Raw genomic sequence first — 115,343 nt, forward strand, 5'->3', positions numbered from 1 at the left:
TATATGAAATTAGGAGAGAATTTATGTTGAGAAGGATGTCTTTGATATTGCTGGTTTGTACATTCGGTGCCCATTCAGGTGAGGAGGTACTTTCCATTGATAGAGTTGTACCTAATAGTTTTAATTTAGCCTTTCCAAATGAATCAAACATTCAGCCAGAGCAGAGTGATTTTAGTGTAAATAATTTTGTATTAATGAGTAATGATTCTGGTGAGCGTTGGGCGGTAGTAACTTTGACTAATATGGCATCAGGTCGAAGAAGTCTAACTAATAAACACCTAATGGCTATCGTTGCAGACGGGCAACGAATTGCACCATTGGAGTTTTTACAATCATTCAAAGCAGATGAGACACTATCGTTAACCATCAACTTTGGTGAAAGTAAGTTTCCTTTGCTATCAATCTATTCAAGGTCTGGCAAATAACAAACACATCAAAATGCTCGCAATCTCGCTAGGATATCAAAACTACACGGGGATTGAGTTTGGGCTTGGCCAAGTTTAACTAAATCGCCGTTACGTTTTAGCCCTTTATACGGGCTTATTTGCACAAGGAGGCAAAGTGAATATCAGACATATTTTATTACTCGTTATCATCTTATTTATATCTGGTTGCACCACGTCAGGTCAGCTTTATTATATTGATACTAAAGGTAATGAGAAACTTGGTTGTGATGTAGAATTTGTAGGTATGCCAAGAGTTGATAAATTTGCTGTTGAATATGCTTTAAGCCTTTGCGCTAAAAGCATTGTCAAAAAAGGGGGCGTGATTCAGGAAGAACACCTTTTAATGGTTGATACAACCATTCCATTAGCCCCATGTGAAAAGGCTTGGACTCACGAATTAGCTAAGCAACAATATCAGGCTAAAAAGTTAACTAAGAAAGAGTATGGCTATATTGTTGCAAATATAGATTTAGGTTTAGCAACGGTCAACAAGTGCACATAACAGGCGCTTTGAGCGCGGAACTGCTAACAGTTGACTTAGTTTCGCTTCGTTACACATTTTAGCCAACAATTATCAGCCCATTATCCGGGCTTTAGGTTTTCATCAAAATATGGAGTTTTATTTTAATTATGGAAGAATCAGTTCAAGTCAAAAATAATGAAGATAGTATAGAGAAATCTCGAAGTGTAGAAAAAAATAAAATCCAAAATGAAACTATTACAACAGAGTTACATTTTGAGTTGTTAAAACAGTATGCATGGCTATCCTCAGCAATAATAGGTGCTGTTGTTATACTTATTCAATTAAAAGTACTTACCTTTGGCTCAAAGGTTTATATTCCTTTAGGTTGTTTTTGTTTTTCAATTCTTAACTCTTTAATTGCTCAAGACTATATAGTTGAGTCATTAACAAAAGGTAAAACTATTTATGATATCTCAAAAAAAGTATATATATTACGCAACTTCTCTATATTTGGTTTAGGGCTTGGCGTAGGATTACTTGCTAATAGCTTTATTTAGTCAACAAACACATTAAGCAGAATAAAACAGTTGGCTTTTGTTCCTGCGTCTCTAATTTTGCCAACAATTTTATTGCCTCTTTTGGGGCGTTAAATACCTAAATGGAGTTTAGATGAATATTCAAGTTTTTAGACCAAAACAATTTGTGGATATGGCGAGAGACTATAAGTTGTTTGCGGATGACGTAGAAGTTGCCACTATAAAAAGAGGGGTTACGCAAACAGTAAACATCCCTGATTCAACTAAAAACATTCAAGCGAAAATAGATTGGTGTTCAAGCCAAACTTTTCCTGTAGCCTCAATTACTGACAAAGGAATTATTATTAAAAATTCTTTTGGTAGTAATATATTCAAATTGCTTTTTTTAACTATTTATTATGTCAGTTTCGGTAAAAGCAAATACTTATCGGTAACAAACGGTATTTAGTAAGAATATTCAAACGAAAAAAAACCGTTGGTTGTTTTCACACTGTTTAATATTTTAGCCAACTATTTCAAGTCTGTTTATATTGGCGTTTTACGAACTAAGGAAAGTTATGATTAAATCAATACTGATAATATTTACATTGTTTTTAGCTAGTCTTGCTACCGCTGAAGAGTTTACTGATGTGTCTGAGATCACAGAGCGCTTGGAAGATGACATACCAAAGATTTTAGATAAACACAAAGCTCCTGGTGTTGCACTTGCATTTGTCAATGGAAATAGAGTTCTAGAGTTTCGATCCTATGGTTTTGCCGACGTAGCAGCCAAAACTGAGATTACCCAAAGCACAATGTTTAACGTAGGGTCTATTTCTAAGCTGGTTACTGTTTGGGGAGTAATGCAACTTGTAGCTCAAGGCAAAGTCGATTTAGATGCGCCAATAAACCAATACCTCAAACGTTGGCAGATCCCTAAGTCTGAGTTTAACGCAAAAAAAGTAACATTGAGAAATATCTTATCTCACACTTCAGGCTTGTCACTTGGCCCATATACAGGCTGGGAGTCTCCAGAAAAGTTAACATCTATAGTTGACTCACTAAATGGCAATAACAATGGCGCCGGATCTGTTGAACTTATTCATGTGCCCGATACAAAATGGTCTTATTCTGGTGGTGGGTATTCAGTGGTGCAACTTTTAATTGAAGATGTGTCAGGCATGGCATTTGAAGACTATATGCAGCAATACGTGTTTAAGCCTCTAAATATGAAGGATTCTACTTTTAACATTACTAAAAAAGTTATCAAAAAGTCGGCAACACCTTACGATAATTCCGGCAAAGTCACGGGCATGGTTTATTTTAATGAGAAAGCAGCTGCTGGTTTACAGACAACGCCAATAGACTTAGCACGCTTTAATATGGCTGTGTTGCGCAACAACGATGGTGATTATAATGGTTTAGGGTTGCTACCAGAAAAATTAATTGATCTGATGATAAAGCCCGCGCCAAACACTAATGGGCGCTGGAGTATGAGCTATGTTGTTGACGCAAAGAATAGCAGTCTTGGCTTTGCTGGATTTAATCGTGGTTGGGTCTCGCTATCACGCTCTATCACTGACCTTAACTTTGGTTATGTGATTTTAAGTAATAGTAGTATTGGCGCAGTGAATAATGACATTGATAGTCTTATCCTTTCTATTGTTAAACAAAGCCATAACTAAAATGGATACAACAAAGTATTTCAGCGGGTAAAGCGCTCAATTCGACGATAAGTTTGTAGTGGCATAGATAATTTTGCCGCCCATTCAAAAACTAGCATTCGTTTTTTACATACAGGGTTGTGAAAAAACATACAGAGCTTTTTACTAAGACCTTTTATTAAAAACACCGTCTAATGTTAAGCTAACTAAAATTTAGCAACCTAATATGGCTATGTCTTTTTATCTTCCGTTACTTATCCCGCATTTTCAACGTATAGCTATTGGCGAAACCCTAACCTCGCTTTGGAGTGGCTGTGGTCAAATTGTGAAGTGCCAACTTGATGAACAAGCCTGTGTGATTAAAGCGATTAAAGTACCCGATCATATTAATCACCCTAAAATTAAACAAAGCAGCTTTGCGCTGACTAGGAAGCGTGACTCTTACCACGTTGAATATACGTTTTATCAGCAATTTAGCCATAAACTGCCCAAGCAAGCGGCAGCTATTGAATGCATTAAAGCAATCAACAAAGGCGATGAATTTGCCTTGGTGTTTAAAGATTTTTCAAAGCTGGGATACACCCAAGCAACCACCGAGAATATAAAAGCCATATTAAAGTGGTTGGGACAGTTTCATGCCTTTCATTTAAATGCCTTTCATTTAAATACAAAGTTTGATGGCTTATGGCCGCAAGGAAGCTATTGGCATTTAGATACCCGGCCTGATGAATTTAATAACTTGCCCGAAAAGTCCGATATTAAACAGGCAGCTACTCAATTAAATAACGCGTTAAAACAATGTGACTACCAAACGTTAATTCATGGTGATGCCAAGCTTGCTAATTTTGCCGCTAATAGCCAAGGGCATATACTCGGTTATGACTTTCAATATGTGGGTGCGGGTGTTGGGGTGGTAGATGTTATGTATTTTATGACCAGTTGTATGGATGATTCTGAGCTTCACAAACACGCACAAACTTACCTCGATTATTATTTTAGCCAGTTTAAAAACGCACTCAGTCACTACCAACCAGCAGTGAATGCGGATGACGTTATTGCACAATGGGCTCATTTATGGCCGGTGGCGTGGGCAGACTTTTATCGGTTTTTACTTGGGTGGAGCCCCGAGCACAAAAAAATTAACGGCTACATGCAAGCCCAGGTAAATAATTGGTTAGCCAGTAACAACTCATAAACACAAAAAGTTGAACAGTTATGGCTAAATTAAATATTTTGGCACGAACTATGAAATCAGGGCTAAAATTAACAGTCAAACGGCCTGTTTTAATATAAAATACGTCAAATTTTTTATCACTAGGTTTATTACTATGGCTATTCACGTTATTTCTCACCCCCTTGTTCAACATAAGTTAGGTTTAATGCGCGCGCATGGAATTAGCACGAAAAGTTTTCGAGAGTTGTGTTCAGAAGTTGGGACATTATTAACTTACGAAGCCACTAAAAACCTAGAATTAGAAGATAACGAAATTACAGGTTGGGACGGTAATAAACTTAAAGTTGAGCATATTAAAGGTAAAAAAATTACCGTTGTGCCAATTTTACGTGCGGGCCTTGGGATGATGGACGGCGTAATGCAATTACTCCCAGCAGCTAAAGTGAGTGTAGTGGGGTTAGAGCGTAACGAAGAAACACTTGAGCCAGTACCTTATTTTGAAAAGCTAGTAGGTAATATTGATGAGCGTTTGAGCTTAGTGATTGACCCTATGCTGGCTACTGGTGGCTCTATGATCGCCACTATCGATATGCTTAAAAAAGCGGGCTGTAAAGAAATTAAAGTTATTGTACTGGTTGCTGCGCCTGAGGGCGTTGAAAAAACATTAGCTGCTCACCCAGATGTAGAGATTTTTACTGCCTCAGTTGATAGCCACCTTAATGAAAAAGGCTACATTATCCCAGGATTAGGGGATGCAGGTGATAAAATTTTCGGTACGGTTTACTAGGGTTTAGCAGTGCAAAATAATTCTACGTTTTCAATAAAAACCATTTTAACGGGTGCCCAAATGCTATTTGTAGCGTTTGGTGCGCTGGTATTAGTACCTATTTTAACCGGCCTCGATCCGAGTGTTGCGTTGTTTACCGCAGGTTTAGGTACTTTGTTGTTTCAATTTGTCACTAAAGGCCAAGTGCCTATTTTTTTAGCCTCGTCATTTGCGTTTATTGCACCCATTATTGCCTCAGTGCAAATGTGGGGCATACCCGCCACTATGGGCGGCTTAATGGCAGCGGGCTTTACTTATATGCTGTTGAGTTTATTGGTGAAGTTTAAAGGCACAAAAACCTTACATAAAATTTTGCCGCCAATTGTGGTCGGCCCAGTGATTATGGTGATTGGCCTAGCACTCGCGCCAGCTGCGGTTAATATGGCAATGGGTAAAAGTGGCGATGGTGGTACACAAATTATTGCCTACGACAGTGCCATTATTATTTCTATGTTCTCATTACTAGTAACTTTATTGTTTGCCGTGTGGGGCAAAGGAGTATTTAAACTGATCCCAATTTTAGCCGGTGTTGTTGCCGGTTACACGCTTTCGTTATTTATGGGTGTAGTGCAGTTTGAAACAGTCAGTAATGCACAGTGGTTGGCAGTGCCTAACTTTGTACTGCCAGAGTTTAAATGGCAAGCAATTTTGTTTATGGTGCCGGTGGCAATTGCGCCTGCTATTGAACACATTGGTGACATGATGGCAATTAGCCAAGTTACAAAAAAAGACTATTTGAAAAAGCCAGGGCTACATCGCACTTTATTTGGTGATGGGTTAGCCACGTCTGCTGCATCATTATTTGGCGGCCCACCTAACACCACTTACTCAGAGGTAACCGGTGCGGTAATGCTAACTAAAAACTTTAACCCTAAAGTGATGATGTGGACTGCCATTATTGCAATTTGTTTAGCGTTTGTGGCTAAAATGGGCGCGGGTTTGCAAACCATTCCGGTCCCTGTAATGGGCGGCATAATGATTTTATTATTTGGCTCTATTGCCGTTATTGGCTTAAATACCTTAGTTAAATCGGGCGATGACTTAAGCGAACCACGCAATTTAAGTATTGTGGCGCTTATTTTAATTTGCGGTATTGGTGGTATGCACATTGGTAGCAGCCAGTTCAGCCTTGAAGGTGTGAGCTTATGCGCTGTTTTAGGCATAGTATTAAATTTAGTATTCCCAAAAGCACAGAGCAACGAGAATTAAATTTGCACTGTGGTTAAAAATATTGCACCAAAAAAGCGCATTTTAAATGCGCTTTTTTTTTAACCTACTAAAAAGTAACAATAAATAATATTGGTCTAGTAACTGCATTTCCTTATTCATACCCTATAGTTGAATCAGGGATTGTTATATTGGAGGCCAATAGTGTGGATATAAATGCTTTTTTAGTAAAACATCAATTGCCGTTGAAATATCAATATATTAGTGAGCAGTATTTTTCTGTGATTGCTCAGGATATTTTAACCAGCAAAAAAAATGCGCCTTTATTTGTTGCCATCAACGGCTGCCAAGGCTCAGGAAAAACCACGCTTGGTGACTATTTAGTGACTTGGTTTGAGCAAAACACCCACCTAAATTGTGTCGCACTCTCTATTGATGACTTTTATTTATCAACCCAAAAACGTCAGCAGCTAGCACAAGATGTGCATTGTTTATTTGCCACCCGTGGAGTTCCAGGCACACATGATGTTGCCCTTATGGATAAAACCATTAGTCGCTTGTTAAATAAAGAGGTTAATGTACCGCTGCCACGTTTTGACAAACAACAAGATGAACCCGTAGCAAAAAATAAATGGTTAACCAATAGCCAGCCAGTCGATATTGTTATTTTAGAAGGGTGGTGTGTAGCCAGTGAGCCACAGCAGCCTTTTACCTTAATTGAGCCTATTAATGAGCTAGAAAAATCATACGATCAGCAAGGACTATGGCGCCGCTGTATTAATAGCTGTTTAGCCAATGAGTATAAAACCGTATTTAATAAAATTGACTACACAATTATGCTTAAAGCGCCGAGTTTTGACGATGTATTTGCATGGCGACAAGAGCAAGAGCACAAGCTAATCGCAAAACAAGGCCAAGGCGCAGGTACCATGACCGACGAGCAGCTGCTTTGGTTTATTTCTCACTTTGAGCGTATTACCCGAGAAAATTTAAGTACCCTCAGTGCCAAAGCAAATGCGTTAATAGAGCTTGATAGTCACCGTGATGTAGTCGCAATGCAGTTAACTAGCGACAATATTGGTCAGCCCATTATTTTTACCGATTTAGATGGTACGTTATTAAATCATAGAGACTACAACACCGAAGCGGTCGACACTTTATTACAAGAGCTGCAATACAGCGGTGTGCCGGTGGTATTTAACACCAGTAAAACGTTTAGTGAAGTGGTGGCACTGCAACAAGCGCTCAATATTAAACAGCCTTTTATTGTTGAAAATGGCTCGGCTGTCTATATTCCTGAAAATTACTTTACCCTCAGACCCATTGGCTGCAGCGAATACCAAGGCTATTGGTGTTATTCATTTGCGGCGCCCATTAGCAATTTATGGGCTGATTTAACACATTTAAAAAAAGACTACAGCGACCAATATAGTTTATTCAGTGAGTTATCGTGTGAGCAGGTAATGCACATCACAGGGTTAAACGAGATACAGGCGGCGCAAGCACAGAATCGTCAATATTCAGATCCGCTCTGCTGGCATGGCGAAGAGCACAAACTTAACGAATTTATAAACGCAATAACAGTGTACGGCTACGACGTTAAAGTAGGCGGGCGCTTTATCCACATTGGTAAAAATACCGATAAAAGCATGGCGCAGCAATGGCTGGTGAAACAGTTTACTGCGCAGTTTACTAAGCCGCTAAGCATTATTGCGCTTGGGGATAGTGATAACGATAAGCAAATGCTAGAAGAGGCAGATATTGCCATTATTATTGCCAATCCAGAGAGTAAAAAGCCGGTTAAATTAACCCATAACAAAGCGCGTTATTCTCAGTTGCCAGCGCCGTTAGGCTGGGTAGAAGAAATCACTGCATTACCTTGTATTAACAGCATTTTACCCAATTTTGAGGAGTATAGTTTACATGGCTGATTTTTATCAAAATGGCATCATTACAACGTTACATAATATTGCCAACAGACCCGTAGACGATTTAGAAAAAGAGTTGCTGAGTTTTAGTAAGCAGCGACCCATGGGGCTTATTTTGCCCTCATTATTTAGTGAGTTAGAAGGCCCCGCGCTACAAAATATTGTTAAAGAGCTGCAAAAAGTACCTTATTTATCACAAATTACCATAGGCTTAGACAGAGCCGACGAAAGCCAATATCGTTATGCACTGAACTTTTTTAAAGCGCTTGATCAAAACCACAAAGTACTTTGGAACGACGGGCCACGCTTACAAGCGCTCGACAAAGAGCTTCAAGCCTTAGGTGTGGCGCCACGCGAGCTCGGTAAAGGGCGTAATGTGTGGTATTGCATGGGGTATAAATTAGCCACCGCTGAGGTTGAATCAATCGCCTTGCATGACTGTGATATTTTAACTTATGACCGAGGCTTATTAGCGCGGTTAATATACCCTGTGGCACACCCTCGATTTAACTATGAGTTTTGTAAAGGCTTTTACCCGCGTACCGCCAATGGAAAAATTAATGGCCGTGTCTCTCGGCTATTGGTTACTCCGTTATTGCGCTCGTTTAAAACCATTTTAGGCAGCCGTGATTACCTTGAGTACATGGACTCGTTTCGCTACCCATTAGCGGGTGAGTTTTCGTTTAGGCGCGATGTATTAAACGATATTCGTATTCCTAGCGACTGGGGATTAGAAATTGGCGTATTAAGCGAAATGTACCGTAACTATTCTCATAACCGATTATGCCAAGTCGATATTGCCGATAACTACGATCATAAACATCAGGAATTATCGCTCGACGACCAAACCGCTGGCCTTTCTAAAATGTCGATTGATATCACCAAAGCACTATTTAGAAAATTAGCAACGCAAGGGGTTACCTTTACCAGCGAAACTATTCGCTCATTAAAAGCCACATATTACCGTATTGGTTTAGATTTTATTGAAACCTATCATAATGATGCACTAATGAACGGTTTAACCCTGGATATTCACCAAGAAGAAAAAGCCGTTGAAATGTTTGCGCAAAATATCATGAATGCCGGTCAGCACTTTTTAGAAAACCCAATGGAAGCACCCTTTGTGCCGAGTTGGAATCGTGTGGCCTCGGCAATGCCAGACGTACTTGAGCGTTTAAAAGAAGCCGTTGAGCTAGATAACGAACAATACAGTTAACATCATTAAACGAGGCGCCTGTGAATATAGTTAAAGAACTTTTTTTTCAACGAGTTGAACAACATTTACATGCTATTTATCAAGATGTTGAATTACCGATAGCAATAAGCGAATTGACTGAAGAATTGATCACCTTAATTTTAGGTGATAACCCACTTCGCGATCCCACGCCACACACTAACCGCTGGGATGAGCAAGATGTTGTGCTAATTGCCTATGGCGATTCGATAATAAACCATGAAGACAGTGATTTAGCCGTAGGCACCCCTTTAGAGGCGCCTTTAAAAACCTTGCATCGCTTTATAAAAGAGCAGTGCGATCATCAGCTTAATGCACTGCACATTTTACCCTTTTATCCGTATAGCTCAGATGAAGGATTTGCGGTAATGAACTATGCACACGTTAATGAAGCGCTGGGTGACTGGCAAGACATTAACGCGATTGCAAAAGATGTAAAACTGATGGCGGATTTAGTCATTAATCATTGCTCTAGTCGAAGTATTTGGTTTGAAAACTTTTTAACTGATACACACCCCGGAAAAGATTACTTTAAAACAGCCAGTTTAACTGACGATTTAAGCCAAGTAGTTCGTCCTCGTACATCGCCACTATTAAATACGGTAACAACAACCAGTGGTGAAAAACATGTATGGTGCACATTTAGTCATGATCAAGTGGATTTTGATTTTGAAAATCCCGAGGTGTTAAAAGAGTTTGTCGGCATTATTCGTCATTATTTAGACAACGGTATTCGCTTATTTCGCCTTGATGCTGTGGCCTTTTTATGGAAACAACTTAATACCAGTTGTATAAATTTACCGCAAACCCACGAAGTAGTACGTTTATTACGAACGCTGATTGAGCATGCCGAGCCAAGTGTGGTGATCATCACCGAGACTAATATTCCCAATCAGGAGAACTTGTCTTACTTTGGTAATGCCAACGAAGCCCATGCAATTTACAACTTTGCCTTGCCGCCGTTGTTGTTGCATACCTTACTTAGTGGCGATAGTACGGCGCTTAAGCATTGGATGATGAGTATGCCGCCTGCACAAAACGGCACTGCGTATTTTAATTTTATTGCTTCTCACGATGGCATTGGTTTAAGGCCAATTGAAGGCTTGCTGCAACCCAGTGAGGTTGCTTCATTAGTCAGTACCACCATGCAGTTTGGTGGGCGCGTTTCAATGCGTACTAGTCACGATGGCACACATACCCCGTATGAGCTAAATATTGCCTTGTTTGATGCCTTACAAGGGACGCATAATGGCGCGGATAAATTTGGCCTTGAGCGCTTTTTATGTGCTCACGCCATTATGTTTGCAATGGAGGGGATCCCAGGGCTGTATATACATAGTTTACTTGGCACCACTAATGACTATGAACGCTTTGATAATTCGCAGCACAATCGCGCCATTAACCGTCATCGCTGGCAAGAGTCAAAATTATTAGCGGCAATTGCAGAAAAATATAGTCATCATCATCAAGTATTCAACGGAGTAAAACAGTTATTAGCAGTGCGTAAAAGGCAAGCGGCATTTCATCCTAATGCAACACAGTTCACTTTGCATTTAGGAGAGGGGTTATTTGGTTTTTGGCGACAAAGCATTGACCGCCAGCAAAGTATTTTTTGTATTTATAATATCAGCAGTCAGCCACAAAGCTTAACCTTGGCCGATTTGAACTTAATAAATACACAGCAATGGTATGAGCTGCTCTCTAAAACAGTGCTGGATGAAGAGCTTAAAACTATGCAATTAGCACCGTATCAAACACTCTGGTTATCTAATAGAGCATAAATAACGACGTTTAAAGTAATCAATGTAACTGTAAAGGGGCTTTACAGTTACATTACTCAAGCGCGAGTAGTAAGTTCTCTATAGTAAATTCAACTTTGTCTGGGCGGGTTTTACTAAACTGCGAAAAGTCTATTTCGGCTAGATTATTCGCATTAATTGCATTATATAAAGGCTTATTTGTATCGTTGAGTGGCTGAAAAATATCATTAGTGCTGTGAAAAAGTGGCCAACGCTTTAAATCAGTATGGTTATCAAATAAGTTTATAATTGCATGAGCCCCTAATAAAACATGACCCCCTATCGATATATCAAGCGCGTATGCGTTATTAGGCGCAGAATCCCAGTTAATCCCACCCACAAAAACCTGCGATTGTTTGTTTAGTTGGGTTAATGCTCTTTTAGCACCAAACGCAATGGCATCATTAGCGCACCAAATAATGTTAATTTCAGGCGCAAGTTGCATATAGGCCATGGTTTTTATATAGCCTTCTTGCTCAGACCAATTTGCAACCTCTTTAGCGGTTAAGGTTACTTTGGGTGTTTGCGCTAAAAAATCCATTAACCCTTGGGTACGTAAAGTGGAAGCAGGGGTTGTGTAGTCCCCTAGTAAAGCTAATGTATGAGCTGGCGTTTTTGTTTTATTGGTAAACTTTTTATAAAGCTGCTGCATCAATGATTTACCTGCAACACGATTATTTGGGGTAATACTGCCGACCACATTGACGCCATTTTTTTGCAATTGCTCGAGAGACGCAGGGGAAGGGCGATTTAATAAAAAATAAATGGGAACCTTGTTACTGTCTATTTTAGATAGGTATTGGCTGGTGACATTTTTTTCGTTTACTAATATCAGATAATCAGGCTTATCGTTAATGGCCTGCTGGATCAGCTCTTTCATTAAAATATGATTTCGGTTGGCGTACTTTATAGTTAATGTCACATCTAAATCAGTGGCAGCATTTTGCATAATTTTAGAAACATGAAACCAAAAATCACCTGTTTTATTGCTCTCAGCCTCAATGGAATTTGAAAAGCCAGGATTGATGAATATGATCTCTAAGGCATTAATACTGTAACTACTGAATAGCAGGCAGGTATAAGTTATCAGGCGGTATAATTTAAACAAAGGCATATGTTTCTCTATAGATTTTATAAAGCTCGATTTTTACCTTGCTAACTAGCTCCGTGGTGACATCTAAGCGTTATGCTATATAATACCCCAGTAAGTTTAGCATGTATGCAGCAATTAATTTTTTAGGATTTATGAATGAAAGCAGTTTTATTGTTAATAGTATTACTCTTTAGTCAAACAGTTGCCGCTAATGACGTAAGTGATTTAGAAAAGACCATGAAAAATATTGGGCTGGCTTATAAACAAAGTGTTGAAGCAACCCAGCTGCAAGAATTTAATGGTGCTATCGATCAATTTATTGGATTGATAGAGCAAGGTAAGAAAGCCAAATTTTATAAAGAAGCTCAGAAGTCGGTGCAAGGGCTCGATAAAGTACTGGTTCAAGCTCAGTTGGCAAAAAAAGTAGCGAATGAGCAGGGACTCGAAGCTGCAAAAAAACCACTTAAAGCCATCGATAATTTACGCAAAAAATATCATAAATTACATGAGCCTCCAGGCTTTTTTGAATTACTGTTTGGAAAATAAGGATTAGCAATGGAAATTTCAGTTTCAATGTTAGACGGTCAAAAGTTGAGTGCTAAGTTTGGTGAGCATGAAGTAATAAGCGATCAAAGCATCAATGCCGGTGGTGGGGCAGAGCACCCAGAACCATTTGACTATTTTTTGGTTAGCATGGTTTTGTGCGCTGGTTTTTATGCGCGTAAATTTTGTCAGCAAAGAGAGATCTCAACCGACGGCATGACGCTGACACAAAATAACGAGAATGTAGATGAAAACGGTAAAAAACGTTTTTCTATTGAAATTGGGTTGCCTGAAGGTTTCCCCGATAAATATAAAAAAGCACTTATTGCTGCTGTAAATACATGTACCGTGAAAAAGGTTATTCAGGCAGTGCCTGAGTTTTCTGTTGAAGTAAAGTAAATACCCTTTAACAATAATGCCGAGTAATAAACTCGGCATTATTATTTTATCCCACTATTTTTTCTTCATACCCTGTACGGCCTTAAATCTAGGATTATCTTTACATATCACGAACACGCGCCCTTTACGCTTTACAATTTGACAACCAGGTCGTTGCTTTGCGCTTTTTAATGAACTTAATACTTTCATTTGCTTTCCTTTTTAGCCGAAGATAAGTTTTTAAAACGACGATTAAATTGCGCAACGCGGCCATCAGATGCGAGCGTTTTTTGTTTGCCTGTATAAAATGGGTGTGAGTCAGATGAAACATCAATAGGCACATAGGGATATGTATTACCGTCTATTTCGATAGTGCGGTCGGTTTTGATGGTTGAACCTATAATGAAATATGAATCGGCTGCAGTATCATGAAAAGCAACCACATGGTAATCAGGGTGAATATTTGGTTTCATTAAACGCCTTTAATGTTATGTGATAGTATATCATTTAATTTAGCGCATTTAATTTCCCTTTGCAAATCATTTTAAATAGCTTGAACTTTGGTTAAATTGTCTTTAATGCACCGTAATTGCTGGGTATTTGCACAATCTAGTCAAAAAATAAGCACTTAGATCAAAAGTACTGGCTATTAGTATTTAGGCTGCTATAACTAGTTTCAGCAAAAAAAATAATAAAAATTTAAACACGTAGAATAGAGGTAGTTTATGAGTGACGCTCAAACGAAACAGGACCAAATCGACCAAGGAGTTATGGACACTCTTAGGGAGCGCGATCATAGTGTATTGGCAAAACAAGTTGACTCACTCGCATGTTCTCATAACGATATCATTGAATTGCTTGCTCATTATTTAGCATTAAGCGAACAAGAAGATGATGAGTTATTTGATGACTGGTTTGACTCTCTTTCAAAAGAACAACACACCGTGCTAAAAGTATTTGAAGTATATCGCGGACAGTATGAGCACCAAAACTAACTGTTTGTATTAGGCATATTAATTAGTCATTATACTAACACTGGCTATACGATTGTAATTTAATGTTATAAAGGCATTGTTTTTATAGATAAGCGAAATAATTAATTACACTTATTCAATACAATAGTATGTACTTTGTCCCTTGATTATTTTTAAACTAACTAATTGATGTTTAAAGCTTTATAATAAGTTAAACTACATTTAGTGTTAAAATAGTAGTTTCGGCTCGTAGTTGAACTACCATTAATAAGTTGAAATAAGAAAGGGATAATTCAGCATGCAACATTTAAATGAAATACTCAGCAGAAACAACGTCAAAATAATTGGCAAGGGTAATAAAACCTTGGTGTTGGCTCACGGATTTGGTTGCGACCAAAACATGTGGCGATTTATTATTCCTGCCCTTGAACAACATTTTACTTTAGTGCTGTTTGATTATGTAGGCTCAGGTAACTCTGATGTGTCTAAATATAATAAACAGCGCTACTCAACCCTTGATGGGTATGCCAAAGACGTACTAGAAATATGTGCCGCACTTGAACTTACCGATATTACATTTATAGGCCACTCGGTTAGTGGCACCATTGGCGCACTTGCTGCCATTGAGCAACCAGAGCTATTTTCTAAGCTGGTTATGGTGTGCCCCTCACCGTGCTTTTTAAATTTACCCCCTGATTATTTTGGTGGATTTGAAAAACAAGACCTTCACGAATTACTAAACCTAATGGATAAAAATTACATTGGTTGGGCAAATTATTTAGCGCCTCTAGTAATGGGCAACTCTCATCCAGATGAATTTATAGCGGAACTATCGGGAAGTTTTTGCTCAACAGATCCCCTTATTGCAAAAACCTTTGCAGAAGCCACGTTTTTATCCGACTACCGTTTTATACTTGAACATATAAAACAGCCTACTTTAATTTTACAAAGTGAAAATGATGCTTTAGCCGCGCCTTCTGTTGGGGAGTTTGTAGCGAATGAAATTTCAAATGCAACACTTAAGGTTATTAGTGCGCATGGCCACTGTATTCATATGACGCACCCAGAAACAGTCAGCCGTTTAATTTTTGATTTTGTGAGTTAGCCACATGTCACTTGATAAAGTAGATGAAAAGCTTGCTGATTATTCCGCAGATCACTTTTTAAATGGTGCATTAGTGACAAATGCAGATAACATTATTGTTTATGCAAATACTTATTTTCAAAAGGAATTACAGTGGAATTGTAATGAGCTTATTGGCAAGTCGGTTGATAAAATTATAACTAAATCATCAAAAATATTTTTACAAAGTTATGTGCTTCCTACCTTACTGCATGAAAAAGCGTGTCAAGAAATGCAGTTAATTATGCTCAGCGCCCAAGGCGAGCGTATGGCCGTTACCGTTAATGCTCAGCTTGATGAAAAGGGCTATATATACTGGAGCTTTTTTAACGCGACTCAGCGAGATAAGCTTTACGACGAGCTGATTAAAACACGGGAAAAGTTAGAAGCGCAAACTGAACGCTTACAATCTTTAGCGTCTACCGATGAGTTAACCAATTTATTAAATAGAAGAGAGATGAATTGCCGCAGCGTGCTGTTACTCGAACAGGCTATGCGATCAAAGCAGTCGGTTGCATTGTTAATTATCGATATTGATAATTTTAAAGTCGTTAATGATACCTTTGGGCATTTAGAAGGGGATCGAGTTTTAAAAGAGTTGGGGCAACGTCTTAAACATTTTGGTCGACAAACCGACCTTATTTCTCGTTACGGCGGTGAAGAGTTTTTAATTATGGTGCCAGATACAAATAAAGCAGATACTTTGTCATTTTGCCAAAGGCTGCATTTATTAATTGCTGAAATTAAAGTAGGTAATCGCCCAGTAACCGCCAGTATTGGGGCAAGTTTGAGTACTGCGAAAACGACGTTTACTGATTTATTTGCCCAAGCCGATAATGCGGTATATGAAGCCAAAGAGCGCGGAAAAAACAGAACCCAATTATACGATAACCCCTAACTAAATAGAGGTAAACTCAACAAGGTATTGAGTTGAGTTTACTCAAAAGATGGCAGTTATAGTTGGTATTATTGCTCTACACAATTATTTTTTGCTAATGGCGATGCCAATACGGTATCGGGGTGCCAAATTCTATCCCATATTTTAGGTAGGTTGTTTAAGTTGGGTCTTTGACTTATTTTTTCAAAATTACCGACACTGATTGCTGAGCCATCTTTCTGACCGACAACAAAATTAAACACATAAGCACACTCCATGCCCATGCGTAAATCAGAGAGAATAACTTTGTCTTGCTGCTCGCGAACGGAATAAAACCCTTTTGTAAACCACTGCAAGCGTTTAACACCCCATTCATTTTTAATCTCGTTTAGTAAAGAAGGGGTTGTTTGGTATGCATTTAAGGTAACCTCGTTGGGTGTATCAAACACCGATGCATAGCCTTCATAATATTTCCCATCCGACATCACAACCACCCGCCAAAGTAAAGTAGTAAACGGTGCTGGAGTGCTAATGTATTCATTGACTGTGATGTCTCTGTTTTGTAGCGCAGTGTTGACTTTATCGTCAATAACAACTTTAAGAATAAGCGAACAACATAAATAGAGAGTACTTACTGTGAGCGTAATTGCGTTAATTTTGTAGGCGGTTGGGGCGGTTATTTTTGGTATTAAAGTGCCTATAACCCCTACTAATAGCGGTAACGTGTAGAGGGGATCAATAATAAACATATTTGAAATTGCAAACGGATGCTCTGTAAGTGGCCACATTAATTGCGTACCGTACACAGTAAGTGCATCCAATAGTGCATGGGTTGATAAACACAAAAACACTAACCAAAACCAACGTGTTTTATACGCTTGCATGCCAGTGTGTATTTTTAAAATTAGCCAAACAATCAAAGGGCTAATTAACAAGTGCACAAAAAATGAATGGCTAAAGCCACGGTGATAAGTAAATGCTTCAACACTGCCGCCATAGGGTAAAAACACATCTAAATCGGGTAAAGTGCCCAAAATAGCGCCCCATAACACCGCTTTGCGGCCCACTTTGTTACCTAATACTGCGTACCCTACGGCGCTACCTAACGCAACTTGTGTTAAAGAATCCATACTACCTCATCTAAATAATGCAACTGCAATGTTTATACTCAGCTTAATCTTAAAACCGTCAATAATGTAAATTATTTCATTAAGTTGCTCTTTAAACTCAATTTAAAAGTGATTTATAAACTCAGTCGCGGTTGTATAAAATCTAAAAATGCAACGATACGGGAAGAAACCGCCTCATTTTTGTAATAAACGCCATAAATAGATTCTCGATTATTTGGGCTACTTACGCTGTGAGGTAAAACTTCTATTAATCGTTTTTTGGCTAAATCTTCTGCAATCATAAATTGTGAGAGAAGTGCTATGCCTTGATCAGCAATACATAAATGCCTAATGGTTTCGCCGCTGCTAGCCCTTAAATCAAAGTGCAGCGATTGCTCATGCTTCAAGGGCCATTGATTAAGAGTATTGGGTTCACTGAAACCAATTAGGTTATGGTTTTTAAGATCTGAAACTTGCTGTAACGGTGGCGCATTTTTTAAATAATCAGTGCTTGCGACCAATTTTAATTTACTTTGGCCTAATTTACGCGCATGCAGGTTTGAATCTTTTAAGTCTCCAATGCGAATAGCTAAATCTGTTTTGCGCTCAAGTAAATCAATAATATTGTCGTGTGAGGTAATATCGAGCGTGATTTGCGGGTATTGCTTTTTAAACTCATTAACTAGTGGCGCTAGTTGATGCAAAACAAAAGGGCTTGCTGCATCTATACGCAAGTGCCCGCTAGGTGCTTGCTTTAGTAGCTTTATTGTTTCTTCCCCTAAGAGCAGCGTGTTTAAAGCCTTTCGCGCATATTCTATGTATATATGCCCTTCCTCGGTCAGTTCTAAGCGCCGAGTTGTTCTGTTTAGTAATGTGCAGTTTAGCCTGCTTTCAAGACGAGATAGTGCTCTTGAAACTTTAGCTACATTTAAATCAAGTAAACTAGCCGCACCGGAAAAACTGCCACAATCAACAATGGTAATAAACATTTCTAGATCTTCAGTTTTAGCTTGAACAGGCATAAATTCACTCATTTATATTTGCAAAATAAACAAAAGTATTTTGCCATTTATGCCATTTATTGCAAAGGCATTTTTACTCACACTGTACATCTATTTTAAAAATGAGGATGTAACTATGCCATTGGCTTTATGGGCGCTTACCTTAAGCGCATTTGCAATTGGAACAACAGAGTTTGTTATAGTGGGTTTAGTGCCAACTATTGCAAACGATTTAGGCGTGAGCTTACCATCAGCAGGCTTACTAGTGAGCTTATATGCGGTTGGTGTAGCTATTGGCGCACCGGTTCTCACTGCATTAACGGGTCGCTGGAGCCGAAAAGTGGTACTTATAAGTCTTATGGGCTTATTTGTTATGGGTAACTTATTAGCTTGGCAAGCCCCTAGCTACGAAACGTTAATAATAGCACGCATTTTAACTGGACTTGCTCACGGTGTATTTTTCTCTATTGGCTCAATGATAGCGACAAGCTTAGTAAGTAAAGATAAAGAGGCTAGCGCCATTGCAATTATGTTTACCGGCCTTACGGTAGCGCTAGTAACGGGTGTGCCATTAGGTACTTGGATAGGGCAGCACTTTGGTTGGCGCGCTACATTTTTAGTGGTGTCATCACTTGGTATTATCGCTTTAATTGGAAGTGCTGTATTAGTACCTAAAAATTTAAAGCAATCAATACCGGCAACCTTTAAAGAGCAACTTCAAGTTGTTACTAAACCTAGATTACTGCTTGTGTATTTAATGACAATTTTAGGCTATGGCGGCACGTTTACTGCGTTTACTTACTTGGCCCCCATTTTAGAGCAGCAGACTGGATTTGCATCTTCAACAATTGGCATAATTATGCTGGTATATGGTGTCTCAGTGGCTGTTGGTAATATATGGGGTGGAAAATTAGCTGACAAGCGAGGCCCGATCAGTGCGCTGAGCATTATTTTTAGTGCACTTACTGTAATTCTACTGATATTTACTTTTACCATGGAGTCAAAGGTTGCTGCCGTATTAACCATATTAGTTTGGGGGGCATTTGCATTTGGTAATGTACCTGGTTTGCAGCTTTATGTTGTTAAGCAAGCTCAGCAACATACTCCTAACGCAGTCGATGTTGCATCTGGATTAAATATAGCAGCATTTAACATTGGCATAGCATTGGGTTCTATTACGGGGGGCCTTGTAGTAGAGCACATGGAACTAAAAGATACCGCATGGATTGGCGCCGTTGTTTCATTGCTGGCTTTAATAGTCACCCGGTACAGTGGCAGGCTAGATAAACAAAATGTTCAGGCTAAATAAAGCGAAACTTATGTAGGTTAGTCTTGAAATAAAAATGAATGACCTCAGTATTTTCATGAGGTCGAAATTTTAAATCAAAAAGTAATCGGTGTATTTAGTAAACACGACGTTTGAATTTTAAACCAATTATTTAATAAGGATAAAGCTATGACACAACGTGTAATTGAAATGCCAGACTTAGGTATGGGTACTTTTCGTTTAGAAGGTAAAACTGCTTATGAATCTGTAAAAATGGCGTTAGAAGTAGGATTTCGTCATATTGATACCGCGCAAATTTATGGCAACGAAGAGCAAGTCGGCCAAGCCATTAAAGACAGTAATATTCCCAGAGATGAGTTATTTATTACTACCAAAGTATGGAACAATAAACTCAATAAAAACGACTTTATCGCAAGTGTAGAAAAGTCATTAGAAAAGCTGCAAGTTGACTCGGTTGATTTATTGCTAGTTCACTGGCCTGCACCATCAAACAATGAGCCTATGAGCGAATACCTGACTGAGCTACTAAAAGCTAAAAAGTTAGGGTTAACCAAACATATAGGTGTATCAAACTTCACTATTGCGAACTTAAAAGAAGCGATGCAAACGTTAGACTCGCGTGAAATATTTACTAACCAAGTAGAAGTGCACCCCTATTTAACCAATACCAAACTGCGCGCCTTTTGTGCTCAACATGACATACATGTAACAGCCTATATGCCGTTTGTGGTTGGTAAAGTGTTAAACGATCAAACCATTATAGATATTGCTAATAAACACGATGCAACGCCAGCGCAAGTGGTTATTGCATGGGAAAATGCGAACGGCATGACCACAATTCCATCATCGACCAAGCGTAAAAACTTAGAAGATAACTTTAACGACAAGGTAAAACTTGATGATGAAGATATAGCGCGAATTGATGGCCTTGATTGCAACGACCGCCAAGCAACGCCTGACTTTGCACCACAGTGGGATCAATAACCAAAAAGCCAGAACTAAAACAGGTGCAGTTGAGCTGCACCTTTATTTTTGAAACAAGGAACACCCATGTTAACGGTAATTGCTACACTATCGAGTGAAAATAGCGATGCAGAGCCCCTCTTAACCGAGCTCGAAAACTTACAACAGTCCTCGCGCCAAGAAGTAGGCTGCCTGCGTTACGAACTATCAGTTAAAAACGAGGCTGAGCAAACCACCTATTTAGTGAGTGAGCAATGGGCGTCTAATGAGCACTTTGAAGCCCATAAAAACGCGCCCCACTTTAAAGCGTTTGGTGATGCAGTCGGTACATTTATTACCTCTACTAATATTGATGTGTATAAAACCATTGGTTAGCAGCACAAAGCTAATGCCCAAGTAGGGGCTGTAACTTACAGCTCCCTTTTTTAATATGATTTCCAAATACTCCCTACAAATATAAGCCATTCTATAAGTATAATGGTGCAACTCACTCAAATCCTCTGCGTGAAGAACTGTCGCCGGAAGAGTCGAAAGAGCGCTTGAAGTGTTTTTTTGAAGATATTGTTTCGATTACTGGAGATACCTAACAATCTGGTACTTACTTTAACTACAAAGAGCTTGCACTTTCATGTCTGTGATTTAAGTTTTGCAACGACATTTATTTAAAATTGAAACTAACCTTCTCAAGTTGCAAGAAATTAAATGTAGAGTTTAATAATAGTAAGTTTTGTAGAACAATTTCAGGATCTTTTTTAGGTTGGGATCATTTAATAAAGTTAATTTATCTCAGGTTATTTATTTAACGTTTTTTTTTAAAATTAATTATGTTATAAAGTTTGTGATGGACTATTTTTTAACAAGGGATTGATATGTCAGAGTTTTTCAGTAATAACTGGGTTGTGATCGCAATCGTCGTTGTTTTTGTTGTTATTTTTTATGCATGGTATGTATCAATTATTACTAAACGAAATGCGATGCAAGAGGCTTTTTCTGGTATAGATGTACAATTGAAAAAGCGAACAGAATTAATTCCTAATATTTTAGCTATCGCTAAAAAGTTTATGAGTCATGAAAAAGAGCTGCTTGAAGAGATAACACGTTTACGCAGCAACATATTACAATCAAGTAGTAATAATGATACTGATGAGCGTTTTAAATTAGAGGGACAGTTGCAAAACTCACTATCGGGTTTAATGGTTGCTGTGGAAAACTATCCAGAACTTAAGTCAGATAAAACTATGCTTGATGCACAACGTACCTATGCTGACATCGAAGAACATATTTCAGCGGCAAGACGCAACTTTAATAGTGCAAATCGAGTACTTAGAAATAGTATTCAGGTGTTTCCTGGGAATATTATTGCAAGCATAATAGGTGTTCGAACTGTTGCTTTCTTTGAGGTCTCAGAGTCTGAACGTCAACCAGTCATTGCCACAGACATATTAGATTCTTAATAAGGATTTGATATGTTGAATAAAATATCAGAATTCACTGATTATTTTGATGCTTTTAAACTACGCTTTGGGCGAAAAAATAAAGAGCTTAATAACGCTTATGCATCAGATGAGTTAAAAAATACATTTGAAAATGACATTAAGCCTCAATTAAAGTCAATTGAGCTAAATCGTGAGTCATTGCATGCAAAATTTATTAAACGTAAGCGTCAGCTAAACTTTGTAATTTTGCCTATCGCGGCTTTGATTACTATTTTTGCTTTATTTGCAGGTGAAGACGGTAGTTTCTTGTATATAATTCCAGTATCTTTTTGTATCGGAACCGGATGGGCATACAAGCCAGCGCTTGATTATGTTCGTCATTATAAACTTAAAGTAATGCCAATCCTTGTGAAAATGTATGGCGACTTTACTTATTCACTTAAATCGAATTTACAAGCAAACGACATCAAAAATTTAGCTATTGCTCCTAATTTTGATTATCTAAAAACTGAAGACTGCGTAACAGGAAAGATAGACGACATTGGATTTGAATTTACTGAGTTAACTCTTCATAAAAGAAGTAAAAATGGTAGTAATAGAGTATTTAAAGGGTGTTTAGTCTTACTTACAATGCCTTTTAATTTTAATTCACATACGCTTGTGAAACATGATCATGGCAAGGTATTAAACTGGCTCACTAAAGATAACAAAGCAACTGAGAAAGTCGCCCTAGAAAACGTCGACTTTGAAAATAAATTTGAAGTTTATTCAAATGATCAGGTTTTAGCGCGTTATATTCTAACACCGGTTATGATGGAACAACTGCTGTCGTTATTATACGCCTTTGTTATGAAAGTTAATGCTACTCAACTTGAATGTGAATTTGTTGGCAATAAAGCCGTATTTTTTATTCGGCATACAGAAAACCTCTTAGAGCCAACTTGGATCGACCAGTCTGCATTTGAAATTAATGCGTTACCACTTATTGAACAAGAGTTGGCCTTGCTCATATCAATAGCAAAACAATTGAATCTAGACCTAATGGCAGCTCGTAGAGTCTCAAAAGAAAATAACTTGGACAGTAAGTCTTAATATAGGTCCTAAAGCTCCACTACAGCTAAGTTCTTATCGATTTACCTCGAATAGAAGAAATATAGCCATAACTTAGGGCTCTCAAATACGGTTAATATTCTCACATAATTCGTTACTGCTATAGGGATTAAAAACAATCAAGCTGAGCAAACAATAAAAGCACAAAAAATGTGTTCAGGGCTTTAGCAGCATTCAAATAACAACCTTAAATAGCTAAACTCCTCAGCCAAACACGACCCTTTACTTAATCGATAAGTCGTATTTTAAAATAAGGGCATCAATATAGCGGCTACGTAATGTGAGTTGCTTTTCGTGATCGGCGCCATGGCTAAGGGCTTTATTTAGAAGCTTCATAGCAGGGTGAATGCGGATGCGTTCATCCTTATCTAAACTGGCTTTGCTGCGCAGCTCGGTTATATCGTCTACTAATAATCTGCCAATATCCACAGCCACAATTTCATCAATTAGGCCATTTTGGGTAAGCACCCCATATTTACTGCATAAAAATTGTTGCCACACTTGCTGTAAATGTTCATCTATTTCACAGCCAAACAATTCTTCGTTAAATATAAAGCCTTGCTGTGCAAGCTTAGCCAAGCACTGGGTATAGTGCTGAGCAAACAAATTAAAAGCTTGGTTAGATGATTCAATTTTTTGTTTAACTAATCCTTGCCCCCAATTTACACAACCTCGGGGATAATAATCGTCGTATTCTTCACATTCATACAACCCTGAATAAGAGCTGCAGCTCATTTGATTTTTAATGCAATAACTGGGTTTAGGGAAAATGCTCTGTGCTTGCCAATTTTCAAGAGTTTCAGTGTCTATGTTGAGTGCTTGGCATAACTCATCAGTGTGATAAAAGTGAGTGCTTAAATAGTCAGATAAACGCATAGTGGCTCGCTTAATAGTAAAAAACAAAATACTGTTTATTTATACAGTTATTTATTTTGTATCATCAAACTCAATAACACAAGCCATTTTATAATTAAATACTGGCTATCACTGCAAATAGCGCGGTAAATATGGTACAAATAGGGCAAGTATTAATAACAATGATTTTTTTATGCGCACCCTAGAACAAATTAAACAAGCAAGCCTTATTACTGCAATTAAAACACCTTACTTAGCCAATGGTGAGATCGATCTTGCAAAGTATGATGAACTCGTTGAAATACAAATTGCAGCGGGTGTTGACGGCATAGTTGTTGGTGGCACCACCGGTGAAGGCCAGTTAATGAACTGGGAAGAGCATTTAATGCTAATTGCGCACAGTGCCAATAAATTTGGTGAGCAATTACTGATTATAGGTAACACCGGTAGTAACAATACGCGCGAAGCAATTAAAGCAACAAAATATGGTTTTGCCAGCGGCATGCATGCCTCATTACAAATTAACCCTTACTACGGGCGCACATCAATTGCCGGTGTTAAAGAACACTTTAAACGTGTGCTTGATATTGGTCCGGCGTTTATTTACAACGTAGCAGGGCGCACAGGCCAAGACCTCACCCCTGATATTATTGAACCACTGGCCCAGCATGAGCACTTTATTGGTGTTAAAGAATGTGGTGGCAATGAGCGTATAGCGCACTATGAACAACAAGGTATTGCGTGTTGGTCTGGTAATGATGACGAAGCACACGATGCACGCCATACTCATAAAGCACATGGCGTTATTTCAGTTACGTCTAACTTGATCCCGGGTTTGTTCCGTCAATTAATGGATAGCAAAAATGATGCGCTTAATAATTCATTACAACCATTAATGAACTGGCTGTTTTGCGAGCCAAACCCAATTGCCATTAACACCGCGATGATCATGACAGGCGCGGTTAACCCAGTGTTTAGAATGCCTTATGTGCCGCTTAGCGATGAGCAACAGCAACAAGGTGAAACCCTAATTAATCAGCTTAATGAGCAAGATTTTGTCGGTAGTCGAGCGCAGTGTGTGGATATTAGTAAGGTTTTGATTTTATCTTAAACTGTTAGACTATTTATTAAATACTAAATTTTCAAAGCAGCCTACTGTGAACACAGAGGCTGCTTTTTATATTATTGCCAATAGTAGTTGAGTTTAAGCTGCCACATAACTGAATTAGCGTGAGTGACCGCTAATCTAATATCAATATCTTGGCTAATAGGCACTGCCAGTTCTAGTTTGGTTTGCGCAGAGTTTTTAGCATTTAAGAATGACTTTTCGTAGGATGCTCTGAGTTTAATACCTGAGTCAGTACCAGTAATAATCCCCACTTCTCCCGACGAATAATAAAAGTGGCTGTTTTTAGCTAAATCACCTAAATAACCATTAATTAAGCTATAGGCTAAGGTGTTGTTGCTAAATTGCCAAGCTTGTCCGGCTCCCCCCATAACAAAGCTACGTTTACAGGTTCTGCACAGTGCTGGTTGTCTGTCGAATCCAACATTAATTTTCCACGACCACTTAGATTCATTAGCCCAAGATAATTGGTTTGGATTGAATGACTCCAAATCTAATAAATGAACTTTGTTTATGTAAGTTTCGCCATCAGTAAACATCAGCTCGGTATCTAACATTTCTAAATTAGAAAATGGAATGCGGGCAATATCAGAGGCAAGGGTATCAAAATAACTCAACCTAAAACCCAAAGTGTACTGTGTTTGCTCAGCCGTGTGCACCGCAGAAACTGAGCTATTAGAGGGCTTTTGCCCTTGATGTGGTGGCTGTTGGGTAAATTGAAATTTTACTTTGTTTTCGCCCATTGGCAGCTTTAAGCGCGCTTTAATAAGTGCATTCTTTAACTCACTTATTTTTACTGGGGTTTGCTTTTGAATTTGTTTTACTTGTACGAGTTCAAATAAAGCGCCAATAATGGCTTTTTGAGAGTGTACTGGCAAAGCTAAAAACGATTCGTTTTTAAGTACAGGTGATTCGGCAAAGATTTGTTTTGCAAAGCTGAGCTCTTTTTCACTTAAAAATTGAACATGCTTGGTAAATACAGTGTCGCGCGAGGGGGTAAATGTGATCTTTTTAACCGCCGATTGGCCTTGGTAAGTGGCCGTGTTTAATCTTGAAAAAATAGTGGCTGGTATTACCCAAGGAGCGCCTTCGCTGGTTAGTTGATCGCCAATAACAAGTTCAATAATTTGAGCAAGATGAAACGCGCAGTTTTCATCGGCAAAGTAATAATCAAATTCAGTGCCTAAAATTTCCCATAAGTGATTAGCAATAAAAACCACATCGCGCTCGTTTAGATTGAGGGTATATTCCCATAAATCTCTTAATTCTATTTCACCATAGTTGTGCTGGTGGCGATAAAACAATTGATCTGAAAAACCGGCTTTATAACCACCAAACAAGCCCTTGATAATATACACCAAGCCGTTTTCATTGTCTGGAACGTGTGCGCCATAGTTAATACTGTAATCTAATAATTTGTTTTTTGATTCGGTCGAGCGATTAAGTTTAAGTAATAAATGACCATATAATGATGCGGGATTACTCATATAACCAGATGCAAATATTAAACTAACAGAGTGAATTGCTTGTTGCTCTCGCCATTGCTTTAATTTTGGGCACTCTGCAGCTGGCATTGAAAAGGTTAAACCTTGCTCTTTGAGCCATTGGTAACGAGCAGGGTAGCGACATGGCATTGAGGGCTGGTTATTAAAAGCATGGATTGTTGCTTTTAATTCGGCAGCCGGATCAGTACGTCCGTTATCTGCAATAAAAAATGAGTTAGTAATATAACTGATGGTAGCTGGTTGGTTTTTGTAATGCCCTAATTTCAACCATATTGGGTGTTTGGCTAAAACAGAGATAGATTGCGTGGCAGAGCTTGAGAAAGAGATGAATAAAAAAGCACTAATTAAATAAAATAGAGGTTTCATTGTTTAACCAAAAAAAAAGGGCTGTTAAGCCCTTTAATTATTAGATTGCAGCGCATTGAGATGAAAAGTTAGTTGTAATTTTACCTTCAACTAATTCATAAAATGCTTGTGCATTGTCTATTGGCGCGTTTGCGTAATCGTTACGTACCGAAGTGATAATTTGTTGATGTGCAGTTACATCACAACCACGTACGTTAAGCATTGCAGCGATATACTCGCCTTCACCCTGTGCTATTTCTTGTTCTAATACAGGAAAAGTTTGTTGAATAAACTGCGCTGTTTTTACGTTAGCGCCTTCACAACTTTCTACTGAAGAGATGTTAGAAGACACTGCAGTTGTGCCTAAATCCCAAATAATATTAGAAATTGCTGCAGCAACGCCATTATCTGGGAAAACCATCGCGCCAATACCACATTGTTGCCATGGGTTGATGCCACTTTTTGCTTGTGACGGCATTGAAACAAACGCGCTTACTAATACCGCAGCAGTTAAACATCTTTTTATCATTATTAATTTCCTTTAATTTATATTCACCCAACAAAATGGGCGGGAAAGTGTACCTGCTTTTTTTATTTAAATGCAAATGGTTATGTAACACAATGTAAAAGAACGGTGTAAAGTTTATAAAATCGCAATAAAGAAGTGAATAAGCGAGGATTAATATTGCGAGTTAAAATCATTTAGCTAACTCAAACAGCGTCTAATAATAGCTAATTACCCCGCATTTTATAAATTAGTGGTTTCTGGTGTTTAAAACTAACTGTTTAAGCGATTTTACTGTATAATTTGCGACCCTTGATAATGTGGCCGCAGGTTATACAGCAATGAATTTTAAATCTTTTAGTTTTGCCCCTGAACTTATTCAGGCGTTAGACGAACTTAATTACCACACCCTTACGCCCATTCAGCGCGCAGCTATTCCGGCTGTTCGTAAAGGTAAAGACGTTTTAGCGAGTGCTCAAACCGGCACAGGTAAAACCGCTGCCTTTGCACTCCCTATTATCCAAAAGTTATTTGAGTCAGATAGCAGTACTACGAATGCGCCAAGCGCCTTAGTCCTTGCACCTACGCGTGAGCTTGCTGAGCAAATAGCGAATAACTTTAAAGACTTTGCTAAGTACACTTCGCTAAAAGTAGTGAGTTTATTTGGTGGTGTTAATACTGCAGGACAAGAAATTGCACTCAAAGAAGGTGTGGATATTGTAGTAGCAACACCAGGGCGTTTACTTGATCATATTCGTTTAGGTAACTTAAGCCTTGCCCAAGTAAAACACTTAGTACTTGATGAAGCTGACCGTATGCTCGATATGGGCTTTATTAATGACATGCAAAGCGTGATAAAAAGCTGTGCTGATGAGCGTCAAATCTTATTGTTTTCAGCAACTTTCCCAGCAGCAATTAAACAATTTGCCTCTAAAGTGCTAAAGCAACCTGAAATTGTGCGTGTTGATCAAACTAACAGCACCGCAAGCACAGTACAACACGTGGTTTACCCGGTAGAAGAGCGCCGTAAGCAAGAGTTACTTTCTGAGCTAATTGGTAAGAAAAACTGGCAGCAAGTGCTGGTGTTTGTAAACATGAAAGAAACCGCAGATGAGCTAGTCACTGAGCTTAACCTAGACGGTATCCCAGCGGCAGTGTGTCATGGTGATAAATCGCAGGGTAACCGTCGTCGTGCGTTACGTGAATTCAAAGAAGGCAAAGTACGCGTTCTAGTTGCAACAGAAGTTGCAGCACGTGGTATTGATATTGACGGTTTACCGCGCGTTATTAATATTGATTTACCTTGGCTTGCTGAAGATTACGTACACCGCATTGGCCGTACAGGCCGTGCTGGTAACCAAGGACAAGCAATTTCGTTTGTTAGCCGCGAAGAAGAAAATATGTTGTTTGAAATTGAAACCTTAATTGGTCAAAAAATTAAACGTGTTTACTTAGAAGGTTACGAAGTAAGTAATCGTGAAGTACTGATTGATAAAATTGGTAAAAAGCCAGCGCATTTACGCCGCACCCGTGCTAATAAGCCATCAGGCCAAGCTACCGGTGAAGCGAGAGCGAAGAACCGTTCGCGTATTTCTAATGTACGTAAAAGCTTAAAAGGCGAAAAGCTATCACTTAAAAAGTAAGATAGCTAAGCCATTAAAAAACCTGAGTTTACTCAGGTTTTTTTATGCCTAATACATTATCGATAATAGCAGCGTACGCATAAGCAGCCGCTTCAGCATTTTGATTAGCAATAACCGACAGCCCAACCGGTAAGTGGCTTACTTTACCTACTGGCAAAGTGATATGGGTTGTTCCTGCAATGGCAGGCAATGAACTACTACTGCCTTTAAAGTTATCACCGTTAATTAAATCGGTTTTCCAGGCGGGCGAAACGGTGGGTGCAATCACAATATCGAGCTTATTATTGCGGTATAAATTGCTAATAGCGCGGTTTGCTAGTGCGCGATAACGCGCCTTGGTTTTTTGATATTGTTGTTTCTCACTCAAATCAACCGCGTTAGCTTGCTGTAAAATATCTTGCTCAAAGTAGAGCATTTCTTGCTGTTTATTTGCGGTATTGAATGCGATTAAATCGTCTAAGCTTTTTACCGTTACTTGCGTTGGTGTTTGGCTTAAATAGTGATTAATTTCGGCTTTAAAGTCGTAAAGCAAGATGGCGTATTCATCAACGTAAAGTGTACTTAAATCATCTTTTACTTCAACATTGACAACGGTATGACCTGCGTCTTTTAATGCTTGTAGCTGTTTAGCGTAAAGTTTTTGTGTTTCCACAGTAAACTTACTGGCAGGTAAAGCGCCTATTCTCAGTGACGGCTTAGGCGCTATACTATCAAGCTTTCTATTTACGTTGAGTGTTGATACATCATTAGGGTCTTCCCCTTGAATGACAGACAATATTGCGAGTGCATCTTTTAAAGAATGTGCCATTGGGCCTACCGAATCTTGGCTACTAGAAAGTGGCACCACGCCTGCGCGCGAAACTTGTCCCATACTGGGTTTTATGGCGTACACCCCATTAACAGATGCAGGGCAGGTAATTGAGCCGTCGGTTTCAGTGCCCAGCGCAATAGGTGCAAAATTTAAAGCAACCGCGACAGCAGAGCCCGAACTTGAGCCACACGGATTACGCGTTACATCATGGGCGTTATGGGTTTGCCCACCTATTGCACTCCAACCAGATGACGAATACGATGAGCGAAAATTAGCCCATTCACTTAAGTTCGCTTTGCCTAAAATAATAGCGCCTGCTTGGCGTAATTGTTTAACCACAAAGGCATCTTTATTGGTAATGTTATTTTTAAGTGCTAATGAGCCCGCTGTAGTGGGTAATGTACCTGTTGTTTCAATGTTATCTTTTAGTAATACCGCAATACCATGTAAAGGGCCTGCCCATTTTCCGGCTTTAAACAGTGCATCGAGTTCTTTGGCTTGTTCAATTGCAGTGGGCTCAATACTAATTACTGCATTATATTTAGGATTGAGCGCGTTTATTCTGTCGATATAAGTGCGGGTAAGCTGTTCAGCTGTAGTGCTATTATTTTTATAGGCGCTGTGAATGTCACTAATAGTTTTAAGCTCTGTATTGTTAGCCGCTGCGTGTAAGTTAGTTATTGTACAAACACATAAGGTTAAAAGTAGCCGTTTTATAATCATTGTTATTATCTATTTTATGGAAACACAGGTTATTTTTAGCACAAAAAAACCTCACATTGTGAGGTTTTTCGATAAAGGTCGATTAAATCGAGTTAGGCGTTTTCTAGCATCGATAACGCAACCGCCTCTGCGGCTTTAATACCATCAATACCCGCTGATAAAATACCACCCGCATAACCCGCGCCTTCACCTGCAGGGTAAAGCCCTTTAGTATTAATACTTTGGAAGGTTTTATCGCGCTTGATACTTATTGGTGATGAAGTACGCGTTTCTACCCCAGTGAGTAAGCCATCATTAGTTGAAAAACCACGAATTTGCTTGTTAAAAGCAGGAATTGCTTCACGCAAGGCTTCAATCGCAAAAGGAGGTAATACGTTGCTCAAATCAGTCAGTTTTATGCCCGGCGTATACGAAGGCTGTACATCGCCTAAATTAGCCGATGATTTACCTTTTAAAAAGTCGCCAATAAGCTGTGCAGGGGCATCGTAGTTTTTACCACCAAGTTCATAGGCTTGCTCTTCTAGTTTACGCTGTAAATCAATGCCGGCTAGGGGATGTCCAGGGAAGTCTTTTTCTGGCGAAATACCCACTACAATAGCGCTGTTAGCATTACGTTCACTACGTGAATATTGGCTCATGCCATTGGTGACGACTCGGCCTTCTTCAGATGTTGCGGCAACTACTGTGCCGCCAGGGCACATACAAAAGCTATATACAGTACGGCCGTTATTACAATGGTGTACTAATTTGTAATCTGCAGAGCCTAAAATAGGGTTACCCGCATTATCGCCAAAGCGGCATTCATCAATCATTGATTGCTTATGTTCTATTCTAAAGCCCACTGAAAAGGGTTTAGCTTCAACATAAATGCCTTTATCGTGGATCATTTTAAACGTATCGCGGGCACTGTGGCCAACCGCTAATATCACATGGCGAGTTTCGAGCTGTTCACCATTAGAAAGCGTAAGCCCAGTCACTTGGCCGTTGTCTAAATGGATATCGTCAACGCGCGTGCTAAAACGAATTTCTCCACCAAGTTCAATAATACGTGCACGCATTTTTTCAATCATGGTTACCAGTTTAAAGGTACCAATATGCGGCTTACTCACGTATAAAATTTCTTCAGGAGCGCCGGCCTCTACAAACTCAGTAATGACTTTACGACCATAATGTTTAGGGTCTTTTACTTGGCTGTAGAGCTTACCGTCTGAGAACGTGCCTGCGCCACCTTCACCAAACTGTACGTTTGATTCTGTATTAAGGGCCTTTTTACGCCAAAAGCCAAAGGTGTCTTTGGTGCGCTCACGCACTTCTTTACCGCGCTCTAAAATAATTGGGTTAAAACCCATTTGTGCCAACACTAAACCGGCAAATAAGCCACAAGGGCCAAATCCAATTACCACAGGGCGTTCTTTAATACTGCTATTGGCGTGCGCTACAAATTTGTAGTTGGTGTCAGGGGAGACTTTAACGTGTTGGTCTTTTTCAAACGAGGTTAACAGTTGTGCTTCGTTATCCACTTCAACATCAAGCGTGTAAATCAGTAAAATGGCGCTTTTTTTACGTGCATCGTAACCGCGTTTAAACACATTGTAGCTGTGTAGCTGCTCTGGGCTTATATTTAATTTATTGATGATGGCTTGGCCAATGGCATTTTCGTCATGGTCAAGCGGCAGCTTTATTTCGGTTAAACGTATCATTAATATCTCTTTAGGTGTCATAGCGGGGATTAAATTCCGCTCACAATAAGGGGTGTGCACAAAGCGCTGATTTATAAGCGCCATATGTTACGTTAAATTGCCCACTTTTGGCACTTATTTATTGTGTTTTGGTAAGGGTTGGGTATGATCCGCAGCTGTTATTGTGAAACATTAGGTATTAAACCATTATGGCGTTTGTAGTCACCGAAAATTGTATAAAATGTAAGTACACTGATTGCGTATCAGTATGCCCTGCAGATGCATTTTTTGAAGGTCCTAATTTTTTGGCTATTAGCCCTATTGACTGTATTGACTGTGGTTTATGCGTACCTGAGTGTGCCGCTGATGCTATTTTTCAAGAAGATGAATTACCTGAATCGCAAAAAGAGTTTACCCAATTAAATGCGGAGCTAGCAGAAATATGGCCACGCATCACCCAAGTTAAACCCGCCCCGGAAGATGCCGATAGCTGGAATGGTGTGGCTAATAAATTAAAACTTCTCGACACATAATCATTCCACTTCGTTGTGTATTAGTTTTTTGTTAATTTTATTGCAAATAATAGCGCGCAACTATTAACAAATGTACCTGTATAATTTACACTCCTGAGCAAAGTTTACTTTTAACAAGTAAATAAACCTAAATGGATGTTTATGCAGTACTTTATACCTATAAAAATAACAACATTGCTGTTTTTTATCAGCTTCAGCCTCGGTTTAACTCTCAGCCCTAATGCACTTGCCGATAAGCTTAATTATCAACTCGCGCACATTAATAAAAATATTGATGTAGATGGCGTGCTTAACGAGCCACATTGGCAACAAGCAACACATGTTGCGGTAAACTACCAAGATGAGCCGAATGAAAAAGGCACACCGCCAGTAAAAACAGATGCATACCTTTATGACGATGGTCATAATTTATATGTGGCGTTTGTAGCTTACGACCCCGATCCGAGTAAAATTCGCGCGGCGCTTCGTGATAGAGATACCCTCTGGCAAGATGATACTGTCGGTTTGGTGATTGATACCTTTAACGATGAACGTACAGGCTATGAGTTTTATGTAAACCCACTGGGCGCTCAAGGTGACCTTCGCATGACGGATACCGATGAATGGGTGTCAGACTTATCGTGGGATGCCATTTGGGACAGTGCCGGTACCATAAACGAGCAAGGTTACGTAGTTGAAATGCGTATTCCGTTTAAAGCGCTGCGATTTGCGCAAAATAAAGATCAATCTACCTGGGGTTTTGCTGTAATGCGAAACTATCAGCGTGATGTGTTGTATCAATTATCAAGCACAGGCTTTGACCGTGATATTAAATGTAGTTTATGTCAGTTTGACAAAATAAGCGGATTTAATAATTTAGCACCAAGTAAAAACCTACAGCTAACGCCAACATTAACCGCACTGAGAAACGATCAAAAAACACAAGTACCGGGTGCGTGGGATAATGGCGATGTAGACACTGAGGTTGGGCTTGATCTTCGTTGGGGGGTTACCAAAGATGCAGTAATTAATGCCACCATAAATCCAGACTTTTCTCAGGTAGAAACCGATTCGTTAGAACTGGATGTAAACACCACTTACTCTATTTATTACGCTGAAAAGCGTCCGTTTTTCTTAGATGGCGCGTCTTATTTTAAAAGTAATTTATTTGAACTCCTTTATACACGTACCATAGCTGAGCCAAATATTGGCGCCAAGCTCACCGGTAAAACCGACAGTCACAGTTATGCGCTGATGTTTGCAGATGACGATAACAGTAATATTTTATTGCCAAGTAACCAAGGCTCGGGCTTTGCTAACTTAAATGATAAAACCAAAGCGGCGGTGGCACGTTATCAATATGATATTGGCCAACAAGGCACTATTGGTGTTACTTCAACGCATCGCGAAAGTAGCGACTACCATAATACGGTGCTATCGGTTGATGGCAGCTATTGGTTTAATCAGTCAGATACGCTTAATTACCAAATAGCCCATGCTGATACCAACAACTCGCAGTTTTTAGTTGATAACTACAATTTAGCAGAGTCTCAGTCTGATCGGGCTTATGCATTAAAGCTGACACGCGATAAGCGCGATTATAAGCTCTACGCGACCTATGACAATATTGGTGAGGATTACCGGACCGATTTAGGTTATCAAGAAAAGGTAGACTATGAAAAAGTAGGCTTTGGTGGCGGACAAACTTGGTATGGTGATGAACATGACATGCTAACAACCTGGTCATACACCGCCGATTGGGATAAAACCTGGGCGCAAAATGGCGAGTTACTTGAAGAAGAATACGAAGGTTACATGACCTTTCAAGGTCAAAAGCAGTCTGTATTTGAGCTGGGTTTGTTAAATCGCTATGAAAATTATAACGGCAAGTTTTATAACCAAAATATTGGTTATTTTTATACGGCTTTTAGACCGTCAAAAGATCTGAGATTATCGTTATATGCCGAATATGCAAGCCGTATAGATTACACTAATGAGCAGCTAGGCGATGTTTTAACCACACAATCGCAGGCTGTTTGGGATATTAATAACCATTGGCAGGTCGATGTTAGGCATAATTATAGCCATTTAGATGATTACCAAGGGCGACGTGTTTTTACCGCAAACCTTATTGATTTTAGGCTTTATTATAAGTTTAGTATGCGCGCTATGCTTAAACTGATTTTACAGTTTGAAGATATAGACAGAAATGAAGATGCTTATTTTTATCAGGTTAGCGAAATCAACAAAGATTACGGTAGTCAGCTGGTGTACTCATACAAAATTAACGCACAAACCTTATTTTACTTAGGGTATTCAGATAAAGGTTATCAGGATGACTCGTTAAAAAGGATTGAGCGAGACCAACGTACTTTCTTTACTAAAGTCAGTTATGCGTGGCAATTATAACGCTATAAATAATATAAAAGTAAGATTTTGCTAGGCAATAAAAAAACACGCTAACCAGTAGCGTGTTTTTTTATATTTACTAGGGTCTGTTGACCTTTGTGGATTGAAATTTGTTCAAACTAGGGGGTGTTTAATCGCGGCGCGAGGTTTGTAACCTAGTGGGCTAAGTAAAAACCGAGCAACAAAGAGTAAATCGCCCCTAGGAAGAACCCTTTGGGCATCGCCTGTTTGGCATTAATGCTACGTTATCGCCTATTTATGGGGAATAACACTACATAGGCTCTGCTTTGCCTAAATACCAAACAGGCTGCTGCAAATTCAATCTTAAAAGTACAACAGACCCTGCTAACTATTACAAATCAAATGTACGTGAGATAGCAAGTACAATTCGCTCATCTGCGTAATCGTAATCTAGGCTGGTATTCTCAGCAGCCACTTCAATGCCAAACCCTTCATAGCTCGTTTGGTATGCTAAGCGGTAGTGATAATACGATTTGTCGCCCTTAGCTTCATCCCATTGGAACTTATTGCCATCGAGTGAGTTTGAAATATCAAAGCTGGCACGAATCGCATGATTTGGCGCAAGCTCGTAAGTGTGCGCAATCATAGAAATCACATGGCCAGTATCGTAGCCAAAGTAATCCCAGCTGTACCAAAAGTTAAGCTCTGTTTGGCCGTAGTCACTGGCGTAACCAAATTTAGTATACGCTTCTGCGTAGTTACCATCGCTGTTATTACCTTGGTAAGTGTAATAAGCAATACCGTAATCCAGGTTTACTTGTTCGTTTAACTGAATGTATCGGCCTACGTAAGCATCTAGTTCAAAGTCGGTGTCATCACCAAAATCAACGTTTGATGCCCATACACCGGCATAAACACCGTTATCATACGCGTAGTCAAGGCTTGCTTGCAGTGCCGGATCGTTATCTGTTTGTGATACACCATTAAAGGTGTAATCAGATGCAGCCGTAATCGTTGTTGACCAGTTAGCCGCTGCCGTTGTTGATAAAACGGTGAAAGGTAAAGCGATAAAAAGTTGTTTTAATTTATTGTTCATGTGTTTTCCTAGCTGATAGTTTCTATTTTTGTGTAATCAATTTTATTCGCTTTAGGCGATCCTTCGATATTGCTGACCGTTTTAAGTTTGCTGTAGGCAATAAAACCAAGGCAAATAAAGAATAACCCTATAACTAAAGCACCAACCCATTGAATTTGCAAAAACTCAAGCTTAAATAGCAATGTTAGTAGCGACAAAGCGACAACGTTCATGGCAATATATTTAAATTTACCAAAGCGTTTTACGGTTAGGTTTAAATTATCTGTGTATAAACGAATCAGTGAATCGAGCGAGTTAATAACAAATACGATACCTACAAACACCATAGCAAAGTTTTTGATTCCCTCGGTTGGAATACCGGCTTCATGGTAGTGATATAACACACTAAACCAGATAGCGATTGGAATCGATGGGAAAATCAGCATAGCACCAAGGACTTGATAGGTTTTTAAACCGCCCACAAAACGCGATGTAAATTGACCAATCATAATGCTCCACGCAAACCACCAAAATAAGTAAAACTCATGGTAATCATTCAGTGGTAATACAAACTCATTGATGTTGGCAAAGTAATTACCAATTAATCCGATGTTTTTAGTAAATGCAGAGAGTTCACTGTCGCCAAATAAGAAGGCATCAGCCCACATAAAGCCAATTAGGGCGATAAACAACCAAGTAGTTGCAATACTTAAAAAGCGCACATATTTAATATCGGTACTTGAATACACCGCAAAGCAAATAGCGGCAAGCACGATTAAGTAAAACGCAGGAATAACATTTGAGCCATCACCGAGTTCAGGTAAATACCACGGCAAGTTACTCAGTAATAAGTAAGCGGTAAACGCACAAGTACCAATAATGACCACATTGTTTAAAAACTTAACCCATGGAATTTCAAAAAACTTCACTTTGGGTTCTATTACACAGAAATAAAAGCACGTAAGAAAATAAAATCCCCAAATTAAAAATCCCCAATAACCAAACTCAATTGAGAGAGGATTGGCAAATGCATATTCTGGGCTTGCTTTTATGTCTGCATAACCGGCAAATTCGGTTAAAGGAAACATAATAAGGCCAACGTCTAGGCCCGAGGTAAACAGGATTGCTATAAAAGTGAATGTTCTCACTGGTGTGACGCCTACTACGCGTACATTGCCCCATTTTATTAAAATAGTAACAATGGCAAGTAAGGTGAAAATAATGCCTGCATTAAGCCAAATAGTCATTATCGCCCTCCCAGAATGAATAAAAATAACACATATATACTCCGTTTTTTATTGTGCTTGCATTAACACAGGCATAACCTATTTATGCTTGTGAGCCACTGCAAGGCGCATAAAGGCACTCCTTAAAGCATTTTGCTAAAAGAGTGGCCTTTATGGCAGGCTAAATTAAAGGGTTTTATTTCGTTGTGAAGTTTGCCAATCAGTGGCATTCACAACATCAACTCCTGTATGAGCTAAAGGCTTATTACCTAAAATAATATCAGCGGCTTTTTCGGCCACCATGATGGTAGGCGCATTTAAATTACCATTAGGTATGGTTGGAAAAATCGACGAGTCAACTACACGCAAGCTTTGCATGCCATGCACTTGGGTATTTGAGTTAACTACAGCCATGTCGTCTTCACCCATTTTACAAGAGCAAGAAGGGTGGTAAGCACTTTCCACTGCTTGGCGCACAAAGGCATCAATTTGCTCATCCGTTTGAACTTGTTGCCCTGGTTGAATTTCTTCACCACGGAAGTCGTCAAAGGCAGCTTGTTCAATAATTTCACGCGTTAAACGTACGCACGCCCTAAAGCCTTCAATGTCGTCTTGATGCTCAAGATAATTAAACACAATCTTTGGCGGCTGCGTCGGATCTGCTGAGGCAATAGTGACACTGCCACGACTTTTAGGTTTGTTATGACCTACATGCACTTGAAAACCATGCCCTGCAAAAGCACTGCGTCCATCATAACGCATCGCTGCCGGTAAAAAGTGATACTGAATATCAGGCCACTCTACCCCCGGTTTTGAGCGAATAAAGGCACACGATTCAAAGTGATTAGTTGAGCCTAAACCTTTACGGGTAAGCAGCCATTTTGCACCAATTAAACCTTTAGAAAACAAGCCTAATTTACCGTTTAAGGTAATGGGTTGTTTACACTTATATTGAAAGTAAAACTCTAAATGGTCTTGCAAGTTTTGACCAACACCTGGTAGGTGATGTTTTACTTCAACACCTGCTTTTTCAAGTATTTGTGTATCACCAATACCGGACAGTTGTAACAGGTGAGGAGAACCGATAGAGCCCGCACTTAAAATAACCTCTTTACTTGCTTTGGCTGTTTTAACTGTACCATTGAGCTTGTATTCAACACCGGTTGCTTTTTTACCGTCTAAAATAACGCGCTGCGCAAGTGCACCGGTTACAATTGTTAGGTTACTGCGATGTTTAATCGGATCTAAATATTCACGAGAGGCTGAGCTGCGCACACCGTTTTTAACGGTCATGTGCATAGGGCCAAAGCCTTCTTGTTGAGCACTATTATAATCAGCTGTAGTGGCATAACCCGCTTGAGCACCAGCATCAATAAAGGCGCTATACAAAGGGTTTTCCATGTTATTACCGTTATTAACGCCAAGGGGGCCTTTTCCACCACGATGGCTGTTTTCACCTAGGTAAAAACTTTCTGCTTTTTTAAAATACGGTAAACAGGCTTGATAATCCCAGCCATTAGCGCCATGTTGCTGCCATTCATCAAAATCTTTCGCATGACCACGTACATACACCATGCCATTAATAGATGATGAGCCGCCAAGCACTTTACCGCGTGGGCAGTGCATTTCACGGTTATCTAAGTACTTTTCTGGCTGCGTATGAAATTGCCACGCATACTTATCGGTATTCATTGGTATCGACAGAGCAGTGGGCATTTTAATAAAGATGCTTTTATCGCTGCCGCCGGTTTCAAGTAACAATACCTTGTTACTTGAATCTTCAGACAAGCGATTTGCTAACACACAACCTGCTGAGCCCGCGCCTACAATAATATAATCAAAAGAGTGGTTCATAATGATTCCTTAAAATGGGCTTTCTATGTCAGCCATACCAACATAAACAGACTTAGTTTGCGTGTAATGATCAAGCGTTTGTATGCCGTTTTCGCGGCCGATACCTGATTGCTTATAGCCACCTACAGGCATTTCTGCCGGCGAGTTACCGTAAGCATTGATCCAACAAATCCCCGCTTGTAGCTGATGAATAACGCGATGAGCACGTTTAATATCGCTTGTGAATACGCCAGCAGCTAAACCTAAGTGAGTGCCGTTAGCACGTGCAATTACATCATCTTCGTCATCAAATACTAAAACGCTCATTACTGGGCCAAAAATTTCTTCTTTAACAATCGTCATTTCATCGTTGCAATCAACAAATACGGTTGGCGCTACAAAATAACCATTTGGCGCAGATGCTGGTGAAAGCGTTGAGCCACCGGTTAATAGCGTTGCCCCTTCTTCAAGGCCTTTGTTGATGTAGCTCAGCACTAAATCTTGATGCTTTTTAGAAATAAGCGCGCCAAAGTTAGTGTTTAAATCTTGTGGATCACCGGCAATAATATTGTTTTCGGTGCGAGTTTTAAGCTCATCAATAAACTGCTGGTACACATTTTTGTGAACATAGATACGAGTGCAATTAGTACAAATTTCACCTTGGGTATAAAAGTTCCCTAACATTGCCGCGCTTACTGCTTGCTCTATATTGGCATCGTCAAAGACAAGTAACGGCGATTTACCACCTAGTTCCATAGTCACATCTTTTAATGTACCTGCTGCACTGGCGACGACTTTCTTACCGGTACCTACTTCACCAGTAAACGATACTTTTTCAATATCTTGATGTGCAGTAAGCCATTGGCCTACTTCACCCGCGCCTTGAACTACATTGAATACGCCAGCGGGTACACCTGCTTCAATAAACACCTCGGCTAATTTAATTGCGCCAAGCGGGGTTTCTTCTGAAGGTTTAAAAATAAATGCATTACCCGCAGCAAGGGCAGGGCCAGACTTCCAACATGCAATTTGTAATGGGTAGTTCCATGCACCAATACCAGCACAAATACCTAAAGGCTCTTTGCGTGTGTAGTAAAAATCATCGCCAACCATTTGTTGTTGACCAACTTGCGCAGGGGCAAGGCCTGCAAAATATTCAATTACATCTGCGCCTGTTTCAACATCTACGCAGTTAGCTTCTTGCATTGGTTTACCGGTATCGAGCACTTCAACTAGTGCAAGCTCATCATTACGCTTGCGTAAAATAGCAACGGCGTTTAATAAAATACGGCTGCGCTCAATAGGGGTCATGGCTGACCAAACTTTAAAGCCTTGTTTTGCACTTTCAATTGCTGCGTTTTGAACGTATTCATCGGCAACTTCAACGGCATAAATTACTTGGCCGGTTGCAGGATTTACTACATCAAATGTTTCGCCGCTTTTGTTTGCAAGGAATTGACCGTTGATAAAGTTTTGATAGATAGGTGTAGTCACGTTAGGCTCCATATTGCTTGATAAGTGAATGCACGTAGTTTTTAGCCAGTGATTCACTGTGTTTAAACTGATTTTCGTCTGATTGGCTTAATACGGCTCGTAGCCATAAACCATCGATCATTGCTGCGGTTAACTCTGCCGCGAGGTTTGCTTGCGCTAAAGGCATTAATTGCTTAAATGAAACGGTTAAATTGCTTTGCAAGCGTTTGCTGTTTACATTTTGTAAACGATGAAGTTCCTTGTCGTGCATTGATTGCGCCCAAAAACTTAACCACGTCCGAGTGGTGTCTTTTCGTTGTTGTACTAGCGCAAAGTTTGATTCAACAATAAACATTAACCTTTGAGTTGGCGTGGTCTTTTCATCTACTTTGCTGATCAAGTCATATTTCAAGTTAGACAGTAAGTAACGCACAGTTGCTTCAATTAGCCCCTGTTTCCCACCAAAGTAATGGCTAATTATGCCAGAGGACATCCCCGCATTTTTGCTAATACTATTAATTGTGGTTGCTTGTAACCCTTTTTGAGCAACTGACTCTATTGTTGCGTCAATTAGCTGCTGACGCCTTACAGGTTCCATTCCAACTTTAGGCATGATTTTTATTAATTGATCGTTCAATAAAGATAAGCTTAAGGTAATAGCTCTAACAATTCAAGGTTCGTGCAAATGGTGAGTGTCTGAAATGTGGATAAATAATTAATAAAATAAGTCTAAAATGAAGTTATATCAACAAGCTGGGTTTTTATAAAATATCGTTTAATAACAATTTATTATGTGTGTTTCTTTGATTGCCTTTTGCGGTGTAATTATTTGTTTACATAATTGGCGAAACTTTTAGTGATTTATTTATTAGTGTGATAACTATTAGAGTACTAATTGTATTTTTTGTGGGCAGATTACTTTAAAAAGCGGTAAGGCGAGTTTGTGGGAAGATCCAAGAAAAAAGATTTAGGAAGTGAAATATGAGATTAATTTACAGAAATGTTAACTTAGTTAAGAGATAAATAAAGACGCTGTTTAGGTTTCAACAACGCCTTTAAAGAGCAAAGGATAACGTCTTAAACGGTTGCCAATATAATCATCAGCCATAATTTGGTCGCAAATTTCATCAATATTATCGGTCGCTTCAAATACCCAATCAAAACGTTCTATTGCAAGTAAAAATCCACGTTTTAAATGCGTTTGCGCACGGTAATAAGCAAGGTTGTTTTTGATGAGTTGCAGTTTTTCAGGCTCTGCTTTTAATTGCGCAATAACTTGATTAATAAACTGCAAATTGCGCGAACTGGTTGGTCTGTTTCTTCTATTTGTTGATCGCATCACTCTTCATTAGCTATGTTGTAAAGTTTTTTCAAAAAGTCGTCTTTGTGTTTGTCGTGTTCATAATCAAGGTGATAAGTATTATGAAACCCAAAGCGAAGTAAAACACCACTGCCTTGTAAATAGACGGTGTAGCCATCTATATCAGAATATGCAGTGATCCCTTGATAAAATTTACCTTCTTCTGTGACTTCTCCGCGTTGTTGAATGCGTTCGTAAACCGCTAGAATCTGTTTATTGTCGATTTCATTTTTCATTGTTTGTCCCTTTTATTTAATCACTCATACGCTATAGAAGTGAGGGTCGATCATCATAAAAACAATAGTCTAAAAAGTATGATATTGCTTTGTTATTTTTCATTTATAAATTATGCTCAAAGTTCACTTTTTGTTGAGCTTTTACCATGATAGACAAAGCGTTACTTTTGAAAACTCGTGAATTATCCGACCAACTCATTGCATTGCAAACACCCATTAGAATACTCGATGCAATAAATTGGGATAAACAAATTAAAGAGGAATTTTTTAGACAAAAATGTCAAAAAAATCCACTTATTGATCGTGCTTATTATCAACAGCGCGATTTAGGATTTGTTCCTAGCGAGTTGCGCCAAGCATTTTCAACACTGCACCGCAATATTATTAACCAGTTGGGGCAATTAAACCCAATTGCACAATATATGGGTAAAATGTGTACCGAATATAAAACGGTTCTGAGCATGCTTGAATACCGCGGTACGCCAGAGTTTCATGACTTATCAGTGGAGCTATTTGGTCATCCTAAAGATTTGTTTCATGCCGGTGAGCCATCGCTATCAGAACTGGCTAATATGCTTGAACAGCCTTTAAAAAATTTACTTGCAGCGGATATTTTGCCTGAAGATCCTAAAAATATTGATGCCAGCGACGCGGTGCGGATTTTATCTGAACAGGTCAATGCCAGCATGCCGGGAATAAACGTAGAGGTAATGCTAAGTGATGGTATTGTCAGCGATGCGGCAGCAGGTGCTAATAATATTAAGCTCAATCAAGATGTTAAGTTTTCTCAGCGCGAATTAGATATTTTAGAAGTGCACGAGGGCTGGATCCATGTAGGCACTACTCAAAATGGCTTAGCGCAACCTTATTTAACTTGCTTGAGTAAAGGCACACCAAGCTCTACGGTGACCCAAGAGGGGCTTGCAGTACTGACGGAAATTATTACTCTTAAGTCAACACCGCGTCGTTTATCAAAATTAGTAAACCGTATTCAAGCGGTGACGAAAGTAATTGATGGCGCTGAGTTTATCGATATTTACCGAGATTACGTTGCTCAAGGTTTATCAAAAGACGACAGCTATACTCTTGCACAGCGCGTTTTTAGAGGCAGTACCGCAACCGGCTTACCCTTTACCAAAGATATTGCTTACATAAAAGGCTTTGTTTTAGTTTACAACTTAATTAGGGTGGCGATACAGCTTGGTCGAATTGATCAGTTGCCATTATTGCTGGTGGGTAAAATATCAATTGATGACTTTAGATTAATATCGCAATTGCATGACTTAGGTGTCATTGAAAATCCGCAATTTGTGCCGCCTCATTTTAAAGATTTAAGAGGCCTTGCTACGTGGCTCAGCTTTGGTCGATTTATTGGCGATTTGTCATTCGAACAATTAGAAAACGATTATAAGCCGTTGTTTTTATAATTTTAAAAAGGAAGCGCAGATTCCTTCTTTAGTAAAAAACGCAGTGGGAATAAGCAACTGCGTTTAAGTTTACATACATAAGCCTGCATGCCCATAAGAGGGCAATTGATTGTTGTCATTTTTATTTATCGTTTTATCGATACATAAAATTGTTTTAAGCCGTTCATTAGGCACAAAAAAAGCCCAAAAGTGGGCTTTTTTAAATACAACACGCTTTGGTTATCGTGCGTTGGTGCTTTCAAATATTTTGTCTGCAGAGGCTGCGACAAAACCGGTGTAAATTTCACCATCAGGTTTTGGATAACGAATAGCAAACTCGTAAAAACAGCTAGGAATGCGCATATCGCCATCGCTAAAGGTTACGGCGTACTCATCAGCTAATGTTGATGATTGCTCTAATAGCACCTCTGGTGAGCCTTTTACTTCGCCTCCTGAGGTATTAAGTGAAAAACCTGCATCTTTAAGAGCTTGGTTTACATCATGGATGTTATCAAACTTAGCTAAGGTATTAATGTTCACAGTAAAGTGATTTGCACGGTAACCCCACGCAGACATCCACGCCGCATATTCGCTCTCTGCTAATAGCTTTTTGTAAGTATCAGTGCTTACTTGCCAATGTGTACCTGAATATAAAAAGTTATCGGCAGTCACCGCACTTTCGTCAATTTGTGCAACCATATCAGTAACAATTGCTTGAAGCTCAGGTGAACATTTTTCAACTAATAACTCAGAAATAAACACTTTAGGTTGCGTTGGATCGCTGTGCTCGTAGTGCTTAGCGTAGAGTTTTTTTGCTTCAAAATGGTACTCACCACATTCTTTGTAGCCAATGGCTAAAAAGTGTGCAGCTAGTTTTTCAAGGCCTACTTTTTCAATATTAAAAGTACGCAGCGCAATATGATCGTTGATTATGTCGTCTTTTTGCGTTGAGCCTAATAGGTCATGAATTTTGTCAGCCGATGGCGTTACGCTTAGGTAGTTTTGCCACAGGTTATCAAATAATGTGTTTACATCAGTATGCATGGTAAATCCTTAAATCTATTTAAATTGTTATTCAATTATTAAGCCCGGCGCGAGGGTTTGCGGTAAGTTAACTTTTTCTGACTCTACAGAGGCCACTGGGTATGCGCAATAATCTGCAGCGTAGTATGCACTGGCTCTGTGGTTGCCACTGGCACCTATACCACCAAATGGCGCTGCGCTTGATGCGCCTGTAATAGGGCGGTTCCAGTTAACAATGCCGGCACGAATACGTTTTAAAAAGTGACTGTAATCATCTTCGCTATCAGCAAGTAAACCAGCAGATAAACCAAAGCTGGTGTTGTTTGCTTCTGTTATAGCGCTATTGAAATCAGTGTAACGATATACTTTTATAAGCGGGCCAAAGTGTTCTTCATCGGCAATTTCGCTTATATTAGTGACATCAATAATGCCTGGGCTTACAAACCCAGTGCCTGATTTTAACTGTTTAAGCTCAACAAGAATCTCAGCACCTTGTTTAACTAGCTCAGCTTGCGCTGCAACCATGCCTAATGCGGCTTTTTCACTGATCATGGCACCCATAAAAGGTTGATCGTCCGCAAAGCTATCGTCTACTAGGATATTTTTGGTGGCGCTGATCAGCTTTTCTAAAATAGCATCGCCATTGGGCGACTTTTCAATAAATAAACGGCGTGCACAAGTACAGCGTTGGCCAGAGGTGATAAAACCCGATTGAATAATATCGTGCACGGCGGCGCTAACATCAGCAACATCTTTAACCACTAGCGGGTTATTACCGCCCATTTCAAGCGCTAAAATTTTACCTGGGTGGCCAGCAAATTGTTTATGTAATAAATGACCTGTGTTTGAGCTACCAGTAAAAAATAGGCCATCTATATCTTGATGTGAGGCAAGCGCTTTACCTGTTTCTAACTCACCTTGAACAAGGTTTATAACCCCTGCAGGTAACCCTGCTTTTAACCATAGTTCTAAGGTAAACTGCGCTACATGAGGAGTTAATTCTGATGGTTTAAATACCACGGTATTACCGGCTAGTATGGCTGGTACAATATGGCCGTTTGGTAAATGCCCAGGGAAATTATACGGACCAAAAATAGCGACCACACCGTGAGGTTTGTGGCGAATAAAGGCTTTTGCACCAGGCATTGGGTTTTCGGTTGTACCAGTACGTTCATTGTAAGCACGTATCGCAATGGCCACTTTGCCTGTCATCGCGCCCACTTCTGTGCGTGTTTCCCATAGCGGTTTACCTGTTTCACGAGCAATAATAGTGGCAAACTCTTCGCTGTGTTCTTTTAGTTGGGCTACGAAGTTTTCTAAAATAGTAATACGTTGCTCAATTGGCATGTCTGCCCATTGAACTTGCGCGGCTCTTGCCGCTTTTATGGCACTGTCAACTTGCTCTGCGTTGGCGCCATTACCTTGCCATACAATTTCACCATTACTTGGGTTAATAGAATCAAACGCAGGGCCTTTGCCTACAAGCCATTGATTATTAATTAGTTGTGTGTTCATAAATAATGTTACAGGCGGAAAAATCGCGCTGCATCTCCTTGTTTTAAATGAAGTGCATCAGCTACTTCTTGGCTGATGATTAAGGTGTGCTTTGCCTGATTGTAATGAGCATGTTTGGTGAATGTGGCTCTGAAATCACTAACCCCTTGATTACAAATAGCAAGGGTGTCTGAGCTTTGCTCATTGATATGTTCAAGCTCGCCAATAGTAATAGGGCACACCTGTGAATCACGAATACTGCGAATATTACCGAGCTTTGCTTCTACTGTGGGGCCTGCGTCAAATAAATCAACATATCCGCGGTGTTCAAAACCTTCTTTTTCAAGCAGTTTAAGTGCTGGTTTGGTTTTATCATGCACATGGCCAATCACCGCTTGTGCTTTTTTACTCAGCAAATTCACATAGATAGGATATTTAGGCATGAGTTCGCTAATAAACACTTTATCGCCTAACCCCACTAAATGGTCGGCTTGTGGGAATTCAATGCTAAAAAAGTGTTCCTGCAACCATTGCCAAAATGGCGAGTGACCGTCTTCATCGCTAACACCACGCATCTCAGCAATTACTGTGTCGGCAAAGCGCTCACTGTGTTGCGCCATAAATAAAAAACGTGAACGTGATAAAAAACGTCCCGTTAAGCCTTTTCTACTGTCTTCACGTAAAAATAAAGTACATATTTCTGAGCAGCCAGTGTAGTCATTACACATACTCAAAATATCTACGGTATTGTAAACGTTTAAAGTGGGTGAATGGTGAACGGTTTTACCTAGATGATAATGATACAAAGGTACAGATAACCCGACGGCCGCTTCTATGGCGGTAGTACCAATTACCTTGCCGGTTTCACTGTCTTCTAAAACAAATAGATAGCTTTCGTCGATGGGCTTATCTACGTTTTTAGTAAAACTGTTTTGCGCACGATCAATTTTTTCTTGTAGTTGCCCATCATCGACAGGTAAAGAGGTAAAGCCATGGCCAGACTCAATAGCAATCTCTTTAAGTGCTGCAAAATCATTGACAGTAATAGGACGTAATACTTGCATTAACTACTTGCTCCAACAACATATAAAATCCTGAGGTAAACGTGTGTTTGCCTCAGGACTTAGTTATGTTTTACTTAGTTATTAACCGTTTACTACATCTCTTACTGCTTTTTCAAAGCGAGCTAAGCCTTCTTTAATGTCCTCAAATGGGATCACTAATGAAGGTGTAAAACGAATAACGTTCATACCGGCTACTAAGTTCATTAAGCCGTTATTTGCACTTGCTACTAAAAAGTCACGAGCACGGCCTTCAAATTTCTCATTTAATACCGCACCGATTAGTAAGCCTTTACCACGGACTTCGCTAAATACATGGTATTTTTCATTAATTGCATTTAAACCATCACGGAACATTTGTTCACGCTCTTTTACGCCATCTAATACAGCAGGCGTATTAACGGTATCAAATGCCGCTTCTGCAACAGCACAAGCCAACGGGTTACCACCATATGTAGAACCATGCGTGCCTACTTTTAGGTGTGCTGCAATTTCCGTGGTGGTGATCATAGCGCCAATTGGAAAACCGCCACCTAAGGCTTTAGCCGTCGTTAAGATATCAGGAATAACATCTAAGCCTTCGTATGCGTATAAGTGACCTGTACGGCCAACGCCGGTTTGCACTTCATCAAAAATAAGTAGTGCGTTGTGTTTAGTACACAGTTCACGTACTTTTTGTGCAAATTCATTGGTTGGTGGCACAATGCCGCCTTCACCTTGTAATGGCTCCATCATTACCGCACAGGTATCATCACCAATTAAGGCTTCAAAAGCGGCAATATCATTGTAGTCACAATGCACGATATCAGCAGGTTTTGGACCAAAACCGTCAGAATAAGCAGCTTGGCCACCCACTGTCACAGTGAAAAATGTACGACCATGAAAACCTTTATTGAAAGCAATAATTTTAGTTTTTTCAGCACCAAATTTATCCAGTGCAAAGCGACGTGCTAATTTTAATGCTGCTTCGTTTGCTTCAGCCCCTGAGTTTGCAAAGTAAACTTTTTCAGCAAACGTGGCATCAACCATTTTTTTAGCTAGACGAAGAGCTGGCTCATTGGTCATTACATTTGATAAGTGCCAAATTTTTTCGCCTTGCTCTTTAAGTGCACCGACTAATGCAGGATGGCAATGCCCTAAACAATTAACTGCAATACCACCGGCAAAATCGATAAATTCGTTATTGTTCTGATCCCACACACGTGAGCCTTCACCGCGAACAGGAACAACAGCTGAAGGGTTGTAATTAGGGACCATTACGTCGTTAAATAAATCTCTGGTTACTTGCATTTTTACACCTAAATTATTCACATAAAAAAATACGTTGCTGAAAAAATAACGATAAGGTCAGGATGATTCAGCAATACAATGTGTTTTACTTATTAAAAATGTCATTATCAAAGGTTATGAATGAAATTTGCAGTGCTATTTTGTGAAAAATGATTAGAATAATAGTCAAATTAACGAATTTAATTAGCATTATGATAACTCCCCAAGATGAAAAACTACTCTCAGTATTAAAAACGAACGCCCGCGCTAGCATTTCTGATCTTGCAAGGCATTTGAGTTTATCTCGTTCAACGGTGCAAAGCCGAATGCTAAAATTAGAGCAAAGTGGGATCATTAAGGGTTATAGCGTTGACTTTGGAGATGACTTTTTAAATAGCTTGGTCTCTGCGCATGTTTCAATAAAAGTAAAACAGAAGCTAACAACAAAAACTAATATTGAATTAAAGCAAATTGATGCGATTTCTCAGTTGTATGCAATTAGTGGAGAGTTTGATTTAATTGCTATTGTAGAAGCACAGAACCTTGAGCAGTTAAGCCACTTGCTGGATGATATTGGTAACTTAGATGGGGTAGAGCGTACCCGTTCATCGGTTATTTTAGAGACTAAATTTAAGCGTTAATTCGATTTATTTAGTACATTCAGTGAGCATTAATTATTTGCATTTAAGCTAACTTGATTGTAGTCTACTTGATATTAGGAACAAGGAATGTTTTTAACCAAATCAATAGGTTTATAGCCCTGCATTTGTTGCAATCCTCCAGTACTTAAAAAATCTCATCAATACAGTTATTAATCTTATTAGCATTGGCTAATAAGGTGTGAGTGAAATAGGACGTTTTTGGCACCACTGCGCAAAGACTTTACAAGGAAAAGTTATGAAATACACAACAATGGCTGCTGTGGCATTATTAATAGGTGGCTCATATTTAAGTGCAAAAGCGACTTTATTTGACCCTGCACAGAGCATAACGGTTGAAACTTACAGCGATATATTCTTCAAATTAGAATCCTCTCCTGTCAGCATTAATGAAATTATTACCGGGGCGAGTCAATTTGCCGATAGCTTGTGTGATGAAAGCATCTACCAAGAAGTAATTGGCGAATCGGTAAATTCATGTAAGCAAAAATTCAAACAATCTCAAGCACAATGTGCTGAGTTTATAATAAAAAATAACGAGCCTATGTACACTGATAAAGTGGCTATAACACAGCTCTCTGAGAAGTTTATTAATTGCATGACCAATAGCTAAAATAGCACTTACAGTTCTTAATCTATTAATAATGCGGCTCCTAAACTGGATGAGCATTGATGCTTTAATTTTTATTTAGCATATTCCACTGCGTGGTCTATGCATAAATTTTATTAATGCTCAAACGCCCAGTTTGCTTTAGGGAGTACAATGCAAGAAAATTTACTGAATTCAGTCATCAAAATAACAAAAAATAGAGATGTAGATTCTCTTGAATATAGTTTGATATCGACCATCCAAGAATTTATAGGCTGTAAAGAAGTCTCAGTTTATAAAGATATAGAAGTTCAAGGCCAACTGACTATTGAGCAAAGTCTTTGCTTAAAAGTCACGGGTGAAAAGCAATTCGAGTGGGTACAACGACAAATTGTTGCACAGCCTGAGGATGAACTTCTATCGTGTTTACGTTCTGCCTGTATTATTACTGTTCAGTCTGCCGATGGAATTGAACGCCGTTGGCTCCCCATTACCCGCCAAGAAAAAACAGTTGCTGCCATTTCTGTGGTTTCAAAAAGTTTAGATAGTTCGGCTCAAGTGATGCTAAATGCTTTTTGCCGCATATTTGAAAACTATTTAGTGATACTCCATGAAAACGAAAGAGATAAATTAACGGGGCTGTTAAATAGACAGACATTTGAGAAAAAAATAAAACAGCTAATTGAAAAACAAGTATTAAAAATGCACGGCTCATCCCGAGATAAGGATAAAAGGCAACAAAAGCAGGCATCAACATCTTGGCTGGCTATTTTAGATATTGATCATTTTAAAAATATAAATGATCAATACGGTCATATCTGTGGAGATGAAGTGTTACTCGTATTAGCGCAAAAAATGCGTCACTTTTTTCGCTCAACAGATTTAATTTTTCGTTTTGGTGGGGAAGAATTCGTGATTGTTTTTGAGCCCACAGACGCTGACTCAATCAGTAATAAAATGGCTGAATTTATACAGCTCATTAGAGATACATCGTTTCCTTTTGTTGAAAATATGACGATCAGTGCTGGTTTAGCGCGTATTAGTCCTTATGATTTTCCAATTGCAGTGCTAGAAAGCGCAGATAAAGCGCTTTATTATGCAAAAAATAATGGCCGAGATAAATTTTGTATCTATGAAGATTTACTTGCCGAGAACTTAATCAGTGTACAAGTTAATTCCTCAGAAATAGATTTATTTTAAACTACTGCGGCTGAGGATGGCTTCGCTGCACTTTCACTTTGGTTACTTGGTCGAGCTTTATAAAATAAACATTGCCGCCAATGCCTTTGAATTCTTCATCGGTAAAGGCGATGGTATTGTCATCATAAAAGGTGATTGCCTCTTTTTGGGTTACAATACCTAAGTCAATTTTAAATACATCGCCAGAGAAAAACTTATCGCCTTTAAAGTTTTCAAACAGCCAAATACTGGTTGAATCTAATAGTGCGAGCTTTGTTCTATCTGGGCTAAGTGCTGCGGATGTGATCCAGCAAAGCTTTTCCATGGTGGTGCACGTTTTAAATGAATCTATCAGCTGGGCATCAAAATTCGCTGCATGGTCACCTACTTTGTAAACGTTAGTAATTCCATCGAATGGCTCTGTGCGATTTTTAGTAAACAAGTATAAATGTCGACCAAAAGCCACAAACGCTTCTAAGTCATAATTACGTTGATCAGGTTGTATTGGGCTGCCATCTAATTCTGGGTAGGTAAACTTTATAATTTCAGCTTCTGTTGTATTGGTTTTTATATCTATGGGGTTTTCTATTTTATAAATTGTTAGCCATTTACGTTCATTTTTATTATTACCAAAGTCGCCTAAAAAGAAATGACCAAACTTATTTTGCGTCATATCTTCCCAGTCTATATTTTTTGCATTCGTGACGAGTACTTCTTTTGCAATTGAACCATCGTCATTGAGCCTATAAAGCTTAGGCTCGTCGCCACTATCGTTAATAGCCCAAAGCCGTTTATGTTTATCAAACTCAATGCCTGAAATTTCTTTTAGTTTTGGGTCTACAGAGACCACCTTTTTACTATATAGTGTATAAATTGAACTGCCTACAACAGCCGTAATGATGCTAAAGACGATAACAGAAGTAATAAGGATGCTTTTTTTCAACATTGTATTTAAGTGTTCATCGGGTTGGCTGAGTAGATAGTTATTATCGCTGATGATGTTGTTAAGCTAAAGGTTTTTATAGTTTTAATGTAGTAATAAAAATTAATAAGTATGTGTTTAAGGACAAAAGCAAATTAATTAGCTGTTATGGTGTAGTTGGTTTAAAAGTTGCTCAGTTGCAGTGCTTACTTAAAAATCAGTTTTAATGGTTAAAATTGCACCAAACCAGTGCGGTAAAATAAATAACGCACTGTAATAATGCGTAAATAAAGTTTTGATTAACTTTAAAGCTGTTTTTATGTGAATGAATGGATTCCACATCGCCTTTTTAAGCTGTTTGGCCTGTGGCAAAGATGAATAACCCTTATGGTTTAGTTGGAGCCTATTATGTTGAATAAACGCTTTTTTAAAACAAAAAATGAAGCAGAAGTAACCTTTGAATTTTCTCACCCAGATGCAGATGATGTCTGTTTACTTGGAGAATTTAATGATTGGCAGCCGGTGCCAATGAAGCACAACAAAAAGCTTGGTGTATTTAAATGCAAGCAACGTCTTCCCGTTGATAAAGAGTTTCATTTTCGCTATTTAATAAATGGTAAACAGTGGGATAACGATCATCAGGCTGATGGGTATATTGCTAATAATTTTGGTACAGAAAATAGTATAGTAAATACACAACGCATTAATTAAGGTCGCTGAATGGACGCACTATCGCAATTGTTTTATTTGCATGGTATTGGTTACGAATACACTAAGTATACGGGTGAACACGTTATATTTAGCGAAGACACCCGTAAATCTGCTTTGCACTGCTGTGGCGTTGACACACGTGATACGGCGCAAATAACCCAGTTAAATTATCAATTGGATGCGGCTACGTGGTTAACACTCGCACCTGCTGTTAGCATAATAGATCAGGCTAGTAATGTGCTAAAGGTGCGTGTTAATGAAGCTGATACGCATCACAAAATTACATTAACTGTGGCAGCATTAAATATAAAGCTGCAATTTGAACACATTGCTCAGTATGCAGCATTAGGTGAGTACTTTGTAAATGGGTGTCGTTATATAGAAATAGCGCTACCACTGACGCATTTACCAACCGGCTATTATGATGCGTTATTAACGATGGGTGAGCAATCAGCGAAAACACAAATTTGGTCGACCCCTAAACAAGCCTACCAAATAGCGGATAAAAAACGCTTTGGCTTATCAATTCAGTTATATACATTAAAAAATAAAGCCGGACTCGGGATTGGCGATTTTAGTGATTTACTTGAGTTGGCAACCTTATGTGCAAAGCAAAATATGGACTATATTTTACTTAACCCATTGCACTTATTGTTTGCAGATAACCCTGAGTGCGCCAGCCCCTACAACCCAAACAATCGTGCCTTACTCAATCCGCTATATATCGCAATTAATTTATCGCCAGACAGCTTTAACAATTCGGATTTAACTAAGTTGTTATCTGCTAATACCTCAAGTAAATACAGCGACCAAGGTGTAGCCTTTATTGATTATAAAACGGTTACTGAGTGTAAATATGCTGCTTTTAAGCTGCTTTTTAAGCATTTTCAACAACAGGGCAGTCAAGCACGGCAAAACGAATTTAGTGCGTTTTGTAAACAGTACAGTGATGTACTTGCTATGTTAGAAACCACAGAGCCCACATTTGAATATTACCTCCAATGGCAAGCACACAGCCAACTTACGCAATGCCAACAGCATTGTATTGCCCAAGGGATGGCGATTGGTTTAATTAATGATTTAGCGGTGGGCTGTGCTAATGAGGGCACTGAATTTAAATATCAGCAGGGATTATTTAGTCAAGATGCAACCCTTGGCGCACCACCAGATCCTTGGGCACCTAACGGCCAAAATTGGGGGCTGCCAGCAATAAACCCGCAGCGCCTTGCTGACAATAACTATCAGTTTTATCGTTCACTCATACGCGCCAATATGGATGCAGTAGGCGGGTTACGAATCGACCATGTAATGGCGATTAGGCGTTTGTGGTGGTGTTTCATAAACAATAATACCCAAGATGGCTGTTATGTGTACTACCCATTTGAGCATTTATTAGCAATTTTAAAAATTGAATCTCATCTTAATCAGGCCATAGTAATAGGCGAAGATTTAGGGGTTGTTCCACCGGAGGTAAAAGAGGCACTGGTTGATAGTGGCATTTTCTCAAACAGCTTATTTTATTTTGAAAAACAACAAAATGATGAGTTTGTAAACAGCGATGACCTTAGCGATCAATGCCTGCTGATGATAGCCAATCATGATGTACCGCCATTTGTGGGCTGGTGGCAGCATAGCGATTTAAAAATTAAACAGCAGTATGGGCTGATTGATACTGATGAGTATCAGCAGTTAGTTCAGCAGCGAGAGCAAGAGCAACACCGGTTATTACGCTTTTTAAACCCACAAAACACTTCCTTGTCACTTAACACGGATGCTTTTGACGTTTATAGCACTTTGGCTGTATGTTTAGCTAAATCGCCGTCTCGTTTATTTGCATTACAGCTTGATGATTTAGACAAGCAACACTACCCAGTCAATATTCCTGGCACCGATAAAGAGTATCCTAATTGGCGACGGGTACTCACACATACGTGCGACGATATTTTTAAAGATAATGCTGCTCTTTTGGCTGCAATACATTCAATAAGGAATGCGTAAATGGGCAGTACTAAAAATAGGGTATCAACGCAATTAGTTGATTATGACGCACAGGTAAACGCATTAACTGCAGGGCGATTTAAAGACCCGTTTAGTTTTTTAGGCGCGCACAACACCCAAAGTGGCACTGAAATACGCGTGTATTTGCCAGCGGCATTACGCGTCGAACTGTTAATTGATGGTCAAGTTATTAGCGCGTTACGCTATAAACACAGTGATTTATTTATCGCTGAGTTATCAAGCATGCCTAGCAGTGTTTACCAATGCCAGGTTAGTTATGAAAATAGCGATGTTAGATTTTATGATGAATACAGCTTCAGCAGTACATTGGATGAACAGGCTATGTACTTGTTTAACGAAGGTAGCCTTGAGCATGCTTATACTCACCTAGGTGCGCAATTTACTACACAACAAGGGGTAGATGGTGTTCGTTTTTGTGTGTGGGCGCCTAATGCCGCCAGTGTATCGGTTATTGGTGAGTTTAATTTTTGGCAAGCGAATCGCCATTTTATGCGATTTCATCCGGCAAGTGGGGTATGGGAATTATTTATCCCGGGTTTAAGTGCAGACATGTGCTACAAATTTGCTATTACTACGCTCAGTGGCGAAGTTTTAGATAAAGCCGATCCTTTTGCATTTAAAATGCAGCAAGCACCGGGCACTGCCAGTATATTACAGTACAAACCAGCGCCTATTTTGCTAAGTGAACAAGCGATTATAAATCGCCAAAAGCGTAATCATATTGATGCCGCTATTAGTATTTATGAAGTGCACTTAGGCTCTTGGCAACGCGCTGAGCATAACCGTTACTTAAGCTACACCGAGCTTGCAGATAAGCTTGTAGGCTACGTGATTGAAATGGGGTTCACGCATTTACAACTTATGCCGATCAGTGAATACCCGTTTGATGGCTCTTGGGGTTATCAGCCAGTAGGGCTGTTTGCACCTACGAGCCGCTTTGGTGATTACAACAGCTTTAAATACTTAGTTGAGCAATGTCATAAAGCTAACATAGGCATATTACTTGATTGGGTTCCTGGGCACTTTCCAAGCGACCCACATGGCTTACATTGCTTTGATGGCACCCATTTATACGAACACGCTGATATGCGCCAAGGGTTTCATCCTGATTGGAACACCTATATTTATAATTATGACCGCCCTGAAGTAAAAAGCTTTTTAATTTCTAATGCGATGTATTGGCTTAGCCAATTTGGCATAGACGGACTGCGTGTAGATGCGGTGGCGTCAATGCTTTACCTTGATTACAGTCGTAAAGAAGGACAGTGGGTAGCTAATTGTTATGGCGGTCGAGAAAACTTAGGGGCAATAGAGTGCCTAAAACAAGTGAACTTACGCAGTTATAAAAATAACCCCGGCATTATGATGGTTGCCGAGGAGTCAACGGCTTGGCCTGGGGTCACGCAAAGTGTTGAACACAATGGCTTAGGTTTTGGTTATAAATGGAATATGGGCTGGATGAATGACAGCTTAGATTATATGCAGCAAGATCCGTTATTTAGAAAATATCACCATCATAAAATGACATTTTCTATGGTGTATGCATTTAGTGAAAATTATATTTTACCGCTCAGTCATGATGAAGTGGTGCATGGCAAGGGATCACTACTAAACAAAATGCCCGGTGACGATTGGCAGCAGTTTGCAAACTTACGTGCTTATTATGCGTTTATGTGGGCACATCCAGGCAAAAAATTACTGTTTATGGGCGCCGAAATAGCACAGCGCAAAGAGTGGGATCATGACCATTCACTAGACTGGCACTTGCTTGAGCATCAAAGCCATCAAGGGATTCAGCATACGGTTAAACGTCTTAATCAAGTGTATCAAGCGCATCCATCTTTATATGAGCTTGATAGCTGTGCAACGGGCTTTTCATGGATAGATAATAATAACAGCCAGCAGAGTATGTTTAGCTTTATTCGTTATGCTAAAAATGCTGACCACTTTATGGTTATTGTCGCTAACTTTACACCAACGGCTTATCAACACTATACCTTAGGTGTGCCAGCGAAGGGCACATATAAAGTGGTATTAAATACCGATGAAGTTTGCTTTTTTGGCTCAGGTTATCGTGTCACAGAGGATAAAAACCAGCTTATCCATTCAGTCGTTCAGCCAAGTCATGGGTTTGATCACAGTATTACAGTTAATATTGGTGGCTTAACCACACTTTACTTAGAAAAGGTGAATGATGAGTAATTGCTTTGAGGTTACTCAGGGTGCGCCTTTGCCACTGGGTTCGAGTGTACAAAACCAAGGCGTTAACTTTGCCTTGTATGCCCCTAATGCAAGCCAAGCTTTTGTGTGCTTATTTGATAAAAGTGGTCATACAGAAATATTAAAAATAGCCATGAATATTAATGAAGGCGGCGTATGGAGCATTCACATAGCCCCATTAAGCACAGGCGCATTGTATGGCTTTAGGGTTGATGGCGAATACAGCCCAGAAAAAGGCATGTTGTTTAATGAGCATAAATTACTGATTGATCCGTATGCAAAAGACTTGTTTAACGAATTTACTTGGAGCGAACGTCATTACGGGCAAATGCCCATTGGCACTAAAAGCGTGGTTAATAATGCGATAGATATGCCTAAATCAAAAGTGACTGCGCCGGTTGCTTATTCAAATAATAAGCCACAGCATAGTTGGGCCAATACCGTTATTTATGAGTGCCATGTTAAAGGTGCTACCTGTCGCCATCCTGATATCCCTAAAGCGCTACAAGGGACATTTTTAGGTTTGAGTCATCCCAGTTTTATTGAGCATTTAAAAAGTTTAGGGGTAACGGCTATTGAGCTTTTGCCTGTGCATGCTTTTATAAGCGAACAGTTTTTAACCGCTAAAGGACTGCAAAATTACTGGGGCTATAATAGTCTTAATTTTTTTACTCCTCATAAAGACTATTTGGTTAATGACGATATAAACGAATTTAAACAAATGGTGAGTGAGTTACATCGCGCCAATATTGAAGTTATTTTGGATGTGGTATACAACCACACCGCAGAGGGAGGAAATGATGGCCCTATTTTATCTCTGCGAGGGCTCGACAACCTGACATATTATCGCACCATTGAGGGGCAACCCAATGTTTATATTAATGATACAGGGTGTGGCAATACGTTAAATATCGATCACCCTAAAACCTTACAATTGGTACTCGACAGCTTACGTTACTGGGTTGAAGTTATGGGCGTTGATGGCTTTCGATTTGATTTAGCCACCATTTTAGCGCGTTCAAATACGGGCTTTAGTGCGTCTCACACCTTTTTACAAGCAATTGCCCAAGATCCTGTGTTAAATAAAGTTAAACTGATCAGTGAGCCGTGGGATATAGGCCCTGGTGGTTATCAGCTTGGTGCATTTCCTTCACCTTGGCGAGAGTGGAACGATCAATATCGTGATGTGATTAAACGCTTTTGGCAAAGTGAAAAAGGCATTATTAGTGATGTCGCAAAGCGTTTACATGGCTCGTTTGATATTTTTGAACACAGTAACCGAGGCCCGCTAAATAGCATTAACTTTATTACCAGCCATGATGGGTTTACGTTAGCCGACTTAGTCAGTTATGAGCAAAAACATAACCAGGCCAATGGTGAAAACAACCAAGATGGCCATAGCGCTAATTATTCGTTTAACTGCGGGATTGAGGGATTTACCAGCGACCCAGAAGTAATGAGTTTGCGCTTACAACAACAAAAAAACTTTCTACTCACCTTATTACTCTCCAAAGGCGTGCCAATGATAGCCGCTGGCAGTGAGATGGCGCACTCGCAAGGCGGTAATAATAACGCTTACTGTCAAAATAATCGCACCAGCTGGCTTGCCTGGAAAGACTCACAACTGAATCATTCATTGATTCAGTTTATTGATGATGCGCTAAAAATCAGGCGTGGTCACAGTGCATTTAAACACAGTGTGTTTTTGGATGATATTGATGAGCGCTTCACCGTTAAGTGGTTTACCGAGCAAGGTAAAAAAATGGATGAAACACATTGGCATGAAGATACACGGCAATTTTTAATGTATAGCTTACTTGATAAGCAAAATAAGCATGCGTTATTAATTATTCTTAATGCTAGTAAACAGCCTGTGGTCTGCCAATTACCACAATCGCCCATTATCGCGCCATGGACGTTAGTATTATCAAGTGTAAATAACGCATCATCTGTTATTCAAGAAGATGCAACCGTAAATATTTCAGCACAAAGTAGTTGGGTTTTTAGTGCCAATTTAGAAGGCGATGATTATGACTAAGCAAGACGAGCAAGTGTGTGTAGTAAAAGGCTGGCAAGCAGGCCCAGTGATTGACGAAAGTACTTTAAGTGATGATTTAACACGACACTTTTATTACACCTTAGGGCGTGATGTGGTGGGCGAGTCACAGCTGTATTTGTATCATGCATTAGCACTGACGATCAGAGACCGGTTAGTGGCACGCTGTAGGGAAACCAATCAACAAATAAAACAACAAAAACGCCGTAAAACAGCCTATTTATCGTTAGAGTTTTTAATGGGCAGAGCGCTGGGTAATGCAGTATTAAATTTAGATTTAGAATCACAAGTTACAAAGGCACTGCAAGCTTACTGTACTGAGCTTGAAAGTGTTGAACAAGCTGAGCATGATGCCGGTTTAGGCAATGGCGGCTTAGGGCGACTAGCGGCCTGTTTTTTAGATAGCTGTGCCAGTTTAGCGCTGCCAGTGGTCGGTTACGGTATTCGTTATGAATATGGCATGTTTAATCAGTCAATAAAAGAGGGTAATCAGGTTGAGCAACCAGATAACTGGTTACGAGAAGGTCATCCTTGGGAATTGAGCGCACCGGAGCAAGCTAAACGGGTTAAGTTTTCTGGTTATGTACAAAGCTACACCGATAAATTTGGCCGTGAGCATCGCCAATGGATCAGTTCTCAAGATGTATTAGCAGTGCCTTATGATGTACCTATTCCGGGCTATAAAAATAATATTGTTAATACCCTTAGACTTTGGAAGTCTGAAGCAACGGACGAATTTAACTTAACAGAATTTAATGCTGGAAGTTATTCTGAAGCGGTAGCACAAAAAAATCTCGCTGAGCAAATAACCATGGTGTTGTACCCTAACGACAGCAGTGAAAATGGTAAAGAGCTGAGATTACGTCAACAATACTTTTTATCATCGGCAAGTATTCAAGATGTACTTACACAATGGATTGAACAATACGGTAATGATTTTACTGAATTTGCTCAGCATCATGTGTTTCAGCTTAACGATACCCACCCAAGTATTGCGGTTGCCGAGCTTATGCGAATTTTAGTTGATGACCATGAACTGGATTGGGATCAGGCATGGAATATCACCACCAAAACCATGGCTTACACAAATCATACTTTACTACCAGAGGCATTAGAGAAGTGGTCGGTATCGTTATTTGCTAAATTATTACCGCGTATTTTAGAGATTATTTATGAAATTAATGCCCGCTTTTTAGCCGAGGTGGCCATGCATTGGCCAGGTGATGTGCAAAAACAACGGGATTTATCATTAATTGAAGAAGGGGGCGAGCCGCAAATACGTATGGCCTTTTTAGCCATTGTCGGCAGCTATTCTGTTAATGGTGTGGCAGCACTACACACGCAGTTATTAACCGCGGGTTTGTTTAAAGATTTTTATGCGCTATGGCCTGATAAATTTAACAACAAAACCAATGGTGTTACTCCACGGCGCTGGCTTGCATACTGCAATCCGAGTTTAAGCCAGATCATTAGCGAAAAAATAGGCAAAGACTGGATAGGTGATTTTGCACAAATTAGCCAATTACGTCGTTACTACGATGACCCGCAGTTTCATATAAAGTGGCAGCAAGCAAAACAGCAAAACAAACAACGCTTAGTTGATTTAGTAAAACAAAGATGTGGCGTAGAGTTTGATATTAATATGCTATTTGATGTGCAGGTAAAACGTATTCACGAATATAAGCGCCAGTTACTTAACATTTTACACGTTATTCATTTATATGACCGCATACGCCGTGGCGACACACAAGGTATGGTGCCTCGTTGCGTTTTATTAGGTGGTAAAGCAGCACCGGGTTACATGATGGCTAAAAAAATCATTAAACTCATTAATAATGTTGCTGAGGTGATCAATAAAGACCCACAGGTATCTGCTTTTCTAAGAGTCGCGTTTTTACCTAATTATAATGTCACCGCCATGGAAAGCATTTGCCCTGCAACGGACTTATCGGAGCAAGTGTCAACAGCAGGCAAAGAGGCCTCAGGTACCGGCAACATGAAGTTTATGATGAATGGCGCGCTAACAATAGGCACCCTAGATGGCGCTAATATTGAAATACGTGACGCTGTTGGGGCTGAGAACTTCTTCTTATTTGGCGCACAAGCTGAGCACATTGACGACATAAAAGCGCATTATAACCCCAGTGAAATAATTGCGAATAACCCTGATTTGAATAGTGTGATGCACTTACTCGAAAGTGGCCATTTCAATCTATTTGAACCTGGCTTATTTGACGATGTGATTAATGGCATTAAAGGTAACAACGATCCTTGGTTAACCGCTCATGACTTTGCCAGCTATATAGCTGCGCAACGTGATGTTGATAAAGCCTATGCAGATCAAACCTACTGGACTCAAATGAGTATTTTAAATACTGCCGCCAGTGGCTCATTTTCTAGTGACAGAACAATTAGTCAATATTGTGATGATATATGGCATTTAACTCCACTAGATACCACACACCAAACAGTAAAAACAAACACTGACACTAACAGCTGACACTAAACGGAGAGAGTAATATGCCCAGTTATGCAAATCGTTATATAAGTAATTTAACCAGAGAAACCTACGCTTTAATTCTTGCCGGAGGTCGCGGTTCTCGCTTGCATGAGCTAACCGACTGGCGTGCTAAACCCGCCGTTTATTTTGGTGGTAAACATCGTATTATTGATTTTCCACTATCAAATTGCATTAACTCAGGTGTAAGACGTGTCGGAATTGCAACGCAATATAAATCACACTCACTGATTCGCCATGTAAATCGTGCGTGGGGGCATTTTAAAAAGGAATTAGGTGAGTCAGTTGAAATATTACCTGCGTCACAGCGCCATGGTGATGAATGGTATTGCGGTACTGCCGATGCGGTATTTCAAAATATGGATATCATTCGCCATGAGTTACCTAAATATGTGATGATTTTATCTGGCGACCATGTGTATCGTATGGATTATGGCGGGCTGTTGGCAAAGCATGTAGAAAATGGCGCCGACATGACGGTATGCTGTTTAGAAGTACCGGTTGAAGAAGCTGCGGGTACCTTTGGTGTGATGACGGTTGATGAAGAAAGTCGTGTACGTCGTTTTGACGAAAAACCTGCCGAGCCCAGCTCAGTGCCTGGTAAACCAGGCACCTGTTTAGCATCAATGGGAAATTATGTATTTAATACTGAGTTTTTATTTGAGCAGCTACAAAAAGATGCGCAAACAGAGGGCTCAGGGCGTGATTTTGGCCATGATATAATTCCTGCCATTATTGAAGAACATAATGTGTTTGCCTACCCGTTTAGAGATCCCGCACAAGTAGGACAACCCTATTGGCGCGATGTGGGAACTCTAGATTCGTTTTGGGAAGCAAATATGGAACTAGTTATGCCGGAGCCTCAACTGGATTTGTACGATCCTACTTGGCCAATTTGGACTTACCAAGAGCAACTTCCTCCTGCCAAATTTATTTTTGATGATGATGATCGCCGAGGGATGGCGGTTGACTCAACGGTGTCGGGTGGGTGTATTGTTTCCGGCTCGTTAGTGAGAAAATCATTATTATTTTCTAATGTACATATTCGTTCATATTGTACCATTGAGGAGTCGGTTATTTTGCCCGGTGCTATTGTAAATCGAGGGTGTAAAATTAAGCGAGCAATTATAGATAGAAGCTGTGAGATCCCACCTGGATTAGAGATTGGTTTTGATCGTAAAACCGATGAAGCCAATGGATTTCGGGTATCAAAAAAAGGGATTGTATTGGTCACCCGCGATATGCTGATGAAGTTAGACAATAAGTCACATCGTTAATAAATAATAATTAAAAGAGCAAGGCGAAAGCCTTGCAGCAAACTATAAGAGTAAATTAATGCATGTATTAATGGTTGCTGCAGAGAATGATGCGTTACCTAATGCCAAAGTTGGTGGTGTTGCTGATGTTATTCGTGATGTACCAAAGGCGTTAGTGGCGCAGGGGCTGACGGTAGATGTGGTTATTCCTGATTATGGTTTTGAACTAGGTGAGCGCTGTTTTATTGGTGAAGTGAGTGTGGCATTTAAGTCAGAGACCCACGTTTTATCTTTGTTTGAAATTCCACAGAATCAAAAAGGAGTGAGGCAAATAGTTATAAGTCATCCTCTTTTTAGTCAATCATTGAGTGTGTATTGTAACGACAACGATAATAGACCATTTGCTACCGATGCAACCAAGTTTGCACTGTTTAATGCCGCTATTTGTGAAGCCCTGATACAGGGCGTATTAACACAACCCAACACATTACATTTGCATGATTGGCACATTGCCTGTGTGGCCGTGTTACTTAAATTTAACCCTCGTTATGGCAAGCTTGCTAAGCTGCGCTTGGTATATACGGTGCACAATTTAGCTTTGCAGGGAATTCGTCCTTTTAAAGGGGATGATTCCAGCTTAGAAGCATGGTTTCCCTCGTTAAGTTACGACGGGCAACGATTATGTGACCCTCGTTATCCGCATTGCTTTAACCCTATGCGCAGTGCCATTAATTTAGCCGACAAAGTACATGTGGTTTCACCGAGTTATAGCCAAGAAGTGCAAATAGCAAGTAATGACGCCCACGGATTCTTTGGTGGCGAAGGACTTGAACGAGATTTACAACAAGCGGCTGAGCAAGGCAAATTAATTGGCATACTCAACGGCTGTGATTACGCAATTCAAGACGAACATGAAGCAACCTATAGTCAGCTATTAGAGCAAATAGAATCGACTTTGTTTAGTTGGATGGCAAAAAGCGCGCAATTACACAGCAGCCACTACATTGCCCATCAGCGTGTTTTACAATTTATGGCGTGTGATAAGCAAGGGCCACTTGTAACAAGTGTAGGGCGGCTCACTGAGCAAAAAGTATTGTTACTTTGCCAGCAACAAAGCAAAGACCTGACTATTGATTCAGTGTGTCAGATCATTAATCAATTTAAGGGGCGTTTACTTGTACTTGGCTCAGGCGATAGTAAACTTGAACACCTTTTTACCTGCGCCATGGCACGTAATAACAACTTTTTGTTTTTAAAAGGCTATGGGCAAGGTGTTGGCGATTTAATGTATCAATTAGGTGATTTATTTTTAATGCCGAGTTCTTTTGAGCCCTGTGGGATTAGCCAGATGCTCGCAATGCGAGCCGGCCAACCTTGCTTAGTGCACAGTGTCGGAGGTTTAAAAGATACCGTAGAGCATAATGTCAGTGGATTTTGTTTTAACGGCGATACGCTAAGTACACAAGCTGATGCACTCTTGCAGAGTTTAACTGAGGCACTTAGCCTATATCAAACAAACCCTAAGCAATGGCAAGCAATAAAAAGGCGAGCTGCTGATGCACGATTTAGTTGGGATAGTGTGGTAACTGATTATATAACATACTTATATTAAAAAATTTTATAAAGTTCAGTGACATCCGTTCTTATTTACGCTTTAATTACTTAGTCTGGTGGAAATAATATAAAGTAGGTAATGTGTCTGTATTTGTGGCAAGGCAAGCAATACTAAATCGAAATCAAAATGTAGTTGCTTATGAACTGCTATTTCGCGATAGTCCTGAAAATTGCTTTCCTGGTGTATCTGATGGTCAAGCAACGGCGAGGCTTATCATGGAAAACCAGCTTAACCTAGGTACTCGTCACATTACCTCGGGTAAAAAAGCATTGATCAATATTGGCCCTGAGTCGTTAAAACTTGATTTGTGTGATTTTTTACCTTGTAAAGATGTTGTCATTGAATTACTTGAAACCATAGAGCCCACCGACGATACCTACGAGCTATGTCGCAAACTATTTCACAGTAACTACAAATTAGCCCTTGATGATTTTGTTTATACGCCGCAGTGGGAGCGCTTTTTAAAGCTGGTCAACTTAATTAAATTTGATATTCGCCTTACTCCACTTGCTGAAATTCCGCTGGTGGTTAATAAGCTTAAAAAGTACAAAAATATTAAACTACTAGCCGAAAAAATAGAAACCGATGAAGAATATAAATTGGCCCGTAAAATGGGCTTTGATTATTTTCAAGGTTATTATTTTGCGCGCCCAGTGATGATAGAACAAAAAGATATTCACTATAATTACGGCCTAGTGATCGCCATTTACTCGGAAGTAATGAAGCCAGATCCTGATGTTAAAGTGATCACCGGTTTATTTGAGCTTGATGCGGCATTGGCCTACAAGTTACTGCGTTTATTAAATAGCGGTGTGTTTCCGCTACAAAGCCAAATTTCGTCATTAAAACAAGCGTTAGTTTACCTCGGCCAAGCGCGTTTAAAAAAGTTTGTTAGTTTAATTGTCACTGCCCATACAGCACGCTCTAAGCCTATAGAGCTCATGCAGATGTGCGTTATTCGCGCACGGTTTTGTGAATTAATAGCCGCTAAAGTTGCTAAGCAGGTTCAAGGTGAAGCATTTTTAACGGGGCTTTTTTCACTGCTCGATGCTATTTTAGACAAGCCAATGGACTTGCTGGTTGATAAACTTCCATTCCCGGAAGATATAAAAGCAGCGTTAACTGGTGAAAAAAATAACTTATATTATATCCTTGAAACAGTCAAAGCCTACGAAACAGGAAGCTGGTGGGCGCTTGAGAAAGCGGTATTACTGATTAATTTAGACAGTGCTTTTTTACCAAAATTATACAAACAAGCGGTACAATGGGCCGATAGCTATAAAGATAATATTTAGGGAATTCATGCTTTGCGCAATTATAATATGGACTTTATAAGGGGCATAGCCGTACTTGGTCTGGTGTTTATTAACTGTTTTTCCTTCGCTATTTTCGAGCTTAATTATACGCCACTCACAACACCACCACCTAGCGATCAGTTTCTAAACATACTAAGCCTTATATTTTTTGAAGGTCGGTTTCGCACTTTATTCACTTTACTGTTTGGTGCGGGTCTTTATATTCAGTATCAGCGATACCAATGCACTGAGCCACTAAAAAAACGATTACATTGGCTAATTGTGTTTGGCTTAATACATGGTTTTTTATTGTGGGCGGGCGACATTTTGTTTTTGTATGGGGTGTCAGGTTTATTTATATTGCGCTATTTAGATTACACGAATGAAGAGCTTAAAAACAAAGCGGCGCTTTTTACTTTTATTTCTTTAATGACCATTGCCATATTTATGTTAGGACTTAATGAGACGCCCTTATACAGAGATTCCCCCGAGTACTACGAAATATACACTAGTTACTACCAAAGCATCGGTGCTCACTTTAGCCAAAATATAGCAATGAGCGCCTATATGTTGTTGGCTGTGCCTATTTTATTATTGTGGGCTAGTGCTGGGTTTATGCTAATTGGTATTTTGGCTTACAAATACGGTGTGTTTAGTAAAGGGCTTAGTAAGGCGCTGCTTATTAAGCTTATTCTATTAAGTGCGTTATTTATTAGCTTAAGGTTAATGTTAGTGCCATACAATCAAGGTATTGGTTATGCCTTACAAGAGCCTGTTAATGAACTTGCTGCCTTATGTGTTGCACTGCTTTATATTCATTTAATCGTTAAACTTTGTGACAACAGCGCCCACATAGGGGGGCTTATCCAACAAGTTGGACGCTTAGCGTTTACTTTATACATAAGCCAAACCATTATGCAGTTATTATTGTTTAAAGTGTTTTTTCCGCAGTGGACGCTTGGTTTTAATCGACTCGATTATTGGCTGCTCGCCATTAGCTTAGTGATTGTACAGCTTATATTTACAGCTATTTATTGCCGGTATTTTAAGCAAGGCCCGCTTGAATACCTATGGCGTAAATTAGCGAAAATTAACCGCGAAAAAATAGCTTGAGTAGTTTAAACTATGCGCCTTTATATTTAAGAAGATTTGCCTGATGACAGACTTGAAGCGTTTAAATAAATTTATTAGTGAAACCGGGTTTTGCTCTCGCCGCGAAGCCGATAAATATATTGAGCAAGGTCGTGTTACCGTTAATGGCGAATTACCAGAAATGGGTGTTAAAGTTGCCCAATCAGATGTAGTTTTGGTTGATGGTAAACCATTAAAAGCACCACCTAAACGTGTGTATATTGCTTATAATAAGCCTGTGGGCATTACCTGTACCACAGAGCGTAAAATTCAAAGTAATATAGTTAAAGCCGTTAATTATCCTGAACGTATATTTCCGATTGGTCGTTTAGACAGACCCTCAGAAGGGCTGATTTTTTTAACCAATGAAGGCGATATCGTTAATAAAATCTTACGAGCTGGCAATAACCACGAAAAAGAATATGTGGTAACTGTAGACAAACCACTTAATCGTCAGTTTGTAAATAAAATGGCGAACGGTATTCCTATTTTAGATACCGTGACTAAAAAGTGTAAAGTTACTCAGACTGGTGCGCAGCAATTTAGCATTATTTTAACCCAAGGTTTAAACCGTCAAATTCGCCGTATGTGTGAATACTTAGGTTACGAAGTGGTTACACTAAAACGTGTGCGTATTATGAACGTAACTCTCAAAGGCTTAAAAGTAGGGCAGTGGCGACATTTAAGCGACGCTGAAATGGCGGTCATTAACGATTCAATTGCTGATTCAGGTAAAACGCAAGAACACTCACTTTATGATGATACTGAACAGCGCAAGTACACTGAACAAGATAAAAATAGTGGCGCTAAATCTGCTCATAAGCGTGATTTTCAGGGCGGGAAACTACGTCGTGAAAATAATGACGAGCAACAAAAGCACGCTAAAAAAAATAGTCGAAATACCCCTTACCAAAAACGCTCTACTACTTATGTGGGTAAATCAAATACTCACAAAGCAAATACTGCCACAGGAAACAAAACCCGCAGCAGTGGCACGTTAAGCTTAAAAAAGTAATTAAGCTTGTGTAAAAAAGCAAATAAAAACGCAGCCTTAGCTGCGTTTTTTGTTAGCCTACTGTTTGGGGTAATCAATCCTAAATACCACAGTGTATAAAACCGGCACTACAATTAGCGTAAGTATGGTGGCAAACCCTAAGCCAAACATAATGGTGACCGCCATCGACTGAAAAAATACATCGAATAGTAATGGGATCATGCCAAGTATTGTCGTGATAGCGGCCATGGCTACAGGGCGCACACGGCTTACGCCTGAGTCAAACACTGCTTGATATGGCGATTTACCTTCACTCAGTTCTAAGTTTATTTGATCAACCAGTACAATGCCGTTTTTAATTAGCATGCCGCTTAAGCTTAATAAGCCCAGTAGCGCCATAAAGCTAAACGGCGCATTCATCACTAATAAGCCTGCACTAACACCAATAATAGCCAGCGGTACAGTTGCCCAAATAACCAAAGGTTTTTTCACTGAGTTAAACAGTAATACTGTTACTGCAAACATTGCTAAATAGCCCAGTGGTAACGAGCCAAAAATAGCCTTTTTCGCTTTGCTTGATGATTCGAACTCGCCGCCCCATTGCATTTCATAGCCACGGGGTAAATCAATTGCTTCAACCTCAGCGCGAACCCGAGCAAATAATTTTGCAGGCGTTTCATCACCCAAAACATCATGATCTGCCATCACAGTAATGGTGCGTTTACGATCGCGACGCATAATTAAGCTGTCTTCCCACTCAACAATAAATTCATCAACCACTTGGGTAACCGGCACAAACACGCGTAAAACAGGGCTATAAATTTGTAAATCGTGAACACTGTCTACATTTAAACGCTCGCTTGCCGGTGAACGGGCAATAATAGGCAATAATTGCGTACCATCACGATACACACCCACTTGCTTACCCGACAGGCTCGTTAACAGAACTTGGTCAAGATCAAATTTGGTGATCCCCAAACGGCGCGCTTTTTGTTCATTAAATTGCGGACGAATCATTTTAGTGCGTGCACGCCAATCATCTCGAATGTTAAAGGCACCGTCGTCTTTAGCGATAATCTCTTTAGCCTGTGATGAAAGCTGTCTTAAAACAACCGGATCGGGGCCTGAGAACCGCGCTTCTATTTTGGCATCAGTTGAGGGGCCAATCTCCATTGGTTTTACTTTTAACTTTGCTGACAGTGGATGTTGCTTTGCGTAATCGCGCACTTTTTGCATGACTTTTGCGACGGCTTCACGATTGGTGACACGAATAATTAACTGTCCATAAGCAGGGTAGGATTTTTCAGGCGCGTAAGTCAGCATAAAACGCGGCGCACCTTGGCCAACCGTACTGGTGATTTCTGTGACCAGTTCATTCTTTTGTAAATAAGCTTCTAGCTGCTTAATGCCCTCAAGGGTTGCGCGAATATCAGCGCCTTGATCTTGCCAGTAATCGACATAAAACATCGGGGTATTCGAGGCTGGAAAAAATGATTGCTTCACAGCACCAAACCCCACTACAGCGCTGCATAAAAGAGCAACCATAAGGACTAAGGTTGTTTTTCTAAAGCGCATAGCTAAATTTAATATCGCTTTATAACCATTGAATATGATGCCTTGGTAAGGGTCTTCATGCTCTTGATTATGTTCGTGTTTAAATTCGGTTTCTTTAAACATCAAGTGGGCAAAAAACGGCGTGAGCGTAATTGCGGTGATCCAGCTCAAGAGCAAAGAAATAAACAGCACCCAAAATAAGCTACCAGCAAATTCACCACTGGCATCTGAGCTTAAACCAATCGGTGCGAAAGCGGTTATGGCAATAACTGTTGCGCCAAGTAGTGGCCACTTAGTTTGATCGACAATATTAACTGCCGCTTTAAGCTTTGTTTGTCCGCGCTTGAGGTTGATGAGAATACCTTCGGTCACAACAATGGCGTTATCGACCAGCATACCTAGTGCAATAATTAGCGCACCTAATGATATACGTTGTAAGTCAATCGCAAACAGTTTCATAAATATAAAGGTGCCTAATACGGTCAGTAATAATATACCGCCGATTAAAACCCCACTTTTAAAGCCCATAAAAATAAGTAGTACTACAATAACTATTGCAATGGCCTCTATTAAACTAACAATAAAGCCATCTACCGACTGCTCTACTTCTTTAGGTTGGTTATACACTGAGCTAATATCAATACCATGCGGGCGTTGATACTCAAGAGATGCTAAGTGCTCATCTATGTGTTTACCCACATCAACAACATTGACCCCAGACATAAACGACACACCAATAAGCAGAGCCTGTTGTTGATTGTAATGAATCACATTGGTCGGTACTTCAGCATATTCACGGTAAACCTTTGCAACATCGCCTAGATAAATGAGTTCGCTGGCACCTGATTTTGAAATTAATAAGGTTTCAAGTTCTTTTACATCTTTAAATTCACCAGTAGGGTGCAAGCGAATAGACTCATCACCCACGCGAATACGTCCAGCGTTAGATACGGTGTTTTGTGATTGCAGTAAATCATAAATATGACTAGGCGCAATACCAAGTTGGGCAAGCTTTTGCGTCGATACCTCAACCATTACTTGTGGCTGCTGTTGGCCCGCAATTGTAACTTTGCTCACTCCTTTGACTAAAACAAGTTCACGTTTTAAATAATCAACATAGTCTTTTAATTCATCATACGAGTAGCCATCGCCCGTGACGGCAAACATAACGCCGTAAACATCGGCAAAATCATCAATCACATTACTGGGGTAAACACCACTTGGCAGCGACGGGCTAAGGTCGTTTATTTTACGACGCATTTCATCCCATATTTGTCTAAGCTCTTGTTTACGATAGGTGCTTTTCATTTCTACGGTAATTTGTGATTTACCATTGGATGAAATAGAGGTGACATAATCAACATAGGGGAGCTGTTGAATGGCATTTTCAATCGGAAATGTGACTTCTTCTTCGACTTGCTGTGGAGAGGCGCCCGGGTATAAAGTGATCACCATGGCTTTTTTTAAAGTGAATTCAGGGTCTTCCAGCTGGCCTAAATCAAAATAAGATACACTGCCGCCAATTAACAGCAACAGCGTAAACATCCAGCTAATGACTTTTTTCTCAATAGATAGTTGCGCAAAGCCCATAATTATAAGCCTCGCTCTTTATTCCAAGGACGAACAGACATGCCCTCTTGTAAAGAGTGAACACCAGCAGAGACAATTTGTTGGCCTTCTTTTACGCCGCTAAGAACTTCAATAGTGTCGTGATGCAATTGACCCACTTGTACTGCTTGTTTATGCACAGTGCCAGTTTGCTGATTAAAAACCCACACATAGGCATTATCGCTTAGGCTTTTATTAGGATCTGAAAATACCGACTCAATAGGTAAAATAGTGTAGGGGGTTTGTGAGCGTGTAACTTTGCTCAAATCTATCATCACTTGTCCCGACATACCCGCAAGTAAGTTAAAATCTTCTGGCACCGGTAATGAAAACACCACTTTATAGGTGAGTGTTGCAGGATCGGCTTGGGTATCCCATTCTTTAAGCGTGAGTTTGTATTGCTTGTCGTGATAGCCATCAAATTCAACCATAGGTTGATATTGGGTATCTTTTTGAATACGTGCCACGATTTTTTCAGGAACCTGTATTGCTACATCCATAAAATCGCGGGTTTCTAAGCGCAAAACATTTTGTTTTGCTTGAATACTTTCAAAGTTTTTTACAAATACTTTGGCTACTATGCCAGCAAAAGGAGCGCGAAGTTCGCTGTACTCTAAATTCGTTTCTGCAATTTTAAACGCTGACTCAGCGACTTGTTCATTGGCAACCGCTTGATCAAGCTCGGATTGACTGGTGATATTTTTATCAAATAGTTGTTTAATACGTTTTAGCTGCGACTTAGCCAGTTCATAGCGCGCTTTGCGCTCATTATATTGTAATTGAAAATCTTCAGGGTCTAATTTCGCCAATAGTTGCCCTTTTTTTACCTGCTCACCGGCTAATACAGGAAATTCAACCAACTCACCATTGACCCTAAAAGCCAGGTACGAGCCCTGGTTTGCAACGACTTCCGCAGGAAAACTGCGTATGTTTGTTTGCGAATCATGACCAATACTAAATAATTTAACAGGGCGAATCGGCTCTTCTTTAACTATTTTCTCGGGCTCCGAGCAGCCTATTAAACTTAGTAATGTCGCAGATAGTAAACATAAGCGAAACAGTGGCATGATATCTCCATGATAAAAAAAGGCTAAATAAGTCAGTGCAGCATACGCTGCAAACATATAAAATAAAATTCATTAAATTTTAGAAACTCAATAAGTTTTACTTATAATGTGCTGGGCTGACTATGAAACTTAATCAATTACAAATTTTAGATGCTATTGTGCAAAGTGCGAGCTTAAGTGGCGCTGCATTAAAGTTACATAAAACTCAGCCTGCATTGACACTGGCGATTAAAAACTTAGAGGCGAAATTAGGTTTTGATCTACTCGACCGTTCTAAATACCGATTACAACTTACCGAAAAAGGACGTATTTTTCATCGTGAAGCTAAACAGCTTTTAAACGCGAATGAGCAGCTTACACAGCTTGCAACCGAGCTGGCGCTGGGGAATGAAGCGCAATATAGAGTTTGCTATGAGCAAATTTGTCATGTGCAAAGTTATAACGAGATCATAAGTAATACTTTTAAGCATTTTTCTAGTACAGAATTTCGTTTAACCAGTGGTAAACGGTTTGTATCTTTAGAGCAAGTGAATACCGGCCAAGCCGAGCTTGGGATTGGCCCATGGTTTGATTTATTTCATGCCACAGGCGATTTAGAAAGCTTACCGATAGGCAAGCTCGATATAGGTATTGTTGGCGCAAAAGGGATTTTACCTAAGCAGCTTACCTACGATGAGTTACAACTTTACCCGTGTTTAGCGATGTTTGAAAGTGGCTTGAGCATAGACAGCGACAGGCTGTCTTATTCTAAAGGGGCTGCGGTGATGAAAATAGATGACATATCTACCCTAAAGTCGTTTTTATTGTCAGGTGCAGGATGGGCAATGATGAGCTTAGGCCACTGTAAAAAAGAAATTACCGCGGGCTCATTACAGCAAATAATAGTAACAGACAGAGAGCACCAGTTTAGCGCGCAAATTCGTGCTTTTCGTCAACATGCTATGCACCATGGTCCTGTTGCCCGTAAAATTTGGCAGCAATTTGAATTACTCAGTCAGGAGTACTTAAACAATAATGGACGTTAATAAAGAAACGGTTATTTATACTATTATTGCGAGTATACCCTCAGGGTGTGTTGCCAGTTATGGCCAAGTAGCGGCGCTTGCAGGGTATCCTAATAATGCAAGGCTAGTTGGCCGATTATTAAAAGAGATGCCTAAAGATTCTACTATCCCATGGCATAGAGTGGTTAACAGCCAAGGTAAAATAGCGTTTGCACAGGGGAGTGCGCTGTATCAAACGCAACGAGAAAAGCTACTTTCTGAGGGTGTTACTTTTAACAATCAACGAATCAATATGGCAAAACACCGCTGGCAATAAACTAATTATCCATTTTTTGTAAGTCAGTTAAAGCCCAAATTTCATCTGCGGTCCATTCGTCTAGCCAAATAGGAATATCTTCGGCTTTCATTGGCTTAGCAATACCATAGCCTTGTGCTAGATAACAGCCAAGTAGCATTAGTGTTGCTGCATGCTCAGGGGTCTCTACGCCTTCAGCTATAACGCTTCGCTTAAACGAATTAGCCAGTGCAATAACGCCTTTTACAATTGCTAAATCGTTCGAGTCTTCAAGCATATCTCTAACAAAGCTTTGATCTATCTTTATTAAGCTTGCAGGTAAACGCCTTAAGTATGTGAGTGAGGAGTAACCCGTACCAAAGTCATCTAATGAAAACTCAACGCCCAAAGCTTTACAATCTTGCATGGTTTTAGATACGTGGGCTACATCGTTAAGCGCACTGGTTTCCAGTACTTCTAGCTCTAGGTTTCTAGCATCGACCTGTGGATGTGCCAATAGTAATTCAGTTAGCCGCGCTGTAAATTCAGGCTGCTGTAATTGAACTGCGGCAACATTAACGCTCACTTTTATGTTTAAACTAGGTGTTAAAATTTGCCAGTGGTTAATTTGAGATAATGCAGCGTTAATAACCCATTCGCCAACGTCTATCATTAGCGCATTGTTTTCAATTACAGGTAAAAATTCAATAGGGCTAAGCAACCCGCGCTCTGGGTGTTGCACGCGTATTAATGCCTCAACACCAATCATACTGCCCGTTCGCATATCTACTTTTGGTTGATAATAAAGTACAAACCAATTATTGGCTAAGGCTTCACGGATAAGTGAAATACCGGTTTGCTGTAATTTAACTGTATCTCCTTGACTCGTATCAAATAAATGATAACGATTTTTGCCCATTTGTTTGGCAATATACATGGCTTGATCGGCATGGCGCATCAGTTGTTCAGCATCTAAATTATCTTCTGGATATATTGTTACGCCAATACTGGCAGAGACATTCAAAACAATATCGTTAACAGTGACAGGTTTAGCTGCTGCGGCCAGAAGCCTCTCAAGTACGGGCACGCAATCGGCAACTGATCCTAAATTAGTTAATACAGCAACGAATTCATCGCCACCAATACGGGCCAAGCTATCACCTTCACGAAGTGCATCTTTTAAACGGATTGAAAGTGCAATTAATAACTTATCGCCAATATCATGGCCATGAGAATCATTAACATGCTTAAATCCATCTAAATCAAGAAACACCACCGCCAGAGAATTGTTATGGCGACGGCATTGCAACATGGTTTGGCTGAGCCTATCGGCAAGCAATACGCGGTTTGGCAAGTTAGTTAATAAATCATAATGTGCAATACGGCTAAGTTGCTCTTGTTGGCGTTTAGCTTGGGTGATATCGGTAAAAATTCCTAAGTAAAAAGTAACGTTGTTGTCGTCTTTTAAAACTGAAATATTGAGTAGTTCAGCATACAGTTCACCGTCTTTTTTGCAGTTCCATACTTCACCTTGCCAATGACCATATAGGCTGAGCTGTTTCCATATGTTTTTGTAAAATGACTCAGTTTGTTTGCCCGAATTTAAAAATGATGGATTGCGACCTATAACTTCATCATGGCTATAACCGGTTATATGACAAAAGGCAGGATTGACATCAACAATAACTTTATCCGCATTTGTAATAATTATCCCTTCGTGGGTATCTCTAAAAACCCGAGAGGATAAATGCAGTTTTTCTTCAAATAATTTACGTTCAGTAATATCAACCGAGACACCCAGCATGGTAATTGCGCTACCAGAGTTGTCTCTAACAAGAGTCCCTTTAGTATTAAACCAACGAACGTTACCCCGTTTAGTAATAATACGATGATCAACGTTATATTCTTTCGCAGCGTCAATACATTGATTTATATCGCTTACTATATTGGCGCGATCATTTGGGTGAATACTGGCTAGGTATTCATTTTTAGTCATTTCTAATTGTTTAACATTGCCGGTAATTAGTCTTATACCATGTTCAGAAAAGCGGATTATATTGGTTTTTATGTCCCATTCCCAAGTCGCAATTCCTCCCACTTTTTGGCTTAAAAGAAGTCGTCTTTCGGTATCAGTTAGTGCTTTAATGTTATTTTGTAATGCATGAGTACGTTGCTCTACTTTTTTTTCTAATTTTAGGTGGCTCGCTCTTAATCGGGTTATCAGATAAGATGAAAGTGTAGTTAAAAAAGTAAACGCAACCGCAATAGCAATACCAAGTAACAGCATACTATTGTCTTGCCAGCCCATGATAGGGTAGGCTTTAAATACCCAAACGCCGTTTGGCACTTGTATGTTAAAGTCGACCGTATTTTTTGTTATTTGGTTGTCTGAGGTAGCAATGATTTGCACATCATTTGTATCGGGCATGACTTTTGAAAGCTCATAACCAATGCCTGCCTGTGGCAGTTGAGCTAAATTAACGCCTTGAAGAATATCAGGAAAACGAATAAGCGCAGTGGCAAATCCCCAAAACTGGTTTCCTTGTGAGGTATCTAGATACACAGGCAGCCTAGCCGCTGCACCCATACCACCTTGAAATAATTCAAAAGGGCCAGCAAGGGTTAATTTACCTGTTTTTTTGGCTAAAAATGCCTCTTGCGTTCGCAGTGGGTTCTCTAAAACATTATTACCGATAGCACTTTCATTGCCTTTAAGTGGAACAACGTGTGTAAGAATACCGTTTTTATGAAGTTGTAAGGCGTCAAGACCTGGATAAAGACTTAACATTTCAGAAGCGAGTTCTTCAAAGCCTTTAGTCTCGCCATTTTGGGTACGAATTAATGCCGCAATTGGGTAGGCTGCAGAAAGTGCTTGGTTAAGGTTATTTCTAATATGGTTAACGTAGCTACCCGCCACCTTTCTAATAGAGTTTTGCTTTTGCTGATAAATGTATTGATCAAGTAAGGAGATTGAATACACAGATGCAAGCGTTGAGATTAACAATGTGATCAACACCAGTCTTGCTTTTATAAACAAGCTCAGTATCTGTGGTCGAGTATTAGATGGTGACAATGTAAATAACACCTAGCGTTGTTTAAGCCGCGTCCATTTAGAACAATGGCGTTTTAAGTTCCTGAAACAGTATAGCAAACAGTCATCTAAAGCATTAGGGAGATTTAATTATACTTTAAAATAACCACCGTGATTTACTAAAGCTTGAGTAAAATAATAGGCTACATTGTGAGATTAGCTAGGAAGGCACTATGTGTATTTAGTTAATACACATAGTGAGTAATGGCAATATAATGACTTACACAACCGCCAATGACAAAAAGATGCCAAATAGCGTGGCTATATTGAGTGTTTTTAGCGCTGTAAAACAATGTACCCACGCTATAAAATAAACCACCAGTAAGTAGCCAGTATAGTGCGTTGATAGGTAAGTTTGAGTAAAGTGGGTATATAATTGCCAGTGCAAACCAGCCCATTAATAAATAGGTAGCGAGTGACACTTTTTTATTGCCATTTTTAACAAGCAGTTTATAAGCAACACCGGCTAAAGCTACTGTCCAAATAAATACCAAGGTAGCCCAAGACCAAACCCCAGATAAAGAGAGTAATAAAAAAGGGGTATATGTGCCAGCAATAAGCATGTAAATAGCACAGTGGTCACATTTTTTATAAAACGCTCTTAATTTAGGACGAACACTGGCGTGATAAAGTGTAGAGGACAAAAATAAAATAAATAAGCTGCTGCCATAAACGACTGTGCTGGCGTAACCTTTTACAGAGTTAGCTTGTTTAAATAAATCCCAAATTACAAATGCAGCAAATAAAATCCCTAAAGCATGGCTAACAACATTTAATAGCTCTTCTTTTTTAGAATAGGGCGCTTCAACAGACATAACAGATCCTACCACTTACAAATTAACGTTTAGTGTACAAGTGTGCGCTGAAATTATCAATTTAGAATTGATTGACATGGTGCTGCCAGTTTATGGATTAAAGTATGTTAAAAAATACACTATTATTTGGTTATATTTTTTAAATTGTTAGTTAAATTAACTAACCCATATTTTATAAATCTTAACCTTTTTATTTTATATCTTTATAAAACAAAGGTTTATTGATTTTTTTCTTTATGGCACAGCCCTTGATTGTATCTAGGTGTATTAACCAATAAACAAACAAGGAATAACATTATGAAAACTTCAATTAACATGACACTGGCTAGTTTACTTTTATTAGGTTCATCTCAAGTACATGCAACAGAGGTCGATTTAGATATTACAGATATGTTGACTAAAACGGTGACAACTTATGTATCACAAGCAACCCATGAACTTGAACAGTCAGTAAAAGAAGCCGTTTCTTTTGATGCCCAAGCTATTTTAGATGGTTTACTACAAACCAATCCAGTTGTTGATAATAGTGGCATTGATGAAAAGCAACTTGTAGTAAAAACACAACAAAAGCAATAAAAATAGGGAATAAGTGATGAACAGCGAGTTCGAATTGTTAGCCCTGATGTTGGCGCCAGTGGCAAGTGTACTGAGTATATATTACATCGTTTACATGATAAAAAATGTGGGAACGAGGTTTAATTAGCGAATGCACTTACACGGTAAAACAATCGATGTAACTAAAGCTGATCGACTTCAATAGAGCGCACGTAAATAAAGGCAGAGTGTTTGAAAGAAGTAGACTTTATGAAACGTGCGATTTTCCCATTACCGATTTTTATATTACCTGAAGGCTATACGCGATTACGTATATTTGAGCCTCGTTATTTGACGATGGTTAAAAACGCATTAAAAACAAACAGCGGTTTTGTACTTTGCACCTTCGAACACGACACACCATTTAATATAAGCGCCCAAGGGTGTTTAATGGATATTATTGATTTCGACCAAGACGAAAGCGGTATGCTGTTGATTGATGTTTTTGCATCAAAAAGTGTGCAACTAGATAACGTGTACCAAGACGAACAGGAGTTACGCCATGGCGAGGTCTCTGCGTGCAATACACCTTATTGGTACAACAGCAGTAACCATGACATTGGTGAACATCAACTACTTCAAGTGGCACTAGAAGAAGTATTCTCTAATAACCCACAGCTACAGTCTCTTTATAAACATACCCAGTTTAATCAACTTACTTGGGTTGTTGCCAGATGGCTTGAGCTTCTCCCTATTTCTATTGAGAAAAAACAACAACTTGCATTTGAAACTAATTTTGATAACTTGCTGAATTTCCTCCATACTGTGATTAATAACGAATTTGCCTAAAATAATTTTGATCCACTTATAATCTTAGCTCGTAATGCTACTTACAAAAGCTATAACGGGACATTTTACTATGGTAAGTCAACAACAAACATTACGTTGTGAACCTAACACAGGTAAGTATACTGCCATGCCAGAAACGCCAAGTACGGAACTCAGGGAAGCATTAGTTAATGTAGCCCAATCTCGCGATAAAAAATCTTTCGCGTACTTGTTTGAATATTTTGCACCAAAGATCAAACGCTTTGGCATTAAGCAGTTTGGTGTAGAAGCCCAAGCAATGGAGTTGGTGCAAGAAACGCTCACTTCAGTGTGGCGAAAAGCGCATTTGTACAACAGCGACAAAGGCGCAGCCACTACGTGGGTTTATACGGTAATGCGTAATGCGTCCTTTGATATGCTTCGAAAAATGAAAAGTAACAAAGAAGAAAATATCAGCGAAGACATCTGGCCGTTATTGAATGAATCAGAAGATACACATCACGAATACAGTGACCACCTTGAAGATAAACAAATTAAGCGCTACCTAGATAAACTGCCACAAGCACAAAGAGAAGTGGTACGCGGTGTTTACTTTCAAGATATGTCGCAAGAGCAGCTTGCTCAACAATTAAACATTCCAGTAGGCACGGTAAAATCACGATTACGTTTAGCCTTGCAGAAATTACGTAATGAAATGGGAGATCAGCATGATTAAACATCACCCGAGTGAAACACTACTGACACAATACTGTGCAGCAACACTTCCCGCATCACTAAGCTTAGCCGTATCTATTCATGTAGATATGTGCCCAATATGCCAAGCTGAGGTTGAAAAACTCGAGGCAAGTAATGCAAAAGCAGTGTTTAGTGACAACATGAATGTTAATAACGATGAGCAAAGCGACGATATAGCGGACTCAGGGTTGCTTGAATTAATCACGTCAGACGATTCGATTGATGAAGTTTATGCCGTTGAACCTGTCACTATTGAAGTGAATGACTATAATTACAGCTTACCAAGAGCATTAACACGTATTTCTCATAGCAAATTTACACAAGTAGGTAAGCTTGCTCGTTCACGTATAGCGCTTGACGATGGGCATTTGCGCTCGAGTTTATTGCACATAGACGCAGGCGGTGAAATTCCTGAGCATACACATACAGGTTTTGAAGTTACGCTACTTCTTGATGGCGAATTTACAGATGAAGAAGGCAGTTATGTACCAGGTGATTTTATTTGGCAAGATGGCCGTCATCAACATACTCCTTTAACAAAAGAGGGATGTTTGTGCTTTACTGTAGTCAGTAGTGCGCTACATTTCAATAAAGGACTTAGCAAGTTGCTTAATCCAATTGGCAGCTTGATTTATTAAGAGAATCTATGCAAACAGATACAATAAAAATAGGTATTAGCGCCTGCTTAGCAGGCGAAAAGGTAAGATTTGACAGCGGCCACAAAAAATCTAACTTTTGTATGGAAGAGCTGGCAAAACATGTTGAATATAAAATGTATTGTCCTGAGGTTGCGGTTGGCTTACCTATACCGCGCCCGACAATTCGTCAAGTAAGAACTGCTGATACTATTAAAGTGTGTCGTCCAAATGGTACAGGTGATGTTGGCCCTCAGCTAACAGAATACGGCAAAAAAATAGCCACAGAGCAAGCCGGTCATTTAAGTGGGTTTGTTTTTTGTGCTAAAAGCCCGAGTTGCGGCATGGAGCGCGTTAAAATTTACAATGAAGCAGGAACCGGTAACACCTCTGAAGGGATTGGTTTTTTTGCAGAACAAATCATGAAACACAACCCATTACTGCCCTGTGAAGAAAACGGTCGCTTGAACGACGTTCATTTACGCGAAAATTTTGTTATGCGTGTTTATACATTATATAACTGGCAGCAGTTGGTGAAAGAACCTATTACAGTTCATCGGTTAACTCAGTTTCACGCGCAATACAAATACTTGTTGATGGCTCATAACTATCAAGCTTACCGTGACTTAGGCCACTTGCTTGGTACTTATTTAGGTGATGATATAAACGCATTAGCCGATGAGTATATTCTCGGTTTAATGACCGCGTTGAAACGTCCTGCGTCAAGAAAAAACAATTCAAATACTTTAATGCACTTGCAAGGTTACTTCAAAAGAGATTTATCGAAAATCGAAAAAGAAGAAATGCGAGATGCAATAGACGAATATCGCCAAGGGTTGGTACCGCTTTATGTACCACTAACCTTACTTAAGCATCATTTAAAGGTTCATCCTAATGAATATTTAAGCAAGCAAATATACTTTAACCCTTATCCTAATGAATTAAAGTTACGTTACGGTTTGTAATGAATACACTATTTTGGTTTAGGCGTGATTTGCGCCTTTTTTCAAACGAAGCGCTTATTGAAGCGTTAAATAATGGTGCTAAACACACCATTTTTTTTGTGTGCGAAAAACAATGGGCACAGCATAACACTGCCCCAATTCAAATTGATTTACTAAAACGCAGAGTCAGTTACATACGTGAAAAATTAGCTGAGTATGGCATTAATTTACACGTGATAGAGGCTCCTTATTTCACAGACTGCCAAACTAAGCTTCTCGATTTTTGTCAGCAGTATGAGATTAAACACATAATAGCCAATAAAGAATATGAGCTTAATGAGTTTAATAGAGATAAAGCGATTCAAGCGCAATGCGATCAACAGCAAATAACATTTACTTTATACGAAGGTGACATCATTGCACCTGTTGGCAGTGTACGCACTCAAAACAATGAAATGTATAAAGTGTTTACGCCTTTTAAGCGGGCGTGGTTAAAACAGTATCAAGATACTCACTTTAGCTTGGTGTCGTGGCCATTATCTTCAAACCCTATTGATATTGAATCGTGTGAATTACTCAGCAGTGATGACAGTTCAAAGAAATGGCCGGTTGATGACGACACCTTAGCGAGTGTGGTCGATAATTTTATCCATGATAAATTAGCAAGTTATGATGATGTACGCGATATACCTAGTGTAAAAGGAACATCGGGTTTAAGCCCATATTTAGCATTAGGGGTTGTTAGCAGTAAGCAGTTAATGGTCAACATACAACAGCAGTATCCAGATATTTTGACTACCTCAAAAAGTAAAACCTTTACGTGGGTGAACGAGCTGATTTGGCGTGAATTTTATAAACACCTCATTGCCGAATTTCCTAAATTATCGCGCGGTGCTAATTTCAACGAAAAGTACGATAGTGTTGCTTGGCGTGATAATGAGGCTGAGTTTAAGCTTTGGTGTGAAGGCCGCACTGGCTATCCACTTGTTGATGCTGCCATGCAACAGCTATTGCAAACTGGTTGGATGCACAACCGTTTGCGAATGGTAGTGGCAAGTTTCTTAACTAAACATCTTTTAATCGACTGGCGTAAGGGCGAGCAGTTTTTTATGCAGCACCTTATTGATGGTGATTTAGCCTCGAATAATGGCGGCTGGCAATGGGCGGCAAGTACAGGCTGTGATGCACAGCCTTATTTTAGAGTGTTTAACCCTATTACTCAAAGTGAACGCTTTGATCCAAGTGGTCAATTTATTCGTAAATATCTGCCTGAATTAGAAAAAGTCCCAGATAAACACATTCATTTTCCTCATACCTATTTAGCAGCAACGGGGCAAAGTGAACACTGTTACTGGCCGGCAATTGTTGATCATAAAGCAGCACGAGCTAGGGCTTTAGATGCATTTAAGGTGTGATATGGATAACCAATTATCAGTCGATAAATTTGTAGAAATATATCAAAAGCTTGATAAAAATAACCTTGAGTTATTAACCGAAATTTACGCAAAAAATATACAATTTATAGATCCGCTGCACGAAATTAATGGTCTAGAAGATTTAAGGCGTTATTTTTGTGGTTTATACAGTAATGTTAAGGATTGTCGATTTGACATAACCGATTCATTTACCAACGATAATAACGCATTTGTGTATTGGACAATGTATTACTCTCATCCAAAACTGAATGCCGGTAAAACAATCACAGTGCAAGGGCACAGCAAGTTGGTATTTGAAGGCGACAAAATTGTAAAACATCGAGATTACTTTAATGCTGGTGAGCTGTTATACAAGCATATCCCATTACTAGGTAATATCATTAATTTTATTGATAAAAGGGCTGGTTAACTATGATTACCCTTATTACAGGTGCAACGTCGGGTATTGGTGAACAACTTGCTATTAAGTATGCCGAGCAGGGTGATACAGTGATTGCCTGCGGGCGTAATACGCAAAAGCTCGCTGAACTTGCCAAACACAACAACATAGAAACCTGCCAATTTGACGCCACTAATTTACAAGATATAAAAGCGGCAACGTTAGGGTACACTCAATTTGACCGCGTAATTCTTAATGCTGGAAACTGCGAGTATGTTGACGATGCACGTAATTTTGATAGCGCCTTATTTGAGCGCGTTATTAACGTTAACTTGTTATCAATGGGTTACTGCTTAGAGGCGCTTTTACCAAAAATAGTCTCTGGCGGGCAATTAGTAATGGTTAGTTCAAGTGTTACTTATTTACCATTACCACGTTCAGAAGCCTACGGTGCATCAAAGGCAGGCGTTAGTTATTTAGCTAAGAGCCTAGCGGTAGATTTAACCGATGTTGATGTGACATTAGTACACCCTGGTTTTGTAAAAACCCCTTTAACTGATAAAAATGATTTCCCTATGCCGATGGCTGTTACAGCCGAAAAAGCGGCTGACTATATAATAAAAGGCGTCGCTAAACGCCGCAAAGAAGTTCATTTCCCCTATCGTTTTACACTTATACTTAAAGCATTGCGAATATTGCCACTTTCGCTTTGGCTTAAAATTGCAAAAGGATTAACCCGTTGAAAAAAATAGCAATAATTGGGACTGGCGTATCAGGTTTAACCTGCGGGCATTTACTGCACAAGCATTACGATGTCACATTATTTGAAAAAAATGATTATATTGGTGGTCACACAGCAACTGTAGATGTAGAGCACAGCGGTATTAATTACGCGGTAGATACGGGGTTTATTGTATTTAATGATAGAACGTACCCTTATTTTGAAAAGTTGCTTGAACGCATTGGTGTAAAACGTAAACCGACACAAATGAGTTTTAGTGTGCATAACGAAGCAACCGGCTTTGAATACAATGGGCATACATTTAGTAGTTTATTTGCTCAGCGCAGAAATATAGTTAGACCTAAATTTTGGCGTTTATTGTATGACATCGTGCGTTTTAATAAGTTATGTAAGGCTTTGCACGCAAAAGGTCACTACACAGAGCAATCACTAGGTCAATTATTACAACAACATGGTTTTAATGATTTCTTTAAATACCACTACATTTTACCTATGGGTGCTGCCATTTGGTCTACTAGCATTAAAGAAATGGAAAATGTAGGGGTTGAGTTTTTTGTAAAGTTTTTCTTTAACCATGGTTTGCTAGACATTACCAATAGACCTCAATGGTACGTTATTCCCGGTGGCTCGCGAGAATACATTAAGCCTTTAATTGCCGGTTTTGCCGACAACATAAAACTTAACAGTCACATTAAGTCTGTGACTAGAAACGCAGAAGGCGTAACAATTACCTTTGCAGATGATCAGCAAGCACAGTTTGATAAAGTCATTTTTGCCTGTCACTCTGATCAAGCTTTAGCTTTGCTTGGCGATCCTTGTGAGCAAGAAACCACTGTTTTGGGTGCTATCCCGTACACAGAAAATTCAGTAGTACTTCACACTGATGAATCATTATTACCGGATAGAAAAGCCGCATGGGCAAGTTGGAATTATTTGCTCAATAATAATACCGATAAAGCGGCGGTGATTACGTATCAAATGAATATACTGCAAGGGATAGAATCAGATACACAGTTCTGCGTTACCTTGAATCATTTAGAAGGTATTAATCAGAGTAAAATTTTACGTGAATTTACCTATCACCACCCTGTATTTAACCAAGAGTCTATTGCCGCCCAACAGCAAAAACATACCGTTGATGGACAAAATAACACGTACTTTTGCGGAGCGTATTGGTACAACGGTTTTCATGAGGATGGTGTGCGCAGCGCCGTTGATGTGGCCAAGCAACTTGGAGTAGAGTTTGACTAATGCAGTGTATTTAGGCGATGTTAAACATCGCCGTTTTGCTGTTAAACATCATGCGTTTAGTTACCCGCTTTATATGATGTGGGTTGACTTAAATAACATCGAAGCACTTAATGGGGTACATAAACAACTTGGTACCACAGGATTTAAGGCTTTAAAATTTAAACAGTCTGACTATTTGAAAGGATTGGCGAACACTGACAATAAGCCCATTGTAGAGCGTGCTCACGCTCAGTTAGCTGCGCTAGGGGTTACAGAAAAGTTCAGTCATGTTTATATGTTAGGGCAGTTACGTTGCTTGGGTATTTACTTTAGCCCCGTTAATTTTTATTTTTTTGGCCATGACGATAATCAATTTAGCTACATGGTCGCTGAGGTGAGTAATACCCCATGGAATGAACGACATTACTACTTGGTTCCACTACAAAAAAAAGTGAACTTTAAGAAAGTTTTTTCCGTATCACCTTTTATGAACTTAGATATGAACTACCATTGGACTGTTCGACAAAAGCAAGACAATATACTGATACGTATAGAAAATAAGCGTGATGACGAATTACTTTTTGACGCATCGTTAAGGTTACAGCGTCAAACACTCTGCACAGCACAAATGAGTAAATTGCTTAAGCGTTTTCCAGCAATGACATGGTCTATTTTCAAAGGTATTTACTATCAGGCATTTAAACTGTTTGTAAAAAAAGTCCCATTTTTAGGTCATTCAGGTAGATCATAATTTTTTATTAATTTATGTTGTTTAACAAGTAATAACAATAATATAGGTAAGTGTATGGAAAAGGTATCGAGCTTACGCGTTCAAGAACGCACAAGTTGGTTTACTAACTTATACAAGAAGTTAGTATTCAAAGCGTTCTCGTCTATTGAAACAGGCCAAATAGTGCTTGTAGACAATAATCAGCAGTCTGTATTTGGCGATACGTCATCAGAGCTTAAAGTAACGGTAACCGTTAATGATACTGCTATGTATAAAGCATTTGCGCTCTCGGGAAGTATTGGCGCGGGAGAATCTTACATATTAGGGCAGTGGCAGTGTGATAACTTAACTCGGTTGATAGAAATTTTTGCAATTAACCAAGACCAACTAGACGCATTTGAAAAGAAATTCGCTTTTTTTAGTAACATTGCTCATCGTATAAACCACATTAAAAATAAAAACTCTCACTCGGGCTCTAAAAAGAATATTGTTGCACACTACGACTTAGGCAATGACTTATACGAGTCTTTTTTAAGCAAAGAAATGCTTTATTCAAGTGCCGTATACCCAAGTAAAGACGCCACCCTTGAGCAAGCACAGCAATACAAACTACAGCGTATTTGTGAACAAGTCGAGTTACAACAAGGCGACATCGTCATTGAAATTGGTACAGGTTGGGGAGCATTTGCAATTTATGCGGCTACTCACTACGACTGCCATGTAACAACCACTACCATCTCTGATGAACAGCACGATTATGTTGCAAATAAAATTAAAGAGCTTGGGCTTGAAAATAAAATAACTTTACTCAAACAAGATTACCGTTTACTAACCGGTAAATACGATAAGCTAGTATCAATTGAGATGATAGAAGCGGTTGGTCATGAGTACTTGCCTAGTTTTTTCACACAGTGCGGTCAGCTATTAAAAGACGACGGTGCTATGCTTATTCAAGCAATTACAATTAGCGACCAGCGTTACCAGCATTATTTAAAAAATTCTGACTTTATTCAGCAATATATTTTCCCTGGTGGGTGTTTGCCTTCGCTCAACGAAATGAGTGAGCAAATAAAAAATCATACCGATATGAATATCCACTCAGTTAGCGATATTGGTGCTCACTACGCAAGAACCCTTGCTGATTGGCGAGATCGTTTCATTGCAAGTTGGCCAAACCTCGATAGTAATAAATTTGATGAGCGATTTTACCGTCTATGGCTATTTTATTTTGCTTATTGCGAGGGCGCATTTAGAACTCGCGCAACAAGCACCGTGCATTTAATGGCACGCAAACCCCGTTTTACGAGTAGTAATGATGAGATTGCACTCGCTTATTAATTTTGTACTGTTTCAAGTAGTGTGGTTTTTATGCCTACTGCTTGAACAGCATTCAATTGTCTATTCAACAGTAGTCATTGCATTAATGTTTTATTTGTCAGCGCAAAAAAAACAGGATGCTTTTTTGCTTCTAAAGTGCTTACCACTAGCCTTACTAAGTGAGTTTATCGCGGTTAAGTTCGGTCTGATTGAATTTAAAGTAGCGCCATTTCCACTTTGGTTAGTGTTTTTATGGGCTGCTTTATTGCTATGTATTAACACCTCTATGTCGTTTTTAACAACCATTAAACCTTGGCAAGCGTTTATTGTATGCTTAGTGTTTGCACCAGGAAGTTACTGGGCAGGGGCGCGATTCGATGTGTTAGAGCTCGGCTTGCCGTTATGGCAATTTTGGCCTTTATACGGTGCTTTATGGGCTGCAACGTTTAGCGTTATTTTATTTATTAACGGTAAAATTGGCGCGTTTATTAAGCAATAAAACAATTGTATTTACTGCTTGGAGCTGATTATGAAAACGCTTTTAAATTTAGTACTAATTTATGCCCTGTTTAACCATGCTGCTTATGCTGATACCCAGTTTAACAAAGTGGGCGAGGCACGTATGGAATACCTTTTTTGGGATGTTTATGATGCAACGCTTTTTACTCCCTCTGGATCTTATAGTCCCAAGCAAACGCCGGTTAAATTTACTTTAACTTACCTGCGCGACTTTGATGCTAAAGACATTGTAAAAGCCACTAAAGAGCAATGGCAACATTTAGGTAAATCACAATTATCAGCTCGCTATGCAGATAAATTATTAGCCATATGGCCAGACATTAAAAAGGGTGAATCGTTAACCTTACTGACCGATCAGCAAGGACACAGTATTTTCTTTCACAATGACAATGAAATAGGCCGCATAGAAGACACCACTTTTGCAGATGACTTCTTAGCTATTTGGCTAAGTGAGAACACCTCAGAACCATCGATTAGAAATCAACTTTTAGGGATTTAATATGATTAATCTAAAACGTATCAAAGTAACTTTGCTACTGGTAGTAAGCTTCTTTATTGCAAGTTGTTCAGCGCCGAGTGTAGAGCATTACAAAGGCTCAGAACCTAATTTCGATTTTAAGACTTTTTTTAGCGGCGATTTAAAAGCCTACGGTGTTGTACAAGACTTTAAAGGCGAATTAACCCGAAAGCTTGTTGTAGACTTGAGCGCTACGTGGGATGGCAACCAAGGCGTTATTGAGGAAGACTTCGTTTATGATGACGGCGAAACCCAAAAACGTATTTGGAAAATAACCTTAAACGACGACAACACGTTAACCGGTACTGCTTCTGATGTTTTAGGCACGGCCACAGGCAAAAGTGAAGGCAGTGTTTTTCATTGGAACTACAATGTAGAAATTCCTTACGATGGCAGCACTTTTGAAGTTAACTTTGATGATTGGATGTATTTAGTCACCAACACGCGCTTGATAAACCGCACATCTATTGTTAAGTTTGGCGTTGAGGTCGGGGAAGTGACCTTAGTAATAGAAAAAATATAGCGACTCATCACAGTGCATAGCTGCACTATATTTGTGCTTAAATTAAGTTTTTGTTAACCCAACTCGCTGTATTTTACAGTGAATTATTATAATTTTACTAATTTTTTAGTATTTTAGATAAAAAACGTAATTTGCTGTTGCTAACTCTTCGAAAATGCATAAAGATAGGATTTGCGAAGGCAAAATAATAACGAATAGGAATCTAATAATGAACAAAGCTCAACTAGTTGAAAAAATCTCTACTGACGCAGAAATCTCTAAAGCAGCCGCTACACGTGCACTTGATGCATTCACAGGCGCTGTAACTTCTTCACTAAAAGAAGGCAACTCTGTTGCATTAGTTGGTTTTGGTACTTTTTCAGTTAAAGAACGTGCTGCTCGCACAGGTCGTAACCCACAAACAGGTGCAGAAATCCAAATTTCAGCAGCGACTATTCCAAGCTTTAAACCAGGTAAAGGTCTTAAAGACCAAGTAAACCTATAAGGTTTAGGTTTATAAAAATAATAAAAGGGCTATTAAGCCCTTTTTTTTTGCCGTAAATTTAACGCTTATTTAGCTTTAAGCGCCTTATCTCCGCGACCAATGCCGACCGCGCCAGAGCGAACCACTTCTATAATGTCTGTTTCATGACGTAAGGTATCTAAAAACGACTCTATTTTATCGGTGCTGCTTACCAACTGTAGGCTGTAACTTTGACGCCCCATATCTAAAATAGCGCCCTGAAATACATCTACAACCCGCGTTACAGCAGCTCGCGTAGCTTCATCTTGAGCAAATACTTTTACTAGTAACAGTTCGCGCTCTATGTGGCTCATTTCGGTTAAATCAATCACCTTAAGTACATCGACCAGTTTATTTACCTGTTTGGTGATTTGCTCAACAATTCTATCATCGCCTTTAGTGGTGACAGTAATACGCGAGAGTGACTCATCATCAGTGGTTCCAACAGTTAAACTATCAATATTGTAAGCTCGTTGAGAAAAAAGCCCCACTATACGTGATAACGCACCGGGTTCATTTTCTAATAATATAGATAATATACGACGCATTATGCCTTTACTCCTTTTCTTAACCACATCTCATCTATGCCACCGTGCTTAATTTGCATCGGGTAAACATGTTCTTTTTCGTCTACTAAAATATCTAAAAACACTAATCTATCGGTTATCGACATGGCTTTGTCTATTGCCGGCTGTAATTCATCCAGTGTATTGACTCGTATTCCTACATGGCCGTAACTTTCTACAAGTTTTACAAAGTCAGGAAGTGATTCCATATAGGAAGAGGAGTGTCTGCCGCCATAAATCATATCTTGCCATTGTCTAACCATACCTAGTGAACGGTTATTTAACGAGATCACTTTTACCGCTAAGTTGTATTGTAAACAGGTAGAAAGCTCTTGAATGTTCATTTGAATAGAGCCGTCGCCAGTCACACATAAAGACTCTTTATCCGGAAAGGCGAGCTTAACCCCCATAGCTGCTGGTAAGCCAAAGCCCATGGTGCCTAAGCCACCTGAGTTGATCCACTGACGAGGGTGCTTAAATGGATAATACTGCGCTGCAAACATTTGGTGTTGGCCCACATCTGAACTGACATAAGCATCACCATTAGTCGCTTTATAAATAGCCTCTATAACTGCTTGAGGTTTAATTTTATCGCCATCGGTATTGTAGTTTAAGCATTTTTGTTCGCGCCAACTGATCACCTGTCGCCACCAATCTTCTTGTGCACTGCGGTCTATTTTTATTGGGCTTTTATCTATAGCAGTTTGTAACTGTTCAAGTACCGTGGCTAAACAGCCAACAACCGGAATATGTGCTTTTATGGTTTTGGAAATTGAAGTCGGATCGACATCTACATGCACGATAGTGGCATTAGGGCAAAACTTTTGTACGTTATTGGTAACCCGATCATCGAATCGTGCGCCAAGGGCTAAAATAACATCAGCATTGGCCATGGCTTTATTTGCTTCTAATGTACCGTGCATACCCAACATACCAATAAAGTTAGGATGAATGCCTGATATACCACCTAGTCCCATTAGGGTATTGGTAATAGGGGCATTAAGCGATTCGACTAAGTGGGTTAGTTGCTCTGATGTATTTGAAAGCACAATTCCGCCACCAGAATAAATAACCAGCTTTTTCGCTTCTAAAATAGCAGTAACGGCCTTACGAATTTGTTTAGAGTGACCCTTGGTATTAGGGTTGTAGGTTCTGAGTTCTGTTGCCGCTGGAAAGTTGTAAGCAAAAGTTAGCTCAGGGTTAAGCATGTCTTTAGGAAGTTCAACGACAACTGGGCCTGGGCGACCTGAGCTGGCAATATAAAAGGCTTTAGCAAGAATATTGGGGATTTCACTAGCGCTTCTACAATTAAAGCTATGCTTTACAATCGGACGAGAGCAGCCAACAATATCCGTTTCTTGAAACGCGTCATCGCCAATTAAGTTGGTTGGCACTTGACCTGATAACACCACCATCGGAATAGAATCCATATACGCAGTTGCTATGCCTGTTACACAGTTTGTTGCCCCTGGTCCAGAAGTGGCAAGTACAACACCGACTTCACCGGTTGCTCTTGCGTAACCATCGGCCATGTGTGTGGCGGCCTGTTCGTGACGGACTAAAATATGTTCAATATCATCTTGCTGAAATAGCGCATCATATAAGTCTAATACTGAGCCACCGGGGTAACCGAATATATACTTAACGTTTAACTCTTTTAATGACTTAACAACCAATTCAGAGCCATTATATTCTTGTTTACTCATCCTCATTCCTCTGTTGACTGATTTATGCAAAAAAAAACCCCCGCGTAGTGCGAGGGTTTTAAAAAGCATGTTTCACCTTTTAATACATCCCCGCTGGGCTTATCACTAAGACCAGTACGAGTAAGACTAAAAGACGAAATTGTGTGTTCATGATGTTTTGCTCTTTAAAATAAAATGCTGTTTAAATTACAATTTTTGTATGTGGTTATTTTTAAGGCTTTTGCGCGCTCATGTCAACCCAAAACTAACGTTTTTGGATTAAAAATTCATTTTTATATCTTTTTTAATCTTAAATTCTAATTGTTGTGAAATATCCTCACGTTAAAAGCAGAAATTATGCATTTTTAATTTTAAGGAGTAGGGAGCTTAAATACACATTAATTACATTAAAGTGATACAAGCGGTTTTGAGCAGGCATAAAAAAAGCCAACAGATGTTGGCTTTATAATTCAATTATACTGTTACAGACGGTCGATTACTGACTGAGTGAAGTCAGTTGTACCATGGCTGCCGCCTAAATCGCGAGTAGTACGGTCGCCTGATTTAATTACATCAGCCACTGCGCTACGAATGCGCTCTGCCGTATCGCCCATATTTAAATGCTCTAGCATTTGAATAGACGCTAAAATAACTGACGTTGGGTTTGCTAGGTTTTTACCTGCAATATCAGGTGCGCTACCGTGAACAGCTTCAAAGATAGCCGCATCTTCACCAATGTTAGCACCAGGCGCCATGCCTAAACCACCAACTAAACCAGCACATAAATCAGATAAAATATCGCCGAATAGGTTAGTCGTTACAATTACGTCAAACTCTTCCGGTGTCATTACTAGTTTCATACAGGTTGCATCAACAATCATTTCAGTTGATTCAATCTCAGGGTAACGTTCAGCCACTTCACGAGCAACTTTTAAGAACAAACCCGATGTTGATTTTAAAATATTTGCTTTATGAACAGCGGTTACTTTTTTACGGCCTTCGCGTACAGCTAGCTCGTATGCAAAAGTAACGATTTTTTCAGCGCCTTCACGCGTGATAACAGACATTGCCTCAGCTTCGTTGCCATCAGCACTCACTACTTGACCTGCACCTGAGTACATACCTTGGGTATTTTCACGAACAGTAATAATATCAATGTCATCGTAACGTGCTTTAGTACCTGCGAACGACTTCACAGGACGAACATTAGCGTATAAACCAAACTGCTTACGAAGTGTTACATTGATTGATGTAAAGCCTTCGCCTACAGGGGTCGTTAATGGACCTTTTAAAGTGATTTTATTTTTAGCAATCGTGTCAATTGTTTCTTGTGGAAGCAATTCGCCCGTTTTTTCAAGCGCAGCGAGGCCAGCGTCAACAAATTCATAATCAAAATCGCATCCTGCGGCTTTTAGTATTTCAAGTGCTGAGTCGATAATGCTTGGGCCGATGCCGTCGCCTTTGATCACTGTTATGGTTTGTTTGGCCATGAACTTTTCCTTTAAAGATTTGGATACACACATAAATAAAAAATACTCACAGAGTTTAGACTACTTATATGACAGGGGTGCTAAATTTAAGCCGGCATTTATACCAATTTATTGAACATTTTGCCAGTTTATACTGCAAATACAGGGTATAACTTTAATTTATAGTGATAATAAGTCAGCTAAATACTATTGTGCAGACCTAATTGCTGCAGGGATTGATAAAAAATGGCCTCACTTTTCCAGCCATGGCGGGTGAGTTGTTGATTTAATATCTGCTGTTGCCATGCTGTTAATGGCTGGTTAGGTTTAAGTACGCGCTGGGCTACAACTTTCAAAGCTGCCCACAACTTAGCGCTATCATCGAGCTGCTTTTTAGGCAATGTTTCAGCTTTTAATAACGCTATTGCCCAAGGGTCGCTACTAAGTAATTCATTAAGCTCATTAGTTAAATGAGGGGTATCAACATTGTTTATGCCAAAAAATGTGCATATTGGCGTATCTAAGGATTTATTCGGTGTTTGGTCTAAGGTGATTTTTCTAGAAACTTCTGGGCTGTAATTAATTAATAGATAATATAAATAGGCATATAGGCTCAAACTAATGCGTTCACTTTGCAAATTTTTATCGTGTTTTACTAACAGCTCTACAATGTTGATTAAACAACCCATGCGGGTACACAAAAATGTATGTAAAGGATGGGCAATACTATTTACTAACTGCTCGAAAACCATGCCTTGAATAATCGCAGGGGCCTTATCGTAACCGACCATAGACAAGCTATGCCTTAAATCTTTTGCCGGCTGCAGCTCTTTATTATACTGTTTTACTGCATGGCACACTGATTTTATAACATTAGGATAAGGGGTAAGTAATGTACTTAATGCTTTGTAACTGTACTCTTGTTGGTTTTTTATTTGTTTAACTAATTCGTACAAAGAAGACTGTGTATCGTCACTCTTATGAACAATATGCAGGTACTCACTGTCCCAAACTTTTAAAAACAAGCGATCGTCATTACACGGCCATGCCTTTGAGCCATCCTCTAATGATGCTTTTATCCGATACCAGGCCATTTTTGAATTGGCATTATTAACGATAATATGACGGCCTGCCGAATCTGTAGCCAAATAAATCATTGTTTGGTCAGCATAAACTACTTGGCTACCTGGTACATATTGTCCAACGTGTGCCACTAAGTCTTTTAATAGCCTCTGTGCAAATGAGTTGGGGGTTCTTATGTACAAATCAGCTACTGCTTTATAAAAACTAATATGCTGCTGTTTTGCGTTGCAGGTTACGTTAAGCGCCAAAATATTTGCCAAAGCAACCAATACACTGGCTCCGTCATAAAGCATGACTTTAGGCGTGTTTAATAATGCGTGTTTGTATTTGGCTAGTTTAGCTAAAATATGGGCAATTTGATGTGCTGGTTGTTGTGATGTCAATATCACTTTGGCAGCAAGTTTATGGCGTAACTGCCACATTTTAGTGTCGGTATTAGTAAATGTTTGCTGTTGGGCTAGTTTATTCAACTGATTAGCAACACAAAGGTGTTCCACCAATGAGACACTGATATAAAGCTCTGTTAAGTGTTTATCGTAATTTTGGCTAGCACTTAATGCACAGGTTAAAACACATTGATTAACCACTAAATTGGTTGCAAAGCTATAGTGTGTTTTATACAAATTGAGCTGAGCTTGTAACGCCGCTGGGTTTTGTTTATATAACGCTGCGTATTGTTCTGCAAGTTTACAAACAATCGGGTAAAAAGTATGCCACTGGTTTTTATTATTATGTGAACCTAAAAGCAACTGTGTGCTTTCGAGTAGCTTTTTTAGGTTACCCGACAGTGGTGCTTCCATTAAATTGTTCCATCATTTTGCTCAAGGTATTTTTCATAAGCACTTGGGCCCCACATTATTAGTTGGCCGTTTTTAAATAATAACCCGGTACATTCATCCATGGTGGTAATGCCATCCGAGGTTTTATGTTGTGTACGATAAAATATAACTTGCCACACCTGTTCACCATCGCGCTTGGCGTAGGTTAAATCTGGGCTGCCTAAATATTCAAGCACAGCATTTAGCGTAAAAGAATCTTCTAAGCGCAGTTTTTCAATATAGCGTTTATTGAATGCTTCGCGGTCTTGCCAAATCATTGCTTGTGGATCGTCTTTATAAAACATAATAACCGACGTGGCTATCAGTGCATATAAACCTAATCCCAATATCAAATACCTAAAAAACTTTTTAAACATTGCCTACCCAGACCAATATAACTATTACTAGTATACGTATTGCGATCGTTCAGTGCCATTAACTTGCGACTAATTAAGCCTTAACTGCTTTAAACTAAAGCCTAAGTGGATATCAGTACGCAAACTCACCAATTGTTTAGAAATAACAAACATATCCATATCATCAGCAAGCTTTTTTTGTAAGCGCGCACTTAATGATTCATCGCTTAATGCCTCTTCGAGAGTGTTGTACTGATTCACCAATTGTTGCGCCGATTTAACACCAATGCCTTTAACACCTGGAATGTCATTGGTTTTGTCTCCTGCCAGAGCCCAAAAGTCTATGAGTTTGTGTTGTGCCACGCCAAAACGTTCTTGGATATGCTGCTGTGTGAGCTGTTGCTTTTTAAAGTAATCATACACTTCAATTTGCTCATTTAAATGCGGTAAAAACCCTTTATCGGTAGAGACAATAGTGTTATTTATCTGATTGTTGGCGGCTTTATGGGCTAATGTTGCAATAATATCATCAGCTTCATCGTTAGTCGGTTCAAATACCACAATGCCGGTTTCTTCGATGGCCGCTTTAAAATGTGGCAAGGCTTCTTTTAACGTTTGTGGCATCGGGGCGCGCGAATGTTTGTAATCTTTGTAAAAGTGATAGCGCCAACTTTTATCGCCATCAAATACAGCAATTGCATGGGTTGCATTAGTGGTTGTTATGAGTTTTTTGCAGGCATGTGCTACTCGAGCGCAGCATGCTTTTAACATATGTTCGTCGCTGTGATGCGTTTGGTTAGCATCAACAGCATAGATGCGCCTAATTAAATTAAGCGCATCAATAAGAAGTAAATGGGGATTCAATTATAAACTCACGCTTTTATTGTATAACAAGGAATATACTTACTGCCAGGGAGCTTCATTCTACCTTGTTCTACAAACGCTTGTAAAAGTGTGTCCATTGCTTTCATTAAATCAGGCTCGCCACTGAGGACATACGGGCCGTCTTTTTTAATCGCATTTAAACCTTCTTCTTTTACATTTCCCGCCACTATTCCCGAAAACGCACGGCGTAAATTAGCCGCTAACTGTTGTTTGGGTTGATCAAGGTGTAAATCAAGCGACGCCATAGCCTCATGAGAGGGGTAAAAAGGTTGCTGAAAATCACTGTCTATTTTCAAGGTCCAGTTAAAGTAATACGCATCTCCTTGGCTTTTACGGTATTCGCGTACACCATTCATTGCCGACTTTAACTTTTGGCTTACTAATTGAGGATCATCAATAATCACTTCAAATTTATCTAGGGCTGCATCGCCTAAAGTCATTTGAATGAATTGACACAGCTCCTCAAAGTAAGCTTCACTTTGTTTTGGACCGGTAAGAATAACAGGTAAACATTGCTTTTCGTTTTCAGGGTGCAACAAAATGCCTAATAGATACAATAGTTCTTCAGCTGTGCCTGCACCACCAGGAAAAATAATAATGGCATGAGCGGTGCGAACAAAGGCCTCAAGTCGCTTTTCAATATCGGGTAAAATAACCAGTTCATTCACAATCGGGTTAGGTGGCTCAGCTGCAATAATACTGGGCTCAGTTAAACCTAAATAACGGTTGTTAGTTATACGTTGTTTGGCATGACCAATAGTGGCGCCTTTCATCGGGCCTTTCATTGCACCAGGCCCACAGCCAGTACAAATATTTAACCCGCGTAAGCCTAATTCGTAACCTACTTGTTTAGTGTATTTATATTCTATTTCGTTAATAGAGTGGCCGCCCCAGCATACAATCATGTTAGGTTCACTATTTACTTTAAGAGCGTCGGCATTTCTAAGCATGTCAAAAACCATGTGGGTAATGGCTTTAGTTTCTTGGAGATTTTTTTCATACTTTTGGCAAATAAATAAGATATCGCGAATAACCGAAAATATGTGCTCATGTATGCCGGTGACTATGTGGCCGTCAACGAAGGCCGTTTGCGGCGGGTTCTCTAATTCAATTTTAATACCGCGTTCACGGCTTACCAAACGAATATCAAAGTCTTTATGTTTTTCGTATATATCGTTACTTACATCGGTATGGCTGCCTACATTAAGCACAGCTAAAACACAATTTCTGAATAACCTGTAGCGTTCGCTTGTTGATGACTGTTCTAAGAGGTCTACTTCTAGCTGCGATAATAAATCTAATACCCCTGTTGGGTTTAACTGTATTAGCATCGGCATTCTCCTTGATACTTCTTGGGTAAATTTACTGCGTAATTATGCCTTGTACTCAAAGGTAGAAATGCATAACACTATTTACTAATGCACAGACGATCCCGGCCTGAATTTTTAGCATCGTATAAAGCTTGATCGGCTCTATCAAATGCTTTTAGAGGGGTATCACCCTCTTTAAATTGGGTTGCGCCTAGCGAAACAGTAATTTCAATTTGTTTGTCTTTAAATTTAAACGGTATCTTTTTAATAGACTGTCTTAATTTATTGAGGTGCGCTGTCGCGTTTTCAAGTGAAGTGCGTGGCATTAATAGCACAAACTCTTCGCCGCCATAGCGTGCAATAAAGTCTGATTGCCTAATCGACTTTTGCAGCGCTTTGGCAATAACTTGTAAAGTAATATCGCCCGCAGTATGGCCAAATCGATCGTTGATTGATTTAAAATGGTCGACGTCTATAACAACTAGCGTTATGTCTGACGGTTGTTCGTTAAATAAATTAATTTCGTGGTTGTAACGCTCATCAAATGCCGCGCGATTAGGCAGTTTTGTCAGGCTGTCGAGTAAGCTTTTAAACCGTTGCTCATTTAAACGTTTTTTATAGTTACTGACTTTGTTTTCTAAGCTATTAATTCTTTCATTTATTTGTGTAAAGCTGGCAACTAAAATTCTGCGATCTTTTTGTTCGAGTTGCTCTTTTTCTAAAATATCTGCACTGAGTGAGCGTAACTCGTTTTCAACTAGCTGCTTTAACGCTGTGATTGAGGTCGCATTTTTTGTTTGTGTATTTAAACTTTCTAGCTTTTCACCAATGCGTTGATTTATTGAGTCAAATTCAACATTCATTGATTCAGAGTGTTCACTGGTTGATACCAATGAGCGATGCAGCTCTTCAAGTGTTTGGTTTAATGAAGCTAAAAAGCTTTGCGCTGATTCACGTTCAACGTGAATACTTTTAACAATTAAAGTAATCACATCTATTGCGGCATCAAGTAGCTGGTCAACGGCTTTATTTTTAGCAATGCGTTTTTTTATTAAATACAGTGATTCGTTGGCTTCTTCTTCTAGTACGAGCTCACTAACTAATTTAAACAGCTTTTCAGTGAGCACACTTAGATTGGGTGGTTCAAAGGTATTATTGCTTTTAGCAATTAAAGCTTGATGATAAAAGGTGATCAATTGGTTTAATATTGGGATAAACCCATGCACCGATTGTATATCGTCAAGTTGGTTATCTAATAAATGACGCAGCGTTCTGCGGGTTTCGTCAGGCAGGCCTTTCGTTTGTTGTAACTGTTTTCCTGCATTTTGTACGCTGGTTAACAGGTCGCGTTGATGCGCTAGTTGAATCGCTTCCTGATTTTTTAGCAAGGCCAAAATATCATCTACCAAAGGAGAGAAGTCTTCAAAATCCATTCCTTTGTTTAATGCGCTACGGAACTTTGCTAGGCGGTTATCAAGCTCAATATCAAGTCCTTTACAGCTTAAAGATAACTTAGCCGCAAAGTTAGAAAGGGTGTCAACTTGATGTTTACGAGCGCTTTCTATTACTTTTCTACTGTCAATTGCTTGTTTTAGTTTTTGTTCCACCGTATTGGAGCTCCTAGACACCTACACACCATTATTTTAATACCTTTATTGGTTTAGTTTACAACAAAAACATATTAATAGTAGGTATGAGATCAAAAACTTAATGTTTTTAGCAACAAAATACGAACGATCTTAAATATAAGTGTATTTATCGCTTTTAATTCACTTTTAAAATGGGTCTTGTTAACCTTGGCACAACAATACGTTATATAAAAAAGAGCCTTTATGAAAAAGCTACTTGCCTTATCAATTTTAGCTGCCTGTTCAGCACCGGTATTTGCCGACGTTAATTACGCTTTAAACATTTCTCAGCCAGAGCATCATTTAGGTGATGTGAACGTAGAATTTCCTAAAACGGCGCAGTCTTTCTTAGATGTGAAACTTCCAGCATGGCGCACTGGTCGTTATGAAATTTTAAATCTTGCCAATGGCGTTCGCTACTTTAAAGCCAGTGATGATGAAGGTAATGCATTAAAGTGGGAAAAGATTGACCACAGCACATGGCGCGTTCATTTAAATGAACCCACTGAAGTAAATATAGATTACCAAGTGTATGCCAATGAGCTAGGTAAGCGCGCCCGCCATATTGACGACAGCCATGCCTTTATTGATGCGTCAGGCTTTTTTATGTTTAGCGAATCATTTCGCCAAGAGCCAGTAACGGTTGAATTAAACGTCCCTAAAGCATGGCGCTCTGTGTCAGGCATGGAAAATTATAAAAATAAGCACAGCTTTAAAGCCAGTGACTACGATGTATTAGTTGATTCGCCAATCGAAACCGGTATTAACGAGCTACGCACTTTTGAAGTTGATGGTCGTGAGTACGAACTGGTGGTATGGGGTGAGGGCAATTACGATATTGAACTGATGCTAACCGATTTGAAAAAGCTAGTGGCTACCGGCAATGTGATTTGGGACAGCTACCCTTATGAACGTTATGTATTTATGGTACATGCTACATCAGGCGCAAGCGGGGCAACTGAGCACTTAAACTCAACGATTATTCAGCGCCCACGCGACCGCTTTGCTAAACGTGAAGACTATTTAGGTTTTATAAGTACGGCAGCTCATGAGTTTATTCATACTTGGAATGTAAAAGCGTACCGTCCTAAAGGGCTTGCGCCATATGACTACACTAATATTAATTATTCAAAATTGCTATGGATAGCAGAGGGCTCTACCAGCTATTTTGAAGATCATTTATTAGTGCGTTCGGGTATTCAAACTAACGATGAGTTTTTTAAAGTATTAAGCAAAACCATTAACCGCCACCTCACTACCCCTGGGCGTGAAGTACAAAGTGCCAGCGAAACCAGTTTTGATAAATGGATAAACCAAGGCGGCGATCACGCACGTAACTACAGCACTAATATTTACCTTGAAGGTTCATTATTGTCGATGGCGTTAGATATCGACCTACTTGAAAATAGCCAAGGTAAAATTAGCTACAGAGATGTACATAAAGCGCTTTATAAACAGCATAAATTACCGGCAGGGTTTACTGAGCAAGACGTACTGGCTATTTTAAAACAACTATCAGGGCGTGATTACAGCGCGTGGTGGCAGGCAAATGTTAGCTCACCAGCCAACCTTGATTTTGATGCACTGCTAGCAAAAGTAGGTTTAAGCTTAGAGTTACCAGAAAAAGCCAAGGCCACACCAAGCTTAGATGCATTGACTAAAAATACTGGCGAGTTACTTACGCTTACCCATGTACGCCGCGATGGTGCAGCATGGCAAGGCGGCTTAACCACCGACGATAAACTCGTCGCTATTAATAAAAAGCATGTAGGTAAAGACTTAACAGCCAGCCTAGAAACCTTTAAAGCAGGCGATAAAGTCACTGTTGATTTTATTCGTCGTGATGCATTAATGTCGACTGAGCTTGTGTTGTCTGAAGATTTCGACAAACCTAAAAAAGTGGTTGCGAATAAAAATGCCACTGATGAGCAAAAAGCATTATTTAAAGCATGGATGGGTGTAGCGCATCCAAATGATGTGAAAAAAGACGACTAACATCGTTTATCATTTTGTTTAAAAAGGAGCTTAGCTCCTTTTTTGTTTATTGGGCGCTATATTGTAACAATTTATCTCAGCGCAGTTGACCTTACTCATACTTAATGAGTAATCTGCAGGTTCAATAATAAAAGGGATTCTATAATGCGTTTAAAACCTCTTGTTGCCACTTTGGTAGCAACCTGTTCACTGGCACTTTCTTCTGCGGCCAATGCCGATGAAGGTATGTGGCAACCACATCAGCTACCAGAGCTGGAATCAATTTTAAAAGCCAAAGGCCTTGAAATCAGTGTTGATTCAATTTCAAAATTAACCGAATTTCCAATGAATGCGGTTATTAGCTTAGGCGGATGTACAGCCTCGTTTGTTTCGCCAAAGGGCTTAGTTGTTACTAACCATCACTGTATTTATGGCTCAGTGCAATATAATTCAACGCCTGAAAACAACATACTTGAAAACGGCTTTTTAGCAAAAACACCGGCTGAAGATTTACCTGCTGCGCCAGGTTCGCGTGTGTACGTTACAGAAACAGTGACCAACGTGACTGATAAAGTAATTAGCGGCACTAACGAGCTAAGTGCAAAAGCACGCTACGATGCGTTAGAAAAAAATCAAAAAGCCCTCGTTGCAGAGTGTGAAGCTGATGCTAGCTACCGTTGTAATGTATATTCGTTTCATGGTGGTTTAGAGTTTTACCTTATTAAATCGCTGGAAATTAAAGATGTACGTTTAGCGTATGCACCTGCTATGGGCGTAGGTAAATACGGTGGCGATATCGATAACTGGATGTGGCCGCGTCACACAGGCGATTTTGGTTTTTACCGCGCCTATGTAGGTAAAGACGGCAAACCAGCAGAATACAGCGAAGACAACGTACCGTACGTGCCTGAGTCTTACTTAAGTGTAAGTGCTAAAGGCGTGCAAGAGGGTGATTTTGTCATGGTTACTGGCTATCCAGGACGAACCAATCGTTACCGTATTGCGGCAGAGGTCGATTATGTATTTAACGACAGCTACCCTAAAGCGCGCATGCACAATACTAAATACGTGTCACTTATTGAAGAAAACTCAGAAGACGGCAGCAAAGCGCGTATTGCTTACGAAAGCACCATAGCTGGTTATAACAACTACATTAAAAACTATGGCTCGATGATCGAAAGCTTTAAAAAAGGCACCATGTTTGAGCGTAAAAAGCAGTTTGAACAAGAACTTACAAGCTGGATAAACAGCGATAGCGAACGTAAACAGCGCTACGGTAATGTACTTAATGAGTTATCAGCACTTGTTGCACAATCGCAAGAGCACAGTGAGCGCGACCGTATGGTAGGCTATGTTCACCGTTCACAAATGATCAGCACGGCACGTCGTTTATACCGTTTAGCTTATGAAAAACAAAAGCCAAATAGCGAGCGTGAATCGGGTTATCAAGAACGTGATTTACCGCGTATTAAATCGGGTTTAGAGCGTATGTCTCGTCGCTTTGACGCAAACGTAGATAAAGCCATATTACTGCACTTTTTAGAGCAATATGCAGCATTACCTAAAGCAGAGCGTTTTAGTGAAATTGATAAAGCCTTTGCTTTAGAAAATGGGTTTGATAAAGCAAAACAAAGTGCATTACTTGATGAAATGTACGCTAAATCAACGCTTGATAACGAAATTGTACGTAATTCATTATTTGAGCAAACGCTTAGCCAATTAAACCAAAGCCAAGACCCATTCATGCAATATGCAAAAGCCATATTCACGGTAATGAAAGCTGAGGAAGATAAGTCAAAAGCCCTTGCAGGTAAGTTACAAGCCGCTCGCCCAGAGTTAATGAGTGCGATTATTGCCTTTAATAAAGCGCAAAACAAACCGGTTTACGCCGATGCAAATAGCACATTACGTGTAACTTACGGCACGGTAGGCGGGTATTCTCCGCAAGATGGTTTAGTGGCCACGCCGTTTACCTCACTTGAAGGGTTACTGGCTAAAAACACCGATGTTGACCCATTTAATGCGCCTAAAAAGCTGCAAGAGCAAATTAAAGCCAAGCTTTATGGTGATTACACAGGTGGCATGAATACCGTACCGGTTAACTTTTTATCAAACGTAGACACAACTGGCGGTAACTCAGGTTCACCAACACTAAATGGTAAAGCTGAGCTGGTGGGTTTACTGTTTGACGGTGTGTACGAAAGCATTATTGGTGATTGGGATTACAACCCAGAGCTAAATCGCTCAATCCATGTAGATTCACGCTACATGCTGTGGGTAATGGATAAAGTAGATAACGCCCAAAACTTATTAGACGAAATGAAAATCGTAAAATAAGAAGCAGTTAAAATAACAAAAAGGCGCTTACCTTAATCGGAAGCGCCTTTTTTTGTTTAAACATTTTCGGCGATTAATTTAACTTAGGGTACGGGCTGCGGGCTACGAGCTGCGAGGTTCGGGTTGCGGGGGGAGTTAATTTGTTTTTAGCAGTAAGTATCTTTAGTAGCAGCGATTTTATATCGCGTCAGAGTTAAGCCTAAATAAGTATTTACCACCGAGAACACAGAGTTAACAGAGAAATACTTAAAAGATATGAATCCATCTCTGTGCAGCGCAAAGCGCCTCGGGATTCTCTGTGGTGAAAAAACTGTTTTTAGCAGTAAATGTCTTTCGTAGCAGCGACTTTATATCGCGTCAGAGTTAAGCCTAAATAAGCATTTACCACCGAGGACACAGAGTTCACAGAGAAATGCTTAAAAGATATCAATCCACCTCTGTGTAGCGCAAAGCGCCTCGGAATTCTCTGTGGTGCAAAAATTGTTTTTATCAGTAAATGTATTTCGTAGCAGCGATTTCATATCGCGTATTTATGGACATTAGCATTTTACTCGCGCCTCGTAGCTCTCACTTCTCTTTGTTAAATAAGGTCTTTAAGTGATTTATGCACAAAGAGGGCGAAGAGACGCTGCGCTTTCAGAGGAAGGTATAAAACAAGGTTGTTTGGTGGTTTAGGTTACTAATTTACTGCTCATTCACTTCTCTTTGTAGAATAAGGTTTTTAAGTGATTGATTTACCATGAGGGTGCAGAGACGCTGCGCTTTTGTAGGAGCAGGGTGTTTTTAAATATAAACTTTTTAATAATGGTAAATACGTGCGTTTAATTTACTAAATGCCAACCAACATGATTTTACCTTGTGCCATGCCCTCAAGCTGACAACTAAAATCAATGCGCTTTTCAGCAGGTGTTTTATACAGCAAAGTGAGTTTACGAAAAGGCGTGGTAATCACTTTGACCGTTTTGATTTGTAAACTAACGCGTGTTCGTTTGTCTAAAAAGGCAAAAGCCGTTTCCGTTAACGCTTTTTTACATGCGCTTAATGCTGTATTCGTTACAACGCCTGACAATATAGAGTTACTGATATCTTCAGCCGACAAGCTGCTATAGCCACTTGCCATTACGCAGGCAGCATAAATATCAAGTATGGCAATGGCACGTACTTTTTGACTTTTTGGATCCTCATAAACAGCCATGACGCAGGGTACTTTAGACTCATCAAATACCTGAGGTTGAATTGTGTTTACGATTAAGGACTGACTTATATGTTTATGAAACAATCGTTCTAATTGCGACAGTTTTGGTAACGCTAAATCACTGTTTAATTCAATTTCATCAGGGATGATTTCGTTATTTTCAACAAGCTGTACTAAAGGCAATAATTTATCGTGTAGTTGCGCGTCTGTGAAAGGCTTTGATAATACAAAGGATGCACCAAAGCTAATAGCTTCTTCAATTTGAGACTTTTCATCAACGGTGGTCAGCATTGCCACTATTATATTAAGTTGCCTTTGCTTTATTGCACGTAATAACGTAACTCCACACATATCAGGCATATGCCAGTCTGTAAGGACAATATCGGGGTGCCAACTACCAATCAGCGTTAACGCAGATTTAGCATTGCTAGCTTTTTCTATTAATAACTTTCGATAGCCAAATTTTTCCAACCCTCGGCGTACTATTTCGAGTGTTGCTTGGCTGTCATCCACGATAAGTATTTTCACGCATGTTACTTTTTTTTAAATGTTGTTGTTATTATGGCAGATTTTTTTGACAGCGCTAAACTCTAGTAAATAAACACTTAATTTAAGATAATTTAATAATGCCATATGCCGTTTTTCCGCCAGAGGTTTATCATTATATTGCTATAAATTTTGGGCTACTTATTTTAGCCGCGTGGTTTTATATTCTTTTATTGATACTCAGAGAGTTTAGGGCTTTTGCGTTGAGTATGGTTAAAAGTAACGGCACAATGGATGATGCGACGTTAGCTATGTGCAGAGAGTCTGTTGACAATGCCATGAGCTATGTTAACGATAATCGAAAAACTATCGCTGAGTTAATCAGTGTACAAATGCTGTTACAACAGCAATTAACAGAGGTTACTTCATCAACCAAAGATCATGTTACCGAAAAAGAACAACAGCTAATTGATGATCTCAATAAAAAATTAAAACGCTCGCATCAGTTAATTCGCAAACTAAAAGGGGATCTCGATAAAAGTGTTGAAAAATTAAAAGTGACCCGTCAAAAGCTCTATGCACAATATGATGCAGTGACTGTGCTTCAAGAAGAAAAAGACCAGCTACAAGCAGATTATGAAGCGCTTAAAACCGCAAGCGAAAATAGTGATAAAACATCAAGCGCAGATACATCCTCAACGCCCGATCAAACAAGACTACTTAACACTTTAAACGAATATAAAAGGCAAATTGCAGAGCAAGACCAACTACTACAGCAATTGCAGTTACAAACAGACGGGCCAGAAAGTAGTGAGGAGTTAGACACACTAAAGCAAGAGCTAGAAAAAACACAGTACGCACTTAAACACCTTACAAAAGAAAAAAAATTCATTGAAGGGCGCTATTTAGAAATGATGAAAAATAGCCAAAAACCAAGTTAGCCAACGATTTTTTTCAGTCTGAGCCAGTACACGTTATGCCTGTGTTTTCTGCTCATTCACTTCTATTTGTAGAATAAGACCTTTTAGTGAACGTAAAAAAGCCATATATTGCCCTGTAGCAGCGATCTCACATTGCGCCAGAGTTAAGCCTAAATAAGTATTTACCACCGAGGACACAGAGTTCACAGAGAAATGTTTAAAAGATATCAATCCACCTCTGTGTAACGCAAAGCGCCTTGGGATTCTCTGTGGTGCAAAAATTGTTTCTATCAGTAAATGTCTTTTGTAGCAGCGATTTCATATCGAGCCAGAGTTAAGCCTAAATAAGTATTTACCACCGAGGACACAGAGTTCACAGAGAAATGCTTAAAAGATATCAATCCACCTCTGTGTAGCGCAAAGCGCCTCGAGATTCCCTGTGGTGCAAAAATTATTTTTATCAGTAAATGTCTTTCGTAGCAGCGATTTCATATCGAGCCAGAGTTAAGCCTAAATAAGTATTTACCACCGAGGACACAGAGTTAACAGAGAAATGCTTAAAAGATATCAATCCACCTCTGTGTAGCGCAAAGCGCCTCGGGATTCTCTGTGGTGCAAAAAATTGTTTTTATCAGTAAATGTCTTTAGTAGCAGCGATTTCATATCGCGTATTTATGGGCATTAGCATTTTACTCGCGCCTCGTAGCCCGAAGCCTCCCATCCACTTCTCTTTGTGTAATAAGGTCTTTAAGTGATTTATGCACAAAGAGGGCAGGAGACGCTGCGCTTTTAGAGGAAGAGATAAAACAAAGCTGTTTTTAGCTAGTCACTACCATATAGTGCAACGTTATCTTTGCTGAGTATGTAAGGTGACGATTTATAGTAAACAAAGAACCAGCCTAATATGGCTAATATTACGCCTAAACCATATTTGCTAAAAATTGGAATATACATTATCAATGTAAACACGACTGCCGAATACAATAAAAATATAGCCCAAAATAATTTTGAGCTGATAAGTTTCAATCTCAACTGACAATTGGCACATTTAAAGTAAAACGGGAATGCAGATAAATAAAGGCTGAAAACATCTATTTTATGTTCACAGCGAGGACATAGACTCATAAATTTCCTTTTACTTTTAACATATTTTGTTAAAGCGCTTGTTATGTTTACACTACTTCCATGGAATCCATGATTTTGGCGCATGACCTGTTACCGCAACTTTTAAAAATAATAGGAAAAAATAAGGAGCTGATAGCATACCGAATACAGCCCTAAAATCTAGATTATCAAAACTGACATTACCCCGTTCAAAGAATGCAATTAGTAAACTACTAAACGCAATAAGTGCGCAAATGATAAATATTATTGCTAAAGAGCGAATAAATAAATTAACTTTTTCACCGTTCCATGGTGCTTGCATAATACCTCCTTGTAGACATAACGTTGCTATTAAGTGGAAAATAATGGTTGGCGTATAATCGCGAAGCGATGGCCAACTGTTATTTTTCCACTTGAATGCCCTTGTTAGGCATTTTTCTAAGTACATTTAGGGTTCGTTTTACTTTAAGTTGTGCTTCATGAAGCCAACCACCATCTCGGTTTAAGTACACATCAAAATTTTCAAGTAGAGATATTAATTCATCTTTGTTTTTCAAACCTAAAGCAACTTTATCAGAGGCGTTGTTAATGCCCTTTGTTGATAAGTTCCCTTTAGGTGGGATATCAACCTCTAGAAAGTGGTAGCCATTAACAAGCTCGATAGCGGATAGAACAGCAATATCAACTAAATGTTGGGGATCAGATGCCACACCAATTTTACTTCGGAAAATTGAAGCGATTCTTGGTTGTAGGTATTCAATATATGAAACATGGGAACTAGAATCATTTTGGTGTGGAGGAGCACCACTACGATCATCATAGGGAAAAGATCTTGTATATGCAGAAGTGATTAAAGACATTGCCATCAAACATTCTTCGTCCAAAAACAATTGATGCTTGTATAACAGACTTTTAAATTCTCGATACCCTTCAAATGGTACAGGTTCATATAACCCTTCGTCTGGATCATAGTGCTTCAACCAATCAGTATTCACTTGAGCTATTTTCGTTATCAAAGCGGCGAACGCATCTCTTTGGTGATCAAAGAACAATGATGTACGAAGTTGAGAAACTTGATTTTCATGTTTAATACCCTCAACTTTCGAGTTCAACTCTGTTTTATAGCTTTCGAGTTTTTCTGCGTACTCATGCTGAATGGATTGTTTCAACCTTTCAGATATCCACCCTTTAGCTAACCAAACTAATACGGCACCACTCAAACCACCTGATAATATACTGAGTATATATTCCACATTTACTCCTAATATTGGTGCCACTATTGTGGTTAACACTGATGCCTAACAATTTAATAGTGCGCTCACCGCGCATATTTATACCAGCGCTGCGCTCACTTTTCTATTTTATATAGTTTTAACAAATTACCTAACATATTACTATCACTAGTTTTTTATTGTATTTAAGCAACGCTTAGAGGAATAATATGCGCGCTTGGCTCATTTTATTTAATATATGAGCAAACGGTAGTTTGAACATTTAGCTAGATACAGCGATAAATCTATTTCTTTCAACATTCTTTAGTATATTTCATGTGCATTTTGTAACCATTAAATGCTACGTTAGATGTAACTATATTGAAGGAATAAATTATGAAACTTGAGTCTTTAGCGTTGCACCATGGTTATGAATCTGAAGCCACCACAAAGTCGGCGGCGGTGCCGATTTATAACACCTCTTCGTACACCTTTGATAATACGCAGCATGGCGCTGATTTATTTGATTTAAAAGTGCCTGGTAATATTTATACCCGCATAATGAACCCAACCAATGCGGTGCTTGAGCAGCGTATTGCCGCGATGGAAGGCGGTATTGGTGCGCTGGCTGTGGCCTCGGGTATGGCGGCGATTACCTATGCGATTCAATGTTTATGTGAAGTGGGTACTAATATTGTAAGCACCAGCCAAGTGTATGGTGGTACTTATAACTTATTTGCCCACAGCTTGCCGCGCCAAGGTATAGAGGCGCGAATGATTAAAGCCGATGATTTTGACGGTTTTGAAAACGCCATTGATGAAAACACTCGTGCAGTTTTTTGCGAATCAATTGGTAACCCTGCTGGGAATATAGTTGATATCGCTCGCCTTGCGAAAATTGCCCACAGCAAAGGGGTGCCTTTAATTGTAGATAACACCGTGGCTACGCCGTATCTGTGTCGTCCATTTGAGTTAGGTGCCGATATTGTGGTGCACTCACTCACTAAATACATTAACGGCCATGGAACCGCTATTGGCGGCATGATTGTTGATTCGGGCAAGTTTGACTGGAAAGCCAATGCAACCCGTTTTGCGATGATGAATGAGCCTGATCCGTCGTACCATAATGTAGTGTATACCGATGCGTTTGCTGAAGCGGCATTTATTGGGCGTTGCCGCGTTGTACCACTTAGAAATACCGGTGCGGCGCTTGCGCCTAAAAACGCATCAGACATTTTAATTGGCCTTGAAACATTAGGGCTTAGAATGGATCGTCACTGTGAAAACGCGCAAAAAATTGCTGAATATTTAGAGAGCCATCCTAAGGTGCTTTGGGTTAATTATGCGGGATTAAAATCAAGCCCGTATAACGAAATAAGCCAAAAAATTACCAATGGTAAAGCGTCAGGTATTTTAAGTTTTGGTATTGCGGGTGGCTTAGAGGCTGGTACGCGGTTTATTGATGCCCTTAACATGATTTTACGCTTGGTAAATATTGGCGATGCTAAATCGCTGGCTTGCCACCCAGCATCTACCACGCATCGACAATTAAATGATGAAGAGCTGGCCAATGCTGGCGTTAGCCGCGATTTAATTCGTTTATCGGTGGGTATTGAAAACATTGACGATATTATTGCCGATGTAAGCCAAGCGCTCGATAAGGCCTAAATCGTACAGTAAATACCTCAAACTTTTTTGAGGTATTTATTTTCGCAATTAAAAAGGAGTGCCGATACATGAAATTTTAATTTTTCTCGGTTCGGTTAGAAAAAGTACCCCACCTAAGCCTGCGCGTTTAGGGGAGAGAGTAGCGAAAGCATGTGAGCGTTGTTTGCTTGAGCATTACTCTGAGCATGAAATAGAGGTTATTGATCCGCTCGATTACGATTTTGACCCTGTGTTTAAACCGCACTTTGCTTATTCGCAGGCTGAGGTACCTAAACAGCTTGATGACTTAGCGGCAAAAATTAAAGCCAGCGATGGCTTTGTTATGGTGAGCCCTGAATATAATCATTCGATGAGTCCGGCACTCGCTAATTTGCTAAACCACTTTGGTAGTTCTTTATTTGGCTATAAACCCAGCGCAATTGTTACCTATTCTGCAGGGCAGTGGGGCGGCGTGCGCGCTGCTGTTGGTATGCGCAGCTTTTTAAGTGAACTGGGCTGTTTGCCGGTATCAGCAATGATCCATGTACCAAAAGCGCAGGATGTGTTTATTGAAAGTGGTGACGCAAATAATGCGGCAGAGCAAACATCATGGGATAGCTATTTTTCGCGCACGTTTAACCAATTAATTTGGTGGGCAGAAGGTGCTAGCAAACAACGTGAAGCGTTAGACCCTAAGCGATTAAGTAAAGACTTTAAACGTGACCCATCACAACGTAATGCGCCTTAATGGTTATAAATTTAAGCTAGTCTTTTTTTGCATCTTCACGAGGGGAGGCCAATATAGCTTGCTTTTGCTCATCGGTTAAAATAATCCAGTCGAATATTTCGTCACTTGTGCGCCCGCACCCAGTACAGTAGCCATTCATTCTATAACATTCACCGATACAGTCTGTTTTTAAATGAGTGGATTGTTTACTGGGTGTTAGGCGCATACATTCTCTCGTAATTATTTAGTGGCGACGGGCTTTCCTACTTCTAACGAGGTAGACCAGGTTTTAATTTTTGATAAGGTTTTGCTGGTATAAACAGAAATAACCGGCGACCTATCATCAAGTACAAAGGTGGTGCGCAGAGAGGTTTCCGACTCTTTTTGTGTTTCTAACCAGTTGCTATTTTTTGTTAAACATTGGCGAGTGAGCTCAACGGCTTGTTTATGCATGGCAACGGCTTGTTGTTGGTCTTTGTAGTTTTCTTGACAGCGATAGGTCACGGTTTGATTGTTAAAGCTGGTTACTTGGCAGTTATTGCCAAATACGTTGTACTTTGCGCTCCACACATCTAAATAAGGTGTTTTTACTTTGGTGTCTTTTAACGCTTCAAAGCGATTGTCATAGGCGGCAATTAGCCCATCCATTTTTTCGCAGGGGGTTAGGTTATCTAGTTTAGCTTTTTGCTCAGTGGTTAAACTGCTACAGCCAGATAAAATTAGGCCAGTTAATACCAGCGATATATAGGTTTTCATAATGCGCTATCCTTTTGTAATAGCTATTCCTTGAACATTAGGGTCTATTGACCTTTCAAGGTTGAATTTGCAGCAGTCTGTTTGGTATTTAGGCAAGGCAGAGCCTATGTAGTGTTGTTATTCCCCATAAATAGGTGCTAACGCAGCATCAATGCCAAACAGGCGCTGCCCTTCGGGTTCTGCCTAGGGGCGATTTACTCTTTGTTGCTCGGTTTTGACTTAGCCCACTAGGTTGCAAACCTCGCGCCGCGATTAAACCGCCCCTAGTTTGAACAAATTTTAATCCGCAAAGGTCAACAGACCCTAGTTAAAGAATACCTAAGGGAGGGAGTAAATGCTATTCGCAAGGTGTAATTTAAAGTGAATTTATGGTTTTAACATACTGAGTGCGCCACAAAATGGCGCACACAGTAACAGGCGGTTTTACTTATGACGCCCTTGTAGGCAAGCAACTGCATCGGTGAGCTCTAAGCCTTGACGCTGTAGTAACACAATTAAGTGATACAACAAGTCAGCCGATTCGTTAGTAAGCTCATTGTTGTCGTGTTTCATTGCCGCAAGCGCCACTTCAACGCCTTCTTCACCTACTTTTTGGCAGCTGCGGCTTAAGTCTTCAGCAAATAAGGACGCGGTGTAGCTTTTAGCTGGATCGTCGTTTTTACGTGCAACAATCACATCTTCAAGTTGCGCTAAAAAGCTTAAGCTTGGTTTTGCAGCATCGCCAAAACAGCTTTGCGTGCCTAAATGGCACGTTGGCCCTTCTGGGTTTGCCAATACTAAAATTGAATCGTAGTCGCAATCTGTATGCACAGAGACCACGTTTAAGTAGTTTTCTGATGACTCGCCTTTGGTCCATAAACGCGATTTAGAACGCGAATAAAAAGTAACCTTATTACTTTCAAGCGTGACAGCAAGCGCTTCGCTATTCATAAAACCTTGCATTAAAATAACGCCAGAGCGTGCATCTTGAACAATCGCAGGGATCATCTCGCTTTTTGCGAAATCAACTTGAGTTAGGTTTTCTTGCGTTACTAGCATAATCTGGCTGCCACTTGGTTATCTATTAAAAATTGTTTTAGTTCGCCAATGTTAATCACGTTTTTATGAAAAACGCTGGCTGCGAGTGCACCATCTACTTTGCTTTGTTTAAATACATCAACAAAATCTTGCATTGTGCCTGCACCCCCTGAGGCGATTAAAGGAATGTCGCATAGCTCGCGTATTTTACTCAGCTGCTCATTGTCGTAACCGTTGCGAACACCATCTTGGTTCATACAATTTAAAACGATTTCGCCAGCACCTAAGTCTTGTACCCGCTGAACCCACTCTTGAGTTTTATAACGAGTACGGCTTGAGGCATTAGGATCGCCTGTAAGCTGATACACTAAGTATTCACCGGTTTTTTCATCGTAAAAGCTATCAATACCGACAACCACACACTGCTTGCCAAACTCATCGTGTAACTCTTTTATAAGCTCAGGACGGGCAATGGCAGGGCTATTAATACTGATTTTGTCAGCGCCGCGTTCAAGTACGCGCGCTGCATCGGCTACCGATTTAATGCCACCCGCTACACAAAATGGAATGTCGATATGGCGGGCAATATTTTCTACCCAATTTACATCGAGTAATCGTTTTTCAACGCTTGCACTGATCTCGTAAAATACCAGTTCGTCGGCACCGGCTTCACTGTAGGCTTTAGCAAGTGTTAAAACATCGCCGACTACCTCATGGCCCTTAAATTTAACGCCTTTAACGACTTGGCCGTCTTTTACGTCTAAACAAGGAATTATGCGTTTTGATAACATGCGCTTACCTCGTTTTTAAAATTCTGGATTGTAATATGGTTATTATTACGTTTGTTATTGGTATAACTCATTAGAAGACACATAGACTGCACTTGATATGTTATATTTTTAATAAAAATGAATAGTTAATTTAATGAATGAATCTAAATGCATTACTATGCAATGAATTCTTGGCTCCACTATATAATAAAACTTGCGCTATGTTAATGGTAAAAGCTAGAACTAAAAGTGATAATTCATTCCGGAAAAACGCGCAATCTTGAAACCGTATACTAAATTCATAAAATACTAAAAATTAGCGTGTTTCTTTAGAAAACCGATAGCAGTTTCGACCGGAATTTTTAGCCTCGTAAAGTGCTTGGTCTGCGTGTGTTTTTACTTCTAAGCTAGTATGAGCTTGTCCGTTTGTGATGGTAATTCCTATACTTATTCCGAGCGTGCGTTTTTGGTCAAATAAAATAAATGGTTTGCTAATATTTGTAATGATTCTTTGTGCTATCTCAGAGATCACGTCTTTATCATTTAACTGTGGCAAAATTGCTGCAAATTCATCTCCACCTATTCGAGCAATAATATCGTGCTTACGTAAACAGCTTTTTATGCGCGTTGCAACTTCTTTAAGTGCTTCATCGCCTGCACCATGGCCTAACTCATCATTTATTGGCTTGAAGTAATCTAAATCTAAATACATGAGGACTAATGGTGACTCATTGAACTGGGCTTTATTTAGTTCTTTATCAAGCTTATCTAAAAATATCCTACGGTTATAAAGTCCTGTTAAGCTATCTACAAACGCATAACTTTCTACTTTGGCCTCGTATTCTCGTCTGGCGATAGTGTGATTAGCAAAGGTGTAAATAACAAATATCATTAATAACATTACACCTAGATAGAGCAAAACAATCAATTTTTTTAAACTACTAAATTCGTTTTCAATCAGTGATAGAGGGACCTTATTTACTAACTTCCATTTGGGCCATTTCCCGTTGCTATTTCTCGGATTATCAAGTGTTGGTACTTGATCTAGTAAGGTCATGTGTTCAAAAATATAAATGTTGTTATCCTTTTCAATGATCCCATTTGTTTTAGTTTCCATCGCTTGCCATATATCTGGATGGATATCTTGAAAACGTTGCTGGGGTTTATTGGCAAACATAAAAGCCCATTGTTTTTGTACATCACCAAATAACCAGTAACTTTCTTCATTAAAGAGCATAATGTCACCTAGTGAGCTTTTAGAAATATTTTCTAATTGACTAAGTAAATGCACACCTCCGAGATTTATTATAAGTAAGCCAATCTTTTCATTGTTTTTGTCAACTAGCACTGAGCCTAAACGGATCATTGGTTTTAATGGCCTTTCAATTTGACCATTTTCAATATTTAAATCTAATGGAGATATAAAAATATCATCAGGGCTGAGCTTTATCCCGCGTTTATAGTAGTATCGATCGCTTTTATCTTGAAGCTTGTCTGGAGGTACGATAACGGTACTGTTATTTTCTCTTTGCACCCTTATTAACTCTTGGCCTTTTAAGCTAAGAATTCTTATTTGGGTGTAATAATTTTTTATGGTGATAAAATTAAAATAGTCCTGTTCTAATAGTGTTTTGTTTTCATTACTAAAAAAACGCTGTTCCTTAAAGTGGTGATTATTTTTAAGAATTAACAGATCACGAGATGCATGATTAAGTTGTTGTAAAAACGAATATTTAGCTTGTTTTAACTCATTTTTCTCTTTTTGAATAACAGAACCTATACGCGTTTGTATTTGGTTTTCGTAAAACATATACAAGGCAATATATAAAATAATTGCAGAGCAAAAATAGGTCAGTAGGCTAGTAAATATGGTTGTGTTTAGCTTTTGCGAATTTTGCTCTTGTAAGGGCAAGAAGGCAGGTTTAATAATGGAAAAGTAAATTATAGGCACACTCAGACTACTGAGTATTAAGCTATCAATTGCTATGACTTGCCATTGCTGTAAAACAAATTCGTCAAAATTAAAGGCAAACATAACTAAAGCCTCAATCGTAAAAACGATCATAGCTATTTTAAATGTTAGGAATTCGGTTCTCGATTGTTGGTTTTTTACAAAGTCACTATCATTAAATAAGTAGTGAATAGTAATAATAGCAATGAATGAGATAAGGCTGACATCTAATATTACAGAAAACCAGATGCCTGTATATTTCGTAACAAATGATGCCAATAACATCATAATAATGGCTTCACTTAACGCCAGTGATATAAATAGAATAAGTAAGCGTTGTAATGGCATATAAAGTTTCCGAGCCAATTATTATTGAATAACAAAAGCGACTAAATTTAATATAGGGCGGACAGTAGAATTGTTATCGTTAATTTAAAAATACTGCTGTTTGATATTAATATAATAATTAGAAAGTGCGTTTATTGCCATTATGGTTGTGCGTTTATTCTGTAATTTTTGACTAAAGTAGGGTGAATCTTGATCAAAGTGTTCATAACATTTGACCAAGATTCAGTGTGATCAACAATTAACTATGTATATGTTCATCTGTTTTTACGTTCATAAATATCGCGTAGAGTACGGGGATCACAATTAAAGTC

Annotated in this window: 104 protein-coding genes (1 of these 104 running past the window's edge); 61 read left to right on the plus strand and 43 right to left on the minus strand. The window is 39.4% G+C overall.

Annotation, left to right across the window (positions count from 1 at the left end):
* Nucleotides 1–35: 35 nt before the first annotated feature.
* The 11 genes from PTET_RS18040 to PTET_RS18090 all read left to right on the plus strand — a co-directional run bounded on the left by PTET_RS18040 (nt 36) and on the right by PTET_RS18090 (nt 11,198).
* Nucleotides 36–425: a hypothetical protein gene (locus PTET_RS18040; RefSeq protein WP_083808148.1), complete on the plus strand. Its 390-nt coding sequence runs from the start codon at nt 36–38 to the stop codon at nt 423–425.
* 136 nt (nt 426–561) lie between these two features.
* On the plus strand, nt 562–948 hold the full coding sequence (locus PTET_RS18045; RefSeq protein WP_013463191.1) for a hypothetical protein: 387 nt from the start codon (nt 562–564) through the stop codon (nt 946–948).
* A gap of 128 nt (nt 949–1,076) precedes the next feature.
* Nucleotides 1,077–1,466: a hypothetical protein gene (locus tag PTET_RS18050; RefSeq protein WP_013463192.1), complete on the plus strand. Its 390-nt coding sequence runs from the start codon at nt 1,077–1,079 to the stop codon at nt 1,464–1,466.
* Nucleotides 1,467–1,578: 112 nt separating this feature from the next.
* Nucleotides 1,579–1,893 carry a hypothetical protein gene (locus PTET_RS18055; RefSeq protein WP_016899706.1) on the plus strand — a complete coding sequence of 105 codons (315 nt, stop codon included), beginning with the start codon at nt 1,579–1,581 and terminating at the stop codon, nt 1,891–1,893.
* Between the two features lie 109 nt (nt 1,894–2,002).
* On the plus strand, nt 2,003–3,109 hold the full coding sequence (locus tag PTET_RS18060; protein ID WP_024600909.1) for a serine hydrolase domain-containing protein: 1,107 nt from the start codon (nt 2,003–2,005) through the stop codon (nt 3,107–3,109).
* A gap of 211 nt (nt 3,110–3,320) precedes the next feature.
* Nucleotides 3,321–4,283 carry a phosphotransferase gene (locus tag PTET_RS18065; protein WP_029609947.1) on the plus strand — a complete coding sequence of 321 codons (963 nt, stop codon included), beginning with the start codon at nt 3,321–3,323 and terminating at the stop codon, nt 4,281–4,283.
* A 133-nt stretch (nt 4,284–4,416) separates the two neighbouring features.
* The gene (gene upp, locus PTET_RS18070) at nt 4,417–5,049 is read left to right on the plus strand and encodes a uracil phosphoribosyltransferase (RefSeq protein ID WP_008115315.1); all 633 of its coding nucleotides are present in this window, start codon (nt 4,417–4,419) and stop codon (nt 5,047–5,049) included.
* A 9-nt stretch (nt 5,050–5,058) separates the two neighbouring features.
* Nucleotides 5,059–6,297: a uracil-xanthine permease family protein gene (locus PTET_RS18075; RefSeq protein WP_013463197.1), complete on the plus strand. Its 1,239-nt coding sequence runs from the start codon at nt 5,059–5,061 to the stop codon at nt 6,295–6,297.
* A gap of 146 nt (nt 6,298–6,443) precedes the next feature.
* Complete coding sequence (locus tag PTET_RS18080) at nt 6,444–8,186, plus strand: HAD-IIB family hydrolase (protein ID WP_029609948.1); 1,743 nt, start codon at nt 6,444–6,446, stop codon at nt 8,184–8,186.
* A complete protein-coding gene (locus tag PTET_RS18085) occupies nt 8,179–9,399 on the plus strand; it encodes a glycosyltransferase family protein (RefSeq protein WP_013463199.1) in 1,221 nt (406 codons plus the stop codon). The genes PTET_RS18080 and PTET_RS18085 overlap by 8 nt, the downstream gene beginning before the upstream one ends.
* Nucleotides 9,400–9,419: 20 nt before the next feature.
* On the plus strand, nt 9,420–11,198 hold the full coding sequence (locus tag PTET_RS18090) for a sugar phosphorylase (protein WP_013463200.1): 1,779 nt from the start codon (nt 9,420–9,422) through the stop codon (nt 11,196–11,198).
* 52 nt (nt 11,199–11,250) lie between these two features.
* On the opposite strand, the gene PTET_RS18095 is transcribed toward PTET_RS18090, so the two are convergent.
* The gene (locus PTET_RS18095; protein ID WP_013463201.1) at nt 11,251–12,330 is read right to left on the minus strand and encodes an ABC transporter substrate-binding protein; all 1,080 of its coding nucleotides are present in this window, start codon (nt 12,328–12,330) and stop codon (nt 11,251–11,253) included.
* A 135-nt stretch (nt 12,331–12,465) separates the two neighbouring features.
* Here PTET_RS18095 and PTET_RS18100 point away from each other — a divergent pair, with 135 nt between their 5' ends.
* Nucleotides 12,466–12,855: a cytochrome b562 gene (locus PTET_RS18100; RefSeq protein WP_013463202.1), complete on the plus strand. Its 390-nt coding sequence runs from the start codon at nt 12,466–12,468 to the stop codon at nt 12,853–12,855.
* Nucleotides 12,856–12,864: 9 nt separating this feature from the next.
* Nucleotides 12,865–13,251 carry an OsmC family protein gene (locus PTET_RS18105; RefSeq protein WP_016899710.1) on the plus strand — a complete coding sequence of 129 codons (387 nt, stop codon included), beginning with the start codon at nt 12,865–12,867 and terminating at the stop codon, nt 13,249–13,251.
* A gap of 54 nt (nt 13,252–13,305) precedes the next feature.
* On the opposite strand, the gene ykgO is transcribed toward PTET_RS18105, so the two are convergent.
* Nucleotides 13,306–13,440 carry a type B 50S ribosomal protein L36 gene (gene ykgO / locus PTET_RS18110; protein WP_004586489.1) on the minus strand — a complete coding sequence of 45 codons (135 nt, stop codon included), beginning with the start codon at nt 13,438–13,440 and terminating at the stop codon, nt 13,306–13,308.
* Nucleotides 13,437–13,703, minus strand: coding sequence for a type B 50S ribosomal protein L31 (locus PTET_RS18115; RefSeq protein WP_013463205.1), 267 nt, complete (start codon nt 13,701–13,703; stop codon nt 13,437–13,439). The genes ykgO and PTET_RS18115 overlap by 4 nt, the downstream gene beginning before the upstream one ends.
* Nucleotides 13,704–13,955: 252 nt before the next feature.
* On the opposite strand from PTET_RS18115, the gene PTET_RS18120 reads away from it, so the two are divergent.
* The 3 genes from PTET_RS18120 (at nt 13,956) to PTET_RS18130 (ending at nt 16,225) form a co-directional block, all read left to right on the plus strand.
* A complete protein-coding gene (locus tag PTET_RS18120) occupies nt 13,956–14,225 on the plus strand; it encodes a hypothetical protein (RefSeq protein ID WP_013463206.1) in 270 nt (89 codons plus the stop codon).
* Between the two features lie 277 nt (nt 14,226–14,502).
* Nucleotides 14,503–15,309, plus strand: coding sequence for an alpha/beta fold hydrolase (locus PTET_RS18125; protein ID WP_096039073.1), 807 nt, complete (start codon nt 14,503–14,505; stop codon nt 15,307–15,309).
* A 4-nt stretch (nt 15,310–15,313) separates the two neighbouring features.
* Nucleotides 15,314–16,225 carry a sensor domain-containing diguanylate cyclase gene (locus PTET_RS18130; RefSeq protein ID WP_013463208.1) on the plus strand — a complete coding sequence of 304 codons (912 nt, stop codon included), beginning with the start codon at nt 15,314–15,316 and terminating at the stop codon, nt 16,223–16,225.
* A gap of 68 nt (nt 16,226–16,293) precedes the next feature.
* Here the strand turns inward: PTET_RS18130 and PTET_RS18135 are convergent, their stop codons facing one another.
* Together PTET_RS18135 and PTET_RS18140 are read right to left on the minus strand one after the other, a co-directional pair.
* On the minus strand, nt 16,294–17,334 hold the full coding sequence (locus PTET_RS18135; RefSeq protein WP_008115296.1) for a metal-dependent hydrolase: 1,041 nt from the start codon (nt 17,332–17,334) through the stop codon (nt 16,294–16,296).
* 113 nt (nt 17,335–17,447) lie between these two features.
* A complete protein-coding gene (locus tag PTET_RS18140; RefSeq protein WP_041695999.1) occupies nt 17,448–18,335 on the minus strand; it encodes a LysR family transcriptional regulator in 888 nt (295 codons plus the stop codon).
* A 115-nt stretch (nt 18,336–18,450) separates the two neighbouring features.
* Here PTET_RS18140 and PTET_RS18145 point away from each other — a divergent pair, with 115 nt between their 5' ends.
* The 5 genes from PTET_RS18145 (at nt 18,451) to PTET_RS18165 (ending at nt 23,093) form a co-directional block, all read left to right on the plus strand.
* Nucleotides 18,451–19,623, plus strand: coding sequence for an MFS transporter (locus PTET_RS18145; protein ID WP_024600898.1), 1,173 nt, complete (start codon nt 18,451–18,453; stop codon nt 19,621–19,623).
* Between the two features lie 147 nt (nt 19,624–19,770).
* Entirely contained in the window at nt 19,771–20,586 is an 816-nt protein-coding gene (gene dkgB / locus PTET_RS18150; RefSeq protein WP_013463211.1) for a 2,5-didehydrogluconate reductase DkgB, read from the plus strand.
* A gap of 66 nt (nt 20,587–20,652) precedes the next feature.
* Nucleotides 20,653–20,940, plus strand: a complete 288-nt coding sequence (locus tag PTET_RS18155) for a putative quinol monooxygenase (protein WP_096039074.1) — start codon at nt 20,653–20,655, stop codon at nt 20,938–20,940.
* A 494-nt stretch (nt 20,941–21,434) separates the two neighbouring features.
* Nucleotides 21,435–22,019: a LemA family protein gene (locus tag PTET_RS18160; protein WP_016899715.1), complete on the plus strand. Its 585-nt coding sequence runs from the start codon at nt 21,435–21,437 to the stop codon at nt 22,017–22,019.
* 12 nt (nt 22,020–22,031) lie between these two features.
* Nucleotides 22,032–23,093, plus strand: a complete 1,062-nt coding sequence (locus PTET_RS18165; RefSeq protein ID WP_096039075.1) for a DUF3137 domain-containing protein — start codon at nt 22,032–22,034, stop codon at nt 23,091–23,093.
* Nucleotides 23,094–23,333: 240 nt separating this feature from the next.
* Here PTET_RS18165 and PTET_RS18170 read toward each other — a convergent pair whose 3' ends face one another.
* The gene (locus PTET_RS18170; RefSeq protein WP_096039076.1) at nt 23,334–23,987 is read right to left on the minus strand and encodes a DUF6058 family natural product biosynthesis protein; all 654 of its coding nucleotides are present in this window, start codon (nt 23,985–23,987) and stop codon (nt 23,334–23,336) included.
* Nucleotides 23,988–24,159: 172 nt separating this feature from the next.
* Here PTET_RS18170 and dapA point away from each other — a divergent pair, with 172 nt between their 5' ends.
* Entirely contained in the window at nt 24,160–25,077 is a 918-nt protein-coding gene (gene dapA / locus PTET_RS18175) for a 4-hydroxy-tetrahydrodipicolinate synthase (RefSeq protein ID WP_096039077.1), read from the plus strand.
* A 71-nt stretch (nt 25,078–25,148) separates the two neighbouring features.
* On the opposite strand, the gene PTET_RS18180 is transcribed toward dapA, so the two are convergent.
* Nucleotides 25,149–26,963: an Lnb N-terminal periplasmic domain-containing protein gene (locus PTET_RS18180; protein WP_096039078.1), complete on the minus strand. Its 1,815-nt coding sequence runs from the start codon at nt 26,961–26,963 to the stop codon at nt 25,149–25,151.
* A gap of 40 nt (nt 26,964–27,003) precedes the next feature.
* A complete protein-coding gene (locus PTET_RS18185) occupies nt 27,004–27,471 on the minus strand; it encodes a DUF3015 family protein (protein ID WP_008115277.1) in 468 nt (155 codons plus the stop codon).
* A gap of 317 nt (nt 27,472–27,788) precedes the next feature.
* Between PTET_RS18185 and PTET_RS18190 the strand changes: the two genes are divergently transcribed.
* Nucleotides 27,789–29,090, plus strand: a complete 1,302-nt coding sequence (locus PTET_RS18190) for a DEAD/DEAH box helicase (protein ID WP_008114027.1) — start codon at nt 27,789–27,791, stop codon at nt 29,088–29,090.
* 28 nt (nt 29,091–29,118) lie between these two features.
* Here PTET_RS18190 and PTET_RS18195 read toward each other — a convergent pair whose 3' ends face one another.
* Nucleotides 29,119–30,624, minus strand: coding sequence for an amidase family protein (locus tag PTET_RS18195; protein ID WP_096039079.1), 1,506 nt, complete (start codon nt 30,622–30,624; stop codon nt 29,119–29,121).
* A gap of 92 nt (nt 30,625–30,716) precedes the next feature.
* Nucleotides 30,717–32,324, minus strand: a complete 1,608-nt coding sequence (locus PTET_RS18200; protein WP_013463219.1) for an NAD(P)/FAD-dependent oxidoreductase — start codon at nt 32,322–32,324, stop codon at nt 30,717–30,719.
* 188 nt (nt 32,325–32,512) lie between these two features.
* Between PTET_RS18200 and fdxA the strand changes: the two genes are divergently transcribed.
* Nucleotides 32,513–32,836, plus strand: coding sequence for a ferredoxin FdxA (fdxA, locus tag PTET_RS18205; RefSeq protein ID WP_008114035.1), 324 nt, complete (start codon nt 32,513–32,515; stop codon nt 32,834–32,836).
* Nucleotides 32,837–32,977: 141 nt separating this feature from the next.
* Complete coding sequence (locus PTET_RS18210; RefSeq protein ID WP_096039080.1) at nt 32,978–35,224, plus strand: carbohydrate binding family 9 domain-containing protein; 2,247 nt, start codon at nt 32,978–32,980, stop codon at nt 35,222–35,224.
* 352 nt (nt 35,225–35,576) lie between these two features.
* On the opposite strand, the gene PTET_RS18215 is transcribed toward PTET_RS18210, so the two are convergent.
* From PTET_RS18215 to PTET_RS18245, 7 genes are all read right to left on the minus strand, one after another.
* Entirely contained in the window at nt 35,577–36,281 is a 705-nt protein-coding gene (locus tag PTET_RS18215) for a TorF family putative porin (protein WP_096039081.1), read from the minus strand.
* Between the two features lie 8 nt (nt 36,282–36,289).
* On the minus strand, nt 36,290–37,507 hold the full coding sequence (locus PTET_RS18220; protein ID WP_013463220.1) for a BCCT family transporter: 1,218 nt from the start codon (nt 37,505–37,507) through the stop codon (nt 36,290–36,292).
* 165 nt (nt 37,508–37,672) lie between these two features.
* Nucleotides 37,673–39,340, minus strand: a complete 1,668-nt coding sequence (gene betA / locus PTET_RS18225; protein WP_096039082.1) for a choline dehydrogenase — start codon at nt 39,338–39,340, stop codon at nt 37,673–37,675.
* A 9-nt stretch (nt 39,341–39,349) separates the two neighbouring features.
* Complete coding sequence (gene betB / locus PTET_RS18230; RefSeq protein WP_058156121.1) at nt 39,350–40,813, minus strand: betaine-aldehyde dehydrogenase; 1,464 nt, start codon at nt 40,811–40,813, stop codon at nt 39,350–39,352.
* Between the two features lies 1 nt (nt 40,814).
* Nucleotides 40,815–41,390 (minus strand): transcriptional regulator BetI, encoded by a 576-nt coding sequence (gene betI / locus PTET_RS18235; RefSeq protein ID WP_024600892.1) that lies wholly within the window; start codon nt 41,388–41,390, stop codon nt 40,815–40,817.
* A gap of 438 nt (nt 41,391–41,828) precedes the next feature.
* Entirely contained in the window at nt 41,829–42,131 is a 303-nt protein-coding gene (locus tag PTET_RS18240; RefSeq protein WP_024600891.1) for a hypothetical protein, read from the minus strand.
* On the minus strand, nt 42,131–42,388 hold the full coding sequence (locus PTET_RS18245; RefSeq protein WP_013463225.1) for a DUF3081 domain-containing protein: 258 nt from the start codon (nt 42,386–42,388) through the stop codon (nt 42,131–42,133). The genes PTET_RS18240 and PTET_RS18245 overlap by 1 nt, the downstream gene beginning before the upstream one ends.
* A 146-nt stretch (nt 42,389–42,534) precedes the next feature.
* On the opposite strand from PTET_RS18245, the gene PTET_RS18250 reads away from it, so the two are divergent.
* Nucleotides 42,535–43,815, plus strand: coding sequence for a flavohemoglobin expression-modulating QEGLA motif protein (locus PTET_RS18250; RefSeq protein WP_064663025.1), 1,281 nt, complete (start codon nt 42,535–42,537; stop codon nt 43,813–43,815).
* Nucleotides 43,816–44,034: 219 nt separating this feature from the next.
* On the opposite strand, the gene PTET_RS18255 is transcribed toward PTET_RS18250, so the two are convergent.
* The 4 genes from PTET_RS18255 to PTET_RS18270 all read right to left on the minus strand — a co-directional run bounded on the left by PTET_RS18255 (nt 44,035) and on the right by PTET_RS18270 (nt 48,662).
* Nucleotides 44,035–44,838: a DUF1338 domain-containing protein gene (locus tag PTET_RS18255; protein WP_013463227.1), complete on the minus strand. Its 804-nt coding sequence runs from the start codon at nt 44,836–44,838 to the stop codon at nt 44,035–44,037.
* A gap of 27 nt (nt 44,839–44,865) precedes the next feature.
* A complete protein-coding gene (gene astD, locus PTET_RS18260) occupies nt 44,866–46,332 on the minus strand; it encodes a succinylglutamate-semialdehyde dehydrogenase (RefSeq protein ID WP_076921794.1) in 1,467 nt (488 codons plus the stop codon).
* A gap of 8 nt (nt 46,333–46,340) precedes the next feature.
* Nucleotides 46,341–47,375 (minus strand): arginine N-succinyltransferase, encoded by a 1,035-nt coding sequence (astA, locus tag PTET_RS18265; RefSeq protein ID WP_013463229.1) that lies wholly within the window; start codon nt 47,373–47,375, stop codon nt 46,341–46,343.
* 81 nt (nt 47,376–47,456) lie between these two features.
* Complete coding sequence (locus PTET_RS18270; protein ID WP_013463230.1) at nt 47,457–48,662, minus strand: aspartate aminotransferase family protein; 1,206 nt, start codon at nt 48,660–48,662, stop codon at nt 47,457–47,459.
* A 191-nt stretch (nt 48,663–48,853) separates the two neighbouring features.
* Here PTET_RS18270 and PTET_RS18275 point away from each other — a divergent pair, with 191 nt between their 5' ends.
* From PTET_RS18275 to PTET_RS18285, 3 genes are all read left to right on the plus strand, one after another.
* The gene (locus PTET_RS18275; protein WP_013463231.1) at nt 48,854–49,282 is read left to right on the plus strand and encodes an Lrp/AsnC family transcriptional regulator; all 429 of its coding nucleotides are present in this window, start codon (nt 48,854–48,856) and stop codon (nt 49,280–49,282) included.
* 256 nt (nt 49,283–49,538) lie between these two features.
* Nucleotides 49,539–49,913: a hypothetical protein gene (locus PTET_RS18280; protein ID WP_008112502.1), complete on the plus strand. Its 375-nt coding sequence runs from the start codon at nt 49,539–49,541 to the stop codon at nt 49,911–49,913.
* 150 nt (nt 49,914–50,063) lie between these two features.
* The gene (locus PTET_RS18285) at nt 50,064–51,089 is read left to right on the plus strand and encodes a GGDEF domain-containing protein (protein WP_013463232.1); all 1,026 of its coding nucleotides are present in this window, start codon (nt 50,064–50,066) and stop codon (nt 51,087–51,089) included.
* A 1-nt stretch (nt 51,090) separates the two neighbouring features.
* Here PTET_RS18285 and PTET_RS18290 read toward each other — a convergent pair whose 3' ends face one another.
* On the minus strand, nt 51,091–52,014 hold the full coding sequence (locus PTET_RS18290) for a hypothetical protein (protein ID WP_013463233.1): 924 nt from the start codon (nt 52,012–52,014) through the stop codon (nt 51,091–51,093).
* Nucleotides 52,015–52,398: 384 nt separating this feature from the next.
* Here PTET_RS18290 and PTET_RS18295 point away from each other — a divergent pair, with 384 nt between their 5' ends.
* From PTET_RS18295 to rluF, 10 genes are all read left to right on the plus strand, one after another.
* Nucleotides 52,399–52,701: an isoamylase early set domain-containing protein gene (locus PTET_RS18295; protein WP_013463235.1), complete on the plus strand. Its 303-nt coding sequence runs from the start codon at nt 52,399–52,401 to the stop codon at nt 52,699–52,701.
* Nucleotides 52,702–52,710: 9 nt separating this feature from the next.
* Nucleotides 52,711–54,699 carry a 4-alpha-glucanotransferase gene (gene malQ / locus PTET_RS18300; RefSeq protein WP_013463236.1) on the plus strand — a complete coding sequence of 663 codons (1,989 nt, stop codon included), beginning with the start codon at nt 52,711–52,713 and terminating at the stop codon, nt 54,697–54,699.
* The gene (gene glgB / locus PTET_RS18305; protein WP_013463237.1) at nt 54,700–56,922 is read left to right on the plus strand and encodes a 1,4-alpha-glucan branching protein GlgB; all 2,223 of its coding nucleotides are present in this window, start codon (nt 54,700–54,702) and stop codon (nt 56,920–56,922) included.
* Nucleotides 56,915–58,978 (plus strand): glycogen debranching protein GlgX, encoded by a 2,064-nt coding sequence (gene glgX, locus PTET_RS18310; protein ID WP_013463238.1) that lies wholly within the window; start codon nt 56,915–56,917, stop codon nt 58,976–58,978. The genes glgB and glgX overlap by 8 nt, the downstream gene beginning before the upstream one ends.
* Nucleotides 58,971–61,496 (plus strand): glycogen/starch/alpha-glucan phosphorylase, encoded by a 2,526-nt coding sequence (locus PTET_RS18315; protein WP_096039083.1) that lies wholly within the window; start codon nt 58,971–58,973, stop codon nt 61,494–61,496. The genes glgX and PTET_RS18315 overlap by 8 nt, the downstream gene beginning before the upstream one ends.
* 20 nt (nt 61,497–61,516) lie before the next feature.
* A complete protein-coding gene (gene glgC, locus PTET_RS18320; protein ID WP_013463240.1) occupies nt 61,517–62,791 on the plus strand; it encodes a glucose-1-phosphate adenylyltransferase in 1,275 nt (424 codons plus the stop codon).
* A 58-nt stretch (nt 62,792–62,849) separates the two neighbouring features.
* Nucleotides 62,850–64,382, plus strand: coding sequence for a glycogen synthase (locus PTET_RS18325; protein WP_013463241.1), 1,533 nt, complete (start codon nt 62,850–62,852; stop codon nt 64,380–64,382).
* 83 nt (nt 64,383–64,465) lie between these two features.
* Nucleotides 64,466–65,680: an EAL and HDOD domain-containing protein gene (locus PTET_RS18330; RefSeq protein WP_016899728.1), complete on the plus strand. Its 1,215-nt coding sequence runs from the start codon at nt 64,466–64,468 to the stop codon at nt 65,678–65,680.
* Nucleotides 65,681–65,707: 27 nt separating this feature from the next.
* Nucleotides 65,708–66,793 carry a DUF418 domain-containing protein gene (locus tag PTET_RS18335; protein ID WP_013463243.1) on the plus strand — a complete coding sequence of 362 codons (1,086 nt, stop codon included), beginning with the start codon at nt 65,708–65,710 and terminating at the stop codon, nt 66,791–66,793.
* Between the two features lie 43 nt (nt 66,794–66,836).
* Nucleotides 66,837–67,826 carry a 23S rRNA pseudouridine(2604) synthase RluF gene (gene rluF, locus PTET_RS18340; RefSeq protein WP_090493105.1) on the plus strand — a complete coding sequence of 330 codons (990 nt, stop codon included), beginning with the start codon at nt 66,837–66,839 and terminating at the stop codon, nt 67,824–67,826.
* A gap of 57 nt (nt 67,827–67,883) precedes the next feature.
* Here the strand turns inward: rluF and PTET_RS18345 are convergent, their stop codons facing one another.
* Nucleotides 67,884–70,949 carry an efflux RND transporter permease subunit gene (locus tag PTET_RS18345; RefSeq protein ID WP_013463245.1) on the minus strand — a complete coding sequence of 1,022 codons (3,066 nt, stop codon included), beginning with the start codon at nt 70,947–70,949 and terminating at the stop codon, nt 67,884–67,886.
* Nucleotides 70,950–70,951: 2 nt separating this feature from the next.
* Nucleotides 70,952–72,034, minus strand: a complete 1,083-nt coding sequence (locus tag PTET_RS18350; RefSeq protein ID WP_013463246.1) for an efflux RND transporter periplasmic adaptor subunit — start codon at nt 72,032–72,034, stop codon at nt 70,952–70,954.
* Nucleotides 72,035–72,156: 122 nt separating this feature from the next.
* Between PTET_RS18350 and PTET_RS18355 the strand changes: the two genes are divergently transcribed.
* Both PTET_RS18355 and PTET_RS18360 read left to right on the plus strand, forming a co-directional pair.
* Nucleotides 72,157–73,059 carry a LysR family transcriptional regulator gene (locus tag PTET_RS18355; protein WP_013463247.1) on the plus strand — a complete coding sequence of 301 codons (903 nt, stop codon included), beginning with the start codon at nt 72,157–72,159 and terminating at the stop codon, nt 73,057–73,059.
* Nucleotides 73,049–73,354, plus strand: a complete 306-nt coding sequence (locus PTET_RS18360) for an MGMT family protein (protein ID WP_013463248.1) — start codon at nt 73,049–73,051, stop codon at nt 73,352–73,354. The genes PTET_RS18355 and PTET_RS18360 overlap by 11 nt, the downstream gene beginning before the upstream one ends.
* Nucleotide 73,355: 1 nt before the next feature.
* On the opposite strand, the gene PTET_RS18365 is transcribed toward PTET_RS18360, so the two are convergent.
* Entirely contained in the window at nt 73,356–76,385 is a 3,030-nt protein-coding gene (locus PTET_RS18365) for a bifunctional diguanylate cyclase/phosphodiesterase (RefSeq protein WP_244186390.1), read from the minus strand.
* A 203-nt stretch (nt 76,386–76,588) separates the two neighbouring features.
* On the minus strand, nt 76,589–77,218 hold the full coding sequence (gene trhA, locus PTET_RS18370) for a PAQR family membrane homeostasis protein TrhA (RefSeq protein WP_013463250.1): 630 nt from the start codon (nt 77,216–77,218) through the stop codon (nt 76,589–76,591).
* 297 nt (nt 77,219–77,515) lie between these two features.
* Between trhA and PTET_RS18375 the strand changes: the two genes are divergently transcribed.
* The 15 genes from PTET_RS18375 to PTET_RS18445 all read left to right on the plus strand — a co-directional run bounded on the left by PTET_RS18375 (nt 77,516) and on the right by PTET_RS18445 (nt 88,771).
* Nucleotides 77,516–77,794: a hypothetical protein gene (locus PTET_RS18375; protein ID WP_013463251.1), complete on the plus strand. Its 279-nt coding sequence runs from the start codon at nt 77,516–77,518 to the stop codon at nt 77,792–77,794.
* Between the two features lie 228 nt (nt 77,795–78,022).
* On the plus strand, nt 78,023–78,601 hold the full coding sequence (locus PTET_RS18380; protein WP_036950068.1) for an LON peptidase substrate-binding domain-containing protein: 579 nt from the start codon (nt 78,023–78,025) through the stop codon (nt 78,599–78,601).
* A 70-nt stretch (nt 78,602–78,671) separates the two neighbouring features.
* Complete coding sequence (locus PTET_RS18385) at nt 78,672–79,295, plus strand: sigma-70 family RNA polymerase sigma factor (RefSeq protein ID WP_013463253.1); 624 nt, start codon at nt 78,672–78,674, stop codon at nt 79,293–79,295.
* A complete protein-coding gene (locus PTET_RS18390; RefSeq protein WP_013463254.1) occupies nt 79,288–79,953 on the plus strand; it encodes a ChrR family anti-sigma-E factor in 666 nt (221 codons plus the stop codon). Before PTET_RS18385 ends, PTET_RS18390 begins: the two co-directional genes overlap by 8 nt.
* Before the next feature lie 8 nt (nt 79,954–79,961).
* Nucleotides 79,962–80,915: a YbgA family protein gene (locus PTET_RS18395; protein ID WP_096039085.1), complete on the plus strand. Its 954-nt coding sequence runs from the start codon at nt 79,962–79,964 to the stop codon at nt 80,913–80,915.
* The gene (gene phrB / locus PTET_RS18400; protein WP_013463256.1) at nt 80,915–82,309 is read left to right on the plus strand and encodes a deoxyribodipyrimidine photo-lyase; all 1,395 of its coding nucleotides are present in this window, start codon (nt 80,915–80,917) and stop codon (nt 82,307–82,309) included. The genes PTET_RS18395 and phrB overlap by 1 nt, the downstream gene beginning before the upstream one ends.
* 1 nt (nt 82,310) lies before the next feature.
* Nucleotides 82,311–82,739 (plus strand): nuclear transport factor 2 family protein, encoded by a 429-nt coding sequence (locus tag PTET_RS18405; protein ID WP_013463257.1) that lies wholly within the window; start codon nt 82,311–82,313, stop codon nt 82,737–82,739.
* A 2-nt stretch (nt 82,740–82,741) separates the two neighbouring features.
* Nucleotides 82,742–83,452 (plus strand): SDR family NAD(P)-dependent oxidoreductase, encoded by a 711-nt coding sequence (locus tag PTET_RS18410; protein WP_013463258.1) that lies wholly within the window; start codon nt 82,742–82,744, stop codon nt 83,450–83,452.
* Nucleotides 83,449–84,702, plus strand: a complete 1,254-nt coding sequence (locus PTET_RS18415; RefSeq protein ID WP_096039086.1) for an NAD(P)/FAD-dependent oxidoreductase — start codon at nt 83,449–83,451, stop codon at nt 84,700–84,702. The genes PTET_RS18410 and PTET_RS18415 overlap by 4 nt, the downstream gene beginning before the upstream one ends.
* Nucleotides 84,695–85,432: a DUF1365 domain-containing protein gene (locus PTET_RS18420; protein WP_013463260.1), complete on the plus strand. Its 738-nt coding sequence runs from the start codon at nt 84,695–84,697 to the stop codon at nt 85,430–85,432. Before PTET_RS18415 ends, PTET_RS18420 begins: the two co-directional genes overlap by 8 nt.
* Before the next feature lie 54 nt (nt 85,433–85,486).
* Nucleotides 85,487–86,749: an SAM-dependent methyltransferase gene (locus PTET_RS18425; RefSeq protein WP_096039087.1), complete on the plus strand. Its 1,263-nt coding sequence runs from the start codon at nt 85,487–85,489 to the stop codon at nt 86,747–86,749.
* Nucleotides 86,727–87,227, plus strand: a complete 501-nt coding sequence (locus tag PTET_RS18430) for a DUF2878 domain-containing protein (RefSeq protein WP_013463262.1) — start codon at nt 86,727–86,729, stop codon at nt 87,225–87,227. Before PTET_RS18425 ends, PTET_RS18430 begins: the two co-directional genes overlap by 23 nt.
* 30 nt (nt 87,228–87,257) lie before the next feature.
* Nucleotides 87,258–87,746 (plus strand): chalcone isomerase family protein, encoded by a 489-nt coding sequence (locus PTET_RS18435; RefSeq protein ID WP_013463263.1) that lies wholly within the window; start codon nt 87,258–87,260, stop codon nt 87,744–87,746.
* A gap of 1 nt (nt 87,747) precedes the next feature.
* The gene (locus tag PTET_RS18440; protein ID WP_013463264.1) at nt 87,748–88,287 is read left to right on the plus strand and encodes a DUF3833 domain-containing protein; all 540 of its coding nucleotides are present in this window, start codon (nt 87,748–87,750) and stop codon (nt 88,285–88,287) included.
* A gap of 208 nt (nt 88,288–88,495) precedes the next feature.
* Nucleotides 88,496–88,771: an HU family DNA-binding protein gene (locus tag PTET_RS18445; RefSeq protein ID WP_008112559.1), complete on the plus strand. Its 276-nt coding sequence runs from the start codon at nt 88,496–88,498 to the stop codon at nt 88,769–88,771.
* A 65-nt stretch (nt 88,772–88,836) separates the two neighbouring features.
* On the opposite strand, the gene ilvN is transcribed toward PTET_RS18445, so the two are convergent.
* The 8 genes from ilvN to PTET_RS18485 form a co-directional block, all read right to left on the minus strand.
* Nucleotides 88,837–89,337, minus strand: a complete 501-nt coding sequence (gene ilvN, locus PTET_RS18450) for an acetolactate synthase small subunit (protein WP_013463265.1) — start codon at nt 89,335–89,337, stop codon at nt 88,837–88,839.
* Nucleotides 89,337–91,061, minus strand: coding sequence for an acetolactate synthase 3 large subunit (locus PTET_RS18455; protein WP_013463266.1), 1,725 nt, complete (start codon nt 91,059–91,061; stop codon nt 89,337–89,339). The genes ilvN and PTET_RS18455 overlap by 1 nt, the downstream gene beginning before the upstream one ends.
* A 461-nt stretch (nt 91,062–91,522) precedes the next feature.
* Nucleotides 91,523–92,530 carry an isocitrate dehydrogenase gene (locus tag PTET_RS18460; RefSeq protein WP_013463267.1) on the minus strand — a complete coding sequence of 336 codons (1,008 nt, stop codon included), beginning with the start codon at nt 92,528–92,530 and terminating at the stop codon, nt 91,523–91,525.
* Between the two features lie 179 nt (nt 92,531–92,709).
* A complete protein-coding gene (locus tag PTET_RS18465; protein WP_013463268.1) occupies nt 92,710–94,392 on the minus strand; it encodes a hypothetical protein in 1,683 nt (560 codons plus the stop codon).
* Nucleotides 94,392–94,787: a DUF3192 domain-containing protein gene (locus tag PTET_RS18470; RefSeq protein ID WP_029609954.1), complete on the minus strand. Its 396-nt coding sequence runs from the start codon at nt 94,785–94,787 to the stop codon at nt 94,392–94,394. The genes PTET_RS18465 and PTET_RS18470 overlap by 1 nt, the downstream gene beginning before the upstream one ends.
* Before the next feature lie 69 nt (nt 94,788–94,856).
* Nucleotides 94,857–95,630 carry a flap endonuclease Xni gene (gene xni, locus PTET_RS18475; RefSeq protein WP_013463270.1) on the minus strand — a complete coding sequence of 258 codons (774 nt, stop codon included), beginning with the start codon at nt 95,628–95,630 and terminating at the stop codon, nt 94,857–94,859.
* 8 nt (nt 95,631–95,638) lie between these two features.
* Nucleotides 95,639–96,982: a nucleotide 5'-monophosphate nucleosidase PpnN gene (gene ppnN / locus PTET_RS18480; protein WP_013463271.1), complete on the minus strand. Its 1,344-nt coding sequence runs from the start codon at nt 96,980–96,982 to the stop codon at nt 95,639–95,641.
* 77 nt (nt 96,983–97,059) lie between these two features.
* Nucleotides 97,060–98,568 (minus strand): GGDEF domain-containing protein, encoded by a 1,509-nt coding sequence (locus tag PTET_RS18485; RefSeq protein ID WP_013463272.1) that lies wholly within the window; start codon nt 98,566–98,568, stop codon nt 97,060–97,062.
* A gap of 225 nt (nt 98,569–98,793) precedes the next feature.
* Between PTET_RS18485 and PTET_RS18490 the strand changes: the two genes are divergently transcribed.
* Nucleotides 98,794–100,584 (plus strand): M61 family metallopeptidase, encoded by a 1,791-nt coding sequence (locus tag PTET_RS18490; RefSeq protein ID WP_013463273.1) that lies wholly within the window; start codon nt 98,794–98,796, stop codon nt 100,582–100,584.
* A gap of 144 nt (nt 100,585–100,728) precedes the next feature.
* Entirely contained in the window at nt 100,729–102,900 is a 2,172-nt protein-coding gene (locus tag PTET_RS18495) for a S46 family peptidase (RefSeq protein WP_016899731.1), read from the plus strand.
* 829 nt (nt 102,901–103,729) lie between these two features.
* On the opposite strand, the gene PTET_RS18500 is transcribed toward PTET_RS18495, so the two are convergent.
* A complete protein-coding gene (locus tag PTET_RS18500) occupies nt 103,730–104,623 on the minus strand; it encodes a response regulator (RefSeq protein WP_013463274.1) in 894 nt (297 codons plus the stop codon).
* A 98-nt stretch (nt 104,624–104,721) separates the two neighbouring features.
* Here PTET_RS18500 and PTET_RS18505 point away from each other — a divergent pair, with 98 nt between their 5' ends.
* Complete coding sequence (locus PTET_RS18505; RefSeq protein WP_013463275.1) at nt 104,722–105,522, plus strand: hypothetical protein; 801 nt, start codon at nt 104,722–104,724, stop codon at nt 105,520–105,522.
* 1,156 nt (nt 105,523–106,678) lie between these two features.
* Here PTET_RS18505 and PTET_RS18515 read toward each other — a convergent pair.
* Together PTET_RS18515 and PTET_RS18520 are read right to left on the minus strand one after the other, a co-directional pair.
* Nucleotides 106,679–106,927: a hypothetical protein gene (locus tag PTET_RS18515; protein ID WP_013463278.1), complete on the minus strand. Its 249-nt coding sequence runs from the start codon at nt 106,925–106,927 to the stop codon at nt 106,679–106,681.
* A gap of 79 nt (nt 106,928–107,006) precedes the next feature.
* A complete protein-coding gene (locus PTET_RS18520; RefSeq protein ID WP_013463279.1) occupies nt 107,007–107,858 on the minus strand; it encodes a hypothetical protein in 852 nt (283 codons plus the stop codon).
* A 354-nt stretch (nt 107,859–108,212) separates the two neighbouring features.
* On the opposite strand from PTET_RS18520, the gene PTET_RS18525 reads away from it, so the two are divergent.
* Together PTET_RS18525 and PTET_RS18530 are read left to right on the plus strand one after the other, a co-directional pair.
* Nucleotides 108,213–109,484 (plus strand): O-acetylhomoserine aminocarboxypropyltransferase/cysteine synthase family protein, encoded by a 1,272-nt coding sequence (locus PTET_RS18525; RefSeq protein ID WP_013463280.1) that lies wholly within the window; start codon nt 108,213–108,215, stop codon nt 109,482–109,484.
* A gap of 58 nt (nt 109,485–109,542) precedes the next feature.
* Nucleotides 109,543–110,211, plus strand: a complete 669-nt coding sequence (locus PTET_RS18530) for an NADPH-dependent FMN reductase (protein ID WP_016900156.1) — start codon at nt 109,543–109,545, stop codon at nt 110,209–110,211.
* Between the two features lie 16 nt (nt 110,212–110,227).
* On the opposite strand, the gene PTET_RS18535 is transcribed toward PTET_RS18530, so the two are convergent.
* The 6 genes from PTET_RS18535 to PTET_RS18560 form a co-directional block, all read right to left on the minus strand.
* Nucleotides 110,228–110,416, minus strand: coding sequence for a DUF1289 domain-containing protein (locus PTET_RS18535; protein WP_016900157.1), 189 nt, complete (start codon nt 110,414–110,416; stop codon nt 110,228–110,230).
* A 14-nt stretch (nt 110,417–110,430) separates the two neighbouring features.
* Nucleotides 110,431–110,946 carry a hypothetical protein gene (locus PTET_RS18540; protein WP_013463283.1) on the minus strand — a complete coding sequence of 172 codons (516 nt, stop codon included), beginning with the start codon at nt 110,944–110,946 and terminating at the stop codon, nt 110,431–110,433.
* Between the two features lie 423 nt (nt 110,947–111,369).
* Complete coding sequence (gene hisIE / locus PTET_RS18545) at nt 111,370–111,984, minus strand: bifunctional phosphoribosyl-AMP cyclohydrolase/phosphoribosyl-ATP diphosphatase HisIE (protein WP_013463284.1); 615 nt, start codon at nt 111,982–111,984, stop codon at nt 111,370–111,372.
* Nucleotides 111,978–112,754 (minus strand): imidazole glycerol phosphate synthase subunit HisF, encoded by a 777-nt coding sequence (hisF, locus tag PTET_RS18550; RefSeq protein WP_013463285.1) that lies wholly within the window; start codon nt 112,752–112,754, stop codon nt 111,978–111,980. The genes hisIE and hisF overlap by 7 nt, the downstream gene beginning before the upstream one ends.
* A 295-nt stretch (nt 112,755–113,049) precedes the next feature.
* Complete coding sequence (locus tag PTET_RS18555; protein ID WP_096039088.1) at nt 113,050–115,032, minus strand: GGDEF domain-containing protein; 1,983 nt, start codon at nt 115,030–115,032, stop codon at nt 113,050–113,052.
* A 238-nt stretch (nt 115,033–115,270) separates the two neighbouring features.
* Nucleotides 115,271–115,343, minus strand: the 3' end of a protein-coding gene (locus tag PTET_RS18560) for an efflux RND transporter permease subunit (RefSeq protein ID WP_096039089.1). The gene runs 2,987 nt beyond the window's last position; 73 of the gene's 3,060 nt are visible here — the last part of the coding sequence; its start codon lies off the right edge, out of view; it ends in the stop codon at nt 115,271–115,273.

The organism is Pseudoalteromonas tetraodonis (assembly GCF_002310835.1).
GTDB classification, from domain to species: Bacteria; Pseudomonadota; Gammaproteobacteria; order Enterobacterales; family Alteromonadaceae; genus Pseudoalteromonas; species Pseudoalteromonas tetraodonis.

Coding starts and splice junctions, on each gene's coding strand:
- PTET_RS18395 (WP_096039085.1), top strand. CDS start 79,962: ATGCAAACAGATACAATAAAAATAGGTATTAGCGCCTGCTTAGCAGGC.
- PTET_RS18435 (WP_013463263.1), top strand. CDS start 87,258: ATGAAAACGCTTTTAAATTTAGTACTAATTTATGCCCTGTTTAACCAT.
- PTET_RS18185 (WP_008115277.1), bottom strand. CDS start 27,471: ATGATAAAAAGATGTTTAACTGCTGCGGTATTAGTAAGCGCGTTTGTT.
- malQ (WP_013463236.1), top strand. CDS start 52,711: ATGGACGCACTATCGCAATTGTTTTATTTGCATGGTATTGGTTACGAA.
- PTET_RS18170 (WP_096039076.1), bottom strand. CDS start 23,987: ATGCGTTTATCTGACTATTTAAGCACTCACTTTTATCACACTGATGAG.
- PTET_RS18380 (WP_036950068.1), top strand. CDS start 78,023: ATGAAACGTGCGATTTTCCCATTACCGATTTTTATATTACCTGAAGGC.
- PTET_RS18490 (WP_013463273.1), top strand. CDS start 98,794: ATGAAAAAGCTACTTGCCTTATCAATTTTAGCTGCCTGTTCAGCACCG.
- PTET_RS18405 (WP_013463257.1), top strand. CDS start 82,311: ATGGATAACCAATTATCAGTCGATAAATTTGTAGAAATATATCAAAAG.
- PTET_RS18195 (WP_096039079.1), bottom strand. CDS start 30,624: ATGATTATAAAACGGCTACTTTTAACCTTATGTGTTTGTACAATAACT.
- PTET_RS18180 (WP_096039078.1), bottom strand. CDS start 26,963: ATGAAACCTCTATTTTATTTAATTAGTGCTTTTTTATTCATCTCTTTC.
- betA (WP_096039082.1), bottom strand. CDS start 39,340: ATGAACCACTCTTTTGATTATATTATTGTAGGCGCGGGCTCAGCAGGT.
- PTET_RS18095 (WP_013463201.1), bottom strand. CDS start 12,330: ATGCCTTTGTTTAAATTATACCGCCTGATAACTTATACCTGCCTGCTA.
- PTET_RS18125 (WP_096039073.1), top strand. CDS start 14,503: ATGCAACATTTAAATGAAATACTCAGCAGAAACAACGTCAAAATAATT.
- PTET_RS18135 (WP_008115296.1), bottom strand. CDS start 17,334: ATGGATTCTTTAACACAAGTTGCGTTAGGTAGCGCCGTAGGGTACGCA.
- PTET_RS18440 (WP_013463264.1), top strand. CDS start 87,748: ATGATTAATCTAAAACGTATCAAAGTAACTTTGCTACTGGTAGTAAGC.
- PTET_RS18495 (WP_016899731.1), top strand. CDS start 100,729: ATGCGTTTAAAACCTCTTGTTGCCACTTTGGTAGCAACCTGTTCACTG.
- PTET_RS18535 (WP_016900157.1), bottom strand. CDS start 110,416: ATGCGCCTAACACCCAGTAAACAATCCACTCATTTAAAAACAGACTGT.
- PTET_RS18375 (WP_013463251.1), top strand. CDS start 77,516: ATGAAAACTTCAATTAACATGACACTGGCTAGTTTACTTTTATTAGGT.
- PTET_RS18060 (WP_024600909.1), top strand. CDS start 2,003: ATGATTAAATCAATACTGATAATATTTACATTGTTTTTAGCTAGTCTT.
- trhA (WP_013463250.1), bottom strand. CDS start 77,218: ATGTCTGTTGAAGCGCCCTATTCTAAAAAAGAAGAGCTATTAAATGTT.
- PTET_RS18115 (WP_013463205.1), bottom strand. CDS start 13,703: ATGAAACCAAATATTCACCCTGATTACCATGTGGTTGCTTTTCATGAT.
- PTET_RS18360 (WP_013463248.1), top strand. CDS start 73,049: ATGGACGTTAATAAAGAAACGGTTATTTATACTATTATTGCGAGTATA.
- PTET_RS18555 (WP_096039088.1), bottom strand. CDS start 115,032: ATGCCATTACAACGCTTACTTATTCTATTTATATCACTGGCGTTAAGT.
- PTET_RS18295 (WP_013463235.1), top strand. CDS start 52,399: ATGTTGAATAAACGCTTTTTTAAAACAAAAAATGAAGCAGAAGTAACC.
- hisF (WP_013463285.1), bottom strand. CDS start 112,754: ATGTTATCAAAACGCATAATTCCTTGTTTAGACGTAAAAGACGGCCAA.
- PTET_RS18525 (WP_013463280.1), top strand. CDS start 108,213: ATGAAACTTGAGTCTTTAGCGTTGCACCATGGTTATGAATCTGAAGCC.
- PTET_RS18255 (WP_013463227.1), bottom strand. CDS start 44,838: ATGCATACTGATGTAAACACATTATTTGATAACCTGTGGCAAAACTAC.
- PTET_RS18190 (WP_008114027.1), top strand. CDS start 27,789: ATGAATTTTAAATCTTTTAGTTTTGCCCCTGAACTTATTCAGGCGTTA.
- astA (WP_013463229.1), bottom strand. CDS start 47,375: ATGCAAGTATTACGTCCTATTACTGTCAATGATTTTGCAGCACTTAAA.
- PTET_RS18040 (WP_083808148.1), top strand. CDS start 36: ATGTCTTTGATATTGCTGGTTTGTACATTCGGTGCCCATTCAGGTGAG.
- PTET_RS18050 (WP_013463192.1), top strand. CDS start 1,077: ATGGAAGAATCAGTTCAAGTCAAAAATAATGAAGATAGTATAGAGAAA.
- hisIE (WP_013463284.1), bottom strand. CDS start 111,984: ATGCTAGTAACGCAAGAAAACCTAACTCAAGTTGATTTCGCAAAAAGC.
- PTET_RS18120 (WP_013463206.1), top strand. CDS start 13,956: ATGAGTGACGCTCAAACGAAACAGGACCAAATCGACCAAGGAGTTATG.
- PTET_RS18155 (WP_096039074.1), top strand. CDS start 20,653: ATGTTAACGGTAATTGCTACACTATCGAGTGAAAATAGCGATGCAGAG.
- betI (WP_024600892.1), bottom strand. CDS start 41,390: ATGGAACCTGTAAGGCGTCAGCAGCTAATTGACGCAACAATAGAGTCA.
- fdxA (WP_008114035.1), top strand. CDS start 32,513: ATGGCGTTTGTAGTCACCGAAAATTGTATAAAATGTAAGTACACTGAT.
- PTET_RS18275 (WP_013463231.1), top strand. CDS start 48,854: ATGATAACTCCCCAAGATGAAAAACTACTCTCAGTATTAAAAACGAAC.
- PTET_RS18165 (WP_096039075.1), top strand. CDS start 22,032: ATGTTGAATAAAATATCAGAATTCACTGATTATTTTGATGCTTTTAAA.
- PTET_RS18465 (WP_013463268.1), bottom strand. CDS start 94,392: ATGGAAGCACCACTGTCGGGTAACCTAAAAAAGCTACTCGAAAGCACA.
- PTET_RS18390 (WP_013463254.1), top strand. CDS start 79,288: ATGATTAAACATCACCCGAGTGAAACACTACTGACACAATACTGTGCA.
- PTET_RS18285 (WP_013463232.1), top strand. CDS start 50,064: ATGCAAGAAAATTTACTGAATTCAGTCATCAAAATAACAAAAAATAGA.
- PTET_RS18430 (WP_013463262.1), top strand. CDS start 86,727: ATGAGATTGCACTCGCTTATTAATTTTGTACTGTTTCAAGTAGTGTGG.
- PTET_RS18515 (WP_013463278.1), bottom strand. CDS start 106,927: ATGCAAGCACCATGGAACGGTGAAAAAGTTAATTTATTTATTCGCTCT.
- dkgB (WP_013463211.1), top strand. CDS start 19,771: ATGACACAACGTGTAATTGAAATGCCAGACTTAGGTATGGGTACTTTT.
- PTET_RS18355 (WP_013463247.1), top strand. CDS start 72,157: ATGAAACTTAATCAATTACAAATTTTAGATGCTATTGTGCAAAGTGCG.
- dapA (WP_096039077.1), top strand. CDS start 24,160: ATGCGCACCCTAGAACAAATTAAACAAGCAAGCCTTATTACTGCAATT.
- PTET_RS18290 (WP_013463233.1), bottom strand. CDS start 52,014: ATGTTGAAAAAAAGCATCCTTATTACTTCTGTTATCGTCTTTAGCATC.
- PTET_RS18220 (WP_013463220.1), bottom strand. CDS start 37,507: ATGACTATTTGGCTTAATGCAGGCATTATTTTCACCTTACTTGCCATT.
- PTET_RS18425 (WP_096039087.1), top strand. CDS start 85,487: ATGGAAAAGGTATCGAGCTTACGCGTTCAAGAACGCACAAGTTGGTTT.
- PTET_RS18335 (WP_013463243.1), top strand. CDS start 65,708: ATGGACTTTATAAGGGGCATAGCCGTACTTGGTCTGGTGTTTATTAAC.
- glgC (WP_013463240.1), top strand. CDS start 61,517: ATGCCCAGTTATGCAAATCGTTATATAAGTAATTTAACCAGAGAAACC.
- PTET_RS18215 (WP_096039081.1), bottom strand. CDS start 36,281: ATGAACAATAAATTAAAACAACTTTTTATCGCTTTACCTTTCACCGTT.
- PTET_RS18200 (WP_013463219.1), bottom strand. CDS start 32,324: ATGATACGTTTAACCGAAATAAAGCTGCCGCTTGACCATGACGAAAAT.
- PTET_RS18055 (WP_016899706.1), top strand. CDS start 1,579: ATGAATATTCAAGTTTTTAGACCAAAACAATTTGTGGATATGGCGAGA.
- PTET_RS18280 (WP_008112502.1), top strand. CDS start 49,539: ATGAAATACACAACAATGGCTGCTGTGGCATTATTAATAGGTGGCTCA.
- PTET_RS18240 (WP_024600891.1), bottom strand. CDS start 42,131: ATGCGATCAACAAATAGAAGAAACAGACCAACCAGTTCGCGCAATTTG.
- ilvN (WP_013463265.1), bottom strand. CDS start 89,337: ATGCGTCGTATATTATCTATATTATTAGAAAATGAACCCGGTGCGTTA.
- PTET_RS18470 (WP_029609954.1), bottom strand. CDS start 94,787: ATGTTTAAAAAGTTTTTTAGGTATTTGATATTGGGATTAGGTTTATAT.
- PTET_RS18210 (WP_096039080.1), top strand. CDS start 32,978: ATGCAGTACTTTATACCTATAAAAATAACAACATTGCTGTTTTTTATC.
- astD (WP_076921794.1), bottom strand. CDS start 46,332: ATGAACACACAACTAATTAATAATCAATGGCTTGTAGGCAAAGGCCCT.
- upp (WP_008115315.1), top strand. CDS start 4,417: ATGGCTATTCACGTTATTTCTCACCCCCTTGTTCAACATAAGTTAGGT.
- PTET_RS18130 (WP_013463208.1), top strand. CDS start 15,314: ATGTCACTTGATAAAGTAGATGAAAAGCTTGCTGATTATTCCGCAGAT.
- PTET_RS18460 (WP_013463267.1), bottom strand. CDS start 92,530: ATGGCCAAACAAACCATAACAGTGATCAAAGGCGACGGCATCGGCCCA.
- phrB (WP_013463256.1), top strand. CDS start 80,915: ATGAATACACTATTTTGGTTTAGGCGTGATTTGCGCCTTTTTTCAAAC.
- PTET_RS18410 (WP_013463258.1), top strand. CDS start 82,742: ATGATTACCCTTATTACAGGTGCAACGTCGGGTATTGGTGAACAACTT.
- PTET_RS18345 (WP_013463245.1), bottom strand. CDS start 70,949: ATGGGCTTTGCGCAACTATCTATTGAGAAAAAAGTCATTAGCTGGATG.
- PTET_RS18250 (WP_064663025.1), top strand. CDS start 42,535: ATGATAGACAAAGCGTTACTTTTGAAAACTCGTGAATTATCCGACCAA.
- glgX (WP_013463238.1), top strand. CDS start 56,915: ATGAGTAATTGCTTTGAGGTTACTCAGGGTGCGCCTTTGCCACTGGGT.
- PTET_RS18085 (WP_013463199.1), top strand. CDS start 8,179: ATGGCTGATTTTTATCAAAATGGCATCATTACAACGTTACATAATATT.
- PTET_RS18140 (WP_041695999.1), bottom strand. CDS start 18,335: ATGCCTGTTCAAGCTAAAACTGAAGATCTAGAAATGTTTATTACCATT.
- PTET_RS18270 (WP_013463230.1), bottom strand. CDS start 48,662: ATGCAAGTAACCAGAGATTTATTTAACGACGTAATGGTCCCTAATTAC.
- rluF (WP_090493105.1), top strand. CDS start 66,837: ATGACAGACTTGAAGCGTTTAAATAAATTTATTAGTGAAACCGGGTTT.
- PTET_RS18100 (WP_013463202.1), top strand. CDS start 12,466: ATGAAAGCAGTTTTATTGTTAATAGTATTACTCTTTAGTCAAACAGTT.
- PTET_RS18105 (WP_016899710.1), top strand. CDS start 12,865: ATGGAAATTTCAGTTTCAATGTTAGACGGTCAAAAGTTGAGTGCTAAG.
- PTET_RS18325 (WP_013463241.1), top strand. CDS start 62,850: ATGCATGTATTAATGGTTGCTGCAGAGAATGATGCGTTACCTAATGCC.
- PTET_RS18245 (WP_013463225.1), bottom strand. CDS start 42,388: ATGAAAAATGAAATCGACAATAAACAGATTCTAGCGGTTTACGAACGC.
- glgB (WP_013463237.1), top strand. CDS start 54,700: ATGGGCAGTACTAAAAATAGGGTATCAACGCAATTAGTTGATTATGAC.
- PTET_RS18350 (WP_013463246.1), bottom strand. CDS start 72,034: ATGCCACTGTTTCGCTTATGTTTACTATCTGCGACATTACTAAGTTTA.
- PTET_RS18455 (WP_013463266.1), bottom strand. CDS start 91,061: ATGAGTAAACAAGAATATAATGGCTCTGAATTGGTTGTTAAGTCATTA.
- ppnN (WP_013463271.1), bottom strand. CDS start 96,982: ATGCTAATACAGTTAAACCCAACAGGGGTATTAGATTTATTATCGCAG.
- PTET_RS18445 (WP_008112559.1), top strand. CDS start 88,496: ATGAACAAAGCTCAACTAGTTGAAAAAATCTCTACTGACGCAGAAATC.
- PTET_RS18160 (WP_016899715.1), top strand. CDS start 21,435: ATGTCAGAGTTTTTCAGTAATAACTGGGTTGTGATCGCAATCGTCGTT.
- PTET_RS18315 (WP_096039083.1), top strand. CDS start 58,971: ATGACTAAGCAAGACGAGCAAGTGTGTGTAGTAAAAGGCTGGCAAGCA.
- PTET_RS18065 (WP_029609947.1), top strand. CDS start 3,321: ATGTCTTTTTATCTTCCGTTACTTATCCCGCATTTTCAACGTATAGCT.
- PTET_RS18540 (WP_013463283.1), bottom strand. CDS start 110,946: ATGAAAACCTATATATCGCTGGTATTAACTGGCCTAATTTTATCTGGC.
- ykgO (WP_004586489.1), bottom strand. CDS start 13,440: ATGAAAGTATTAAGTTCATTAAAAAGCGCAAAGCAACGACCTGGTTGT.
- PTET_RS18145 (WP_024600898.1), top strand. CDS start 18,451: ATGCCATTGGCTTTATGGGCGCTTACCTTAAGCGCATTTGCAATTGGA.
- PTET_RS18385 (WP_013463253.1), top strand. CDS start 78,672: ATGGTAAGTCAACAACAAACATTACGTTGTGAACCTAACACAGGTAAG.
- PTET_RS18505 (WP_013463275.1), top strand. CDS start 104,722: ATGCCATATGCCGTTTTTCCGCCAGAGGTTTATCATTATATTGCTATA.